Origin of the sequence: Leifsonia sp. 466MF (assembly GCF_900100265.1) — a bacterium.
In the GTDB taxonomy this organism is placed as follows: domain Bacteria; phylum Actinomycetota; class Actinomycetes; order Actinomycetales; family Microbacteriaceae; genus Leifsonia.
In genome coordinates this window covers 3848256-3960708 of the sequence record NZ_LT629696.1, presented here as the reverse complement: position 1 = coordinate 3960708, position 112453 = coordinate 3848256, and the positions used below count along the sequence as shown (strand labels likewise).

Genomic DNA, 112453 nt, shown 5'->3' with positions numbered 1-112453 from the left:
CTGCGCACCTGCTCCAGGAATTCCTCTTCGTTGAAGCCCAGCATGTGTCTCCCTCCACCGATCCGTTTTGGTACCGGTATCAATTCGTCTCAATCGTGACACAGCCCAGGTCCATCCGCAACACCCCTGCCCCTCTCCCCCTCGTCTCCTCCCTGCCCGCCCTTTCCCCCTTCGCCGAAGTGCACGTAGTTGCGGTCGACACGCCGTGGAGGTGCGCAACAACGTGCACTTCGACGAAGGGGGGAAGGGGGAGGGGGAGGGGGGCGTACCCCGGGATGTGGGAGCGCGCAGCCCCCTGGACGCACGCGCGTGCGGTGATTGCGTGGGGGTATGCCAGAGAACCAGTACACCTTCGACAACCCTGTGGACCGCTACCCCAGCATCTCGCCTGACGAGGAGCAGGTGCCCGAGCCGGGTCTCGAAAGCGACCTGAGCCCGCGCGCCGACCTGGGCGAGGACAGCTACGTCGGCACCGGCCGCCTGACCGGCCGCAAAGCGATCGTGACGGGTGGCGACTCCGGGATCGGCGCCGCCGCCGCGATCGCGTTCGCGCGCGAGGGCGCCGACGTTGCGCTCGTCTACCTCCCGGAGGAGGAAGAGGATGCGCAGCGCATCGCCGGTCTCATCCGCGACGCCGGCCGCACGGCCGTCACCATCCCGGGCGACCTCAAGGAGCGCGCCTTCAGCGACGAGATCGTGAAGCGGGCGCTGGATGAGCTCGGCGGCATCGACATCCTGGTCAACAACGCCGGGAAGCAGATCGCCACGGAGAGCCTCACGGACATCCCCGACGACCAGTTCGACCACACGATGAAGACCAACGTCTACGCGATGTTCTGGCTGACGCGCGCGGCGCTACCGCACCTCCCGGCGGGCGCGACGATCATCAACACCACGTCGATCCAGGCGTACCAGCCGGGCGAGCAGCTCGTCGACTACGCGACGACGAAGGCTGCGATCAACGCCTTCACGAAGGCTCTCGCCCAGCAGCTCGCGCCGAAGGGCATCCGCGTCAATGCGGTGGCACCTGGACCGATCTGGACGCCACTGCAGGTCAGCAAGGGACAGCCGGCCGAGGCGATCCCCGAGTTCGGGCAGCAGACGCCGCTCGGACGCCCGGGCCAGCCCGCCGAACTCGCGCCCGCGTACGTCTTCCTCGCGTCGCCGGAGTCGAGCTACGTGATCGGCGAGACGCTGTCGGTGACGGGCGGCATGCCCACCCCGTGACCGATGGCGCCGGGGCCGTGGCGCCGCGCGGTCAGGAGGATCGCGGTCAGGAGGATCGCCTCTCGATCGCCGCGTTCAGCGCGGCAACGACCTCGGCCAGCGGCTGACCGCGTCCCACCGCCATGCCGGCGATGAAGGTCGTCAGCGGAGCGGCGGGACGCGCGATGCCGTGTGCGGCGTCTCGCGCGAGGTCGAGCACTGTCGCCACGTCGCCCGGCGCCAGGGAGACACCCACGGCTTCGCCGGCCTCCTCGGCCCAGGAGTCGAGTTCAGACGGTTCCATGCGTGCGCTCCTCCGAGGCTGTCCGGTCGGCCGACGGGAGGTCGGCCGGGGAATCGATGTCCGCGTGCACGTCGGCAAGCGCACGGTGTCTGCCGTCGACGACGCCGAGAAGCGCAGAGGCGGGCAGCCCATCGAGGGCGCCTCTCTCCGTGCGCAGCTCAGCGATGCGGCGTTCCAGCACGGCACGCGGCGAGCGGGCGAGCAGCCACTGGGGACTGCCGTCGGCGTCGGTCAGGACACCCGCGTCGATGCTGCGCAGAGCGCTGATCGCGGAGGCGGGGTTCGCGAGGTCGGCGGCCAGGATCAGGACATCGGTCGCGGGGGATGCCGCCAGCGCGTCCACCCCCGCCGCCACCGCCGCGCACGGGCCGCCCCACCGGGGGTTCTCGGAGACGGCGATGTGCACGCCCTCCGGCGTCTCCGAGGCCGAGACGAGCACGACGACATCTGCTCCGCGGGCGGCGTCCACCGTTCGTTCCAGCAGCGTGCGACCGTCGATCACGTGCCGCAGCTTGTCCGACCCGAAGCGCGTCGAGCGGCCGCCCGCCACCACGATCACCGCCTCGCGCCAGGTCACCGGGCGGGCCGCCCCGTCCGGAACGCGTCGACGACATCCCGCGGGATCTGGCCCCTGCTGCCGACCTCGACGCCGTTCTTCCGCGCCCACTCGCGGATGGCCCGGCGCTCGTCCGGCGACGGCGGGGCGTCCGATGCGGGAGCGTCGTTGCGACCGGCCGCCTCGATCCACTTGGCGAAGTCCGCCCGCAGCTGGTCGGCGTGCTCGGAGGACAGGTCGATGACGTACTGCGCGCCCGCGAGCGAGAACTCGATGGTCTCGCCCTCGCCTTCCGGGATCACGGACTGGTCGAGATCGTCGATCAACTGGTAGGTGACTCGCTTGGCCATATCCATCCCGCCACTTCGTCGATTGGATGCACCCCGCGGGTGCGCTTGTCGCGAAGCCTACCGGTGACGCGCGCCTCAGCGACCGGCGACGTGCGCCCTCCGCTGAGCCCGGACCACCAGCGGCAGCACGACCCAGATGACGATCAGCACGATGAAGACGCAGCTCGCGGCGATGATGCCGGCGGGCGGCGCGAGCAGGAAGTCGACGATGAACAGCACGATGCCCGTGAACAGCAGGGATGCGGCCGCCAGGCACACGATCAGGATCTTGCTCCCGAGGCCCACTAGCTCCGTCTTCGCCTTCTGCCGGAAGAGGAGTCGGTGCAGCGCGACCGGCGCGAGGGCCAGCAGCGTCACGATCACCGCGAGGAAGACGAGGACGAGGTAGACCACCACGTCGAATGGCGCCAGCTGTGCGAAGCGCTGCTGGAACGGCAGCGTCAGCAGGAACGCGGCGAGGATCTGGGTCCCCGTCTGGAACACGCGGAACTCCTGCAGCAGCTCGTTCCAGTTGCGGTCAGCGCGCTGGGCGGTCGTCTCGTCGCGGCCGTCTCCCGGGTCGGCATCCGCGCCTTCGCTCTCGGGCGCATCCCACACGTCGTCGTTCGTCATCGTCGCTGTGCCTCCAGATCGCGCGCCATGGCCGCCAAGGCGGCGTCGACCGTGGCTCGGACGACCTCCTCGGGGTCGCCGTCGAAGTGGAGCTCCTCGACCTGCGGCGCGTCCGGCCGGCCGTGGGCGAGGAAGACCGTGCCGGCCTCCCTGCCCTCCTCGGGCCCGGGGCCGCCCGCGCCGGTGACCGCGGCGACCAGGTCGGCGCTGAGCAGCCTCCCCACGCCCGACGCCATCTGCTCGGCGCACTCGGGCGTGATCACGGGGCCGGGCGTCACTCCGAGCACGTCGAACTTGACGTGCTCGGAGTAGGCGACCACCCCGCCGGCGAACCAGTCGCCTGCCTGCGGGGACGCGCCGAGGGCCGAGGTGATCGCGCCGCTGGTCAGCGATTCGGCGACCGCGATGGTGACGCCGGCGGAGGAGGCGAGGTCGGCGATCGTCTCGCCGAGGTCGGTGTCGTTCTCCGTCGTCATGCAGGAACCTTAGCCGTTGTCGCTGTCGCCCTCGTCGCCTTCCGCCTGCGAGGGCTTGTCGACGATCTGCTGCTCCGCCTCGGTGTTCTCGTCGTGGCGGTCGCCTTCGGTGTTCTGGGGGTCGGACATGTCCGCTCCTTCTCTCGTGTGGTGGGTGGTCTTCAGTGGTCGGTGCGGAAGTGCACCGCTTTGTGGCTGCCGTCGCAGAACGGCTTGATCGTCGAGACGCCGCAGCGGCAGAGCGCCACCGTGCGCCGGTGCTGCTCGATCGGTGTGCCGTCGGGTGTCGTCAGGTCGATGTGACCGCGCACGAGCAGGGGGCCGTCGGGGCAGGCCACGATCACCGGCTCCTCCTCGTGGGCCGTCATACCGCCACCGCCACGGGCTGGCGGAGCGAGCTGCGGCCCGCTTCGAAGCTCTCCAGCATGTGCTGGCCGGCGAGGCCGTCCACGTAGAGGCAGGCGGCGGCGCCGAAGACGATGTCGGGCAGGAGCTCGGGATGCTGCTCGGCGAGACCACCGGCGAGGTCGCGGCCCGCGATCTGCTCGTGCACCGCATCCGCCTCGACGTGCTCGTCGTAGTACCACGTGACCTCGTCGTCGTGACCGAGCCGCCGGAACCCGTTGCCGTAGAAGCGGTTCGGGATGGACGAGGTCATCTCGAATGCCGCGAGGTGACCGGTGATGGCGCCGCGGAGGCTGCGGTTGAGGCCGAACATCGACATCATCGTGAACGACGCGAGGGTGATCGCGGGCACGTTGTCGATGTAGGCGCCGTAGCTGTCGTCGAGCCCGAGGTTGCGCATCGTGCGACCGAAGATCTCCGCGTGGATGCGGTCCGGGCGCCCGGCGCCGTACTCGTCGGACTGCACCTCCACGAGCGCCGCCTTCGCCCGGCCGGTGAGGCGAGGGATGGCCCAGGAGTGCGGGTCCGCCTCCTTGCGCGTGTAGATGGAGCGGTGGATGACGAACTCCACCGCCTGCTCCTCGGTCGCCTTCTTGGCGAGGAAGCGGGAGAGGCTGGGGCCGCCGTCCTCCGAGGTGAGGTCGAACAGGTAGGCGGCGACCGCATCCGCGTTCGGCTCGGGCAGGTCGCCGACGGGGACGCGCTCCCGCAGCTGGCGCTCGAACACGCGCTCGATGGCTCGGCGGGTGCGCAGCAGGTCCGGGTTCCACTCCCACTCGTCGTCGGCTTCGACGGTGTCTCCGTAGTGGAGGCCGTAGAGCAGGAGGAGGGTCAGCTGGAGGTCCTCGTCGGCGAGGAGGTCCGGCTCCGCTGCGAGGGCGGCGGTGGCGTTCTCAGTGAAGCGGACGACGTCGTCCGATGCGGCGGAGGGATCGGTTGTGAGCGCGTCCAGCAGCGCCTCGCTCACCGGCCCCCGCGGGGTGATGCGTGGTGTCATACCCCCAAGCAACCGGGGGAAGCGCGCTGGGTCAACCGGTTGCCTGGGCGCCGCTTCGGTGCGTGCGCGTCAGAGTTGGCGCTCGATTCGTGCCGAATGTGCGGTTCGGCGCGTCGTTAGCGCACATTCGGCACGAATCGTCGGCTTGATGAAGCACGGCGGAGAGTACGGAGGGGGGTCGCCGCGCGCCGGAGGCGGCCGTCCGAGTACCGGACGCCGCCGCGGAGGCGAGCACCGACGGCGAGCCAGACGCAGACGGCGCGCTCGGCCAGCCACGCCGGCGCCCACAGTGCAGCCGTCGCCGGGAACAACCGACGTCCTCCCGCCCGGCGCCGGCCCACCTCGGCGAGCGCCATCACGGCGAGCACCCCCGCGAGCAGGCGCCCAGGACGCCGCAGCGAGGCGAGCGCGAGGGGCAGCATGGCCAGCTCGGCCGCCAACCGCGCCGGCTGCGCGAAGTCGTCGTAGGCCTGCCGCACCCGCTGCCGCAGGAAGTGGCCGACCTCCGGCGGCCGCCGGACGACGCCGATCCAATCGGCCGCGATCACCCGTCCCCCGGCCGCCTGGACGGTGCGGATGAGCTCCAGGTTCTCGAAGAGCACGTCGCCGTCGTACCCGCCGGCCGCGAGCACCAGCGAACGGCGGACCGCGAGTGTGCCGGGATAGTCGTGACGGAGTGCGCGGTTCAGGAGACTGCGCCCGGTGTCCCAGCGCGCATGCCACGGCGCGGGGTCGAACACGTTCTGCGGCCGCACGAGGTCACCGGCGTCGAGCATCCCGACGACCGCGCGCAACGCTCCCTCGTCGTACCGGACGTCGTCGTCGGCCAGCACGACACGGTCGTGGCGGGCGGTCCGGAGGCCGGTCATGACCCCGGCGACCTTGCCGTTGTGACCGGGCCACGGCTCGGCGGGGAGGTGCCGGACTCCCGGCGGGAACGCCCGGGCGTGCGCGCTGAAGCGTTCCTGCTCCGACCCGTCGACCACCGTGACGTCGATGAACTCACGCAACCTCGTCAGGTACGCGACCAGCTCCGCGAGGCCGGCGTCGTCCGACCAGCGGAGCGGCAGCACGTATTCGGCATCGAGACGCATCCGGCGCCCCTCAGGACTCCGAGGAGTCGAAGCGCGGCGAGTACAGCGTCGCGCCCGGACGCAGCCGGATGACGTCGTCACTGAACGACGCGAGGTCCGGCCACAGAACCAGCACCGAGCCGCGCGCACGCCAGCGCAGGAAGCGGGCGATCAGCGCCGGCGCATCCACATCTCTCCGCTCGTAGCCGGCGAACGATTCGTGGGCGTGCGGGCTCACCACCAGGCCGTGCAGTCGCGCGGCGGCGAGCAGCCCGTCGGGCGGGCCGTCGAGCGCGAACCGGGCGTCGACCACGACGCCGAGCCGCTCGCCTTCCGCGGTCAGCACCGGGCTGCCGAGCAGGTCACTCAGGATCATGACGACCCCCGGGGATGCGCGCGATCACGTGGTCGCGCATCCATCGTTCGGTCCAGCTCGCGTCGAGCGAGTCGGCCGCGACGCCCACCCTCACGACCGTTCCCGGGTCGGCGACCACCTTCCACGGGATTCGGATGAACCGGGAGTCGGGAAGCCGCCCGCCGAAGACCCGGGTCAGCAGGATGGGACCGGTGAGCAGCGACTCGATGATCGGCGGGGAGTCCGGGTCGAGGTGCTCCAGGTCGTCCGGCGTGGTCAGCTCCAGATCGTCGACGGTGCTGACCGGGACGGCGTCGGGGTCGAGGATCTGCCGGTCGAGGAGATCGAGCCCGGCGTCCAGCACACGGCCGGCGACGGCCGGCGCCGGCGGAAGGTGGCTTTTCTGCGTCATGCTCCTGCTCCCGTCACGATCATGAGGGGGATGGCGGCGATCGACGCCACCAGGATGAGTCCGAGGTAGATCAGGCCGAAGAAGTTCGTCGCTCTGCCGTTGACCTCGTCCCCCATGTATTTGGGGTCGTTCGCGACGATCAGGATCGGAAGATACGTCAACGGCAGGGCGATCGCCGAGAACACCACCGAGAACTCGGTCACCTGTACCGGGTCGACGCCGGTGAAGAGGATGCCGAGGGCGACCACCAGCGACAGGATCATCACGGCGTGGAACCGCGACGCCGAGGCCGGGCGCCGGAACTTGCCCCACGGCCAGCCGAAGAACTGCCCCAGCGTGTACCCGCTCGACAGCGTCACCTCGAGGGCGGCGCCGAAGGTCGCGGCCACGAAGCCGAGGATGACGATGATGAGCCCGATCTTGCCGAGCGCCTGCGCCACGGGAAGCGCCGTCTCGAACAACGACTCCACCTGGATGCCCTTGGGGAGGAGCACGACCGTGGCGCACGCGGCAATGGCGAGCGACAGCAGACCGCCGAGGGGGAAGCCGACGAGCACGTTGAGACGCGACTGAGCCAGGTCCTTCTTCTTCCACTTCTCCTCGATCGCGCCGGACGAGAAGAAGAACACCTCGTAGGGCGTCATCGCCGCGCCGAACAGCGCGATCGCGTAGTACCAGTACGTCGCGGGCGTCTCGTCGGTGTGCGGCGACGGCTGGAGCAGCACCTGCGAGCCGAGGGCGGACCAGTCCGGGTGGAGGAAGAACAGGGCGACGGCGAACACGACCAGGGCGAGGCCCAGCAGCCCCGTCACGTTCTCCATGATCGAGAACTTGACCCGCCAGATGACGATCCACACCGCGATGGCCGCGACGGGGAACCAGAGCACGGGCTCGATGCTGGAGGCGAGCTGAAGGGCGAGCGCGATACCGCCGATCTCCGCGGTCAGAGTCAGCAGGTTGATCAGGAACGAGGCCGACAGGTTCGCGAGGGCCATCCGGGCTCCGAGCCGCTCGCGGATGATCTCGAAGGTCGCCCGGCCGCTCACCGCGGCGACCCGTCCGGACATCTGGGCGAACAGGCAGATGCCGACCACGCCGACGAGGACGACCCAGGTCAGCGTCATCCCGAACCGCGACCCGACGACGCTGTTCGTGACGAGGTCACCGATGTCGACGAATCCGCCGATGGCGGTCAGCACGCCGAGCGCGACGGCGAAGATCCCCTTCATTCGCGCTCCAGCCGCTGGGATGCCGCCTGCAGCTCCTGAGCGAGCCGATCGAGCTCGCGGCGCTGCCGGTCGACCGTGGCTGCCGAGTCCGTGCCGGACGCCTGGGCCCGCTGAGCGGCGGTCACCACATCCTGAGCCGCCCGGATGTCGGCCAGCACGCTGTCGCGCCTGGCGCCGATCCCGCCGATGGCGGTCATCGTCGAAACCGTCTGCGCCTCCTGCGCCAGGCGGTCGGCGACATCGGTCAGACCGGTGTCCTGCACGGTCGACAAGATCTGGTCCTGCTCGTGCAGGCCGAGCACGAGCCCGGCTGCGCGGGCGGCCGATGCGGCGGTTCCGGCGGACTGGGACAGGGAGCCGCGTGCGCTGTCGTCGGCGGAGCAGCCCACGAGCACGCCCGCCACCAGCAGCGCCACCGCCCCCGTGGCGATGTGTCGATGCTTCACGCCGAGGACTGTACGCGCGCTGTGAGAACGGTGAAAGTGGTGCTGCTGCGGCGGACTCCTACACGTCGGGCGCCGTTCGTGCGGGGACGTCCGGGCGGAAACCCGCCGTCGCCTCCTCGTAGGTGGTGTGCCTCCGCGCGGGGTGCGAGTCCGCCGGTGGTGGCACTTCGGCCCGGCTCAACGCGTGCAGCACCAGCTTCTCCACCAGGGCTGCTGCTGTGGTCTCGCGTGAGCGTGCGATCCGGACGAGGGCGGCGTACTCCTGCTCGCCGAGGCGGATCGTGAGGGGCATCCCAGCCGGGGCGCGGCCCGGCCCGTGAACGGACGCCGGTTCCGTCATCTCGGCGCTGTGAGATTCCTTCATGTCCGAAGCCTTACACAAGAGAGCGCTCTCCCTGGCTAGTCGATTTGTTCGCACGACGCACAGCCGTCCGGTGGTCTCGTTGCACTCGCCGGTCGTCACCGGCGAAGATCGTGTGCGTCGCGCGCAGGCGCCGTCCCGTTCCCCCCGGTCCACGACGGCGTCAGCGCGACACCTCCGCGGCGGGATCCTGGTCTTCGGGTGGCCAGGATCCCGCCGCCATAAGCCTCAGGCCCTCCTCCAGCCGCTCCCGGATGTCCGCCACCGGGACGATGTCGGCGCCGAACGAGAGCGCCATCGCCGCGGATGCTGCCGCCCCGACGATCCGGTGGATGCGCGGCTCCGACGCCCGGTCGCCCAGGGCCAGCTGGGACGACTCGGCTGCCACCGTCAGCGAGGCCCGCAGGCGTTCCCGCTCCGCCTCGGAGAGGAGCCCCGCCTGCAGGGCGGCGACCGCCTCCCGCAGCGCCGGCTCGACGAGGGAGCGGAGGACCGCCTCCGGGGCGAGGCCCCTCTGCTGCTTCAGCGCGGAGTCCAGTGTCGCGAGCAGGGCGGCAGGGGTGAACGGCTTGGCCAGGAAGTACGCGCCATCGCGCTCGACCGACGCTCGCGCAGAGGGACCGGGCAGCATCCCGCTCATCAGCACGATCGCCGCCCCGGGCTGCTGCTCCGCCACCATCCGGGCGATGCGTTCGCCGGGGACGCCGGGCATCATGATGTCGGTCACGACCGCATCGAAGCGGCGGCCACCGGCCAGCAGCTCGAGCGCCTCCGGGCCGCCCGCGACCTCGGTCACGAAATCGTTCTGGTCGAGGGTCTGCCGCACCAGCTCGCCGATCGCTGCCTCGTCGTCGACGACGAGCACCCGACGGCCGGCTCCGCGCGGCACGGCCGGCGCACGCACCGGGGAGCGTCCGTCTGCCTCTCCCTTTGCCTGGGGAAGGACGAACGCGATCGACGTGCCGGCGCCGGGAGCGGTCTCGACCTGCAGCTCGCCGCCGTGCGCCTTCACGATGGCGGCGGAGGTCGGCAGGCCGAGGCCGGTTCCGCTCTCCTTCGTCGTGAAGAACGGCTCCAGGATGCGGCCGGCCGTCCGCCCGTCCATCCCGACCCCCGAGTCGCGCACCTCGAGTCGCACTCCGGCGTCGCCGGCGGCCGCGCGCACGGTCAGCACGCCTCCCTCGGGCATCGCGTCGCGGGCGTTCGTGATCAGGTTCACCAGCACCTGGAACAGCTCGGTGTCGTCCCCCGTCACCGGCGGCAGCTCGGCGGGCGCATCCACCACCAGCTCGATGGAGCGCGGAAGCGTCTCGCGGCAGAACCGCTCGACCTCCCGCAGCAGGGCGCCCAGGTCGACCGGCTCCCGCCTCCCCTCGGAGCCGCGTGCGAACGACAGCACCTGACGGATCATCCCTGCCCCGCGCTGCGCCGCCGCATCGAGGGTGTCGAGCAGGTCGCGTCTGCGCGCATCCTGTTCGTCCTGCCGGAGCAGCTGCACCGACATGAGGATGGGCGTGAGCACGTTGTTGAGGTCGTGGGCGATGCCGCCGGCGAGGGTTCCCAGGCTCTCCAGCCGCTGGGTCCGGATGCGCTGCTCCTCCTGCCTGCGATGTTCGGTGATGTCCGAGTTGACGGCGAAGACGGTCACCTCGCCGTCCTCTCCGCGCGACAGCTGCCAGCGGCAGTCGGCGATGAGCAGCGAACCGTCGACCCGTCGCTGGCGCAGCTCGCCCACCCAGAACCCGTCGCGCATCAGCGCCTCGGTCGCCGCGTCGAACTCGGCCGGGTCGTCGTAGAGCAGCTCGCGCACGGAATGCCCCACCGCCTCGGACGCCGGGATGCCGTAGATCGCTTCCGCGCCGCGGTTCCAGTAGCGGATGACGCCGCCGAGGTCGCGCACCAGGATCGCGTCGCGCGCGGCGTCCAGCAGGGCGGCCTGCGACGCCACCCGCCGCGTGTACTGCTCGAGCGTGCGCCGGGCCTCCTGGTCCTCGGTCACATCCCGGACGATGATCGCGATGCCGCCTTCGGTGGGATGCGCGTCCACCTCGAACCAGCAACCCCACTCCGGCGAGTACGCGCGGGCGCTCCCAGCGACGCCGCGGTCCATCGCGTCGCGGTAGATGCCCTCGAACGCGCTGCCGAGCGCGGTCGGGAACATCTCCCACACGGTCCGGTCGCGCAGCCGCGTCTCGTCGATCCCGCCGAGCTGCAGCGCCCACGAGTTCGCGAACGTGAACCGCCAGGAGCGGTCGACGAAGCCGATGGCGTCGTGCACCTGGTCGAGCGAGTTCCGCAGCAGACGCGCCATCGCCCGCTGCTCCTCCCGGTGGCGCACCAGTGCGGTGACGTCGTGGAACGCACCGTGAATGCGGACCACCTCGCCGTTCTCGTTGCGCTCCGGCTCGCCCACCAGGTGCGCGTGCACCAGCCGGCCGGACGCGTCGACGATCGTGGCCCGCACATCCAGAGGGTCACCGTGGAGCGCGGTGCGCTGGAACGCGGTGCGCACTGCGCGACGGTCCTCCGGCTCGAACAGCGCGAGCGCCTCCGCGTCCAGCGGCACGCGGCCGGGCTCCATCCCGAGCAGGCGGAACAGTTCCTCGCTCCACTCGACACCGCCGGTCGTCACGTCGACGACCCACCCGGCGAAGCCGGCGATGCGGGCCGCCATGCGCACCAGCGCCTCGTTGCCCGCAGCCGCCGCGGCCGAGCGCTCCACGTCGCCGATGTCGCGGGCGATCGCCAGCACGGCCGCCACCGCGCCGTCGGTGCCGCGCAGGGGGATGATCGTCACATCCAGCGAACGCATGCGGCCCTCAGGCGTGAGGACGCGCGTGACGTACCGCCGATTCTGGCCGGCGAGCGCCTCCTCGAACCGGGCGAGCGTGTAGCCGAGGGAGTCGGGATGCAGCAGCCGAGCGAACGACATCCCCGTCAGCTCCTCGGCGGAATAGCCGGTCAGGTCGGCGAGCGCACGGTTGCACTCGACGAAGGTGCCGTCGACGTCGACGACGCACACGCCGTCCGGGTGACCGTGGAAGAGCGCGTCCAGCCCGTTCAGCCGCAACGCGTCGGACGGGGTCGTCTGCGACGCGCGCGGAGGCTTCGGCTGGGGCATGGGGGGATTGTAGGCGGACTTTCGGGCCTACACTGACGGCCATGGGCACGGAAACCCCGGGCCGGGAGGTCCTCGCGGTCGCTGACGACCCGCTCCCCCGTGGATGTTCGCTGCGCGAACGCCCGCGCCTCCTCGGCCGCCGGGGACGCGACCACGCTCAGCCGATACTGGTCAGGAGCGGCTGCCTGACCCGACCTGCTGAGCTCGCCGCGTGGCGTCCACCTCTGGGACGGTGACGAAGGGGCAGGAGCCAGAACCATGACCGACATACCCCCGCGAACACGGACCCTGCGCGCCGTGGTGGCCGACGACGACGTCTTCACGGCCTCGATGGTCGCGTCCGCACTCCGCTCCACCGGCATCGAGACCTCCCAGGCCACGAGCGCGGCCGACGCCTGGGACATCATCGCCGAGGTCGAGCCGAACGCCGTTGTCACCGACCTCGACTTCGGCGGAGGCGACTCCGGGGCAGAATTGCTGTGGCGCGTTCACCGCGAGCAGCCGTGGGTCGGCCTCGTCGTGCTCACCTCGCACCTCTCCCCGCAGCTGGCGGTCGGCGACGGCACCCTCCCGCCCTCGGTCGTGTACCTGGTCAAGTCGCAGGTGAAGGATGTGGATGTGCTGGTCGCCGCGGTCGACGCGGCGATCGTCGGCGGCGAGCACCAACTCGCCGAACCCGACGACGACGTCCGCACGGTCACGCGGGCACAGGCGGAGGTGCTGCGCCTTGTCGCCTCGGGCGCATCCACCCGCCGCATCGCCGCCGAACGCGGGACGAGCGTCCGCGCCGTCGAGACCATGCTCGGCCGCCTCTACACGGCACTCGGGGTGGATGCGGACGAGCAGGCCAACCCGCGGGTGACGGCCGCGCGCATGTGGCAGCAGGGGCGCGTGCGGATCCGCTAGCGCCCGGTCACGAACCGGAGGAGGCGCCTCAGCGCGCCCTCGCGCGGCGGCGGCGCCACGTCGTCGGTCACCGCGTCGTCGTTCTCGGCGAAGCCGGAGTAGCCGCAGTCCTGGCAGACCAGGAGGTCGCGGTGCACGGCCAGGCCGGCGCCGTAGTAGGGGTTGCTGACGAGTCGGGCCACCCCACGGCACTGCGGACAGCTCGCCTCGCGCATCGCCCCTCCTCTCGTCCGTCCCATCATGCGCCCGCTGGCCCGCTGAATCCTGCCCGTTTGTTCGGCACCCGAACGTATTCGACGCATCCTCACCCCCCGTCCGGGGGCATACCGGTGACGGTCCGATGAACAGCGGGTGAAGCGGGGCACGGCACGCCGGGAGCCACTTCTAGGATCGCTGACGCCGGACCGTCGCCGGCGTCCGACCCCACAGGAGCCCTCCCCCGATGTCGACCCGCGCCCGGCTCGCCGCTTTCTTCGCGGCCCTCGGAGCGCTCGTCGTCGTCGCGACGATCCTGACGATCGCGTTGCGGCCGGTGGCCGTCGCGCCGAACGCACCCGATGCGTTCGACATCACCGCGGGGATGGACGACTGCGGCCGTGGATGGGGCGAGAGCGGCGCCCCGAGCGGCGCGGCCGCCTCCGGTCTGACCGTGCACGGCGGCGACCAGACCTTCACGGTCACCAACACGACCGTCGGCGGCATCGAGGTCTACGTGCAGGCCGTCGACAGCAAGCGCGTCTACCTCGACCTCGAAAGCATCGGGGCCGGCGCCCACGCAACCGCACGCGTCACGCTCGGCGCCGGCCGCTACCGGTTCGTCTGCCTGCCCGCCGACGCCGACCCCGTCCACGGGCCTGTCGTCACGGTCGGCAAAGCGCCACCGGGCTCGCCGCTCACGCCCGGCATCGTGCCCGTCACCCGCAACGACCTCATCCCGGTCGCCAAGGCATACACCACGTGGGTCGCCTCCCGGCTGCCCGCGCTCCGCCAGCAGGTCGCCGCCGTCGCGGCCGACGCCGAGGAGGGCGACTTACCGGCCGCACGAAGCGACTGGCTGACGGCACACACCACCTACGAGACGCTCGGCGCGGCGTATGACGCCTTCGGCGAGCTCGGCGACCAGCTCGACGGACTCCCGCGCACAGATCCGACCGGTTTCCACCTCGTCGAATCGCAGCTCTGGCGCGGGGATGCGGCGGCGACGGTCGCCGCATCCGCTCACGACCTCCTCGCCCTGGTCGACCGGCTGCAGACCGAGTTCGCCGGCGTCCAGCTCGACCCCGGCGATGTGGCGCTCCGGGCGCACGAGATCGTCGAGGACGCCATCCAGGACACCCTGACCGGTGCGACCGATGCCGGCTCCGGCACGTCGCTGGCGAGCGTCGACGCCGAGCTGACGGGTGCGGAGCAGGCGCTCGCACCGCTGGAACCGGTGCTGACCGGGCGATACGAGCAGCTCGGTGACAGCCGGGCCGCCCTCACCGCCGCCCATGCGGTCGTCGAGGCCCATCGCGCGCCCGACGGCACCTGGACGCCACTCGACCAGCTCAGCCGAACGGACCGCGAGCACGTGGATGCGGCTCTCGACCGCGCCGCGGAACTGCTCGCCCCGGTCGCCGCCATCTGCGACCCGAGGAGGGACTCATGACGCCCATCGACCGCCGCGGCTTCCTCCAGGCGGGTGCCATCGGAGCGGCCGGCGCCGCCGTCGCCGGAGTGGGCCTCACGACCGACGCCCGAGCCGCGGCCGCCTCTCAGCCGTCAGCCGCCCATCCCGCCTCCCTCCCGTTCCACGGACAACACCAGCAGGGTATCCTCACCCCGCCGCAGCGCGAGGCGTCGTTCGTCGCGCTCGACGTCACCGCCGCATCCCGGGCCGAGCTCGCCGACCTGCTGAAGACGATCACCGAGCGCGCGCGCTTCCTCACCACGGGAGGCACACCGCCCGACCCGGGGCTCGTCGCACCGCCGCGCGACTCGGGCGTGCTCGGGCCGACCGTCGTCCCCGATTCGCTGAGCGTCACGCTTTCGGCCGGCGCTTCGCTGTTCGACGAGCGCTTCGGGCTGGCCGCGCGGAAGCCCACCCGGCTGCGGACGATGGACGAGTTCCCCGACGACGCCCTCCGCCGCGGGGTCTGCGACGGCGACCTGCTGCTGCAGGTGTGCGCGGCCGACCGGGATGCGGTCACGCACGCCGTCCGCGAGATCGCCCGGGCGACCCGCGGTGCCATGCAGGTTCGCTGGCGGCAGGACGGCTTCGTTTCGCCGCCCCGCCCCAGCGGCACGCCGCGCAACCTGATGGGGTTCAAAGACGGCACGAGCAACCCCGACACCGGGAACGCCGCCGAGATGGCGCGGCTGGTCTGGGCGAAAGCCGGCGACGAACCCACGTGGGCGGCGGGAGGGAGCTACCACGTCGTCCGCGTCATCCGCATGCTCGTCGAGTTCTGGGACCGCGTGAACCTGCACGAGCAGGAGAACATGATCGGCCGCCGACGCGACAGCGGCGCCCCGCTCACCGCCTCCGCCGAGTTCGACGATCCGCACTTCGAGAACGACCCGACCGGCGACGTCATCCAGCTCGACGCGCACATCCGGCTCGCCAACCCGCGCACGAAGGACACGGACGACCAGCGGATGCTGCGCCGCGCCTACAACTACGACGGCGGTCTCGACGCCAACGGCAACCTCGACATGGGCCTCGTCTTCGTCGCCTTCAACCAGGACCTCGACCGGCAGTTCGTCACCGTCCAGAAGCGCCTCGCCGGCGAGCCGCTCACCGACTACATCCAGCCCTTCGGCGGCGGCTACTACTTCGCGCTCCCCGGAGCCCGCGACTCCTCCGACTGGCTCGGGCGCACGATGCTCGCCTGACCAGTGGAGGCCGCCCGTCACGACCGTGCCGGGATCAGTGAAACAAGGAAGAAGGAATCGTGTTCAGACCCTCCCGTCTGCGCCGCTCCCCGGTCGCCCTCGCGGGTGTCGCGCTCGCCGGCGCGGCCGCCCTCGCCGGCGCCGGAATCCTCGCGGGTGCGCCCGCGGTCGCCACGGCCGGCGGCTCGCACGCCGACCACTCCGCCCAGACCCTCACCCCGATCAAGCACCTCGTCGTGATCTTCGACGAGAACGTCTCGTTCGACCACTACTTCGGGACCTACCCGAACGCCGCGAACACCGACGGGACGCCGTTCCAGGCGTCGCCGCGCACCCCGCGCACCGACACCCTCACGTCCTCCGGCACGCTGACGAACAACCCCAACCTGTACGCGCCGAAGCGGCTCACGCCCGCGCAGGCGGTCACGTGCGACCAGAACCACAGCTACGCCGCCGAGCAGGCCGCCGTCGACGGCGGGAAGATGGACATGTTCGTCCAGAAGACCGAGACCGACACCTGCACCGGCGCGTACGGCGCACCGGGGCTGGTCATGGACTACTACGACGGGAACACCGTCACGGGCCTGTGGAACTACGCCCAGAACTACGCCATGAGCGACAACAGCTGGGACACCACGTTCGGCCCGTCCACGCCGGGCGCGCTCAACCTCATCTCCGGTCAGACGCACGGCGGCACCGCGTACGACCCCAAGACCGGAGCCGTCCTCACCGCATCCACGGCCGTCCAGTCGCCCGACGCCAAGGGTGTCGGAACCGTGATCGGCGACCCCGACCCCGCCTACGACGACTGCTCGGACAACGACCACACGTCGTCCTCCGCCGTGGTCGGCATGTCCGGCCGCAACGTCGGCGACCTGCTCAACGCGCGCGGTGTCAGCTGGGGCTGGTTCCAGGGCGGATTCACGCCGACCACGGCCTGGAACGGCCAGGCCGGTTCCTATGCCAAGTGCGACGCGGTGACGGCCAACATCGCCGGCGCGACGCCGAAGGACTACTCGCCGCACCACTCCCCGTTCCAGTACTACAAGTCCACCTCGAACCCGCACCACCTGCCGCCGACCTCGGTGAAGGCGATCGGGCACACCGACCAGGCGAACCACCAGTACGACCTGACGTCGTTCGACGCGGCCCTGAAGGCGGACAACCTGCCGGCCGTGTCCTTCCTGAAGGCCCCGGAGGCGCAGGACGGCCACGCGGGATACTCCGACCCGCTGGACGAGCAGAAGTTCCTGGTGAACGAGATCAACGCCCTCCAGAAGTCGGACAGCTGGTCGAGCACCGCCGTGGTCGTCGCCTACGACGACTCCGACGGCTGGTACGACCACGTCGCCCCGAAGGTCGCGAACGGGTCCGCCGACCCGGCCGTCGACTCGACGGTGTGCACGAGCGTCAAGCGCACGCAGGGCGGCTACGCCGACCGCTGCGGGCCGAGCCAGCGCCTCCCCATGCTGGTCATCTCGCCCTGGGCCGCCCAGAACCGCGTCGACCACACGCCGGTCGAGCAGGCCAGCGTGCTGCGCTTCATCGAGAACAACTGGCTGACCGGACGCATCGGCGACGCCTCGTTCGACACGCGCGCCGGATCGCTCGGCGGGATGTTCGACTGGTTCCACCCGCAGCAGCGGGAGGTGCTCCTCGACCCGGCGACGGGTGCGGTCAGCTCGATCGTCCCCACCCGCCCGCACTGGCCGACGCCTCCGCGCGGCGGCTGGTCGGCGCAGCCGTAACACACCCTCGGAGGGCGGTCCGCAGCGTGCGGGCCGCCCTTCGTCGTGTTCGGGCTGCGGTCAGCGGACGTGCGACATGGCGTTGAGGAAAAGGCTCAGCCACACGATGAAGAACCCGACCTGCAGGAGGGTGAACACGGAACCGAGGATCACCGCGGCACGCGCCAACCCACGGCCGCCCTCGCCGGTCACCCGCGTCTGATTGAGGCCGATCACGCCGAGGACGATGCCGACGACGGGGATGACGAAGGCGCCGATGAACCCGATCAGGGCCATCGTGTTGATCTTCTGCGCCTGCGGAATCTGGGGCTGCGGAGGCTGGGCGGCGGTCACCGGTCCTGTTTACCGGATGCGGCGCCCGCGCGCGCATCCCCCGTCCGGTTGACACGCCGAGCGGCTCCCCGCGGTGCCGTCAGGCGATGGCGCCGCGCAACAGCTCGTCGAGCGACAGCGGGCGTCGGCCGGTCACGCGCTCCACATCGTCGGTGACGCCCGCGAGCTCGCCCGCCGCGATCGCCGTGTACGTCGAGACCCAGGCGTCGACCTGCCAGTCGGGGGCGTTCCACTTCGCACGCGAGGCGTACGCCTCCGGGATGGTCTCGTCATGGAACGAGACCGCCCGACCCGAGTGGGCGCTGAGCTTCTCGGCGACCTCCGCCAACGTGAGCTCCTCCGGACCGGTGAGGTCGTAGGTGACGTCGGCGTGCGCCGCCGGGTCCTGCAGAGCGACGGCCGCCACCCGGGCGACGTCGGCACGGGCGACCATGGCCGCTCGACCGTCGCCGGCGGGACCGCGGATCACGCCGTCGTCGCCGACGAGGAACTCGGCGAAGTCGAGGTACAGGTTGTCGCGCAGGAAGGTGTGGCGCATCGCCGACGAACGGATGCGCTGCTCGGTCGCGTAGTGGTCGCGGGCGAGCGTGAAGGTCGCGTCCGGCGCGGCCCCGAAGAACGACGTGTAGACGATGTGGCGGACGCCCGACTCCTCGGCCGCATCCACGAACGCCAGGTGCTCGCCCAGCCGTTCGGCGTTCTCGGCCGCGGACACCATGAGCAGGGTCTCCACGCCGTCGAGTGCGGAGAGCACCGCGTCACGGTCGCTGTACGTCGCCGCGGCCACGGTGGTCCCCGGGTAGCGGGGCGCACGCTCGGGGGACCGCGCCAGCATCCGGAACGGCACACCGGCGTCGGAGAGGAGGTCGGCCGTCATCCGACCGATCGCCCCGGTGACGCCGGTGACGGCGAGCGCGGGAAGGTCGCCGCTCATCTCAACCCCAGCACAGGCAGAACGGGTGACCGGACGGATCCTCGTACACCTGGAACCCGCCCTCCGCGTCGAGGTCGTCCGCCTGCCTCAGCAGCGTCGCGCCCACGGCGAGCGCGTGCTCGTGCGCCTCGCGGATGTCGTCGACGTAGAGGTCGAGGTGGAGCTGCTGCTGCGCGCCGTTCGGCCAGTCGGGCCGCTCGTGGTTGGGGGCGAGCTGAAACCCGAGGCGCGGCTCGCCGTTCACGTAGACCGAGCGCCAGTCGTCCTCGTCGCCGCGCACCTCCCCGCCCATCAGGTCGGCCCAGAAGGCCGACTCGCGATCGATGTCGGGGGTGTCGAACACCACGATCTGGCGGCTGATCTGCATGACAGCATCCAACTCCACGCCACCGACACGGGCAAGAGCCGCCCGCGCGCCGGTCAGCGGCCCAGCCTGTCGTCCAGCCAGTCGAACATCCGCTGCTCGGTGAGCGCGCGGGCGAGCGGCTGGACGTGGAAGTCCGCGCCCTCCGCCTCGGTGAACTTCACGAGGGTCGAGACGCCCGGCGTCAGCGATGCGAGCTGCTCCGACTGGCCCGGCCAGAACTGCTCGTGCTCCGGGTCGGTGATGAGCAGCGGAGTGGTGATTCGAGCGGCGACCTCCGTGACGTTGTACTGGAGCACGGCGCGCATCGTCTCGGCGTAGCCCGTGGTGCCGTACGGACGGGCGCGGAACTTCCAGGTGTACGCGAGCTCGTGCGAGAACTTCATTCCCATCTGCATGTCGCGGTCGAACTTCTCGTCCTGCCCCTCGTCGAGCAGTTTGCGCATGTTCGCGGGCAGGTGCTCGGTCCAGGAGGTCGAGACGTCCACCACTCCCGGGTCGGCGATCGCGGCCGCGAACCGGTGCTCGAAGGCGAGCGCCCGCGGGACCCAGTACCCGGCCTGGCTGATGCCGTAGAGGGCGATGCGGTCGGCGTCGACGCCGTCCTGGGCGCGTACGAAGTCGAGGACGGGGGTGAGCACGGCCTCCCAGTCCGGCCGGAACGGTACGTTCCGCTCGAACAGCATCGACTGCTGCCCCGGCCCGTCGAAGACGAGGGCGTGATAGCCGCGCGCGAGCGCCCCCGACACCGCCGACGACCACAGGCTGGTGAGCGCCCCGTCGCTGCCGTTGGCGACGACCAGCAGCGGGCGGTCGTCGCCGGCCGCACCGGGCGCGCGGAACCGGTAACCGGGCATCGTAGTGTCTTCGTAGGGGATCTCGACCCGAGCGATATCCCGGTCGACGAGGTCCACCCAGCGATCCCACGCGGCCCGGTGTTTGCGGAACGTCGGCAGCAGCTCCTCCTCCGTCGGCAACGAGGCCACCGCGTTCAGGGCCGTCGCGTAGTACGAGGCCGCCCGCAGGTACGCACTCGCGGCACTGACCGCGTGTCCCGCCGTAGCGGACGCATCCGCCTGGGCGGCGATCCGGTCGCCGAGGCCGAGCCAGGCGCGGAACCAGCCATCGTGGTCCTTCTCGCCGACCCCCTCGACCGCAGCGAGCACCTCGCCGATGTCGGCAGCGCCGCTGAAGGCCTGACCGATCGTGGTGCGGATCTCGAAGTCGAAGTCGGCATTGCCGGAGAACCGGAACTCGTGCGTTCGCGCCATGGCACCAGCCTGGCCGCAGGTCGCCGCGGTCGCCAGCCCTCGCGTGGGGCACATCCGCCCGGTGGATGCTGCGTCAGTCGATGAGGTCGAGCTCGACCAGTCGCCGCAGCACCTCTCTTCCGGCGGGCGGGCAGCGGTCCGCGTCGGCGCTGGTGGTCCAGTGGATGGCGTCGACCTCCGCCGACGGAGCCGGCTCCTCCTCAGTCACCGCGCGGAACACGCGCATGTGCACCTGACGTCCGTCCGGCTCGCCGTGCGCCTGCGTCCGCACCTCGAAGAGCTCCTCCAGGTCGTCGGGCGCCAGACGGAGCGCCACCTCCTCGAACGCCTCCCTGGCCGCCGCCTCCGCCGCGGTCTCGCCCGCATCCACTTTGCCGCCCGGCATGTAGTAGACATCGCGCCGACGGGCGGTCACCATGAGCACGGCTCGGTCGCGCACCACCGCGACGGCGGACACGATGAGTGGAGCGGAGGTCACCTCTCCACGCTAGCGAAGGCGGGGGGAGCGCGTGTCACGATGGACCATGCTCACGGACGACTTTGCCGACACCTTCGTCGCAGGCTGGCTGCGCGACTGGAATGCCCACGACCTCGAAGCCCTGCTGTCCCACTACACGGACGACGTGACCTTCAGCTCGCCGCTGGCCGTGCGGCTGCTGCCCGGCAGTGACGGAGTCGCCCGGGGGAAGGACGCGCTCCGCGCCTACTGGACGGCCGGTCTGGCGGCGCTCCCGGACCTCCGCTTCGAGGTGCTCGACCACTTCGTGGGCGTTGAGACCCTCGTCATCCGTTACCGCAACCAGAACGGCGGAGTGGTCTGCGAGGTGCTCGAGTTCCGCGACGGGCTGGTCGCGCGCGGCCACGGAACCTACCAGCGCCCTTAGCCGGCCTCGGCCACCTGCTTCAGGTTGCGGAGGCCCTTCTCGAAGTCGCCGCCGACCAGCTTGTCGAGGTTGACGAAGCGTGTGTAGAGCTTCTGCGGCGTCTCCATCCGCCAGGTCACCCGCGTGGCGTCGCCCTCCGGCTCCAACACGAATCGCAGCTCGTTCGAGGAGCGGAAGGGCCGTGTGAAGTCGAGGTGGATGCCGACACCCGCGTCGTCCACGGCGGTCACCCTCATGGCTCCGGCGCCCGCCTTGCGGTTGCCCGACCAGGTGTACGTCGAGCCGATCGCGCCCGGCTCGCCCGAGTACTCGCGCTTCAGCTCCGGGTCCATGTCCTCCCAGGGCGACCACTGCGTCCACTCGGGCAGCCGGGAGATCAGCGGCAGCAGTCGCTCCCTGCCCGCCTGGATGCGTTCGGTGCGCTCGACGACGACGGTTCCGGCCATGCGCTGACCATAGCGCTCGGGTGCCCGCCGGAGGAAGCGTTCCGGCGAACGGCCGGACGTGCCAGGATCGGGGCGTGACCGGCCGAACAATGCTGCTCGACAGCGCTTCCCTCTACTTCCGTGCGTTCTACGGCGTGCCCGACACCGTGAAGGCACCCGACGGGACGCCGGTGAACGCGGTGCGCGGGTTCCTCGACATCATCGCGAAGCTGGTGACCGACTACCAGCCGGATGCGCTCATCGCCTGCTGGGACGACGACTGGCGGCCGCGCTGGCGTGTCGACCTCATCCCCAGTTACAAGGGGCACCGGGTCGCGCAGCTCGTCCCGGGGGGCGTCGACGTCGAGGAGACGCCGGAGGCCCTCGTGACGCAGGTGCCGGTCATCCGCGAGGTGCTGGACGCCGTCGGCATCCCGATCGTCGGTGCGGCGGAGCACGAGGCCGACGACGTCATCGGCACCCTCGCGACGACGACCACGGGCCCAGTGGATGTGGTGACCGGCGACCGCGACCTGTTCCAGCTCGTCGACGACGAGCGGGAGGTCCGCGTGATCTATACCGCTCGCGGCATGAGCAACCTCGAGCTCGTCACGGGCGACGTCGTGCAGAGCAAATACGGCGTGCGCGCCGATCAGTACGCCGACTTCGCGGCGATGCGCGGCGACACCTCGGACGGCCTCCCCGGCGTCGCGGGCATCGGCGAGAAGACGGCCGCCGCGCTCTTGGCGGACTACGGCGACCTCGCCGGGATCATCGCGGCGGCGAAGGATTCCTCCAGCGGCATGAAGCCGGCGGCCCGAGCGCGCTTCGCCGCGGCAGTCGACTACCTGGCGGTCGCGCCGCGGGTGGTCGAGGTCGTCCGCGACCTGCCGCTGCCCGAGGTGGATGCGCGACTCACGGCGCCGAGCGTCCACCAGCGCGAGGCACTCAGCGGCCTCTCCGAGCGGTGGGGACTGGGCGGTTCGCTCGACCGGCTGCTCACAGCGCTGGAGCGCTGACCCCGCGGCTCACCCCTCCGAGGTCGGCTCCCAGCGCCACAACTCCCGCTGGGCGAGCAGCGCCAGCTCGCGCAGCACGTCGAGGTCGGCCTCGCCGTCGGCCTGCTCCCGTGGCGCGCGACCGAAAACGCAGAGCGCTCCGATGCGGGTGCCGTCGGGCGCCTCGACCGGGTAGCCGGCGTAGTACCGCAGACCCGCCGGCCCGGTGACGAGGGCGTTGCCCGCGAACCGCTCGTCCTCGACGGCGTTCGGCACGATCATCCCGTCGGGCGTCTGGATGGTGTGGATGCACGCCGACTGCTCGATCGGGATCGCGTCGAGCACGGACCCGGTCGACGCCAGCGGCCACTCGCGCGCGTCGTCGAGCACGGTGAACATGGCGATCTCCGTGCCCAGGGTGCGCTTGGCCGTGCCGACGATGCCCTCGAGGCGGGCGTCGCCGCCCCGACGGCTCAGCTTGAGGCGTTCGATCGCCTCGACGCGGTCCGCACCCTCCGTGGTCGGGGCCGTCCGCTGCGAAGCGCACTCCTGCAGGGAGGGGGCCAGCGCATCCACGATCTGCCGGGCCCAGAACAGGTAGTCCCCGGGAGTGCGGTGGCGACGGCCGCCGACGCGCGGGGGTGCCGACAGGGCGACGAACAGGCTGCCTGTGTCGTGGCAGGCCTCGCGGGCGATGGCGTTCAGGCGCTCCGCGTGCGCGTCGGCCAGGAGGCCGGACGGGGTGTCGTACGGGCGGATCGAGCGGATGGGCTGGGCCCCCAGCCACAGCACGGAGCGGGGGCCGCGCTGGTGCACGTCGGTGAGCAGCCGCCGCAGGCGCGCGCCCCAGCGGCGCGGCTCGGCGAACCGGAGCGCGTCGGCGACGGCGGCGCTCAGCACGACGGCGTCGTAGCGGTCGACGCCCGCCGCATCCACCATCCGCTTCAACCTGCGGACCCCCGCCGACGGGTGCGGCACCACATCCACGACCGCACCGCGGTCGGTCGCCGCAGCGAGCGACCGGGCCACCGCCCCGGGAAGCGCGAGGTCGTGGCTGCCGACGCCCCAGCCCACGACCGGGCCGGAGCCGATCAGCAGGACGCGCAGCGGGCGACGCCCGGCCACGGATCCCTGCCGCCCGTCGAGCGGGCGCACCAGGCGAGCACGGACGGCGGCGACGCGCGCAAGGTGCGCACGCCTCGCGAGCCGGCGCGGCAGAGACACCCGTTCGTCGTCCACCTCTCGACCGTATCCCGCGCGCCACCGGTGACCGCAATCGGATCGGCGCGTCCTGTTCGCTGCGCGACGCGGGCGGGCGGGAAGGGAGGAGTTACGAAGACGACACACCGGCGGCGACCGGAAAAGGAGGAGGATGCGCGGACCGCGCCGCGCATCCTCCTCCTGTTGAGCCCGCTACGGCAGGACGTGGCCTGCCGACGTGAAGAGCCGGTACCACTCCTCGCGGGTCAGCGGGATCTCGGAGCCGGCCGCCGAGTCGCGCACCCGCTGGTCGTTGGTCGTGCCGAGGACGACCTGCATTCCCGCCGGGTGGCGCGTGATCCACGCCACCGCGATCGCGGTCGGGGTCACGTCGTACTTCTGCGCCAGCTCGTCGATCACGTCGTTCAGCTCGGCGTAGTTCTCGCGGTCGCCGAGGAAGACGCCGTCGAAGAAGCCCTTCTGGAACGGCGACCACGCCTGCAGCACGATGTCGTGAAGGCGGGCGTAGTCGAGGATGCCGTTGTCGCGCGAGATCGACTGGTCGAGACCCGCCATGTTGGCGGCGACGCCCTGCGCGATCAGCGGGGCGTGGGTGATGCTGAGCTGCACCTGGTTGGCGACGAGCGGCTGCGAGAGCGACCGCTGCAGCAGCTCGATCTGACCCGGCGTCTGGTTCGAGACGCCGAAAGCGCGCACCTTGCCCGCGCTCTGGAGCTCGTCGAAGGCGAGCGCGACCTCGTCCGGCTCCACCAGGGTGTCCGGGCGGTGCAGCAGCAAGATGTCGAGGTAATCCGTCTTCAGCGCCTCCAGCGACTCGTCCACCGAGCGCAGGATGTGCTCGCGGGAGAAGTCGAAGAAGCCCTCGCGGATGCCGACCTTCGACTGGATGACGACCTGGTCGCGCTCGGAGGCCGGGATGGCGCCCGCGTCGCCGAAGCGGCGCTCGCAGCCGTGACGCTCGGTGCCGTAGATGTCGGCGTGGTCGAACATGGTGATGCCCTCGTCGCGGGCGGTGCGGACCAGGGTGCGGATCTGCTCGTCGTCGAGGGACGAGATGCGCATCAGGCCGAGGATGATGTTGGAGGCGGTGATGTCGGTTCGGGGGAAGGTGAACATCTTCATGCCTTCCATCTAACTCCGCGTCAAGCCCCTGTCTGCAACGGTTTTCCGCGACTACCGTCGGCGAGGCCAGAGAAGGAGCCCCCCGATGACCATGACGCCCGAATTCCATGTCGCCGTCGACGACTTCGCGCAGGAGACGGCGCTGGGCCGCCGTCCCACCACGCGGTCGCGGTACATCGTCCACGCTCTGGGCCGCGACTTCCGGGTCACCGACGAGATGGCCCGCATCTTCCTGAACCAGGTCGAGCGGGTGGCGGCGACCGACGCGTCCGCTCTGGTGGTGCTTCGGCACGAAGCCGGGGTCGAGCTCCTGCTCGTCACCGACGACAACTCGTTCTCCATCCGGACGGTGTAGCCGGGCGTCGACGGTGCGCCCGTAGGCTTCTCGGCGTGGGCTCGGAGACGGACGACGGTACGGACGGGGAGGCGCTCGAGCGCGTCCGTGCGGCCATCGCCTCCGCGGTCGCGACGCTCGCCGAGGCCGGTGCGCGTCAGGAGGCGCTGGCGGAGTACGTTCCCGCCCGCCGTCAGTTCCTGATCCAGCGCGAGCCCGTGCTGCGCGGAATCGGAAGCGTGTGGCGTCTCGGCGTCTTCCTGCTGGATGCGGAGGGCGTTCTGCGCGCCACCGGGACGCTGGTCCGGGCGACGCCTCCTGGGCGGCCGCAGTACCAATCCCGGTCGGCGGAGGAGCGCAGGGCCTTGCGGGCTGCCGCGGCTCGCGGACGCTTCCGGGACGGCGAGACGGTGAACTTCGACGCGCCGGTCATCCCGCTCGACGCATCCATCCTCCGCGCCTCGACGGGCCCACTGTTCGTGCGGGATGCTCAGCCGCTGGTGCGCTGGAGCCCGGCGGCGGGGGACGCGGGCGCGCGCGACTTCGGCGCGTACCTGAGCGAGCGGGTGGACCTGCTGGCCCACCCGCCCGAGGGAGCCTGACTCAGACGGCCGGCGAGGTGGAGCTGGAGCCGTTCCCGCTCTTGCCCGTGACCTCGTCGATCTTGGAGGTCGCCTTCTCGGTGACCTTGCTGACGGTCTCGCTGACCTTGTCGCCGACGTCGGAGGCGGCACGTCCGGCGAAGTCCTTGACGTCGCCCTTCACGTGCTGCACGGTGTCCGATTCGGCGAACCCGCGCCACTTGCGGCGCATGTCCTCGTATGCACCGCGCCCGGCGCGCGACCCGATGATGAAACCGACGGCGACTCCTGCGGCAAAGGTGATGATCTTCATGGCTCGCACCGTACGCGCGGCTTCGCGAGCGCGACAGGGGTCGACGGCGAGTGCACAATGTGACCGTGACCGGACAGTGGGTGGATGCCAGCACGGCGATCCTGGTCGAGGGCGCCAGCGACCGGGCGGCCGTGCTCGCCGCCGCCCGCATCCTCGGCGTCGACCTGGCGGCCGACGGGGTCGCGGTCGTGCCCATGGGCGGCGCGATGAGCGTCCGCCGGTTCGCCGCTGAGCTCGGAGGGGACGCCGGACTCCGGCTGCGCGGACTCTGCGATGCCGCCGAACTGCGCTTCTTCCAGCGCGCCGGCCTCGACGAGGAGGCCGTGTTCGTGTGCCGTCCGGACCTCGAGGCCGAGCTCGTGCGTGCGCTGGGGCATCGACGGACGGAGGACGTGCTCGAGCGGGAGGGCGACCTCCGGCTGTTCCGGATGTTCCAGCAGCAGCCCGCCCAGCGGGTGCGTTCGCTCGACCAGCAGCTGCACCGGTTCTTCGGCACCACCTCGGGCCGGAAGGAGCATTACGGCGCCGTTCTGACCTCCGCCCTCGCCGCGCACGAACTGCCCGCGCCGCTCCGGGGCGTGATCGGGGCCGGCCAGTAGGGTGGGCGGATGCCCGAGACGACCGACCCCGCCCTGCTGCAGCGGCTGAGGGAACTGTTCGACGCCAGGGACCGCGACGACATGGCGCCGACGATCGCCGCGCTGCGCGCCGTGCTGGCCGAGCATCCCACCGATCCGCACGTGCTCTACGAGGTCGGAGGCGCCTACGACACCGCGGGCGAGGAAGAGACGGCGGCGGGATACTACGAGCGCGCCCTCGACGCCGGGCTCGCCGGCGACACCCTGCGGCGGTGCCTCCTGCAGTACGGCAGCACGCTGCGGAACCTCGGCCGGTTCGACGAGTCGCTCGCGGTGCTCGACCGGGCGCGGGAGCTCTTTCCCGATTCGGAGTCGGTGCTCGTCTGGCATGCGCTGTCGCTGCACGCGGCGGGCCGCAGCGACGGCGCGATCGCCGAGCTCATGGAACTGGCCGCCGACCGCATCCGCACGCCGGACCTGCTGCGTTACGAGGCGGCCATCCGCGGCAACGCCGAGTACCTGCGGTCGCTCGACGGCGAGCGCTGAACCGGTCGCGTCGGGGCCGTGCTCGGGGCCGTGTCAGGGCGCGAGCAGCGCCGCGATGACCAGCAGGGAGGGCACGGCGAAGATGGTCGTGAACAGCACGATGTCGCGCGCGACGGGCATCCCGCGTTCGTAACGCGCCGCGAAGTTGTAGACGTTCTGCGCGGTCGGCAGCGCGGCGAGCGCGACCGCCGCGAACAGTGGCTGTCCCTCCAGCCCGAAGACGAACCGGGCGACCAGGAACGCGAGCAGCGGCATCACCGCCGACTTGAGCGCGACGGCCACGACGATCGGTGTGCGGCCCGTCCCCGCCTGCAGCGGCTTCGAGCCGACCAGCGACATCCCGAACGCCATCAGCACCAGCGGCACCGCGGCACCGCCGAGCAGCTCGAACGGCTGGTACACGGCATCCGGCAGCTGGATCCCGCTCACGTCGACGAGGATGCCGAGCACCGACGCGATGATCATCGGGTTGCGGATGGGCTGGGTCAGGATGCAACGCACCGACATCGTCCCGCGGCTGGTGGTGTCGAGGATCGTGAGGGCGATCGGCGCGAAGACGATGAGCTGGAGCAGCAGCACGGGCGCGACATAGGACGCGCTGCCGAGCACGTACACGGCGACCGGGATGCCGATGTTGTTGGCGTTCACGTATCCCGCGCCCAGCGCTCCGATCGTGGTCTCGGGGGCGGGCGACCGGAAGAACGCGCGGGACAGCGCGACGAACACGGCGGCCGAGGCGACGGCGGCGATCGCGGCGACGAGCAGCTGGGTCGAGAACACCACCCGGAGGTCCGCGTGGGCGAGGGTGACGAACAGCAGAGCAGGATTCGTCACGAAGAACGCGATCCGGTTCAGCACGTACGGGGCGGTCGGACCGCCGATCCGCAGCCGCCCGGCGACGTAGCCGACGAGGATCACGAAGGCGATGATCCCGAACCCGGTCAGTACGCCGCCCACCGGTCCAGCGTACGGGAGGGATCAGCACCGATCGGGTTGACGCGACGCGCCGTCGCTGACTGCCGCGCGACGGCGAGTCGCGTCAACCCGTCAGCCGCGGGCCCGGCGCGACGGCCGCGCCACCCGCACGGCCAGGGCGACCAGGAGCAGAAGCAGCGCCGCCGCGAAGGCCGTGATCGCGACCGGCGCCGAGACGAGCGAGCCGGTCAGACGCGAGACGCCGATCCAGGCGAGGCCCCACGCCGACGCGACAGCCGGGGCGAAGCGGCCGCCGTCCCAGACCGCGAGGGCGCAGCCGATGACCGCGAAGACCGCGAGCAGGGCCATCGCCCAAGCATGCGGACTGCCGCCGAAGCCGTCGAACCCGGCCACCTGCAGCAGCGAGGTGATGTTCGCGACGGTCGCCACCATGACCCACCCCAGGTACAGGCCCATCACGCCGTCGAGGAGCACGGCGTCGGCGGTGGAGTCGCCGGGGTGGCGGCGGAGCACGACGAACGCGGCGATGAGGACGACGAGCAGCGCCACGATCGCGACCACCGAGAGCGCCAGCTGGCCGGCTTGAACGGAGAGGATCCACGCGGCGTTCAGGAGCAGGGAGGCCAGCACCCAGAATCCGGCACGGCGCTGGCGGTCGCGCGCGGCCTGCGACGGCAGCGCCTGCCAGATGGCGTAGGCGACCAGCCCGCCATAGATCACCGACCAGATCGCGAACGCGGGTCCGGCGGGGGCCAGCAGGGTCGCGTCCGCGCTCAGGGCGCCGCCCGCGACTTCGGGGATGGGCGTTCCCCCGGCGAAACCGGAGCCGACCACCGCACCGATCAGCGCCACGACCGTGCCGGCGATGACGAGGGATTGGCGGACGCGGTCGGCCGGCATGGGCCGCGCGGCGGCGAGCGTGCTCATGCCACGCACGGTAGTCCTGTCGCCCGCGGCGGTGAAGGGATGCGCCCGCCGGCGCTACGCGGACGGCGCGGACGCGACGACCACCGTCGCGCCCAGGTCGTCGTCCGACTCGATGCGCGACGTGAGCCCGGCAGCTGCGAAGAGGGCGGACGAGACGGCTGCCTGCTCCTCGCCGGCCTCGATCAGCAGCGTTCCGCCCGGTGCGAGCCAGCCCGGGGCCTCCGTAGCGATGCGGCGGTGGATGTCGAGGCCGTCCGCGCCGCCGTCGAGCGCCATCCCCGGCTCGTGGTCGCGCGCCTCCGGCGGCATGAGGGCGATCGCTTCGGTCGGGACGTAGGGCGCGTTGACGGCCAGCACATCGACGCGGCCGCGCAGCTCGGAAGGGAGCGCCGCGAACAGGTCGCCCTCGAAGACACGGTCGGGAGCGACGTTGCGCCGCGCGCATGCGACGGCGACCGGATCCAGATCGGCGGCATACACCTCGGCGGCGGGCACGCGGTCGGCGACGACCGCGCCGATCGCACCGACACCGCAGCACAGGTCGACCACGACGGCGGCGCCGGACACGGCGACCGTGGCCGCGGCGAGATCGGCCGCGCGCCCGGCGAGCAGTTCGGTGCGCCGCCGCGGCACGAAGGCCCCCGGGGCGACGTGGAGGCGGAGCCCACCGAACTCGACCCAGCCGAGCAGCGGCTCGAGCGGCTCTCCGGCGACACGACGCGACACCAGGGCGTCGAGTTCGGCGGGCGAACCGGCCGCCTCGATCAGCAGGCGCGCCTCGTCTTCGGCGAAGACGCATCCCGCAGCCCGCAGGCGCGCGACGATCCGGGGGTCGGGTTCGGTCACGCGGCCATGCTAACTGCGCCCGTCAGTACGGGCGCTCGGAGAGCAGCCGCGCCAGGTGGGCGGCGTTCTTCGCCACGACGGCGTTCGCGCTCGCCACGGCCTCCGGGGTCTCGTCGAGGTCCTTGTAATCGACGGTCTGCATCGCCTCGCCGTTCCAGTACGTCGCGCCCTGCGACGGGATGCTGAAGCCGACGTCGTTGAGCCCCTGGAAGAGGTCGGCGATGATTCCGTGCGCGCCGTCCTCGTTGCCCACGACGCCGACGATGCCCACCTTGCCCTCGATGAGCGGTCGGCCGGCGTCGTCCGTCTCCGACAGCTCGGCGTCGAGACGCTCCAGCGCGCGCTGCGCCACCGACGAGAGGTGTCCCATCCACGTGGGCGTGACGATGAGCAGGATGTCGGACGCTATGATCTGCTCGCGGATGTGCGGCCACTGGTCGCCATCGCCCTCGTCGAGCTCGACGCCGGGCTTGATGTCGTAGTCGACGAGGCGCACCGCGGTGCCGGTCACATCGTGGGTCGCCAGCTCGTCGAGGAGCTGGCGCGCGAGCAGCTGACTGCTCGACTCGCCGGGCGACGGCTTGAGCGTGCAGACGAGGGCGAGCGCGGTCAAGGGTCTGGTCTGATCGGTCATTCCGCGAGTGAACGCGCACCGCTCCATCACCGCAAGGCCACACCGCAAAGCCTTGACCTTTCCCCCAGGTGATCGTATGGATTGGTGATGAAGCGCATCCATTATGCGAGCGGTTCTCTCCTCACCGGAGACGACATCGCCGACGTCATCGTGCGCTTCGCCGCCGCGCTGGCCCAGAACAACGCCGCCGCCGAAGTCCGCGCCCCCGTTGTCGTGGACGGGGGCAGCACCGGGGAGGTCCTGCTCCTGCTCGGCCCGGCCAGCCAGATGCTGGCGGAGGACGCCGAGTATTCGGGATCCGAGCTGCACGATCAGCCGTTCGTCGACGAGTTCGAGCACCGGATCGCAGCCCTCGCGCCACAACGGGCGACCTACGTCGAGCACGGCACCGACGACATCCCCGACGTCGACCTCGACCTGCTCTGACCGCGGCCGATACAGAGTCGGACTGGCACAACGCGGGGGGCCGCGTACTATCGGGCAGGAAACGACGACCGGGAGAGGTAAATGCAGGTGTTCCACGTCTACATCGACGACCTGAGATTCACCTTCGTCGACCGCGCACCGGTCGAGGAACTGAAGGCCCGGGTCGTTCAGGCGAGCAGGAACGACGGCGACTTCGTCTCCATCTCGCAGTCCAGCAGACCTCCGAGTGAGATCTTCGTCACCGCGCAGACGCGCGTACGGATCGAGACCGCCACGATCCCGCGCGACCCCGTCGCCTCCGGAGCCACCGCCGGGGAGGACGACGACGACGCGTTCTGGTTCGACTTCGACTCGCTGGCCTGAAGTCAACCGCTTCCCACGGCGTCCTCGACGGGGGATGCTCGTCTCATGCCGCCGACGACGTCCCTCTGGCTCGAGACCTCCCCGCACATCCCGACCGACACGTTCGAGTGGGATGGGCACTACGACACGATCGTCGTCGGCGCCGGCCTGACCGGCCTCGCCACCGCCCTGATGCTCGCCCGCTCGGGGATGCGCGTCCTGGTGCTGGAAGCCCGCACCGTCGGCGCGGTCACGACCGGCAACACGACCGGCAAGGTCAGCCTGCTGCAGGGCACGACGCTCTCGTCGATCCGCCGCCACGCCTCCGAGGCCGTGCTCTGCGCCTACGTCGACGGCAACACGGCGGGCCAGGGCTGGCTGCTCGACTTCCTCGAAGAGCAGGCCGTCCCGTACGAGACGCGTGACGCCGTCACCTACGCGACGACGCTCGACGGCCTGGACAAGCTGGATGCGGAACTCGCCGCCGCCCGCGTCGCCGGCCTCGACGCCGTGGAGGAGCGCACCACCGAGCTTCCGTTCGCGGTGGAGGGTGCCCTCACCCTGGGCGGTCAAGCGCAGGTCCATCCGCTGAAGGTCCTTGCCGCGCTCGCGGCGGAGTTCCGGCGGCTCGGCGGGAGGATCGTGGAGGGCGAGCGCGTCACCGACGTGTCCGCCGCGAAACCGGCTGTGGTGACCAGCACCTCCGGCACTTCCCGCGCCGACCAGGTCGTCATCGCGACCGGGACGCCCATCCTGGACCGCGGGCTGTACTTCGCCAAAGTCGAGCCGACGCGCTCGTACGTCACCGCGTTCCGTGTTCCGGGCGACATCCCGGAGGCCATGTACATCTCCGCCGACTCGCCCACCCGCTCCCTCCGCACCGCGACCGCGGCGGACGGGAGCCGCCTGCTCCTCGTCGGCGGCAACGGTCACCCGGCCGGCCGCGCGGACTCGCCGGCCGAGAAGCTCGCCGACCTCACCACCTGGGCCGAGCGCACCTTCCCCGGCGCGGAGCGGACCCACTGGTGGGCGGCGCAGGACTACCGGTCGGCGAACCGCATCCCGTTCGTCGGCTGGCTGCCCCGCGGCCGCGGACGCATCTACCTGGCCACCGGCTACGACAAGTGGGGGATGACGAACGCCGTCGCCTCGGCACTCAGTCTCACCGCCGACCTGACCGGGGAGACGCTCGAGTGGGCGCGCGTGATGCACCACCGGGTCACCCGGCCCGTGGACATCGCCTCGGGCGTCGCCATGAACGCCGGCGTCGGCAAGGCCGCGGTGACCGAGTGGGCGTCCGCTCAGACAGGCCCGGAGGTCGGCGACGAGCCGGTCGCGGAGGGCACCGGAACGGTCGGCCGACGCGGTCGCACCCCGGTCGCCGTGTCGACGGTCGACGGGACGACGTGCGCGCTCACCGCAGTGTGCAGCCACCTCGGCGGCGTGGTCCGCTGGAACGACGCCGAGCTGTCGTGGGACTGCCCCCTGCACGGCTCGCGCTTCGCACCGGACGGCACGGTTCTCGAAGGTCCGGCCACCCAGCCGCTCGCGCCGGCCCCCGCGGCCCGCGCGGCGGAGACGGCGGGCTGACGGGCGCTTCCCCCGGCAGCCACCGGCCCGCCGAACCGCGTCGGCCCGCCCGGTGAGGCCTAGTCAGGCCATTCGGCCCGGGAGTATGGTCGCCGCATGACGAATCCAGACGACGAGAGCACACCGCGCCCCGCCGGACCCACCGGGGCGGGCGAGCCGGTAAGCCCGCCGCCCGCATCCGATCCGACGCCTCCGCCTCCCCCTCCGCCCAGTCAGGGCATCCCGGCTGCACCACCGCCGCCGCCCAGCTCCTACCCCGCCGCGGCCACCGGTCCGTCCACCGCCGTCGCGCCGACGTCTCCGCCGAACACGGTCAACATCGCGTTCTGGCTGTACGTCGCCGGTGCAGTGCTGAGCGTGATCAGCGGCATCATCACGATCGCGGTCGTCTCGGGATCGCGCGCCGACCAGGTGCGCGTCATCGAACAGCAGGGCGCCGACCTCCGAGGCCTCACGGCGCAGCAGGTCGCGGACGCGTCCGTCACGTTCCTCGTGACCTGGTCGATCGTCACCCTGATCTTCTGGGCCGTCGTCTTCGTCCTCTTCGCCTACTTCATGCGCCGCGGCGCGAACTGGGCGCGCATCGTCCTCACGGTGCTCACCGTGCTCTCGCTGCTCAACCTGCTGACCGGCTTCGGAACCGGGCTGCTGCAGGTGCTGGCGACGATCGTCGCGGTCGTGCTGATGTGGCTGCGCCCCTCGAACGAGTACTTCGGCGCGGTGAAGGCCGCGAAGGGGCCGCGCGTCTGATCGCACCCTGACAGCCGGCTGTGCCGGGCGTACTGTTCCTGCCGAAACGGAAGGAGCGGATATGCCCGGCAACAAGCCCCAGCTGAAAGACCAGGAGCTCTACGAGAAGCTGCGCAAGGAGGGGGACTCCAAGCAGAAGGCTGCTCGCATCTCCAACGCCGCAGCATCCCGCGGCCGATCCTCGGTCGGCCGCAAGGGCGGCGACTCCGGTTCGTACGAGGACTGGACCGTGCCCGAGCTGAAGAAGCGCGCGAAGGAGCTCGGCCTCAGCGGCTACTCCAAGAAGAACAAGGGCGAGCTCGTGAAGGAGCTCCGCAACCACTGAGTCCCGCGCGTACACTCGCCGCATGGACCTGCGGGATGTGGCCGGCGAGTTGTACTCGGTCGCACCCGGCGACTTCATCGCCCGGCGCAACGCCGCCGCGGCCCAGGCCGACCGCTCGACGGCCAAGCAGATCAAGACCCTGCGCAAACCGTCGGCGTCGGCGGCCGCGATCAACGCGCTCACCCGCGAGCACCCGGACCTCGTCGGCGACGTGCTGGAGATCGGCTCGCGGATGCGGGATGCGTTCGCCTCCCGCGACCGCGCCGAGATCCGCGCGCTCACCCAGGAGCGCCAGCGGCTGCTGCAGCGCGCGACAGACGGACTGGACCTCAGCCCGGCGGTGCAGCGTGAAGTCGAGGAGACGTTGCAGGCGGCCGTCATCGACCCGGCAGCGGCCGCCGCGGTTCGGAGCGGGATGCTGGTGCGCGCCCTCGAGTCGACCGGTCTCGAGCAGGTCGACGTCTCCGACGCCGTCGCGCTGCCGATCGACATCGAGGACTTCCCGGCGCCGCGGCCCGGCCGCCGGAAGGCGCAGGGCGGAGGCGGCGGGAACGAGGATGCCGGCGCGGCCGAAGCGGACGACGAGCCGGCCGCAGAGGAGCACACCGAGTCGCCGAGCGAGCGCCGGGAACGGCAGCGCCGCATCCGGGCCGCCGAGAAGGCGGTCGCGCGCGCCCGCGAGGACGCCGAGGCCCTCGACGACGAGCTCGACGAGACGGTCGACCACCGCGGCGACCTGGAGGCGGAGCGGGACTCGCTGCAACGACGGCTGCAACGGATCACGGACGACCTGAGCGAGACGCGTGCCGCCGAGCGCGAGCTGCGCTCGCGGATCTCCGACGCGCAACGCGCCGTCCGCGAAGCGGAGAAGGCGCTGCGCGACGCACGCGACGACTGACGCGCTCAGCCCACCCAGTGCGCCAGCAGGTCGTCCCAGTCCGCCTGGTAGCGGCCGAGACCGAACCGCTCCAGCGCCCACTCGCGCGCGCGTCCGCCCGCCTCCGCTCCGCGACCCGGGTCGTCCACGAACGCGCGGACCGCGTCATGCAGCTCCGCCAGGTCGGTCGAGATGGCCCCCACACCCGGCACCACGGCGCGGCGCGCGTCCGTCGCATCCAGCGCCACGACCGGGACCCCTGCCGTCATCGACTCGAGCAGCGAGAGCCCCAGCGACGTCCAGCGGTTGGGATGCACGTACACACGCCGACGCCCGACCTCGGAGAACAGACGAGGCGCCTCGATGTCACCCGCGGCGACCACCCGGTCGCTGCCGACGCCGAGCGCCTGCGCCAGGCCGCCCACCTGCATCCCGAAGACGTCGACCGGCGCCACAGCGGCGAAGCCGCCGAGAAGATCCGAACCCGTCACACGCCAGCGGCGCACCGGCTCGTTGATCACCGCCGCGGCGCGCGGAAGCTCGCCGGTGAAATGGTTGCCGTAGTCGACGACACCATGCTCGATCACCCGGGTGCGGGTGGAGCCGGTGTCCCAGAACAGCGCGTTGAAGTGCGTGACGTGGGCGATCAGCAGGTCGTCCCGATCGGCGAGAGGATGCCGCGAATTCGGAATGCCCTCCTGGGGCGTGTTGTGCTCGACGAACACGACCGGCACATCCACACCGGGACGGCGCCCGGTGAGCCGCTCGACCAGGTCGAACTCCTCCAGCCGCTGGAGCACGACGGCGTCGAACGGCGTGGACGCCAGCTCGGCCTCCGGGACGTCGACCACGTTCGCAGGCCAGTCCCGGCCGCCGACACCACCCTCGCCCGCCGCATCCACCGGGAGCAGGTAGGTGTGCCGCCCACGCACGAACGCATCCATCCAGCCGCCATGGACCTGCCAGACGAGAAGCCGCAGAGCGCGGCTCACAGCTGCGACCCGGGGCCGGGGTGGCCCCTCACTTCCAGAGGCCCGGTCTCGGGCGCCGGCCCGTCCTGGTCCTGCCCGGCGGCGACGCCCGCGTGCGTGTGCCCGGCCACGCCGTGCGCGGCCGTGTGCGGCTCCTTGGTCGGACAGAGTTTGCCGCAGTACGAGCAGATGTAGCCGTCGCCGATCCGCGCTTCGCCGTTCAACCGGTACTCCAGCACGTCGCCGTCGCCCTCCAGCGCGAACTCCACGTACGCCGGCCGCTCCAGCGACGGGATGGGCACCCGCATCCGGGCGAACGGGCGTCGCGAGTCGTCGAGCGGCACCCACAGCTTGTCCGGGGCGGGGCCGAAGATCGAGCCGGCCTTGTCGACGCGGGCCGGCCGGTGGTCGTCACGGATGTGGAGGATGTGGCCGGCGCTCAGCATGTCGCGCGGCAGCACCTGATACAGCTCGGGGACTCCGTAGGCGATCGCGCCGCGTCGCAACCGCGAGAAGCCCTCCTCCGTGTCGTCGCCCATCACCACGAACGGCGGCGCCTCGGGCGTCCGCAGCACGATGGCGGTGCCGCCCGACGGACTGTCGGAGATGAGCTGCAGGATGGCCGTGGCCTCGACGAGCAGACCTTCAGGCATGCGCCACCGACACCAGCTCCGCCTCGCGACGCCCGGGCTCTGCGTCGAACCGCTCGTCGCATACCCGGTCGGCCTCCGCGATGAGGCACTCGGCCAGGCGACCGACCACCTCGATGTCGGTGACGAGTGCCTCGCCGTCCAGGCCGTGACCGGCGGGGCGGCCGCGCAGCAGCCACGCGAAGCGCTCGGGGTGCACGCCCTCGAACGTGGCGTGCCGGGCAGCCGGAAGCTGCGTCAGCTGTCGCGCGATCCACTCCCGGCGGGGCAGCGTCCACCACGCCTCCGGGTCGAGGGGACGGGCTGGCAGGCCGGGGAGCGCGAGTCCGCTCGCGACATCGATGGGACCGGCCTCCAGGTCGGCCGCATAGCCGGCCGAGTAGCGGACATAGAGCCCGGGCGCCTCATCGAGAAGGCGCTCGATCTCAGAGAGCTGATAGAGCACGGGAACCTCCGGTCGGGACGCCGTCGCGTTCGCGGACCACGCGGTAGCGGCACTCCATTCGGGTGCGCGACACCAGCTCGAATTCGTGCCACGACGGGCGGTCGAGCGACGGGATGGGGATGGCGACATGAGCGGGCGCCTCGCCGTCGTCGTCCAGCGGCACGAACACGACGACGTCCGTCGCGCCGAACACCGAGGCGGAGCACGCGAAGCGCGCCTGGACATACCGTTCTGAGATCACGACGAGTGCCGGCTCCGACTCCGCGGGGTAGTCGTCCCGCGACACTTCGCGGTACGGCTCGCTGAGACCGTGGACTCCGGGTCCGCGCCGCATCCGGACGAACACGTCGCGGCCGCCGAAGACGTCGAGCCGAAGCGACGACGGGACCGCCCCATCCGCCAGGATCGCCACCGGCGTCCTTGCGCGGCGCGGCAGCATCATCAGCACTGCCGTCGCCGTCATATCGCCCATGCAAGCAAAGCTAGGTCGAGTCGGATCCGAAAGCAGGGGATTGACGAAGCGCTCGAGCCGTGCGGTCAGCTCGGGAGGTGGCGGCCGACCTCGTCCTCGGGCATGATCACCATGCCGCCGGTGCGCTGGGACGTGTGCATCAGCGCTTCGAGCCACTGGGGGTTGATGGCGGGCGGGCGGCTGCCACTGAACTGGAAGGCCAGCGGCACCTCGCGGCTGATCCAGAGCGAGACCCGGCCGGATCCCTGCTCGACGGGGACGTCCCAATTCAGCAGAAAGCTCTCGTGGCGGCGAAGCTTCGCAACGATGGCGAGCTTGACGTGGCTGAGCACCCGATCGTCGAGGTCATACTCCTGGCCCGCGCCGTAGACGAGTTTTCCCATGGTCCTCATAGTGCCCTAACGAGGCACGCAAATCCTGTCGCGTCAGGGGGATTGACAACGGTACCAGAGCGTGGTTAAGGGACTGTGAAGACCTGTCCGGAGGCCGCCAACCGGTCCTGAAGCAGCCCGATCCGCACATCCTGCGCCGGCGTATCAGCCGTTACGGCGAGCGCTGCCGCCGCACCTGCGGCCTGACCGAGCATCATGTACTGCGGCTCCATCCTGACCGACGCGAAAGCGACGGCCGAGGCGGACAGGCAGACCGGTACCAGGAGGTTCGTCGCGTCCTCCCGCTTGGGCAGCAGTGCGGAGTACGGGATGCCGTAGATCGGCACGGGGACCGAGAGGTACCCCTCCGTGAAGACGGTGCCGATCGGGGCCGGATGCTCGTACACCCAGCGCCAGATACGCTGCACCTCGCGGATGTCGATGTGGTACGAGCCGAGGGCGACGGTGTCCTCCGGCATCCCGCCGGCGAGCAGGTCGTGCTCGGTGAGGATGCGCTCGCCGACCATCCTTCTCGCCTCGCGGACGTACAGCTGGTGGGGGAGGTGGCCGGTGTCCGCGAACTCGCCGCGCGGCAGTCCCCAGCGCGACAGCTCGCGCCGGATCGCGGACGGCACCGCGGGGTCGTGCGACAGGAAGTACAGGAAACCGCGCGTGTGGTCGACATGGTGCCGACGGATCTCCTCGCGCCGCTCCGGGGAGGCGTCCGGGTACTCCCATGCCGATCCGTCCAGCACGCTCAGCGACACCGGTCCGAGCGAGTTGCCGTCCGCCATCCCGCCGGGCAGGTTCGGCTCGAGCCCCAGCGTCCGGCCGGCCGGACGTTCGACGCCCTCCCGTCGGTCGCGCGCGAAGAGGCGGCGCCCCAGCTCCCAGTACTCCTCGTCGTAGCCGTCGGGACGGTCGAACGGGATGCGGTCGGCAGCCGTGGTGAGGCAGACGCGGAAGCCGTACGACATCACGCCGCCGTCGCCCTCCCCCAGCTGCGCGAGCGGGCGGTCATGGAGCTGCGGCAGGAGGCGTCCCGCGGTGAGCCCCGTCGGATCGTCCACGAAGGGCGACACCCACGGCGGCATGTTGTGCATGCCGGGGAGGAGCTCCTGCCTGCCGGCGAACCGCTCGCCGTGCAGGCCGCGGTCCTCGCGGCCGACGCGGTACGGCACCCCCGCGGTCGCGAGCAGGTCGCCCTCGTAGCTCGCATCCACGAACACGCCGGCCTGGATGCGGTCGCCGCCGGTCACGGTGAAGGACCGCAACTCGCGGCCGTGACCTTGCTGCACGGCCTCGACCCCGGCCAGCCGCGCCCCGAAGACCACGTCCACGCCGGCCTCCTCCAGCCAGCGCCGGAAGATCGCCTCGGCCACGTGAGGTTCCGGTCCGGCGTAGTGCCCGGGGGTGGTGCCGTAGTGCTCCGCGATGTCGGCTCGGAGACGCGCCGCCGCGCCGCCGAGAGCGCGGACGTCTCCGACGTCGGTGTAGCCGAGGCCGCCGGAGGTCATGCCACCGAGGTGATGGCCGGGCTCGACGAGGACCGTCCGGGCGCCGCCCTCTGCCGCCGCCACGGCCGCCGCGACACCGGCGGAGGTCGCGCCATAGATAGCGACCTCGAACGCGCTCATGCGAACTGCGGGAGGAGCCGGCCGCCCGTCTCGAAGATGCCCTTCTCGAGTGCCGTCACCAGATCCCACTGGCCGACGAGGGGATGCGCCAGCAGCGCCTTCCGCACCAACTGGCGGTCGCCGGTCACCGCGGCGCGGGCGGCCAGCCGCTCGTACGCGCTGACGTGCTGGATGAGCCCGAGCAGCTCCGGCGCGACCGGCTCTTGCGGCAGCGGGGTCGCGCCCGACGCATCCACTCGGCACAGGGTCTCGACCACGTCGTCGTCTGCGAGGCCCGGTATCAGCCCGTTGTTGCGGACGTTCACGACGTGGTTGTCGCCGGTGCCGGCCACCAGCGACGCGAGCAGCGCCGTCGCCGCCTCGCTGTAGAAGGCGCCGCCGCGCGCCTCCAACTGCGGGGGCTTGGTGTCGACCGTCGGGTCGGCGTACAGGGCGAGGAGCTCGCGCTCCACGTCCGCGACCACGGTCGCCCGGGGCGTGCCCGCGACCATCTCGCCGACGGTGGCGTCATGTGCGTAGTAGTACTTCAGGTAGTACGAGGGCAGCACGCCGAGGTCGCGGATGAGCTCGCCCGGAACGCCTCCGCGGCGGCCCAGCTCGTCCGAACGATCCGCGATCATGCCGGGCAGCACATCCACGCCGTCCACCCGGATGTGCCGCACCCACGACAGGTGGTTGAGGCCGACAGGGTCCACCTCGACGCGGTGCGGCTCCACGCCGTGCTCGCGTGCGATCCATCGCTGGACGCCGATCGCGAAGTTGCACAGCCCGATCGCGCGGTGGCCGTCGTCGAGCAGCGCGCGGGTGTTGATACCCACGGGATTCGTGAAGTCGACGATCCACGCGCCCGGGTTGGCGCGCTCCCGAGCCTCGCGGGCGATGTCCAGAACGACGGGGACAGTGCGCAGGGCCTTCGCGAGACCGCCCGCGCCCGTCGTCTCCTGGCCGACGCAGCCGCAGGCGAGGGGGAACAGCTCGTCCTGCAGCCGCGCGCTCTGACCGCCGACGCGCAACTGGATGAGCACGGCATCCGACCCCTCGATGGCGGCCGCGCGGTCGGTCGTCAGGGTGACCGGGACGTCGGCGCCCTGGCGGGCGAGCATGCGGCGGACCATGCCGCCGACGATCTCCAGGCGCGGGCCGTCCACATCCATCAACCAGAGCTCGTCAACCGTGAGACGCTCGCGCTCGTTCCACAGCCCCGAGACCAGCTCGGGAGTGTAGGTGGAGCCTGCGCCGATGACCGTGACCTTCATCGCGGGGTCCTTTCGTGGTTCGGGTGGGGGTGATTGTGGGCGTCCGGTGACGCCGGCGTCGGTGCTTCGCGGAGGGCGCGGACGAGGCCGTCGACCGGGCGGAACTCCAGCGGGCGCGGGTCGAAGCCGAGGCGGCGGAGGCCCGCGGAGACGGCGTCCCGGAAGCCGGGGTCGGAGAACGTTCCGCCGGCAAGGACGGCGGGGGTGCCGGGCGGGACGACGGGGGTGCCGGGCGGGACGACGGGGGCGACGGCGAAGACGGCGGCGGTACGGGGCGGGACGACGGGGGTGCCGGCGAGGACGGCGGCGGTACGGGGCGGGACGACGGAGGTGCCGGGCGGGACGACGGCATCCGGCGCGTCCGCATCCTCGGCGGAGGCCGGATCGGCTGCCCACGCACGGCGCGCCACGACGGAGGCCAGCGCCACCGCTTCGGCGGCCGCTCGCACGATGAGGTCGGATGCGACCGTGTCCCCCTCTGCTGCGGCTCGGGCGACGACCGAGGCGAGGGATCCGACCTGCCGCATCGACACGGACCCGTCGCGGATCGCTCGGGCGAGGGCGACCGTGTCGGCGGCTCGCGTCTCAGCGAGGACCAGTGGCAGCAGCGACGTGGATGGCCCGCGGCCGTCCTCGGCGCGCGCGGCTGCGCGGACCGCCTCACGGCCCAGTTCGTCGCCGCCGCCCCAATCGCCGCTCGGCCAGCCGAGGGCGGGGACGGTCGCGAGTCCGCGCGGTCCGCGCGCGACGGCGTTCAGGCCCGCGCCGCAGACGACGGCGAGCGCGTGGCCGAGCCCGGCTCCCGCATCCAGCACCGCGACCGCGTCGCCGACGACCTCGACCGCCGCGCGGCGGAACAGCTCGGCCAGCGCGGCGCGGTGGCCGACTTCGTCGCCGGGGAAGTCGAGTCCCGCCACGGCGGCCGAAACGCGGGTGACGTCGGCGGGTGCGATGCCGAGATCGCGGAGGGCCGCTGTGACGGCGGCGACGACCGCATGCGGTCCGGCTCCGCTGCCCGGGCCGATGCCGCGGGAGCGTTCGATGAGGCCGTTCGGACCGCCCTCGAGCACGACGACCTCCGTCTTCGAGTTGCCGCCGTCGATGGCGACGGACAGCCCGACCTCGGGTGCGTGGTACGTGTTCGTCAGCGTCGATCCTTTCGCCGCGCCCATCCTGCCGCAAATATGGGATCGTTTCCACCCTGCCCGCCCGCCCGTCCGCCCATCCCGACGCGACATTTGCGCCAAATCTCCGTTATCGCCCCGCCAGAACCGAGATTTGCGCCAAATGTGCCGGCCTGCCTGTCCCGCCAAGCTCGACATTCGCAGCGAATGTGCGGAATGCGGCTCGCAGAACGTACATTCGTGCCGAATGTGCGTTGTCGACTCGGCGAACCGACGCGAGATTTGCGCCAAATGTGCCCGCCCGCCTGGTCTCCCGAGGGTCGACATTCGTGCCGAATGTGCGGAACTTGGCCCGCAAAGCGCACATTCGTGCCGAATGTGCGCCGTCGACGCGGCGAATGGACACGAGATGTGCGCTGAATGTGCCCGGCCGCCTGGCTCCCGGGGGTCGACATTCGTACCGAATGTGCGGAATGCGGCCCGCAAAGCGCACATTCCGCACGAATCCGCGTTGTCGACTCGGCGAGCTGACGCGGGATTGCGCCAAATGCGCGTTATCGAGCCGCCAAAGAGCACATTTGCGCCAAATGTGCGTTGGCGACGCGGGGCGCCGCTACAGCGCCCGCGGAGCCGCGGTGGAGCCGCGGGGCAGCACCTGCGCCTCGAGCACGATGGTCTGCGGTTCGGCGGCGGGATCCTGCAGGCGCCCCAGCAGGCGGTCGAGCGCGGTCTCGCCCAGCGACACCGCATCCTGAGCCACCGCCGTGATGCCCGGGCTGACCATGCTCATCCACTCGGAGTCGTCGAAGGACACGACACTGACGTCCTCGGGGATGCGCAGGCCGAGATCGTTCGTCGCCCGCCACACGCCCTCCGCGAGCAGATTGTTGGCGGCGAAGATCGCGGTCGGGTGGTCCCGGCGGGCCAGGATGTCGATCGCCGACTTGCGGGCGCCGTCCGCATCCCATCCGGTCGAGATCACCAGGGAAGGATCAGCGGGGATGCCCGACCCCTCGAGCGAGCTGCGGTAGCCGGCGGCGCGCTCGCCACCGGTCGTCCAGGTCGTCTCGTCGATGAACAGGGCGATGCGGCGGTGGCCGAGGTCGATCAGGTGGTCCGTCATCCGCTTCGCCACGCCCGCGTTGTCGATGATGACCGCGTCGCAGCGACCGGCCGAGAACTGGCGGTCGGCTTCGATGACGGGGATGTGCTGGCGCATCAGGTAATTGGAGACGTCACCCGAGAGCGGCGTCACGATCACTCCGGCGACGCGGGTCGCGACGAACGCGCGCGCCGCATCCATCTCGGCCTCGGTGGAGCCCTGATCGTCGACGAGCATCATCGTGTAGCCCTCGCGGCGGGCGCGGGCGGCGATGCCGGCGGCGAGATCCGCATAGAAGGCGTTGCGCAGGTCGGAGACGAGCACGCCGATCGTGCGGCTGTCCTGCTTGCGCAGGCTGCGGGCCATGGCGTGCGGCACGTACCCGAGCGATTCGGCGGCGGCGAGCACCCGCTCGCGGACCCCGGCGGCGACGTAGCCTTCGCCGCTCAGGGCGCGGGATGTGGTCGACTGCGACACCCCGGCGGCCAGCGCGACATCTTTCAGCGTCGCGCGCCGCTGCGTGCCGTCGGCGTCGTTCTCGATCATCGAACCCTTTCCACGGGCGCCGGAGCGCCGGACGCCCGGCGAATCCACCCTAATGGCCGACGCGGCGGCCCGCTGCCGTGCCGTCACGGATGCGTCACGCTGCCTCCTCGGCTGCGGGATGCGCGACTCACCTCGGCGCAAGCGCGGCATGACGGCGGGGCGATCGCGCGGCGACAGAGCCGCCGCAGAGCGCATCCCGGACCGGTGACGACCGGTCCAACCGGGTGTACCGTTCCCGTCACACAGGCAGTTCCCCCGCCGGCACCGCCCACATAGCCGAGACGCGTCCGCATTCCGCGACGAGGCCGCCCCTGCCCGGGAATGGGCTGGGCTCCGGTTGCAGGCACGCTCGGGAGGACTTATAGTCGCTGCTATGTGGTAACGATGCCACACACTACGCCGACGAAGGCGGAGGACGGATCGAAAGGGTGGCGATGAAGATCACCGAGCTCGATGGCGCAAGGAAGAGGAGCCGGTGATGGCCGTCCTCTCCGACACGTCACGCGGCAAGACCCGGACGGGCAACGACAAGCCCGCCAAGAAGAAGGGCACCAAGTACAACAGGCGCGAGGCGATCGCGGGTTACCTCTTCATCAGCCCGTGGATCATCGGCTTCCTCGTGTTCACGCTCGGCGCGATGCTGTACAGCCTCTTCATCTCGTTCAGCAACTACAACCTGGCGACGAACAGCGCGACACCGGCCGGCTTCGACAACTACTCGGAGCTGTTCAACGACCCCAAGGTCGCGCTCTCGCTCGGCAACACCCTGTTCTACGCCGTCATGGCGGTGCCGCTGGAGATCATCTTCGCGCTGCTGCTCGCCCTCCTCCTCAACTGGGTCGGGCGCGGCGCCGGCGCCTTCCGCACCATCTACTACCTGCCCAAGATGACCCCGGCGGTCGCGACCGCATCCATCTTCCTGCTGCTGCTCAACGGCAACACCGGAGCGATCAACCGCTTCCTCGCGATCTTCGGCATCGAGGGCCCGCAGTGGCTGATCGACCCGAACTGGGTTAAGCCGTCGATCGTGCTGATGACCCTGTGGGGCGTCAGCGGCACCATGGTGATCTTCCTCGCGGCACTGAAGAACGTGCCTCGCGACCTCTACGAGGTGGCCTCGCTCGACGGTGCGGGACCCATCCGCAAGTTCTTCACCATCACCATCCCGATGATCTCCCCGGCGATCTTCTTCAACGTGGTCGTGCTCACGATCGCGGCCCTCCAGGTGTTCGACCAGGCCTACCTGCTGTTCTGGCGAGACCAGACGAACGCCTCCCCCGACTCGTCGTTGTTCTACGGCGTGTACCTCTTCCAGCAGGCCTTCCGGCAGTTCAACTTCGGCTTCGCCGCGGCGATGGCCTGGCTGCTGTTCGTGATCATCCTCCTGATAACGCTCATCCAGGTGAAGGTCAGCAACCGCCTCGTCTACTACGAAGGAGACAAGTGATGTCCTCCGCGACCCAGTCCACTGCCGCCGCGGCCCTGGCCCCGCTCGCCTCCGAGCTGGATGCCGCCCAGCTGCAGGGAAGCACCCCCAACGGGCGCGGCGACAAGCCTGTCGGCGGCCGGTGGTACAAGCCGAGGACGATCATCGGGAAGACGGTCCTCTGGATCGTCGCCATCGCCTTCGCGCTGCTGTTCCTGTACCCGTTCGCCTGGCTGCTCGCCGCGAGCCTCAAGCCGCGGCAGGAGGTGTTCGACAACTCGCTGTGGCCGAAGACGTTCACGCCGCAGAACTACGTCGAGGTGTGGAACCAGCTCCCGCTGCTCTCGTGGATCGGCAACAGCGTCATCATCGCGGTCCTCGCCGCCGGCCTGGTCGCGATCTCGAGCTCGATCGTCGCGTTCGGGTTCGCGTACTTCAAGTTCCCCGGACGGACGCTGCTGTTCGGCCTGGTGCTGGCGACGATGATGCTGCCCGGCGCGGTCACCATGGTGCCGCAGTACCTGATCTGGAAGAACCTGGGCCTGATCGGCACCTGGCTCCCGCTGTTCGGTATGAACCTGTTCGGCTCGGCGTTCTACATCTTCCTGCAGCGGCAGTTCTTCATGGGGCTCCCGCGGGAGCTGTTCGAGGCCGCACGACTCGACGGCGCGAGCTACTGGAAGCTGTTCACGAAGATCGCGATGCCGCTCAGCATCCCGTCGTTCATCATCATCTTCCTGTTCGAGTTCCAGGCCAGCTGGAACAACCTGCAGGCGGCGCTGATCTACCTGAACGCGGGAGGCGTCGACGGCTTCACCGTGCCGCTCGGCATCTCGTACGCGATGACCACGTTCAGTCCGACCAACGGCGGTCACGGCGACTACCAGTACGTGATGGTGGCCGCGCTCATCGTGACGCTGCCCATGCTGCTGCTGTTCGGCTTCGGCCAGCGGTACTTCATCGAAGGAGTGGCGACACAGGGTCGCAAGGGCTGACCCCATCCCGGACCGGGCGCGGTTGGACATCGTCCACCGCGCCCGGTAACGTTTAACCCCCCTAGCGACGATTCTCGGATCCAGCCGGCGGGTGGGAGGACCACCTGTTCCGGACTCGAAAGGCCACTCGTCGTGACATCTCCTTCTCCCTCGCTGTTCGCATCCCGCGACTTCCGCCTGCTGCTCATCGGGCAGACCACCAGCCAGCTCGGCGCCCAGGTCTCCGGTGTCGCCCTGCCGTTGCTCGCCGTGGTGAGCCTCGACGCGACGCCGTTCGAAGTGGGGATGCTCGGGGCGGCATCCACCGTGGCGTTCGCCGTGCTCGGGCTCCCCGCCGGGGCGTGGGTCGACCGGATGCGTCGGCGGCCGCTCCTCGTCGCCAGCGATCTGGTGCGCGCGGTGCTGCTGGCGACCATCCCTCTCGCTGCGGTTCTCGGGCTGCTCACGATGGCGCAGCTGCTCGTCGTGTCACTTCTGGCCGGCGTGGCCCGGGTGCTCTTCGATGTCGGGTATCGCAGTTATCTACCCTCGGTGATCGGACGGGAGCGCGTGCTCGCCGGCAACTCCTCCCTCGAGTTCGTGCGCGCCTCCGGACAGGTCGCCGGGCCCGCCCTGGGCGGAGTGCTGGTGTCGCTGATCGGCGCGGCGACGGTCGTGCTGGTGCAGGCGGGCACGTTCGCGGCGTCCGCGCTGTGCCTGCTCGGCATCCGGGCGCGGGAGGACGAGCCGACGGCTCCCGAGCACCGTCGGCGGATGCGGACGGAGATCGCGGAGGGTCTCGGCTTCGTGTTCCGGTCGCGGGTGCTGCGGTCGACGGCGCTGGCGAGCGCCCTGAGCAATTTCTCGTTCGCGATCGCGTCGGCGGTGAACATGGTGTTCCTGTCGCGGACGCTCGGCCTCTCCCCCGCGCTGATCGGCCTCGTCATCGCGGTCGGCTCGGTCACGGTCATGGTCGGCGCCGCCTTCACCACGCGCCTGTCGCGGGCTGTGGGGTCGGTGCGGATCGTCTGGCTGTCGCTCGCCGTCACGGCGCCGCTGTCGCTGCTCGGCGCCTTCGCGCAGCCGGGATGGTGGACGCTCCTGATCGTGCTCGGCATCGCCGCCGGCGAGTTCGGGCAGATCGTCTACGCGATCACCCAGGTGAGCGTGCGGCAGCAGATCTGCCCCGATCGCGTCCTCGGGCGGGTCAACGCGACCATGCAGGTCGTCGTGATGGGCCTCTTCCCCGTCGGCGCGATCGTCGGCGGTCTGCTCGGCGACGCGATCGGAGCCCGCTGGACGCTCATTGTCGCGGGCATCCTCCTCCTCGCGTGCCCCGTCATCCTGTGGGCGTCGCTGCGCGGCGTCCGCGAGGTCGCAGACCTGCCCGCGGCCCTGGACGCGTAGCGCCGCCACGCGCTCCCGCGCGGATCCCGCACATGTCCGCCCGCGAAGTGCACGTAGTTGCGCTCGACACGCCGCGGGAGCCCGCAACAACGTGCACCTCGACGCGAGGCGGACCGGCGCGAGGGGTGAGTGGATGCGGGAAAGCGGGGCGAGTTGCGGCACGTACTCGCAGCGCGGCGCGCGCATCCCGCACAGGGAAACAGGTCGCGAAGTGCACGTAGTTGCGCTCGACACGCCGCACGCGGCCGCAACCACGTGCACCTCGACGCGAGGCGGACCGGCGCGAGACGTGAGTGGATGCGGGAAAGCGGGGCGAGTTGCGGCACGTACTCGCAGCGCGGCGCGCGCATCCGGCACAGGGAAACAGGTCGCGAAGTGCACGTAGTTGCGCTCGACACGCCGCACGCGGCCGCAACCACGTGCACCTCGACGCGAGGCGGACCGGCGCGAGACGTTAGTGGATGCGGGAAACGGGGCGAGTTGCGGCACGTACTCGCAGCGCGGCGCGCGCATCCCGCACAGGGAAAGAGCCCGCGAAGTGCACGTAGGTGCGCTCGACACGCCGCAGGAGCCCGCAACTACGTGCACCTCGACGCCAGGCGGACCGGCGCGAGACGTGAGTGGATGCGGGAAAGCGGAGCCAGTTGCAGCACGTACTCGCAGCCCGGCGCGCGCATCCCGCACCTGTCCGCCCGCGAAGTGCACGTAGTTGCGCTCGACACGCCGCAAGCGGCCGCAACTACGTGCACCTCGACGCGAGGCGAGGGGCACGAGCCGCGGGCACGCAGAAGGGCGGCCTCCGCGAGGAGACCGCCCCTGTGCGAGCGCGTTACTTGCTGCTCTTGGTCGACTGGTCGTAGGCCTTCATGGCCGCGGCCTGCGCATCCTTCAGGGCCTCGCTCGGCGACTTGCTGCCGAGGAGCACCGACTGGATGGCGTTCTGCAGCTCCGTCTGGATCTGCTGGCCGGCCGGCGACGCACCGAACGACTTTCCGTTGCCCACCACGTCGTAGTAGGTCGAGATCGCCTTGTCGAAGCCCGCGTTGCCGGACGGCTTCACGTACTTCTCACGCAGCGTCTTGTCGGCCTCGGGCGAACCCGTGAAGAGGCCGGTGTTGATCGCACCCGGCGTCTTCTTCAGCGTCTCGGCACGGGCGGCGCCCGCAGCCTCCCACGCCTGGAGGTTGGTGAGGTTGAGCGCCCAGGCGCACGCGGCGTCCTTGTTCTTGGCACCGGTCGGGATGACGAACGACGTTCCCGAAGCGACCGTGAACGGCTGGCCGTCCGGGCCCTTGAACGGAACCGCGCCGATGTCCACCTTGTCGACGAACGGGGTCAGCACGTTGACGTACCACTGGGCGTTGACCTGTGCGCCGACCTGGTCCTTCACGTACTGGTTGTTCTCGCCGAACGTGTCGAACGCGTCGGTGAAGCTCTTCACCTTGGCGTAGCCGCCCTGGGCGTCGGTGATCTGCTTGAGCACCTCGAGGCCCTTCTCGTTCTTCGAGTCGTCGAGGGTCGGCTTGCCGTCGCTGCCGATGATCTGTCCGCCGTAGCCGAGGATCCACAGGCCGGCCTGGCCGCCCGCGACCGGGTCGAAGCCGAGGACGGACGGGTTGCCGCCGGACGACTTGTACATCTTCTTGATCGCTGCGACGAGCGTGTCCGGCTTGGACGTGTCGATCTCGGCGTCGGTCACGCCGGCCGCCTTCATGACGCGCTCGTTGGTGATGATCGCCGGCGGCTGGTAGAACTGCGGGACCGCGTAGACCTTGCCCTTGTACGTGATGTCGTCGATGACGGAGGGGTAGTAGCTGGACGTCGGGTCGACGTCGTGCACCTTGTAGCACTGGTCGAGCGGCTGGATGAGTCCCTGCGCCGCGTAGGTGGCGACGAAGTTGCGGTCCATCTGGACGACGTCCGGGACGTTTCCGCCTGCGACGCGGGTGGTGAACTTCTGCGCGTCGAACGGCGTCTGGTCGATCTTGATGGTGACGTCTTTGAGCTGGCTCTTGGCGTAGTCGATTCGGGAGGTGCCGACGTCGTCGGCGTTGTCGAAGCCCCAGGCGTTCAGGCTGCCCTTGGCGTCTTTGGAGAATTCCCCGCCGGACGAGCTGCCGCCGCTGGAGCTGCAACCGGCGAGGAGCGCCACCGACGCGGTGAGTGCCAGCGCGGCGAAGGCGGTGTGCCTCTTGTTCATCTGATTTCCCTTCAGTGGTGTCGCAGCGGGCGTCCTCGCCCGTGCGAAGAGGTACGGGATCCCCTACTGCCGGGGTCTGAGCGACAGTATGGAAACCTTCCCACATCGCACGCTAATGCAGCGGTGACGCTCTTCACAAGGGGACCGGGTCCTCGGAGCCGGTTTTCGTTACTTGATCGTTTCTTACGCTTGAAGCCTGCGCTTCTCAAGCCCTAGGGTCGTATGGCAACGATGCCACATCTACCCCGGAGGAAGGCCCCGATGCCCCGCATCCGCCGTTTACTGCTGCTCGGCCACACCCACCACGACGTCGGCTACACGAACAGCCCCCGGATCATCGACGGGATGCACGCGCAGATCGTGCGCGAAGTGCTCCGGCTGGCCGACCAGGACACGGCCGCGCCAGACGCTCCCGACCGCTTCCGCTGGACCTTCGAGGTGGCGCGGCCGGTGCTCGAGTTCCTCCGCACGGCGACGCCCGCGGAGGTGGCGCGTCTGCGCGAACTGGCGGCGGACGGCACCATCGCGGTCACCGGCGGCTACCTCAACATGACGCAGTTGCCCGACCTCGCCGAGTTCGAGACCGCCTACCGATCGCTCCAGCGCATCCATGACGCCGGCATCCCCGTCCGCACCGAGCAGCACGGCGACGTCAACGGCATCGCCTGGGGCGTGGCCGATTCGATGCTGGACGCCGGGATCGACCGCCTCGTCATGGCCCTCAACCCGGACCACGGCCGCGCACCGCTCGAGCAGCCGAGCCTGTTCTGGTGGGAGGCGCCGTCCGGCCGCCGCGTGCTCACCCTGCTCTCGACCCACTACGGGTTCGGCGAGGAGTGGGGCATCGTCGACGGGGATGTCGCCCTCGCCGAGCAGCGCATCCTCGAGTTCGTCGAGCGCCTCGACGCGCGTGACGATTACCCGTTCGACACGGCGGTCGTGCACGCGGGCAACGACAACCGCTGGCCGACGGCGCTCTTCACCGAGGTGGTGCGCCACTGGAACGACCGGCACCCCGGCATCCCGATGGAGACCGCGACGATCGACGCGGCGATGGATGCGCTGGCCGCGCAGGCGCCCGACGATCTGCCCGTGCTCCGCGGCGAGTGGGCCGACTGGTGGTCGCACGGTCACGGCTCCACCGCCCGCGAGGTCGCCGTCTACCGCGAGGCGCGGCGGTTCGCGCTCTCCGCACGCGCGGTCCTCGACCTCGCCCGGGCGCGCGGAGAGGGGGAGCCGGCGCTCGCCACGGTCCTGGGCTACCGCCGGGGCCCGGTTCGCGTGCGCGAGGACGCCGAGCTCGCGGCGACGTTCGAGCGAGTGGATGAGGAGCTCCTGCTCTTCGGCGAGCACACCTGGGGCTCGTGGGAGACCCACTCCAAGCCGCACTCGCACTTCAGTCATTCGCACTGGAACGCGAAGGCCGGCTTCGCCTACGGCGCCTGGGACCTCGCCCGCGACCTGAACGTCGAGGCCCTGTACCGCCTCGCGGCGTCCGGCCGCGATCCCGAGCCGGCGGACGGCGTGCTCGTCGCCAACCTCACCGACCGTCCGCGCCGGGAGGCCGTCGAGGCGGAGGTCGGAGGGACACGCCGGGTGACGCTGGTGGCCGACGTGCCCGCATCGTCCGTCGTCGTGCTCCCGGTGCCCGGCGAGGGGCCGGCCGCCACGACGGGCACGACCATCGAGGCCGGTCGCTTCCGAGCGACGGTCGACCCGGAGCGCGGCGGTGTCGTCTCGCTCGTCGACGTCCGCACCGGCCGGGAGCTGGTGGATGCGCACGCGCCGCACGGTCTCGGGGCCGTCGTCACCGAGACGGTCAGCGCGGCCGGCCGCTCGCACGCGATCTTCGACAACCCGAAGAACTTCAACCCCGGCTTCCCCGGCCCGGAGTTCGAGCGCTCGCACGCCGCATCCACCTCTGCACCGGAGGTGATCGAGACGGACGCCTACGCGCGCATCCGCTGGTCGGGCGAGCTCCCCGGCAGCCTCGCGGCCACGCATACGCTCACCCTCTATCGCGACCTCGACGACATCGACCTCGCCGTGCACATCGCGAAGCCCGAGCACTTCGGTCCGGAGAGCCTGTTCGTCGCCTTCCCGTTCGCGGTCGACCGCCCGGAGTTCCTGCTGGAGACCGCGGGCGCGGTCTTCGCGGCCGAGAGCGAGCAGCTGCCGGACACGTCGAAGGACTGGTACTCCGTCCAGCACGCGGTCGGTGTGCGCAGCGCCGAGGGCGACCCGGCGGTGCTCTGGGGCACCGTGGATGCGCCGCTCGTCCAGCTCGGCGGCTTCCACACCGGGAAATGGGCGCGCACCCTCGATGCGCCTGCGGGGCACATCAACAGCTGGGTGATGAACAACCTGCATTTCACCAACTTCCAGGCGCGGCAGGAGTTCACCGGAACGCTGCACTACCGCTTCCGACCGGTGCAGACGGCGGAGGGATCGGACGCGGCGGACCTGCGCGCGGAGGTCGCAGCATTCGGCGCCGACCTCGCGCTGCCGCTGCAGGCGCGCTCGTACACCGGACCGCTGGGGACCTGACCGCCGCATCCCTCGGCCGAACCTGGGAAGGCCCTTACAACCGGGCGGATCCGCCATCCGATCGCATCCGCGCCTCCGGACGACTCCCTGGCGGGCGTTCCCTCCCCTGCCGGAGAACAGGCGCGGCGTGCCGACGGCGACCAGGGGCGCGCGGCATGCCGCGTCCTGTCCGCCCCGCCGCATCCGCCGGATCCGCGGTGTCGGATCGCCCGTACTCCTGGACACGGCGTCGATGCCCGCCGATAGGGTGGTTCGCACGGGCTGTCCGACGTGCGGGCGGCACGGACGACGTGAGGGGGTGCGCGTGGCGGAGGACGACGACCTCGCGATCAGGATCCGCGGGCTGCACAAGCGGTTCGGGCAGAAGGTCGCGGTCGACGGGATCGATCTGGACGTGCCGTCCGGCAGCTTCTACGGGCTGGTCGGACCGAACGGCGCGGGCAAGACGACGACGCTCAGCATGGCGACCGGCCTGCTGCGTCCGGATGCGGGCGAAGTGCTCATCCACGGCGTCGACATGTGGAAGAACCCGCTGGCCGCGAAGGCGATGGTCGGGGTTCTGTCGGACGGCGTCCGGCTGTTCGACCGGCTGACCGGGCAGCAGCTCGTCGAGTACGCGGGGCTCCTGAGCGGTATGGACCGCCCGACCGCGCAGCAGCGCACCCACGACCTCCTGCAGCTGCTCGACCTGGAGTCGGCGGGCGGAACGCTCGTCGTCGACTACTCCGCGGGCATGACGAAGAAGATCGCCCTGGCCGCCGCGATGGTGCACGCCCCGCGCGTGCTCGTGCTTGACGAGCCGTTCGAGTCGGTCGACCCGGTCTCGGCGGCGAACATCCGCGACATCCTCCGCACCTACGTCGACGGCGGCGGGACCGTGGTGGTCTCGTCGCACGTGATGGACCTGGTGGAGCGGATGTGCGACCACGTCGCCGTCATCACGGCAGGACGCGTGGTCGCGGCCGGCTCGGTGGACGACGTGCGCGCCGGATCCACGCTCGAGGACCGGTTCGTCGAGCTGGTCGGCGGACGCCGCGTCGGGGAGGGGCCGGAGTGGTTGCGACACTCGTAAGGCTGCGCCTGCTCGTCCTCAAGAACTCGTTCCGCCGCAGCACCGGGCAGCTGGTGGCCGTGATCATCGGCGCGATCTACGGGACAGTCGGCCTCCTCGTCGTGCTCGGCGCGCTCGTCGGCCTGTCGTTCGCTCCTGCGGAGGTCGCGACGACCGCCGTGGTGCTCGCGGGCTCGGCGGCCGTCCTCGGCTGGGCGGTGCTGCCACTGCTGCTCTCCGGCGTCGAGCAGACGCTCGACCCGGGCCATCTGGCGGTCTATCCGATCGCCTTGCGGCCGCTGATGATCGGGATGCTGCTGAGCGGCGCGGTCGGTGTGGCCGGCGCGGCGACGACTCTCGCATCCCTCGGCACCGCCCTGCCCTGGCTGCACTCGCCGGGAATCGCGCTGATCGCCCTCGTCACGGGCGTGCTCGGCGCCGCGACCTGCATCGTCGTGTCGCGCGCGGTCACCTCCATCGCGAGCGGGCTGTCGTCGGGCCGCCGCTTCCGGGAGGCCAGCGGGCTCCTCATCCTGATCCCGCTCATCCTCGCCGGCCCGATCATCATCGGGATCACCAGCGGCTTGCGGTCGTCGGCAGACGCCCTGCCCGCGGTCGCCGCCGGCCTCGGCTGGTCGCCGCTCGGCGCGGTGTGGGCCGTCCCCGGAGCCGTCGCCGCGGGCGACCCGCTCGGCGCGCTGCTGCGGCTGCTCATCGCCGTTGCGACCTTCGCGGTGCTCTGGGCGGTCTGGCGCTGGGGGCTCGCGCGCTCCCTGGTCACCCCCGCTCGGGCTTCGTCGCGCGTGCGTGCGCCCGGCAAGTCGGGTCTGTTCGGCATCCTGCCCGGGACTCCGGCCGGCGCCATCGCCGCGCGTTGCCTCACCTACTGGTTCCGCGATCCGCGATACCTTCGGCAGCTGCTCATCATCCCGCTGCTCCCGGCGATCATGTGGTTCTACTCGAGCATCAACCACTCGACCGGCTACTTCTTCGCGGCCGGCCCGGTGGTCGCGTTCACGCTCGGGATCGGGATGATCGCCGACGTCTCGTACGACTCGACCGCGTTCGCGCTCCACGTGTCGAAGGCCGTGCCGGGTCGCGCCGACCGCTGGGGTCGCGCATCCGCCCTGCTGACGTTCGCGATCCCCGCGGTCGTCATCATCTCCGTCGGCGCCACGGCCTTCGAGGGCGACTGGCTTCCCGCACCCGGTCTGCTCGGGCTGTCGCTCGGGATGCTGCTCAGCGGCGCCGCCGTCTGCTCGGTGACCTCGGCGCGGTTCGTCTTCCCTGTGCCTGAGCCCGGCGACAACCCGTTCCGGTCGCGGCCGGGCAGCAACATCTCGCTGCTCGGGCCGACGTTCGCGGCGTGGGGCGTCATCGCCGTGCTGTGCCTGCCCGAGATCGTGCTGCTGATCGTCTCCCTCGTGACCCGCGAGGCGATCTGGGGCTGGCTCGGGCTCGCCGCCGGGATCGTGCTCGGCGCGGTGCTGCTCGTCGTCGGCGTGCGCGTGGGCGGCCGCGTGCTGGACGCGCGGGCTCCGGAGCTGCTACTGCAGCTGCGGAAGGACGCCTGAGGCGCCCACACGGCGGACCCGAGCGGGAGACTGGGAACGTGGAGCAGGACGACAGCGCGAGCGCCGACGGGACGCCGGCCGACGGGCAGCGGCCCGCGGACTGGCGGCCCGTGGTCGCCGCGCTCGCCAACCGAGACGCGCGCGCTGTGTGGGCGCAGCTCATCGCGGACGGCGCCCCGGCAAGCGAGATGAGTCCGGCGCGGCAGCGGCGCGCGCTGGCGCTGCTCGAGAGCGTCGGCCTGGTGCGCCGCGCCGACGGTGTCCACGAGCCGGTCGACACGGCCTTCCGCGAGCTGCTCGCGACGTCGGCATCGCTGCAGCCGCGCCGCACGGGAGTGGAGCGATTCCTGCGTCCCGACGGCCGGATCGACCGCTTCCCCGCGGCGGCGGACGACCGCGCTGCGCTGCTCGCCCACATCGGGGACCGCGTGCTCGCCGACGGCGAGACCGTCACCGAACGGGAACTCACGGAACGCCTGACACGGTTCGGCGACGATCCCGTGACGCTGCGCCGCTATCTCGTCGATGCCGGCATTCTGGTGCGCACGCGCTCAGGGTCGGAGTACGCCCGGGCCGACGTACCCGCAGACTCCTGACCTGACCGCTCAGGCCGAGGTGGATGCGCGACGCGCGTGCGCCTTCTGCATCTTGACCGCGTTCCCGCAGCCCGCCATGGTGCACCACCGGCTGGACCGGTTCTTCGAGTAGTCGTAGTACGCCCACCGGCAGGTGACGCGATCGCAGACCTTGAGCCGTGACCAGCTGCCGTCCTCGCGGGAGGCGCGCACCCCATCCAGCACTCCAGTCAGGGCGGCGCGGGCGCCGCGATCGGTCGCGGGCGCCAGCGCGAATGACCCGGAGCCGCCGAAGGACAGCCGGAGCGGCAGTTCGGCGAGCGCGTCGTCGAGGCTGCGAAGTGCGTCGGGGTCGGCGTCGTGGCCGGCGTGCGTGGCCAGCACCGAGCGCAGGCCCTCGCGCACGGTCTTCGCGAGTGCCAGGTCGTCTTCGGTGGCGGCGACGCCCTCCCCGAGGAGGTCGCGGCCCCGCAGCCACGCGGCGAGGTCGTCCGGGCTCTCCCAGCCCTCTTCGTCCTCCTGATACTCGACGGTGTTGACGAAGTCCCGCACCAGCCGCAGCTGGGCGGGGATCATCTCGTTCTCCCGTTCGAACGCGAGATCCGTCTGTCGACCCATGACACCACCATACGCCCTTGACAGGTGTCTCGACAATGGGCATGGTGTTGACACCGGCATTAACACTTAGCCGGTGTAGGAGGTCATCGTGGATCAGACAGCACAGCAGATCATCGCGGTCGGACATCGGCCGGAGATCCCGGCCGAGACGATCGGGAGGTGGATGCGCATCCACTACCGGGCACGACGGGTGGGGCGGTTGCGACCCCGACCCGTTCGCGATCCGTGGATCGACCACGTGTCGCCGTGGGCGTTCTGGGGCCTCCACCGCTGAAGGCCGTCGAGGTGCGACTATTGGCGCTTATTCGGGCGGGATAGCGACCACGACGTGCACCTCGGCACTCAGCCCGCCAGCGTCTGCTCGCAGGCGAGCAGCGTCACGCCGACGCTCCAGGCGTGCGAGAGCGTCAGCAGCATCCCCTTCGGCTGGAAGCACGCCGTCTGGTAGTACCGCTCGCTGACCATGCCGCGGTAGGCGTTGAAGTCGCCGTCCTCGCGGGCGATGAACTGGCGGAAGCACGCCAACGTCTCGTCGGCGCGCTCCGCATAGTGCGGGTCGCCGAGGGCCGCCGACAGCTCGCGCAGCTCGGCCGTGCAGACGAGCCCGTAGGCGTGCAGGTGCTGGTTCGACGGCGATGCGTTGTCGGCGCCGCGGGTGCGGAAGCCGTACGCCCCGAGCAGGGTGTGCGCCGGGAACGTGACGTCGTACGTGTAGCGGAAGGTCAGCATCCAATCGGCTGCGCGCCGCGCCACATCGAGCCAGTGGCGATCGCCGGTCGCGCGGTGCAGGGCGACGTAGGCCATCACGGCGGCGTAGCCGTCCTCCGACGTCGGCGCGAGGTCCACGTCCTCCGGGGCGCCGTGGAGGAACTCCCGGTCGACGAACTGCTCGTAATACCTTCCGGCGGCGAGCGCCGCGGTCAGGTAGCGGTCGTCGCGTCCGGCGGCCTCCACCAGCGCGGCGATCCAGGTCAGGCCCGAAGCGCCCGACCACGACAGCACCTCGCCGGTCTCGGCATGGTGGACCGATCCGGGGTTGCCGTCGTCGCGCTGACGGCCGACGACGACGTCCAGGTTCGAGCGGATGGCGCGCTCCCACTGCTCGTGCGGGTCGAGCGCTTGCGCCCGGACGAGGAACAGCGTCGCCTCGGCGAGGGTGCGCGAGTGGAGTCCGCGTTTCAGCTCGGTCCAACTCTGCGTCCAGCCGTGGTCGCGGTACCAGACGCCCCAGAAGGTTCCGGAGGGCGACAGGGATGCGGTGATGAAGTCGATGACGTGACGCGCCGCGTCCGCCTCGGCCGGCCGGCCGGTCCGCAGCCCGTGCGCGAGGAGCGCGTACGCCCACGGGATGCCGCTGACCCAGCCCACGTGCATGGCCTGCCGGTCGACGCTGAGCCCGTCCCGGCCGCTGACCTCGCGGTCGAAGCCGACGGTCTCCAGCAGCACGCCGGGGTCCGGGTCGTAGTGCCAGTCGAGCAGGCCGGCGGCGGTGAGGTCGGCGGCGGTGGCCACATCCACCCACGGATTCTCGGTCGTGTGCTCAGCCGCTTCGGCGTGCAGCGCGCGCAGGATCGGGGCGTAGGTGTGGCGGGATGCGTCCAGCGCGAACACGCGCACCGCGAGCTCCACCGTCTCGCCGGGGACGAAGCGGTGCGTCGCCACGTCGGCCGGCCGCGGGCGGTCGTCGCCGTAGTACGTGACCGGGTATTCGCGGTACGGGAAGCGCAGGCTGACCGTCGCGTCGCCCCACTCCGGGTCGTGCGCGAGCCCGACGCCGGTGAGGCCGAGCACGGAGGTCTCGGCCGCGGCGAGCGCGACTCCTCCACGGTCCGGCCCCGCCCAGGCGAACACCGCCGGCGTCGCCGCACGGTCGGCGCGGAACTCCCAGGCGTCGCTCACCAGGGCCGCGTGCTGCTCGGGCGTGCTCGCCCCGATCTCGAAGCGCGGGAACGCCCGGGTGTTCTCGGCCGGCCGGTTCTCGCCGTAGAAGGCGCCGGGGATGAGCCACCAGGGATCGTCGGCGCCGTGCACCGGAGCCTCCACCAGCACCGACCCGTCGGCCGGCTCCGCGCCGGTGTACGTCACGCGCACCGCGAGCCGCCAGCCGGGCTCCGCCTCGCTCCACTCCAGCTGCACCTCTGCCGCCGCGGAAGCGGGACCGACGACGGTCGCCCGGACCTCGGGGCGCGCGCTCACGGCAGCGGGCGCTCGATCAGGTCGACCTCGCGGACCGGCTGGGCCGGGTCGGCCGGCACCACGAAGGTGCGCAGCTGCGACGGGCCGAAGTCCTCCTCGATGGTGCGCCCGAGCAGCGGGAGCTCGATGCGCGAGCGTCCGCCCTCTCCGCGTGTCTCGACGGCCCGCACGACCACGTCCGCGCCGCCGGGGGCATCCGTCTCGTCCTCGGTGCCCTTCAGCGCGGTCACCATGACGGTATCGCCGCCGTCGCTCGCGAACGAGTTCACGGGAGGCAGCACGCCGTCGTGGAACGACTCCTGCATCGCCCGCACCGGGTTGCCGAGCACGAGCGCGCGACGGATCGGGTCGGCCTCACGCCAATCGCCCGCGTGGGGCACCAGCTCGTAGCTGAACCGCTGGACGCCCTGATCCTGGAAGGAGTAGATGCCCTCCGGGTCGAGCAAGCGCGGGTCGTGCCACGAGTAGACCGGGCTGCGGACGGCGGTCACGCCGATACTCGGCTGCTCGCCGTCGTCGGCGGTTCCCGGCGACACATCGTAGGCGTGCTTGTTGGTCGTGATCACCGTGAGACCGGCGGCGGCGCCGTCGATCGTGCCGGTCAGATCCACCCACGACTGCGCGGGCTCCTCGGCGCCGTCGACCGGGCGCTCCAGGTGACCGAACGGGATCTCGTACGTCGCCGTCGGGTCATCGAGCACGGTCGGGAAGCGCAGCTTCAGCAGGTGCGCCTGTTCGCGCCAGTCGAGCGTCACGTTGACCCGCAGCACAGGCGAATCGTGGTCGAGGATGAGCTCCTCCACCAGAGTGGATGCGCCCCACGCCCGCTCGACCCGGACGCGAGACCGCAGCGGGCCGGTCTCGCGGACCACGATGCGCTTCAGCCCCATCGTCGCGCCCGGCCAGGCGTACGAGATGACCCGGTGGCCCCACGTATCGGTCGGGTCGTCGTTGATCTGGGTGTGCTTGGCGCCGTCGACGCCGGCCATCACATCCACGCCGGTCGCCTTGACCAGGTAGGACGAGATCCAGCCGGTCTCCTGATCGATGCGGATGCGGACGTGCTCGTTCTCGAGGGTGTCGGCGGTCACGGTCAGGGCGTTGGATGCCGCACCCGGGCCGGCGCCGGGACGCAGGCGGTAGAGGCGGTAGCCGAGAGCCGGGACGTCGGCGCGGAACACCACGGCGCCGCGCGAGACATCGTCCGTCGTCGCGGTCGACTGCGAGTTCTGGAAGACGACGGGCTCGCCGTTCTCGTCGACCACGTGCACGCCGGCGCGCTGCGCGCCGTACTGGAAGTCCACATCCACCGACACCGCCCAGGGGTGCGGGTTGAAGACCAGGACCGGCTGCGTGCCGTCCTCCCGGTCGACCTGCACCTGGCGGGCGAGGACGTTGTGCGCCCGCGTGATGATGCGCTTCGAGATCGCGACGGCCTCGCCGAGCTGGTCGCGTGCGTCGTCGTACGACGGCTCGATCGCCGAACCGGGCAGGATGTCGTGGAACTGGTTGAACAGCACCTGCTTCCAGGCGGTCTCCAGCTGCTCGCGCGGGTAGTCGACGCCGTCGGTCGCGGCGACCACCGCCGCCCAGCGCTCGGCGTTCAGCACGGCGAACTGCGCGCGACGCTGCCACGCCTTGATGCCCGAGTGCGCCGAATAACAGCCGGGCGCATGGTGCTGCAGGTCGTCGCGGCGCACCGGGAGGGTGTCGAGGAACGCCTCGCCCCGGCCGAGCACCTCGTCGAAGTACGTGCGCGGTGACGACATCGTCATCCTTCCGAAAGAGCCCATGCGGTCGTAGCGGTGGATCGACTCGATGTTCGCGATGGTCGGGCCGCCGCCGTGGTTGCCCACGCCGTAGAACACCATCGCGGTCGCGTTCTCGCCGAAGCCGACGGTGCGGTCGAGCGAGGCGAGCGCCTTCTCGGTCTGGCCGTCGACCGAGCCGGGCGGGCTGCAGTACTCGAACGGGATGCGGTAGGCCAGCACCCGCGAGCCGTCGGGCGCCTCCCACCAGAACAGGCTCGGAGCCAGGTCGGACTCGTGCGGGCCGGGCCGCAGGAACGTATACGAGTCCATCCCCTGGCCGCGCAGGATCTGCGGGAGCATCGCGTTGTGACCGAACGGGTCCACATTCATCCCGACGGTCGACGGCTTCCCGAAGCGCGACTCGAGGTAGCGCTGGCCGTACAGACCCTGGCGCACGAAGCTCTCGCCCATCGGCATGTTGTTGTCCGGCTCGACCCACCAGCCGCCGACGTTGACCCAGCGGCCCTCGGCGACACGGCGCTTGATCTGCTCGAACAGCTCAGGGTCGGACTCCTCCACCCAGCTGAGCAGCACGATCTGGTCGCAGGTGAAGACGAAATCGGGGTACTCCTCCATGCGGTGGATGGCCGACCAGAAGGTCGCGCGGGCCTCCTGGTAGCCCTCCTGCCACGGCCACAGCCACACCGGGTCGAGGTGCGCGTTGCCGATCATGTGGAGGGTGCGCTGCGGGGTCGCCGTCGGGCGCTTCGCTGGCGGGAGGTCGCGCGGCTGGGTGCCGGCGGGCGCGTTCGCGACGGGGGCTTTGCCGTTCGCGTCGGGGGCGCCCGTCTCGCCGGCGACCTCGTTCCCGGATGCGCTCTCGCGCGGCTCCTGCGCCGCATCCACCGCGATCTGTTCCGGAGTTTCTCCGCCCACACGCGGCGTGTCGGCCGGAGAAAGTCCGGAATCGACGGCTGCCTGCTCGGGGGTGGTCACAGTGCGTACTCCTCGTCGCCGTCGGCCCATGCGTCCACGATCTCGGAGAGCACGTGGAGCATGAACGTGTGGAATTCCTGGATCCTCGGGGTGGTCGTGGACGGGCTCAGCAGCGCGTAGTCGGCGAACTCCTTCGCCGGGCCGCCGTCGCCTCCGCCGAACAGCACCGTCGTGGCGCCGACCGACTTCGCCGCTTCGAGCGCTGAGACGATGTTCGCACTCCGGCCGCTCGTCGTGAAGGCCGCGACGACGTCGCCCGGGCGGGCGAGACCGAGCACCTGGCGCGAGAAGACGTCGTCGTACGAGTAATCGTTGGCGATGCAGGTCATCGTCGTGGGGTCGGTGCTGAGCGTGACCGCCCCGAGCGGCCGACGGTCGCGCTCGTAGTGCCCGATGATCTCACCGGTGAAGTGCTGCGCATCCGCCGCGCTACCGCCGTTGCCGAACGTGTACAGGATGCCGCGCTCGGCGAACGCGTCGCAGAGCAGCTTCCCGACCTCACGCAGGGCCGGCAGCAGTGCCTCGCCCTGCTCGGCGACCTGGATGTGCGCCTCCAGCTGCTGTCGCATCCACTCAGCCACGGTGGTCTCCCTTCCGGACGCCTGCGCCCGCACCGGCGAGCTGGTCGAGCCGGTCGAACGCGACGGCACCGGCGCCGACGACGCAGACGACGTCGCCCAGGGCGGCGAGCACGACGGTGGATGCGGCGGCAGCGGGCGGCATCGCGTCGGCGGCGACGCGCTCGCGCACGGGAACGAGCAGGGCGTCGCCGGAGCGGGTCACCCCGCCGCCGAGCACGACGAGGTCGGGCTCGAAGACGTTGACAAGGTCGGTGAGGGCGACGGAGAGCACGTCGACCGTCTCGTCCCAGAGCTCGGTGGCGAGGGCGTCGCCGTCCGCGGCGGCCGCGACCACATCCTCCGCCCGCACGACGGGCAGCTGGGCGAGCGTCGAGCCGGCGCCGCGCTCGGCGACGGCCTCGCGGGCGCGCTGGGCGATGGAGGTGCCGGAGGCGTATCCCTCGAGGCAGCCGCGCCGCCCGCACAGGCACGGACGGCCGCCGGTGCGGACCATCACGTGGCCGAACTCGCCGCCGTTGCCGGCCGCGCCGCGGTGCAGGCGGCCGTCGATGACCGCGCCGCCGCCGATGCCGGTGGAGATCGTCAGGTAGACCATGGTGTCGGCGTCGCGCGCGGCGCCGTAGCGGAACTCGCCGAGGGCGCCGGCAGTCGCGTCGTTCTCGAGCACGGCCGGGATGCCGAACTCGCGCTCGGCGAGCTCGACGATCGGCAGGTCGATCCAACCGGGGAGGTGCAGCGGGCCGGTCAGCACACCGGCCTTGGCGTCGAGCGGACCGCCGCAGGAGATGCCGACCGCCTCCACCTCGAGGCCGGATTCGGCGATCGCGCGATGACCCATGTCGAACAGCCTGGGAACGATCGCACCCGGGCCCTCCTCCCGACGAGTGGGTTCGACGATCAGTGCGTGGGTTCGTCCGTCTTCCGTGACAACACCGACGGCGAGCTTCGTGCCGCCGATGTCGAGCGAGAGGACGGCGCGGAGGCCGTTTGCCATCATGTCCTTCCGAGGGTGCACGACCGCGCCAGCGTCGGTGGATCGTGTGGGATCGTTCCCACAGATACTAGGACGCCGCGGGCAGGCGGGTCAACACGGCGCGTTCGCTGGGCGCGTCCGCCCGGCGCTCGCGCCCGCCGCACGCGCCCAGTGCAACTCGGTATGAGGTGAACGCCGCCGGGCAGAGATCTGCTTGGCGATCTCCGCAGGTCGCATGGCGCTGCCCCCTCCACGAACGTTGTTCGCTACGGAATGCGCGCCGGGAACTGTCCCGCTTCTGCGATGTGTGCGCCGGAATCGCCCTGACGCGCGCCTCCCAAGGAAAAGTTGAGCACATTTCGCGGATGACCCAAGTGAGTGCAGGACGAGACCTCGACCCTTGCCGCTCGGATTTTGCTCATATACGGACAAACCTGAACGCGCAGATCCTTGTTTCGGGTGCTTGCACACTCGGGCGTGTCCCGGGAACCAAACCCCTGTCTGACGGCAGCTGTGGACTTGCCAAAAAACTTCGCCTGACCACACAAAACGTCCTCCGAGCTCGTCGACAACAAGTTAATTGGCGCGGCCGGCCGGACTGCTCCCGGGCGGACTGTGGCGAGATGCCCTCCCGCCACAAGCAGACGACCTCACTATGGCCTCAGAGAGATTCCGACGGTCAGGGAATCCCACCGCAAATCTGGCGGATAACTCGGCCAGCACAAGCGAACGCACTCTTCCGGAACTCGGCGAAATGCGGCTGACGCGCGGCGAGCTCGCCCAGGCGGTGCTTCAGTCATCGCGTCAGCCATCCACAAGAGGTTTACCTCTGGCTGGTTTCCGGACGCGCGACTGTCCGCCTGTTCCCCGGCACATGAGTCCCGCGAATGTGGGGCATCTGCCAGAGTCATGAATCGGTACCGTGACAAGTAGGCGGCCAAGGTCCACGATGCCCTCAGGCAAACGCGTGGGGACTTGGTGATTTGGCTTTCAAGGGGGCATAGAGGCCTAATGGTCGACTCAGCCACATTTATGGACGAGAGGCAGCGACGAGTTCTCGCTGCGCTTCAGGGCAAACGGTCGGAGCTGGCTAACTTCTACCTGACAGCCTTGATGCTGCTCGGCGGTGAGCTTGAAATGGCTGACCCTCGAACCCGAGTAACGTTCATCTGCCACTGCATGCGTGAGGTCATGAATCGTGTACTTGGTTCGCTTGGCCGGCCGACGGCCCCTCGGTTCAAGCCACCCTCGGGAGAACAAGTCAAAGCACTTCCCGATCTGCTCGCAAGATTCCCGGAACTCGAATTGGACCGCGAGGGCGACCTGGTCCCGGTTCCTCAAGAAGTCGCCGCTGCCATGGACAAACTGTTCAAGGCCGCCGTCCATGAGAAGCGCCGAATCAGAGACGATATCGCTGCCCTGATCACAGATGATGGGAACGCTGGCCATGTTGCCGTCTCGCGCTGGATTGAGTCTCGCGGTTTCTTCGTGAAATGGGCGCACCTACACGACCGCGATGTCAAAGACGCGGATTTGCCTAGCGATGACGAGATTCGCTCGCACGTCGAAGTCTTCGACGAGCTGTTGGACGGGGTCATCAATCCCTTCTTCGCGACGCGCCACGCCATCGACGACCTACTCGCTGAGATCAATACGACCGGGGAGCCTACAGATGCCTAGTTTTCGCGCTCCGACACCAGAACAGGTTCGGGCCACCTTACTCAAGATACCGACATACCAACTCAGGCGAGTGTTCTACGAGGGGCTTGAAAACCCACTTTGGGTCCGTCCGCTAATGGAGGCTGGCGCATTCACCGACCCTCCGGAGCCTGAAACCACCGAAGATGGGTATATCCGCGACCTCTACTGGCCCGAACTGTCATATCTGACTCGCATCGCGCCCCAATCGCCCGACGACGTGGTGGACGTGTTGCTCCGACTCGAGGCGAGCAACAACCCCTGGGTCCGGCGTGCTGTGTTCGAAATCGCGTGCCAGATTCCTGTCGAATCCAGCGTTCGACTGGAACCGCTTATCAAGGCCTGGATGAAGTCGGGAATTGGGTGGAGAACCGAGTCGCGGTCGCTAGTGTCGCTCGCTATCAATCTCCTCGAAGGCGGACAGCCCCGACTTGGTCGGTGGCTAGCGAACGTCTTATTCGAGCCGCGCCAAAGCGACGAGACCCAGTCCATCCGAAAGCCGAAGCTTTTCCTGGAGGAGTACTGGTACGAAGAGGAACTGCCACGGATCGTCCCCGCCCTTGGTGATAACGCGCTCAAGGCGCTCGTCGGCTGGCTGACGACATACGTCAACTCTTCCGGTCACGCTTCCGGTGAGCACGACTTCAGTGCAATGGACCGGTCATCGATCGACGCGCGTGGTGACTCCACAGATCGGCCGGAGGACGCGCTCATCGATGCCATTCGCGATGTTGCGGTCGATGCCATTCGCACGGCCCCTGGAGAAACGGTCAAGATTCTGCTGCGTAGCGGCGTGAAGCTGTTGAGGAAGATCGCCATCTACGTCACCGCTGAGGCGATTCGTCGGGAGCTTGACACAGGAGGAAACGTTGCTGCCCTGCTGGAACAGGCGAAGCAGCTACTCGGTGATGAAGAATCCGATGATGAGTACGTTCGGGTTGAGTACGCGCGACTAGCACAGACCGTCGCTCGCGCAGACGGGTCTGCGACGTCGGTGGTGACGCCGTTTCTTGCGAAGGCATTCGCAGCTGACCTCGCTTGGATGCGAGAGCGACTCGTTCGCCCTGAAGGTCTTACCGATGAGCAGTGGGAAGCGAGCATTCAGACGAAGGCTCAGCGATACCGGCATAGTTGGCTCGCTGCAATTGGCCACGACGCGTTGCCAGAAAATCTACGTAAAGATCTGGCGAAGCTAGACAAGGCAAATGGCCCGATCGAGAACCCTCTCGAGCCAATGGGTCGAGTGACAAGTTGGACTGGCCCCAACCCGCACACGAGCCAGGATCAAATGGCTGCGATGGCGCCGATCGAGCTTGTTGTTCACCTTGCGAGCTGGCATGACAACGGCGATGGATGGGGCCCCGAACCATCCCACGAAGGCCAAGGCAGAGCGCTCTCAGGTCTTCTGACGACGAATCCACTCGCCCTGAAGGGAGTGCCGCAGCTAGGGCAAAAGCTTCGCCCCACCTACCTGCGCGCGATCTTGCAGGGTTGGGAAGCCGCGAGCAAAGCCGGTCTCGAACTCGATTGGTCGCAGGTGGCCGAGCTAGTGGAGTACGTCCTTGATCACCCTCTTGCCTCTCCCTTTCCTATTGAAGGCGGTGATTTCGACGACGACAAGGATTACCGCGGAGCGAAGGACGCCGCCATCGGCCTGCTCGAGGAACTGCTCAAAATGCGAGGGTCCGTCTTGGTTCCCAAGCGCTACGAAGAGCGGTTCGCTCGGCTTCTGATCGATCGGTCAGATGATGAGGATGCCTGGACCCAGTACGACACCTATCAGCACGAGGGCTCAGGGTGGGACCCGCTCAACATGTCGCTCAATTGGCAATGGCCAAGCAGGCTCCGTGCGCTGATTGTGGCCGCCACCAGCTCGGAGAATGCGTCGTGGCGGGATGACGCCCTCAAAGTGATTGAGCGCGAGGCGTCACGCGTTGACCGGCACGGCGCCGGCCGAGCCGCTCTAGGCGAAGGTTTCGGCAGGCTTCTCAACTCCGGGCCGGACTGGATAGCGGCTCATCTGGACGAGCTGGTCGGTACTCGCGACGGTATTTCGGTCGAACAACAGATTGTGCTCACGACGGCCATGGCGACACACCGCTACAACCGCGCGATGTATGACGCTCTGACTCCGGCGATGCTTGCGGCGATCGACGTCGGGGATTCGCTCGTAGCTGGTTGGAGGGGCGAGTCCGACCCACTGCCACGCATCGGCGAATGGGTCATCGACGCATTCGTATACGGCCACATCAACTCTAACGACCCGGTATTCGAGGCGTTCTTCACCAAGACGAGTCCCTTGGTTCGCGGCAAATCGTTGGGCACGGTCGCTTGGTCCTTCTTCCGTGCGACGACTGTGGATGATGCGATTCGTGATCGCTTCGCAGTTCTCTGGGATGACCGCATTAGCCACGTTCGAGAGCAGCCCGAGGACAGCAAGGAACTCCAAGGCATCTACTGGCTGGTGAAGAGCAGTGCGTTCTCGTCGGAGTGGTGGCTTCCGCGACTGCGAGAAGCACTCCGACTCGAACCGACCATTGCGACTGAGAGACACATGATCGGGAAGGAACTAGCGCAGGCATCCACGACCGACCCTGCCGCTGCTCTCGCGGTTCTGAAGCTCCTGCTCGGCGGACGCGGCGAACGTGGCCAAGCCGCATTCGCCCTGAGTCAGCAGGCGACTCCCGTGATAATCGCGAACGCCATGATCTCGCGCGATGCAGAACTCACTGAAGAGGCCGAGGCTTACATGAACGAGCTCGGGGCCCAGGGCAACATCGCCCTCGAGGCCGAGGTTCAATCCGTGCTCGATGGCAGGGTCGGCGTCGATGACGTGGATGACTAGGAGCGCGTCTGTCACTGTCCGGTTGAGCCGATTTGGGTTATCCCCGTTTCGGCAACCATCGAAGCTACCTTCTGCCAGTGCTGAGACTTGCCAAATGGCGCAGCCGCGCAACCCCTGCGGACCGTTCGCTATGTCGGTCGCCCCGGATAGCCTCGTCCTGGAGGCGTAGCAGTGGCGAAGTTCTTCGACCCATCGGAGGCTGAGCGCATTCTGCGCGCCGCGGGAGGAGTCCCGCTCGTCCCTTTCCCCGGTGTCGCAAAGCCATGGTCATCGATTCATGAGGCGTGCGGCCGCCACGTGACACCGAACTTGAACACCGTCCGCCGAAGCGGTTCCTGCTGCGCACACTGCGCAGCTATTGCCCGAGGCGCCGCTCGCCGTGCCAGGCTAGAAAACTCCGCGATCTCGACCATGCGCGCCGCTGGTTTTGAGCCGCTCGCACCTTACCCTGGTGCCGACAAACCCTGGCGAAGCATGCATCTGGAATGCGGCGAGGAGAGATCCCCGTCGCTCAACTCCGTACGCGGCAGTAGGACGGGTAAGGGCGGATGCCAGCCGTGCTCGCTGCGCGCTCTTGGATATCGAGTGTGGACGGAGGAGTCGGCCCGCGCGTTGATGGAGTCGAAAGGCTTGGAGCCACTGGTTCCCTATCCCGGCTCATCGACAGTTCCGTGGGCAGCACGTCACCGAGTTTGCGGGCGCACAGTCAGCCCACGTTTGGGGAACCTTGCGGAGGGCCAGGGAGCATGCGTCCACTGTGGGCAAGAAGCTACCCACCGTGCATTCCGTAAAGACCACGATGTCGCAGCTCAACTCATGCGTGCAGCGGGCCTGGAGCCAATCGAGGCATTCCCCGGAGTCGACACGCCATGGAAATGCCGGCACCTTGCATGCGGCCGGATCGTGTCCCCGACTTGGACCAACATCAAGCGCGGGCAGGGAGGCTGCAGTCCGTGCGCTTGGGAAAAGGCGAGCCAGCGGCTAATCATGCCGGAGCCTCAAGCTCGCGCGATTATGGCGGCCCACGACCTCACACCGTTGGAACCGTATCCGGGAAGCGCGAAGCCGTGGCGGTCGCGTCACAGATGCGGCCGCGAAGTCTCGCCGACGCTCTCGAACGTTCGCGCTGGAAAGGGTGTCTGCCGTTATTGCATCTCCTCATTTCCGTTTGCGGGTCCGGCGATCTTGTACCTCGTGGCCGATGTTCGCGCCGTAAAGGTTGGAATAGCGGCTCGTTCCGCCAAACGACTCGACGAGCACCGACGTTACGGGTGGGAAGAGATGTGGCGAATACAGGTGCCCACTGGAGACGACGCCTACTCGCTTGAGCAGTCGATACTCGCGTGGTGGAGAGGCGAACTCCTCCTCGACGTCGTATACACGAAAGCGGAGATGCCCCAGTGGGGCGCGTCCGAGACGGCGCCCCGCGCCCGTATGGGGTCAGATGCGGTGTTGATTCGCGCCTTGCAACTCCTCGAGGAGACGGGAGTCACAGACTTCGAGGTCATCGTGTCACGGGGCGACGACGCCGCGCCCGACTCAGAGGCCACTTCAGTCGGGCCTCGGGCGCGCAGGAAGCCATCAGCCTCGGACCAGGTGGCATTGTTCGATCTTGATTGACAACTGACGGTTTGCGTGTCGGACGAGCGGGCCGATCTCGGCCACAGATGGTGGGTTTCACCGCCACAGGTGTGCCCAGCGAGACCACAATGAGCAAGCGCGTATCCTTCAGGATCCGACCTGGGGATACAAGGGTGGTCTACCCCCATTTTGTGAATGATGCGTAAGGCTCATCAACATTCAATTGGGGGGTTATTGCGGTGAAGATTCGGTCTCTTGCAGGGAACCACGACGCCGCCCTCGTACACGGGGCGACGCTGGATGTCGACGGCGGAATCGCCGCCACACGGCTGCGCTGAATCCGGGCGCCGCCTAGGACGGTCAGCGAGAAATCTAGACCGCCTCCATCAGCCCGTCAATTTGCAGTCAGCGCCGGCACGCTTAGCAAAGGCGCCCCGCTTCGGTACCTCGCTTTCTTAGGCGGCCTCGTAGTGTGGCCAGCACAGGTCGACACGGCGGGCCGGCCGAAAGTTCGGCTCACCGCGTCGGAGTCCTTAGGCTCATACGCAACCGCTCGCACATGCGAGAACGCGTCACGCGTACGGAACGCTCGATCGCTCGTTCCACTGGATCAGCGAGCCCACCGATGCCTTCTTCCAAGGAGACAGCTTGAATCTGCTCGAAAAACTGCAGACAAGGACCGGCGACATCCGTCGGGAGCTTGAAGAGAAGATGGCATCGGGATACCGCCGGTCGGACGTCGGCGAAGCTGCTCGTGATTTGTGCGCACTCTGGGAATCCACTCTTGTGATGAGCGGCCATACATGGACGAACACGTACCTGTATTACCAGACCGAGGATCTCGCGGCCCTAGGCTGGGCGGCCGCCCCGGATCTCCACCTGATTCGAAAGACCAACAATGATGACAAGCACGGAACGCCTGTTACGGCCACCGCGGTAGACATATTCGACGCGATATCGCGGATAGAACAATCGACCCCACTCTTGGAGCCCTTGGTTCCGGGACTCCAACAGGACGCCCTCGAGCCGCGACTACGGCGAATCGTCTGCGCAATCTATGATCATTTCGCGCAAGGCGAGACCGAGTTCGCCCTGCTGGAAGCCCGGCCATCCGAGACGTGGATGACGGCGCGGGCACTCGACACCTTCCAGATCAATGCGTCCGACGACAAGAAGGCGCGTGCGGAGCTGGAGGCCTTAGAAGGCTGGGAGTACGATCCGCCGGCTTTCCAGGCCTTCGCAATATCCCTCCAGGACTCCGATGATGAGTTATGGCGCATCGCGGTCTTCACTAGCCAGTACGAAGACGTCTATTCGATCCTCTCGTCGTATCAACATAAACGAGCGCTTCTACCAGGCCTCCATCGTGACGATGACGCGTTGAACGTGCTTTCGACCCTGTCGATGGTCCAGGCACGGACACTGGCCAATGGCGGCCAATTGATGAAAGCCAGCGACTTGCTAGCGGCATCGATTAATGAAGGGCTTGTCACGCGACGCCCTGATCTGATTTCTCTCGCCGACGTCGTAGTGCGCACGTTCGGAAAGCTCGCTCCCGAGGTAGCTAGAGCGGTCCGCGTCGATCGCGCGAACACTCGGGTCTTCGAAAGCGAACAAAATCGCTCCCCCCTTGCCGCGGATCCGGAGTTCGGAGTTCTGGTCTCTCCCGAGGGAGTGCTCTTTGTTCGCACGGGCAATTGAGGCGTCGGACGATCCATGTCGCACCCGTGTTAGGTGAACGCGGGTCGATGAAACATGACCTCGCTTAGCGCAGGAGACCCAGAGATGGCGTTCGTCGCCCTGGTTCCCGGCTCCGGGGCCGTCCTCATCGAGGTGCTGAGCCGCCTTCACATGGAGGAGTCCCAGGGGCGGCCAAGTGCTGCCCCCATTCGATCCCAAGCCCGGATGAGAGGGCAGCGCCGGTGTCTGTATTGGCGTGTACCAGTACCCATCATGGCCATCAGCCGCCGAACATCCACTACAACTACGAGCACATCGAGGAGAACGGCAAAACCTCCTGCTACGAACTCGTCGGGGGCCACGGGATCCCGGGGTTCGTGACGTTCAACCACCGCCACAGGATGTCGGTACCCCGCTGGACAGGCCGCCTGGGACCACTCAATGATGATCCCAGGCGGTCGGGTGTTACTTCCTGCCCTTGCCCTTCTGGGCGAGCGCACTCGCGGCGGCCGTCTTCTCGGCCTTGGTCGAGCGCGGGTTGCTCAGAACCTTGCTGGCGGCCGTGGCGGCCTTCGAGCTGGTCTGCTTGCTGTTCTTTGCCACTTTCGTGACTCCCTGTCTGGCGACCTAGCTGCTCCCGACCCCCGGATGACATTTGACATCCCGCTATCTCACTTGTAAGCTTGATAGAAGTTTCTCGCAAAAACTGGGCCAACGAAAGCCTTACCCACCTTGGGTAAAATATCGCCGTCAGCCATCATACCAGATATAGCAAACCTTCATTTTCTAGAACGGCGCGCCTGGCGTGGTGGCTTCGCTGCTTCTATCGCGCTTCGATGCCGCACCAGTCGTAAACGACCGCGTGCTGGCCGGCAAGCACGAACCTCTCGTACATGGTTTTTGACGCATTGAGCGGGCGCTTCCAGTTCCCGCGGGAGACGACCGTCCATCTCCATCACCCGGTATGGTTCGGTGCGGCCGCCGGGGAAGCGCAGCTCGACATCGCGCCAGCGTGCGAGTCCCCCGAACTCTTCGAGCCCGTCGATGTCCCTCACATGCGCGACGATAGTCAGCGGTGCGGCACCAGAGCTAGGCGGCTGCGGTGCGGTGAACCGCAGTGAGTCGACCCCCGAGACGAATGTCGTGATGGCGATCACGTTGCCGAGGTCGTTCAGTACGTCACTGACTGCGGTGTGGGAGCGGCGGCGGACCGCGGTGTGGCGACCGCCCTTGTGGGCGTGGACACGTTCCGCCAACGGTCCCCACTTGCACTGGATGCAACGCGCCACATGCCAAGTGCAAGGTGACCAGTTTGTGCAGTGCGGCTCGAGAACTGACAATTCAGGGATTGCGGGCACACGGCGCAGCGCGTAACGTACAACCAAATGGTTGTAGATGAGTTGACGGATGCTGAGGTCGATCGCATCTTCCAGGCACTGGCGGATGCGACCCGACGGGATATCGTCGCGCGGTCGCTGCAGGGGGAGCACTCGGTGAGCGAACTCGCCCGGCGGTACGACATGAGCTTCGCCGCCGTGCAGAAGCACGTCGCCGTGCTCGAGCGGGCGGGACTCGTCCGCAAGCGGACCCGCGGACGCGAGCGCGTCGTGTCGGGCGACCCGGAGACGATCCGGCGGGCATCCCGGCTGCTCGACGCCTACGAGGAGATCTGGCGCCGTCGCGATCGCGCCATCGACGGCATCCTCGCCGAGGAGGCCCGAACCACGCTGAGCACCACCGAACCAGAGAGGAACGAGCGATGACCTTCATCGAATCGAACAAGGACGTGGATGCGCTGACGCTCACGTTCGTCACCGAGTACGACGCGCCGCCGGAGCGCGTGTGGCAGCTGTGGTCCGACCCGCGCCAGCTGGAGCGGTGGTGGGGACCGCCGACCTGGCCGGCCACGTTCGACGTGTTCGAGTTCGAGCCGGCGGGACGGGCGTCCTACTACATGACCGGGCCTGACGGCACGAAAGCCCATGGCTGGTGGCGGTTCGTCGAGATCGAGCCTCCGGTTCGGATCTCGCTCGACGACGGCTTCGCCGACGACGACGGCAACCCGGCGCCCGGGGAGCCCGTCCGGATGACGACGACGCTCGAGGAGCGCGACGGCCGCACCCGTATGACGCAGCTCACCCAGTTCGCCAGCACGAAGCAGCTGGACGAGATGGTCGCCATGGGCATGGAGGAGGGTATGCGCGAGGCCGTCTCCCAGATCGACGACCTCCTCGCCGCCGACGTCACCCGCTGATCCGCACCCCTCCCAATCCCCGCCCCCCGTCGAGTACGCACAAATTGCACGCCCCGAGCACCGCGGGCGTGCAATTTGTGCGTACTCGACGGGGGCCGGAGAGGGGCGAGAGACGGAACGCCCCGCGAGGTCAGGCGGCGTCGAGGAAGGCGAGGAGGTGCGGCAGCGTGCGGCGGAGCGGGCCCGGGTCGCCCGCGGCGGCGAGGCGCTCGCCCAGGTAGTCGCCGTGGACGCCGGGGACGATGAGGAGGCGCGCGTCCGGCAGCAGCGACGCCAGCTCGACAAAGTGTTCCGCCCGGACCACGTCACGATCCGCGCCGACCACGAGCGTGGGCGCCGACACGGAGGCGAGCAGGTCGTCGGGGAAGTCCTGGAACCCGAGCATCAGCTCGCGGTCGAGGTCGAACATCCGCCGCGCGTGCTCCGGGTCGCGGCTGACCGCGAGGTCGGCCTCCCGGTACGGCGCGGGCAGGTCGTCGAACGTCCCGGCGGCGAGCCCGTCCCAGAAGCCGTCCACCATCCCGGCGCGACGCACCGGGGCCGAAGCCGCGATCAGCCGCCGCACCGCGGACGGATGCCGCGCCGCCAGCTGCAGAGCGACCTGGCCGCCGTTGCTGAAGCCCAGCACATCCACTGGGCCCAGCCGGAGCTCGTCCAGCACGGCCGCGACGTCATCCGCCGAGCCTTCGAAGCTCGCCGGACGGTCACCCGAGGTGGTGCGGCCGTGCCCCTGCAGCTCGACCGCGAGCACCGATCGCGTCGGCGCGAGCAGCGGCAGCAGCATCCCCCAGTTCGACTCGATCGTGGAACCGCCGCCGTGGATCAGCAGGAGGGGTGGATGCGGCGAGTCCGGGTCGCCGTGCCATTCGCGATACAGGGGGATGCGTTCCACGCCCGCAGGCTAGCGGAGCGGCACCGAGGTGTCGAGGACTGCGGGCCACGGGGAGCCCATCATGGCGCGACAGGCAGCGGTGCGTACGGCACCGCGCGCCAGAGCTGGTTCGTCCCACCGGTGCACGCGTAGGTTCCGATGGCCGCGCCCTCGGTCGAGGAGCCGCCCAGAAGGTCGAGGCATTCGCCGGTGTATTGGCTCTGCAGGGTCCAGGCACCGGTCGCCGTGACCGTCGGCCCCCACCGGTAGCTCGAGTCGGCGCCGTCGCACGCCTGATCCAGCCCGACCTGCGCGCCCTTTCCTCGCCACCGCAGACACATGCCGGATTCGAGGTTCTGGACGACACCGCCGCCGGTGCCCTCGACCTCGACGTATCCCCATTTGGCCGCTTCCGTAGAGGTGCGGGTCAGGACGCCTCTCACCCGCTGGTCAGGGTCGCCGGCGGGTGCTGGGGCGGTTCCCAGCACCCCACCCGTCGTCATCGCGACCGACGCGAGGGAGATGGCCGTCGTGCGGAGGGCCTCGGGAACACTCCACGCCGCGTTCGGAGCCGTGCCGCACGAGTACAGGATCAGAGGCGCGCCATCGCCCGTCGCAGCCCCGCTCACGTTGAGGCAGGTTCCCGTCCACTGGTTGAGAATGGTCCCGTTCGCAGGCAGCCTCCAGATCTGGGTCGCCACGAGATCGCAGGGCGCAAGCGAGACCGTTCCGCCCGAGCCCTGCGCACACAACTCGGGGGATGGCTCATCGACGGGGTTGTCGACGAACTGCGGGTACACACCGAGGAGGTACCCGCCGCCGGAGAGTGGATGGAACATCCACTTCTGTTCTACCGACCCGTCGCAGGTCCGGATCGAGAGCCCCGCGCCCGCGGTCCGCGCGCCACCCGTGACCGTGACGCACCGCTTCGAGCCCCAGCCGACGATGGCGTCAGCGGGATTGAGCACGTCGGGGATCGAGCGCTTCGCGCGCGCCGTAGATGACTTCTCCGCTTTGAGATGCGTGGAGCTGTCGCCACACGAGAGAGCCAATCGGGCGTACCCGCCCTCGGTGGAGAGACACCGTCGTGTTGCCCTGCTTTCCAGGTGTATCCGTTCGGAGAAGACTCCGACCATCCACTGCGCTGCGCGATTATCGCAGTAACCCATGTGCGTATAAGAGTTCGAGCCCTCCGTCAGACACAGGCCGGAAGCGGAGTTCACCAACCAGCCCCATCCTTGGACGGTCTCACCCTTGTCCGGGACGAAGGTCCAGTCTGCATATCCCTGCGAATTGGGACTTCCAAAGGAGACGGCACGACGATATCCGGCGGTCGACGCATAGCTCGACAGCAGCTGACTACCCGATCCGACGGATTTCGGGAAAATCCGCGACTCCGCGGGCAGACTGGGCGTCTGCTGTGGCTTCCAGATCGCCACGACGGCGGCCACATCGTCGACATACGGTCCAGCGCCGTTGCCGCACATGGACCAGTAGTTCGCCGTGCCCAGCATCACGGTTGCGCACGCCCACTGGCCGGTGTTGTGCCCGACGCCCAGCAGGTGTCCGATCTCGTGAAGGAAGATCTCCCGTTTGTACGTCTCGCTCTTGCCGCCGAGACGGGCCGTACTGATGGCCATCTGCCCACCGGACAGCCAGGACGGCGATCCCGCGCAACGCATGGACGCGCCGGCGAGTCCGGTGGGCGCCTCGGGGATGGAGCTGTACACGCGGACCGGGACGATGTGGCTCCCGGGGCGCGCGGACGACTCGGAGGGGACGACCTTCACGCCGACTCCAGTGCTCCCTGACCACTCATCCCACTCGGCAGCCGCCTTGATGAGGCTGGACTGGAACTCCTGGGGAACGGACTCAAGCACGATGCTGAACACCGCTGTATCCGGAAGCGTCTCGCACCGGGAGACGCCGTTGGCGGGCAGCGCCTCCCACGCTGCCGCGGGGGTCTCGGCGCCGGCGATCGGGACGAGCATCGCGAGTCCCGCGATTGTGGCCGACGCCATGGCGACCGCGCGTTTCAGCCGCGTCGGCGCAAACCCCAACACCCGATCTCGGTCCCTCATGCACATCCTCCTGGTCGGTAGACAGGACGTTACACGGAGAGGAGTACCGAATCCAAGCTTTATATGTGTATATAAGGTACGTTAGACGACCGTGTCCACCACGGCATCCCCCGCCTGTCCGTAGCGGGCGGCGCCGATCGTGACGTCCGCCGCGATCCGCTGACGCTTGCGCACGTCAGCGGTCGCCCGCACGGAGAACCGCAGCCGCACGGTCTCGCCCGCTCCCGCCACGACTGACGCGGGGTCCGGGTCGCTCCAGCCGGCGGGCGTCACCAGCCGTACCACCACCTCGCGCGGCTCGTCGTAGGCGTTCACGACGACGACCTCGTAGTCGAGCTCCGCGCCCGGGGACACGCGCTGATAGAACGGCTCCACCAGCACCAGGTTGCCGTCGGCGGGCGGCAGCATCCCGTCGTCCGGCAGCAGCCCGTCGTGGATGGCGGCCAGCTCGTCGCCCTGCTCGGTCAGCAGCTGCAGGTAGTCCTCGTCCACCTCGCGACCCTGCCAGTGCCCGGTGATCATGAGACCGGGGGCGACGCGACGGTAGAGCGCTGCGCTCTGGATGAAGTCGTCACGCCGGAACCGGTTGCGGTACTGGTAGTTGAGGATCTCGCGCTGGACCCCGAGCCGCCCCTCCGCGGTCTGCTGGTCGCCGGTGGCGAGCACCCGCACGCCGTCGACCTCGAACTCGAACGCGGCGGCGTAGAGCGTGTGGCCGGGCAGCTCGTGCGTGACGATCTCGTACTCCTGCCAGCGCACCGTCTCGCCGAGACCGAGCACCCGGTCGGCCGGGATGGGCTCGAACCACTGGCACGGAAGGTCGGTGCGCATCGGGTCGGCCATGATCGGTGCGACGTTCTCGGGCAGCCACACCTCGGTGCCCTCGACGTCGCGCAGCAGGTTCAGCCCCGCGATGTGGTCGTCGTGGTAGTGGGTGCCGAGCACGACCTCCACCGAGGTGACCCCGAAGTCGCGCTTGAGCGCCGGGATCGACGCCAGCCACGGCCGCCGTGCGGCGCGGTCGGTGCCGGCGGGCCAGCCGGTGGACATGTCGTAGCCGTAGTCGATGAACAGCGCGGCGCCGGAGTCGCTGAGCAGCACGTACACGCACGAGTTGGCGGTGCGGTTGAGCAGCAGGTGGTCGGTGAGCCGGACGAAGGGACGCTCCAGCCAGTCGCGCAGATCCCACGGGTGGGTGCGCCGCGAGTCGACGTAGCCGCTCATCCGGGTGGCCAGCTGGTCGAGTGCGTCGACGGCCTCGGGCATGGGCTCGCCGTGCGACGGGAGCAGGATGGTCGGCTCCTCCTCCTGCAGCAGCAGGCACGAGAGCACGTTCATCGCCGGTCCCTCGTTCTCGGTGTACGACCACTGCGTGGCCGCGAGCGACCACACCTTGCCCGGCGCGTAGATGAGGTCGCCCGTGAAGGCGACCCGCGCATCCCCGCTGTCGACGAGGTAGGTGACCGACCCCATGGTGTGGCCGGGCGTCGGGACGGTCTTCACGTCGACGCCGCCGAATCGCGCGGTGCGGTACTCGGGCACGGTCCCGGCGATCGGCACCGGGGCGAGCAGGGAGAAGCGGTCTTGGCGCAGGTTGTAGTCGTTGTACAGCGCGCGGGCCGACCACATCTCGTCGACGCGGGCGAAGAGGTCCTGCTCGACCGGAGGCACGAAGATCGGGATGCCGGCCTCGACCGCGCGCGGAAGGCCCTGCCCCTGGTCGCGATGGTGGTGCGTCATGAGCACCGCGTCGAGGGTCTCGAGGCCGAGTTCGCCGAGGTGGTCGAGCACGTCGCCCGAGCCGAAGTCGATGGCGATGGCCCCGGCACGCTCGGCGCCGGAACGCGCACCGCCGGCCGAACCGGCCGGCGGGATCACCACGTACACGTTGCACGTGTCCGTGAACCGGTGGACGCCCGGGGCGACCTCGGTGAACGCGCTCATACGGCGGATGGCTCCTTCTCGGCGGGTTCGGCCGCACGGCTCGCACGCGTCGCCCGGTAGGCGCCCCAGAGACCGGCGATCTCATCCAGGTCGGCGTCGGTCACCGTCTCGCGGCTGTTGTCGATGGACTCCACGTAGTACAGGGCCGGAACGCCGAGCTCGGGCTGGATGCGCGAGTAGGCGAGCCACTCGTCGCGGTTCGGCATCGGCCACTGGTCGGTGTCGATCGGGTGGCCGGGAAGGGCGGCCGCGGCGATGTCGTGGCGGTAGCGCAGCTGGTCGGCGACGGGCACCGGGTCGCCGTGGACCGAGTCCTCGAGCACGTCGTTGAGGCGCACCATGTCGGTGACCCCGGAGAACGAGGGATGCACGGTGTGCGTCACGACCAGCGCATCCGGCTTGGCCGCCTTTGCCGCGTCGTGGATGGTCGCGATGATCGCGTGCAGCGCGCTGATGCCCCACACGTCGTGGCGGTGGGTGCGGAGGGTGACACCGGACGGCGCGCGCTGGGTGAAGTCGACCTTGAAGCCGTCGGCGTCGAGTCCGTCGGCCGACAGCATCCGCGTGACCTGGGCGCGCAGCGCGTCGAGGTAGGCGGGATTCGACGGGTCGACGGCGACGGGGCGCCCGTGCGCGTCGCGCACGGTCAGCTCCGGCGGCAGGCCGGCCGGGTCCCACGCCTTGAACCACAGCAGGACGCGCTGACCGGCGGCGTGCCGCGCGTCGATCCAGGCGCGGAGGTCCGGCCACTTCTCGGTGTCGACCGTGTTTGTGCCGTAGTCGGCCTGCCAGCGGTCGTCGATGACGACGGTGCCCGGGTGGATGTCGCGCTCGGCGAGACGGTTCAGCCAGCGGTCGTAGAGGTACTGGCGGGCGAGGTCGGGGGCGAAGGCGGCACCGGCCGGCAGCACGAAGCCGTCCGCGTTGTCGGTGGCGAGCGCTTCGCCCTCGTGGCTCATCCGGACGGCGAGCGCGCACTGCGCCCCCCAGCCGCAGAAGATCGGCTCGTGCCACCACTCGGCGCCGGCACTCGGCTCCTCGGCCCAGCCGCGCTCGAGCAGGTCGTCGCGGTAGTCGCGGATGAGGCTCAGCGGTGCGCCGCCGGGCCGCAGCACGAACTCGGGGGACACCCATCCACCCGCCCGGACCCGCGTGTGGCCCTCGTAGGTGAGGCGGAACAGGAAGCCGCCGTCGATCGCGTCATAGCGGAACGTCGTGAAGCCCAGCTGCGAGATCGGCGCGACCACCGAGACGCCGAGCCAGTCGCCGACGGGCATGTCGGTCGGTCCGTGCGGCGCGTCCGGTGCGATGGACGGCCGGCCGAGGCCGAACACGAGCGGGGGCGGCGAGAAGATGCCGTTCAGCCGGCCCGGTTCGGCGTCGCCGACGACGCCGAGCTGCGCCTGCGTGTTGGAGGCGCGGACGACCTGGATGGGCTCGGTCGGCGTCGGCACGAAGACCGACGGGAAGCGGATGCCCGAGCGGAACGTGCCGGCCGCCCCCGTCGGCAGGGCCGCCTGACCGCCGAAGATCGTCAGGTCGGTGATCCGGGCGTCGTCGTCATCCGTCGTCACCTCGACGCGGGCGCGGACCTCGCTCGGGGTGCAGTGCAGGACGACGGCCTTGGTCGCCCACGCGCTGGAATCGGTGAGCACGGTGACGCGCACCGTGCCGTCCTCCTGCTCCTCCACGGTGACCGCGGTCGGGCCGGACGACTCGTCCGGGAGGCCGACGCGGTCGACGCTCGCGAGGAGCGACAGATCGCTCCAGAGCTCCCCGTTCGGGCCGGCGATGGTCGCGCGCGGTCGGGTGAGCGCGACGCCGAGCGTATACGCGGGCGCGACGAGGACGACCTCGGTCGCACTGCGGGTGACGGTGATGTCCTGGATGGTCTGCATGGTCCTCGGTGGGGGAAGAGGGGTCAGAGAGCGGCGAGGGCGGGCACGGAGTCGGCGGTGAGCTGGCCGCCGGCACCCGCGAGGCGGATGCGGAACTCGGGTTCGGGGGCGAACGAGACGGTGAGGGTGGCGCGCTCGTCGCCGAGCACCCACTCGAGGTCGAGCGAGCCGTCCGCCTCCACACGGTAGCGGAACTCGCCCTGGAAAGCCGGATGCGCCGAGCGCAGGCGGACGAGCGCGAGTTGCGCGCGCGTCACCTCGCTCGCGAGCGCCGCCTCCACCTCGTCGGGCGTGTACACGTGACGGTTGACGTCGCGGCCCTGGCCGGTGCGCTGGAAGAGCGCCACGTCATCCAGACCGCCGAACAGCCCGACGTAGTACAGCTGCGGTTTGCCGGGCAGCCACAGCTGCACCGCCCGGGCGAGCAGGTAGCTGCGCGCGTCGGCGCCCAGGGCGGAGAAGAAGGTCGCGTTGATCTGGTGCGGAAGGCTCATCCACGCGGGGATGACGGAGGCGACGGTCGAGTGGCCGCCGGTCGCGACGGCGGCGCGCTCGAAGATGGCGGCCATCTCGCGCTGGTCGATGAGCCCAGGCCGATCGCCGGAGGGTCCGGCGTCGATGATGCCGATGCCGTCGTGGGTGTCGAGCACGGTGATCGCGTTCTGCGGGCGGATGCGCATCCACTCGACGAGGCGATCGGAGGTGCCCGTGCCCAGGCTGTGGAGCAGCAGCGGTGCGAGCGCGAAGTCGTAGACGTAATCGACGAGCGGCGCGATGGCGAGCTGCTGCGTGTAGTGGGCGTGCACCTCCACGAGCACGCGGAGCCCCTCATCGCGGGCCATCGCGACGATCTCGCGGACAAACTCCAGCGTCTCCGGGGTCATGAAGCTGTCGGTGCCGGGCGTCTTGACCGCGTAGCCGACCGCGTCGAGACGGACCGTGGTGACGCCGCCCGACCGCAGGGTCGCGAGGATGCGGCGCAGGTACACGCGGGCCCGGTCGTTGGCCACATCCAGGTCGACCTGGGTCGGCATGAAGGTGGTCCACACCAGCCGGCGGCGGCCGTCGGCCATCCGGTAGGCCGTGAACGGCAGGCCGGGCCGCGGGCGGTAGAACGCCGTGATGCCGTCCTCGGTCGCGCCGTCGGGGAAGACCGTGTCGAAGGTGAGGAACATCCCGTCGTGGGCGGACTGCTCGCCGTTCGCCAGCCAGTCCACGAACTCGGCGGAGTCGCTCGACACGTGGTTGACGATCAGGTCGGCGGTCACCTCGCGCTCCGCAGCGAGGGCACGGACGTCGTCCCAGGTGCCCAGGCGCGGGTCGACCGCGCCGTGGTCGATGGGGTCGAAGCCCGCGTCGGCGCCGTCGAAAGGCACGAAGAACGGCAGGATGTGCACCCCGGCGAAGTCGCGCAGCGGGCCCTCGAGCAGCGCGCGCAGCCGCGGCAGGTCGCCGCCGAGGCGGTCCGCGTAGGCGAGCAGGTCGACGCCGGTCATGCGCGGGCTCCGTTCGCCGGGGTCCCGTCCGCCGGGCTCGCCGCGGCGGAGGTACCGCCGGACCCGGGAGGCGCCGGCCGGTTCGCGCTGGCGTCCGGCGTTCCCGGGTCCGACGGGGTCAGGGCCTCCCGCAGGCCGGCGACGCCGCCGGCCGGGGAGGTGAGCACGGGGAGGTCGACGCCGGCCGATTCGGCGGCCGGGGCCATGGAGGCCTGGGCGAGGACGAGGACGGAGGCCGTTCCGCTCCCCGCGAGCCGGCGCACCTCGTCGGCGATGAGCCGGTCGTGGGTCGCCTGGTCGCCGGCGGCCCGTGCGGCCGCAGCGCCCTCGACGACCGTCGCGGTGACGTCGACCGCGACGCCGCGCGCCGCCGCCTCCCGCTCGATCAGCCGGGTGGTCGGCCCGAGTGTCGCGGTGTTCGTCGCGAGCACCGCGATCCCCCCAGCCGACAGCTCCTGAGTTTTTCCGCCCTCGGACGGCGTGTCAGGCCGAAAAACTCCGGAGCTGTTGGCGTGGGCGGCGAGACGGACGGACTCGACGGCCATGGCGGCGTCGACGCGGATGACGGGGATGCGGAGCGCAGCAGCCGCCTCCTCCGCGGCCTCGCCGATCGACGAGCAGGTCACGAGCACGGCGTCCGCGCCCGAGTCCGCGAGGTGACGCAGGTGCCCGGCGACGCGCTCGCGCACGGCGGGGGTGACGCCCTCGGCGATGGCCGTCTCGAGCATCCACGCGTCGACGACATGCTCACGCGAGGCACCGGGAACGGCACCGGCGACGAGCGCGTCGAACGTCGGCGCGAGCGCCGGGACAGTGTGCAGCAGCCCCGCGATCATCATGCCTCCCGCCACGGCCGGGCCTCGCGGTCGACGACCTCGATGAGCGCTTCGAGACGCGGAACCGACAGCTCGCGCAGAGCCGACGGCACGTCGTCGCGACCGACGACGTCGCTCCACAGGGCACGTCCGGCGAGGAAGCCGCTCGCACCGGCCCGGCACGCCGCCTCGACCGCGGGCAGGAACGCCGGCCGGTCGACGCCCTGCGAGAGCACGACCCACGGCCCGGTGATCGAGGCGTTGAGCTTCTCGCTCGCCTCCCGCTGCGCTGCTTCATCACCGGTGCCCGACATCGGCACCTGCACCTTGTAGAGGCTCTGGCCGAGCGGCGACAGCTCCTCCGCCGCCTCGCGGATGGCGACATCCAGATCCCAGGTGCCGGCGTCGAGCTCCTCGGGGGTGGCCCGGACGACCGGCTCCAGCACGGAGAGCACGCCACGCGTGCGGCACTCGGCGACGAACCGCTCGACCAGCCGGACGCGCTGCTCGCGCTTGGCGTCGCGCCGCCAGATCACGAGCAGCTTCAGCGCCGAGACGCCGGCCAGATCGGTCTGGTCGAGGACGACCTCGTCGAGTGCGGTCTCCTCGACCGGACCGCCGTCCTCCTGCGTGAGGGCGTCGGCGGCGAGGATGAGGCCCGTTTCAGCGGGGAGCGCGTCGCGCACGGCCTCGAACCCGTAGTGCCGGTCGATCAGGAAGCCGGATGCGAGCGGGCCGAGCGCCTCGGCGACGTCGAGCTTGAACCGGATGAGCACGTCGTCCGCCGGGCGTCCGGCACCCGCCAGATCGAACATGTGGCGGAGGCTCTCGCGCTGATCCATCGCGACCATCGCGAGGCCGCCGCTGGGGCGGGCGATGGCGTCGAGGTCGAGCGCCGGGCGGGAGGTGGTGTCGGTCATGCGTGTTCCTTGTCGTGGAGCGTGGCCGCGCGCACGAAGGCGTCCAGCAGTGCTGGATCGCCCGCGGACGCGGCGCTGTCGGCGCTGCGCAGGGGCAGCGAGGTCGTGAGGCCGGCGACGCGGTGGGCGGCCAGCATGGCGGCGCCGGTGGCGACCGGCTCCGCAGCGTCCGCGCGACGCAACGCGCCGGGGACGAAACGCTGCTTGAGCCGCCACCAGGCACCGTTGGCCGCACCCGGACCGCCGAGCACGGCGAGGTCGCCGGAACGCGGGCCGGCGAGGTCGGTCTGGGCCGCATCCATCCACGCCAGCTGGAGCGCGAGTCCGGCGAGCACGGCGGTCAGCGTCGCGGCGGGGTCGGCCAGCCCGGTGGATGCGGTGCCCGCGTCGCCCGCGGAGGCGAGCTCGACGAGGCGCAGCGTCGCGGCGGGGTCCGGCGCGGGCGACTGACGCCCGCGGAGGTACGGGAGCAGGACGGCCTCGACCGGGCCGCCCGCGAGCCCGAGCGCCTGCTCCTGCACATCGTGGCGATCGGCCCCGGGCAGCAGCTCGGCGAACGCCCATTCCACCAGCGCACCGGCGGTGGGATTGCCCGCCAGCAGCGTCTCGTGCGCGCCGTCCACGGTGCGCGCGAGGCTCATCCCGTGGCGGCGCGCGCCCTCGCGGGAGACTGCGTCGGCGACCCGCAGAAGCGCTTCCGCGGTGCCGACCGAGTCGGCGGCCTGGCCGGGTGCGCGGACTCCCGCGGCCCAGGCGCCGACGGAGTGGTCGTGGCCCGCGACGACCACGGGCAGCCCGGCTGGGAGGCCAAGCGCGGCAGCGGCCGAGACGGTCAGGGTCCCGGCGATACCGCCCGGCTCGACGACGCGCGGGAAGCGCTCAGGGGTCACGCCGGCGAGCGCGAGCAGCTCGGGGTCGAAGGATGCGGCGAGCGCGCCCCCGCGCTCGGGCAGGCGATACGCCATGGTGCGGGCGGCGAGCGTGTGGTCCGTGGCCGCCTCTCCTGTGAGCGCCTCGACGATCAGTCCGTCGGCGCCGCGCCAGCGCGCATCGGCGAGCCGCGCATCCCCGTCTGCCGCGAGCCGCAGCCAGTGCGTCAGCGGCGACTTGGCCGGGGCGGGCACGCCGGTCGCCGCGTACAACGCCTCGGCGCCGGCGGCCGCGACCAGGCGGTCGGCGGTCGCCGTGTCTCCGTCGGCCCAGCGCAGGAGGTCGCCCTGGGGGCGTCCGTCCGGGGCGACCAGGCAGCCGGTCTCGCCCATCGAGGCCACGCCGAGCGCGGCGATCGGGTACGGGCTATCGGCGGCGATCTCCCGGATCGCCCCCAGCACGACCGCCTGGAGCCCCGCGCCGTTTCCGGGCGTCGGGACGGTCAGCGTCCGCTCTTCGCGCACGGAATCGCCCAGCAGCGCCAGGACCACCTTGGTGTTGGTGGTGCCGACGTCCACGCCGAGGGCGGCGAGAGAGGCGGAGGTCACGTGCTCCATTCTGTTCACTTCTGAACATTCACGTCAAGATTTGTGCGTTTGTTGACAAGTGTTCGGAGCAGCCGCTTGGATGGACGGGTGCGTTACACCGATGCCCCCGCCCGCCGCGAGGAGCTGCTCCGACGGCTCTCCGCCGAGGGCTACGTATCGTCGTCGCGCGTCGCGGAAGAACTCGGCGTCTCCGAGATGACCATCCGCCGCGACCTCCGGCAGCTCGAAGGGGAGGGGCTCGCCCGGCGGGTGATCGGCGGCGCCAGCCTCCCGAACCTCGGCCACGGGCGTCCCTTCGACGAGCGCGCCGTCACCGGCAGCGGCGAGAAGCACGCCATCGCCGAGGCCTGCCTCGACCTTCTCGACGGCGCCGTCACGGTCGCCCTCGACGCCGGCACCTCCGTCGCACCCCTGACCGGGATGCTGCAACCCGGCACCACGATCGTGAGCCACTCTGCGCCGGTCATCCAGGCCGCCATCGAGCGTGCGGACGTCGAGCTCGTCGCCGTCGGCGGCGTGTACCAGAGCGAGACCCGCTCCTTCGCCGGCGCCACCGCACGCCGGACCATCGCCGACTACTCCGTCGACATCGCCGTCCTCTCGGCGACGGCGGTCGACACCACCGGCATCCTCTGCGCCAACGCACTCGACGCCGAACTCAAGCAGGAGCTCGCCCGCGCGGCCCGCACCACCATCCTGCTGGTCGACCACTCCAAGCTCGGAGCGCGCGCCCCGATCCGCGTCGGCGGCCTGGACCTGGTGGATGTGATCCTCACCGACCCGGGCGCCGACCCCGACGACCTGCAGGCGCTGCGTGACGCCGGTGCGACCGTCGTCGTCGCCGGCGAGCACGTCGCTCCGGGCTCTCTGACCTCCCGCGCGACCAGCGCCACCACCGACGCGCCGGGGGTCGGTGTCTCGTGATGCGGCTCGGCGCTGTCGCCGACGACGTCACCGGAGCCTGCGACCTGGCGGGACGCGTCGCCGAAGCGGGGCTTCCGGCGAGCGTGCTGCTCGGCACCCCGGTTTCGGACGTATCGCCGGATGATGTGTTCGCCCCGGCCGGTTCGTCGTGCGCGGTCGTCGCCCTGAAGGTACGGACCGCGCCCGTGGCGCACGCGGTCGCCGCCTCGTCGGAGGCCGCCCGGTTCCTCGTCGGCGCGGGCGCGACGCTGCTGTACCAGAAGTACTGCTCGACCTTCGATTCGACGCCGGAGGGCAACATCGGGCCGATCGCGGACGCGCTCGCGGCCGTCGCTGCGGAAGGCGCCACAGCCGATGCGCCGACCGCCGTCACCATCGGGACTCCCGCGACCCCGGACGCCGCGCGCACCCAGTACCAGGGCGTGCTCTTCGCCGGCGGGGTGCCGCTGGCCGAGTCCCCGATGCGCGACCACCCGCTGACGCCCATGCGCGACTCGAACGTCGTCCGCCTGCTCACCCCGCAGACCTCCGCGCCCGTCTCCCTGGTGCGCTGGCTGGACGTGCAGCGCGGGGCCGACGCGGTCGTCGACAGCATCGGCGACGGACACACCCTCGTGGATGCCCTCACCGACGACGACCTCGACACCGTCGCGGCGGCCGTCCTCCGCGTGGCCGCCGAACGTCCCGTCGTCGCGGGCGGCGGCGCAGGGGTGGGGACCGCGCTGGCGCGCGTCGCGGTCCGCGAGTTCGGCGCCACGGGACCCGCCGCCTCCCTCCCGGCCGTCCCCGTGACCGGCCGCCTCATCCTCGCCGGAAGCGCTTCCGCCGCCACGCGCGGCCAGATCGCGGCTTTCACCGGCGAACGCCACGAACTCGACCCGCTCACCCTCGCTCGCGACCCCGGCACGCTCGACCGCCTCCGCGATGCCCTCGCCTCGCGCACCGACCGGCTGGCGCCCGTCCTGCTGCACGCGTCGCCGGATGTGACGACCGCACAGCGCGAACTGGGCGCCGAGCGGGCCGCGGCACTGCTGGAGGACGCCCTCTCCGAACTCGCGGCCTGGGCCGTCGACGAGCTGGAGGTCAGTCATCTGCTCGTCGCGGGAGGCGAGACCTCCGGCGCCGTGACCACCCGCCTGGGCATCGAGCGCCTGCGGATCGGCGTGCAGGCCGCCCCCGGCGTGCCGTGGGCGGTCGCCCGCACAGGCTCCGAGCGGAGCGTCGCCGTTCTGCTCAAGTCGGGCAACTTCGGCCTCCCGACCCTGTTCACCGACGCGTGGGAGGTGGCGCCATGACGCGCTCCGACGACACGGCCCTGCGGGAGCGGGATGCGCGCGAGGCGGAGGCCCGCGCGGCGGTCGTCCGCGCCTGCCGCCACCTGTCAGCGGCCGGCCTGTCGCCCGGAAGCTCAGGCAACGTCAGCGTCCGCGTCGGCTCCCGCATCATCGCGACGCCGACCGGCTCCTCCCTGCGCTCCGTGACCGAGGAGCAGCTGGCCGCGACGCCCGCCGACCAGGAGGGCGCACCGCGACCCACCAAGGAGCTGCCGCTGCACGCCGCGATGTACGCCGCGCATCCCGACGCCACCGCTGTGGTCCACCTCCACTCGCCGTACGCGACGGCGGTCGCCTGCCTCCCGGCGACGGAGGGCGGGTTCGCCCAGCTGCCTCCGCTGACGCCGTATCGCGTGATGCGGCTGGGCGATGTGCCGCTCGTCCCGTACGCGCGTCCGGGCAGTGCCGAACTCGCCGTGGGCGTGTCCGCGGCCGCACCCGGGCATCCTGCTCTGCTGCTCGCCAACCACGGCCCCGTGGTCGCGGCCGGCACCCTCGACGGCGCCATCGACCTGGTCGAGGAGCTCGAGACGGCCGCCCAGCTGACGCTACTGCTGCAGCAGGCCCCGGCCGTCCCGCTCGACGCGGCGGCGATCGCCGCGCTCACCCCGCCGGGCCGCTGAACCGCCGTCCCGCCGTTCCGCCCAACGCACCTCCCCCACATCCCGCACCCGCTCGATCCCCCTCAGGAGCACTCGTGTCCAGCGTCCGCGCTGCTCGTCCGTCCGCCTCCCGTCCGCCGTCGCGCACACCGCGCGGCGCCCGCATCCCCTCGGCCAGGCCCACCGAACGGCACCTGTCGTCGGTGCCGCGGTTCCTGCTGTGGCAGGCCGCGCGACAGCCCGCCAGCCTCGGTGCCGGCATGCTGTTCGGCGTCGTCTGGATGCTGTGCCAGGCCGTCTGGCCCTACCTGCTCGGCCGCGCGGTCGACGAGGGCGTCTCCGGCGACTCCGACCGCCTGTGGACCTGGTGCGGCGCCCTGCTGATCGTCGCCGTCGTCCAGGCGGTCACCGGGATGCTGCGCCACCGGATGGCGATCTCCAACTGGCTGCGTTCGTCGCTCGGCGTGGCCCGGCTGATCGGCTACCACTCCGCCGAGACCGGTCCGGCGATCACCGCGACGACCTCGTCGGGCGAGATCGTCGCGACCGTGAGCACCGACTCCCTGCGCCTGGGTGCGATGTACGAGGTGACCGCCCGGCTCGGCGGCGGTGTCGTCGCGTTCGTCGTGGTGTCGATCATCATGCTGTCCGCCAGTGTTCCGCTCGGGCTCGCCGTCGTCATCGGCGTCCCCGCCGTGGCCGCCGTGCTCGCCCTGCTGCTGCGGCCGCTTCGCGCACGGCAGGCCGTGTGGCGCGAGGAGTCCGGCGGCCTCACCACCCTCGGCGCCGACACGGTCGTCGGCCTGCGCGTGCTGCGCGGCATCGGCGGCGAGCAGGAGTTCGTCGAGCGGTATGCCAACCAGTCGCAGCGGGTCCGTGCCGCCGGGGTCGGCGTGGCCAAGACGCAGAGCTGGCTCGACGGACTGCAGGTGCTCCTGCCCGGCGTCTTCCTGGTCTTCATCGTCTGGTTCGGCGCCCACCTCGCGGTCGACGGCACCATCACGCCCGGCCAGCTGACCGCGTTCTACGGCTATGCGACCTTCCTCGTGCTCCCGCTGCGCACCGCGGTCGAGGCCGCGCAGACCTTCACCGCCGGGGTCGTGTCCGCCCGTCGCGTGCTCTCCGTGCTCCGCACGCGGCCCGCCGCGCAGGACGCCGACGAGACCGCGGAGGCGCCGGCGTGGGGATCGGCCATCGAAGACCTTGCCTCCGGTGTCGTCATCCCGCCCGGCCGGTTCACTGCGATCGTGGATGCGGACCCCGACGAGGCCGCCGCCATCGCGACCCGCATCGGCCGCTTCGACGACGCCGTGCACCGCGAGGCGCCGGTGCTGTGGGGCGGCGTCGACCACACCCGCGTCCCCGTCCGCGACGTGCGTCGGCGCATCGTCGTCAACGACGCGAACCCGCACCTGTTCGGCGGCCGGTTGCTGGACGGCCTCGACACGCTGCCCGTGCGCGACGAGGAGGCCGGCCGCTGGCGCGAGGACGACACCTCCACCGGGCGGATGCGCCGGGTCTCCGCCGCGCTCGACGCGGCGGCAGCGACCGAGACCGTCGACGCCCTGCCCGAGGGCGTGCACGAGCGCGTCGCCGAGCGCGGCCGCACCTTCTCCGGTGGCCAGCGGCAACGCCTCAGCCTGGCCCGCGCGCTCCTCACCGACGCCGAGGTGCTCGTGCTCATCGAGCCGACGAGCGCGGTGGATGCGCACACCGAGTCGCAGATCGCCGAGCGTCTCCGGGAGGCCCGCGACGGCCGCACCACCGTCGTCGTCACCGCCAGCCCGCTGCTCCTCGACCGGATGGACACCATCGCGGTGGTGCGGAAGGGTCGGGTCGTCGGCACCGGAACGCACCAGCAGCTTCTGCGCCAGGAGGACGACCTCGGCGACCTCTACCGCGCGATCGTCTCGCGTACGATCTCGGCCGCCGAGCCGGCCGAAGGCGAAGACCTCGACGCCGCCTGGACCGGCTCGATCGACGCGCTCTGGACGGCGACGCATCCCGTGACGGCGCAGCGCCCGGAGAGCGGACGCACGACGAAGAGACCGAAGAAGAAGGACAAGCGCACGAAGAAGGGAACGGGCGATGCTGCTGCCGATCGCTAGCACCAGGACGGTCCGGGAGACCGGCGCGCGTCTCATCCGCCAGCATCGCGGCGGCCTCTCCGTCGTGCTGGTCCTGCACACCCTCGCCGCGGTCGCCGGTCTCGCCGGACCGGCCCTCATCGGCGTCATCATCGACGGCGTCACCGGCCACACTCTCGTCACGAGCGGGATCGACACGATCGCGCTCATCCTGCTCGTCGCCATCGTCTGCCAGGCCGTGCTGATCCGGTTCGCCCAGCGGCAGTCGATGGTTCTCGGCGAGGGGGTCTTCGCGCAGCTGCGGGAGGAGTTCCTCGCGACCGTCGCACGGCTCCCGCTCTCCACCGTCGAGGCGGCGGGGACGGGCGACCTGCTCGCGCGCACCACCAACGACATCCAGTCGGTCGCCCAGACCGTGCGGTTCGGCGTCCCGCGCATCCTGGTCGCCAGCGTCACGGCCGTGCTGACGGTCGTCGCGGCGTTCCTGGTGAACCCGGCCGTCGCTGTCGCCATGTTCGCCGGCGTGCCGATCCTTGTGATCGCAGCGCGCTGGTACCTCCGGCGCTCCGGCCCCGGCTACCAGCGCCAGCTCGCCTCCTACGCGACCCTCGGCGGAACGATCAGCGAGACCGTGGACGGCGTGAGGACCATCGAGGCGCTCAGCCTCGCCCCGGCTCAGCGCGCCAAGATCGACGCCGCGCTCCGCGAGCGCCGCGAGTCGGAGTGGTACACGCTCTGGCTGCGCTCCTGGTTCTTTCCGAGCACCGACATCGCGTTCCTGCTCCCGGTGATCGTCGTCATCGCGTGGGGCGCGTTCCTCGTCGGCAGCGGCGCGGCGACGATCGGCGCCGTCACCGCGGTCGCCCTCTACGCGATGCAGCTGGTGTCGCCGGTCGACGAGTTGATCAGCTGGCTGGACGAGATCCAGGTCGGCACTACCGCCCTGTCGCGCATCATCGGCGTCGCCGACGTGCCGGAGGACCGTCACGCGACCGGCGAGCAGCCGGTCGACGAGCACGTGCTGGCCGAAGACGTGCGCTTCTCCTACCGCGAAGGCACCGAGGTGCTGCACGGCGTCACCCTCGACCTGGCCGTCGGCGAGCGCCTCGCCATCGTCGGACCGTCCGGGTCGGGCAAGTCGACGCTCGGCCGCCTGATGGCCGGCATCACCGAGCCGACCAGCGGACGCATCACCGTCGGCGGTGTCCGGCTCGTCGACCTCCCGCTCGACGACCTCCGCAGCCACGTCGCCCTCGTCACGCAGGAGCACCACGTCTTCGTCGGCACCATCGCCGAGAACCTGTCGCTCGCGAAGCCGGGCGCCGGCCGCGACGAGCTCGCCCGGGCGCTCCGGGTGGTGGATGCGCTGCGCTGGGTCGCCGCGATGCCGAAGGGACTCGACACGGTCGTCGGCTCCGGCGGCGTCGTCCTCACCCCGGCGCAGGCGCAGCAGCTCGCCCTCGCCCGGCTGGTGCTCCTCGACCCGCACACGCTCATCCTCGACGAGGCGACCTCGCTGCTCGACCCCACCGCAGCCCGCGACCTGGAACGCGCGATGAACCGCGTATTGGAGGGCCGGACCGTCGTCGCGATCGCGCACCGCCTCCACACCGCGCACGACGCCGACCGCATCGCCGTGGTGCGCGACGGCGCCGTGGAGGAGCTGGGCAGCCACGAAGAACTCGTGGCCGCGGGCGGTGCTTACGCGGAACTCTGGGCGTCGTGGCACGGAGGCGGTCGGTGAGCGCCGCGGGAGGGCCGGGCGCCCTCACGTGGCGCGGCGTCGTCGAAGGGTTCTACGGCGAACCGTGGTCGCACGCCGACCGGCTCGCCTGGTTCGAGCGGGGTGGTGCGATCGGGCTCGACCGCTACCTGTACGCCCCCAAGGACGACCCGTGGCACCGCGAGGAGTGGCGCGAGCCGTATCCCGCCGACCGGCTCGCCGACCTCGCAGAGCTGAACCGCGCCGCCGCCGAGCGCGGCGTGCTCTTCGTCTACGCGATCTCTCCCGGCCTCTCGATGCGCTTCGACGACGACGCGGAGCACGACGCGCTCGCGGCCAAGTGCCGCCAGCTCCTCGACGCGGGCATCCGCTCGTTCGCCCTCCTCTTCGACGATGTGCCGATGGACGAGCCGGAGGCCCTCGGCCGCGCCCACGGAGAGGTCGCGGCCCTGTTCGAGCGCGGCTTCCTCCGCCCGGCGGGCATCGACGAACCCGTGCTGCTCTGCCCGACCGACTACGCCGGCGTCGAGCGGACGCCGTACCGCGTCGGGCTGGCCGAGACGCTCCCGGCCGATGCACGCCTGCTGTGGACGGGCGCGGACGTCGTAGTCGGCACAGTGACCGCCGACGACATCACCCGAGCCGTCGAGAGCTTCGGCCGCGACCTCGTGCTCTGGGACAACTTCCCCGTCAACGACTTCGACCGTTCGCGCGTCTTCCTCGGTCCGCTGACCGGGCGGGAGGCAGCGCCGGGACTGGTCGGCATCGTCGCCAACCCGATGGTCGAGGCCGCGCCCTCCCGGCTCGCGCTGCAGACGGTCGCCGAGTGGGCGGCCGACCCGGCCGGGTACGACGCGGCAGACGCAGCGGACCGCGCTTACGCGGCGGTCGTCGGCGGCGACCCGGGGCTCCGTGCCCTCGTGGCGGCGTGCAGCGCCTGGCCGCCCGGAGCCCCGCGTTGGCCGGACCTCGACGCCGCCGTCGACGCCGAGCGATGGGATGCGGCAGGCGCCCTGCTCTCCGAGCTCGCGGACACCCACGCGGCGACCTCCGTGCCGGCCGACCTCGCCGACCAGCTGGAGCCGTGGATCGTCGCGGCGCGGGCCGCCGGTACCGCGGGAGCGCTCGCGTGCCGAGTCCTGGCCGCTCCGGACATCCACACGGCCGGCGACGCCTCGGCGCTCCTCGACGCGCGACGTGAGCTGGAGTCCGAGTACGCCGACGTCGCGCGCGGCGCCGTCCTCGCGCTCGTGGACGCGGCCCTCGAACGCCTCGGGGTCGCAGCCCACCGTACCCACGGCGACGGCTCGCTCGTCGCCGTGCTCAGCGGCCCCAACCCGACGCCGGGCGACCGCGAACTCGTCGAGTTCCTCGGCCGGTCCGGGATGCGCGCGCACCTGGGCGACGACCCCAACGCGGACCTCGTCATCGTCACGCGCGCCGCGCCCGAGGAAGTCGCGCGGGCCGCCGCGTCCCGTCCCGTGCCGCTGCTGGCGTGGGGGCACCTCGTCCCGCTGAGGCTGGCGTCGGCCGCAGCCGTCCCGCTGTCGCTGGACCGCATCCACATCTCCACCGCCGAGCACCCGGCCGCCGCGGGTCTCGACGGCGAGGTGGTCGTCTACCGCGGACGCTCGAAGCTCACCGTCGCGGACCCTCCAGCAGACGCGGATGTGGTCGCACGCGACCCCGAGTCCGGCCGCGTGGTGATCGGCATCACCCCGGCCGGGTCGCCCCTCGCCGACGGCACGCCCGCTCCCGCCGCGCGTGCCACGTTCTTCCTCGCCGCCGACGGCTTCGCCCCGTGGCTGGTGACCCCCGAGGCTCGCGACCTCCTGCTCGCCACCCTCCGCGCCCTCCTCCCCTGATCCCCCGCAGATTCGTGCCGAATGTGCGGAATGGCGAGTCGATAACGCACATTCGGCACGAATCTCGCGCCTCCGACCGCGGAACGCACTCGCACGAGAGCGGCCTAGAGTAATGCGTGTATGGCTGAGCATCCTCCCGCATCCCTCTCCGACCAGCCCGAGCCCGTCGTCGTCACCCTCGACCCCGGTCCCGGCGCGCCCCGGTTCGCCCGCGACGACATCGTGCAGCGCAAGGGTCTCTTCACGCTGGTCTCCGGCCCCTTCACGCCGCGGGAGTCGATGATCGAAGACCTCCTCGCCGTGCGCGACGCGCTCGATGCGGCCGGTCTCGAGTACCTGCTCGTGCGCGACGACGACAACCGCCTGATCGTGGCGCTCGACCGCCGGCGCCGCAAAGAGGTCTCGGCGGTCCTCGCCGAAGCGTTCGCCGACGAGCCCTTCTACTCCCGCAGCATCGACCCCGAGAAGGACGAGCACGGTGACGACCTGCTCATCGCCGACGGCCGCCTCTCGCGGCGGAAGGCCGACATCCTGCGCCTGTACCGTCCTCGGCTCGAACCCATCGGACGGCTGCGCTACGGCGCCGACACCGCGTTCCAGCTCGAGTTCTGGCGGTTCGGCGACGACGAGATCACCGCACCGCGCGAGAACGCCCTCATGCGGCCGCGCCTTCCCCGCAGCGAAGCGGTCGAGGCCGAGGTGGAGCTGTACGGACGACGCTGGCGGACCCTCCAGCACATGTTCGACCCGCTGGCGAGCGACATCGCCTTCGACGTCGACATCGTGTTCTCGTGGGTCGACGGCTCCAGTGCGGAGTACCAGCGACAGCGGGCCGCGCGGATGGCGGCATACGTGGTCGGGGAGGGCGACGACAACGAGGCCCGCTTCCGGCAGATCGACGAGCTCAAGTACGCACTCCGCAGCGTCCACATGTTCGCGCCGTGGATCCGGAACATCTACATCGCGACCGACTCCCCGGTGCCGCCGTGGCTCGACCCGGAGCATCCGCGCATCCACATCATGCGGAGCGAGGACTTCTTCGCGGACACCTCCACACTGCCCACGCACAACTCGCACGCCGTCGAGAGCCAGCTGCACCACATCCCGGGCCTGTCGGAGCACTTCCTCTACAGCAACGACGACATGTTCATCGGCCGTCCGCTGTCGCCCGACGTGTTCTTCTCGCCCGGCGGGATCACCAAGTTCGTCGAGGCGGGGACGCGCATCGGGCTGGGCGAGACCGACCCGGCGCGCAGCGGGTTCGAGAATGCGGCTCGCGTGAACCGCCGCCTGCTCTGGGAGCGATTCGGCGCCGTCACGACCCGCCACCTCGAACACTGCGCGGCCCCGCTGCGCATCAGCGTGCTGCGGGAGATGGAGAGGGAGTTCGCGGAGGACTTCCGGCGCACCGCCGCGAGCCCGTTCCGCTCGGCGACCGACATCTCCGTCACGAACTCGCTCTACCACTACTACGCGCTGATGACCGGGCGCGCGGTGACGCAGACACAGGCGAAGGTGCTCTACATCGAGACGACGCTGCGGCGGGCGCCCGACATGATGCGGCGCCTGCTTAAGCGGCGCGATCAGGACATGTTCTGCCTCAACGACGGCTCGAAGCCCGAGATCAGCCCCGAGGAGCGGACGCGGATCGTGACCGACTTCCTCGAGCGCTACTTCCCGTTCGCGGCTCCCTGGGAGCGCCCCGGCACCTGAGGCGCGCTCCTGCCGCCGCCCGGGGTGGCTACGATTTGCGCCAAATCTCGGTTATGGCGCGTCCATAACGACGATTTGGCGCAAATCTCGGCCCGGACGGGACGGGACGAGGCGAGGCGAGGGTCAGGCGAGGACGCTGATGGGCTCGGTCGGAGTCTCGCGACGCGGCGCCGGAGGGATGCGGATGCCATCCTCGGCCAGGCGCCGCGCCGACTCCTCCGCGTCCACGTAGTCGAGCGTCGGGTAGTGACCCAGCGGCACCACGGAATGAAGCACGGTGTTCGGGTACACGTGCACCAGGTTGAAGGCGAGCGCCCCATCCCGGCCGCGCGTGCCTCCCACCGGCACGTTGAGATCTTGCGTGTAGCAGCTCGCCGACGACACGGACACGGGGATGCCCGCGAAGGTCGCCGTCGACGAGTAGTGCAGGTGCCCGGCCAGGATGCTGCGCACGTCGCTGCCCTCCAGCACCTCGCGCAGCTGCGACTGGTCGCGCAGCTCCACGGAGACGGCGAGGTCGAGCACGCTCGGGATGGGCGGGTGATGCATCGCGAGGATGGTGCCCTCCGGCGCCGGCATCGCCAGTTCGGCCGCCAGCCAGTCCAGCTGCGACTCGCTGACGTCGCCGTAGTGGTGTCCGGGCACGGTGGAGTCGAGGACGATGACGCGCAGTCCGCCGAGCCAGTACACGTCGTCGATCGGCGACGTGTCGCCGATCTCGTCGCGGAGGCCCTGCCGGAACGACGCACGATCGTCGTGGTTGCCCATCACCCAGATGACGCGCGCGCCCATCCGCTCGGCCGCCGGGTCGACGAGGGCGCGCAGCCGCGCGTACGCATCGGGTTGGCCGCGGTCGGCGAGATCGCCGGTGAAGACGATCGCCTCCGGCCTGCCACCGGACGCCTCGACCTCCGCGAGGAGGGCGCGGAGGTGCTGTTCGCTGTCGACGGTGCCGTAGAGCTGTTCGCCTCCCGCCAGCAGATGGGTGTCGCTGATGTGGAGGAGGAAGTGGTCCGGCCGCGGGTATTCCGCGATTCGCGTCTTCACGGGGCTATCACACCACCTGTGTCTGAACGGATCGTGAACGCTCACGGTGTGCCGCCTGCATTCGTTTCATGCCAGATCCGCCGGTTCGGCGTTCCAGGCCTCGACGCGCACGGGCATTCCGGGGGTCGCAGCGAGCATCCGCTCCTCCCCAGGGAGCAGCGGTCGGGGGTCGCCGCCGACGCTCAGGATGCCGGGCGCACCGACCGGCCGTGGGTCGACCAACCGCACGGTCAGGGCGGCATTCGGGCCGTCATTGCGCACGCGCACGCCTCCGGTCGCGTCACGAGCGACGGTCAGAACGGGTGCCGGCACGTCGAAGAGCGCGGCCCAGTCCGCAGTCGCCGTGGCGAGCATCCGTTCGCGGTCGAGCTCGCGGCCGTCCGCATCCCGCCACTCCGCCTCCCACAGGAAGACGTCGGGCAGGTCGGTGGTCGCGACCTCCAGCGTCCCGACGGGTTCGGGATGCCGCACAGCGCCCGCGCGCACCTCACGCGAGGCGAGCACGCCGCCGTCGAGCCCGCGGGCGCGCACCGTCAGCACGGAACCGGACGGCACAGGATCCTCCGCCCACAACCACGCCTCGACCGACGCGACCGCCTCGCCGCCCCACACAGCCCGCGTCACGCGGAGCGTCGCCCGCCGTCGCTCGTACGCGCGGGCGACCGCGAAGTACGCGGGTTTCGGGTCGCCCCGGAAGTCGACCGTCGCCGTGCACCACGCGTTCGGGTAGCTCTCGTTCAGCTGCCACGGCAGCACCATGCTGCAGCGCGGCGAGCGCCGCCGGTCCGCCTCGACCGCGTACTGCAGCGCGGTGGCCTGCAGCAGCTGGGATGCGCGGTTCAGCGTCTCGAGCGTGTCCGGCCGGCCGCCGAACAGCTCGACCACCTGGTCGGCGTTGTTCCACCACTCCCCGAGGTGCCGGTACACCGGGTTCGTCCGGTTCGCGGGCCAGCGATCCGACTCGGCCACGAGCGCTTCGAGCGACCTCAGGTTCGTCATCCCCTCGACCCCGAACTCGGTGTGCGCGAGGTTCGTTCCGGCGTTGCCGAGCGTGTACTGGCCGACGAGGCCCTGATGCTCCCAGGGTCCGTGGACGTCGTGCTGCCCGTCGGGGTTCGCCTCGATGCGGTCCAGCCGGTTGTGGAACTCCGGACCTGTCGGCGACGTCGGCAGCCACGCGCGGCCCGGATCGAGGCGCGCGACCGCGTCGGAGAGCGCGCCCAGCACGGGCGAACGATCGTCGGAGAGCGGCACCCCGCCGTCATCGAGCTCGTTCCCGCCGCCCCAGAGCAGCAGCGACGGATGGTGCACCCGGGTCGGGATGAGCGCCTCGGCCTCCGCGCGCATCAGCGCCACGAACTCCGGGTCGGTGCTGGGCGCGCTCTGCATCCCGGAACTCGACTGCGAGAACTCCTGCCAGACGAGCAGCCCGAGGCGGTCGCAGGTGTCGTAGAAGTGCTCGGTCTCGATCAGCCCGCCGCCCCAGACGCGCATCAGCCGCGCGCCGGAGGCCGCCGTCAGGCCGAGCAGGTGCTCGACTGTCCCCTCGTCGATCGATCCGAACTGGGCGTCGGCGGGCGTCCAGTTCCAGCCGAGCAGCGGGACGGTCACGCCGTTCACGACGGCCGTGTACGGGAGCGCGTCCGCCGGGGCGCCGGGATTCGGCACCAGCGCGGCGGTCCGGAAGCCGACCCGACGCTCGGTGCGGTCGGTCTCGCCCTCGTCGTCCGCGAGGACGACCGTGACCGTGTACAGCGGCTGGGCGCCGACCGTATTCGGCCACCACAGCTCCGGGTTCGGGATGCGCAGCTCCGCCGAACCGTCGGCCGCCTGGACGCGCCGCTCGGCGACCGCCCGTCCGTCTCGCGCGACCGTGACCGTGACGCTGAGCCGCGCGTTGGCGGCCTCCGCCACCGGCGCCTCCCACGCGACGGCGACGACCCCATCTGAACCGCCCTGCTGCGACAGCTCGTCGTCAGTCGGCGCGAAGTCGCGCAACGACTCGCCATACGGCGCCTCGGCCACCGACGCGCGCACCGTCACGTCGCCGAGCAGCGCGCGCCCGATACGCAGGCGCGCGCTCTTCCAGACGCCCTGGTGGCGGAGTCGCGGCGAGAAGTCCCAGCCGTAGCCGAGGCGCGGTGTGTGAACGCGTACCCGCTCGGTCCGTCCGACCTGTGGCTCGGAGTCCGGCGCGGGATGCACGCGCAGGGCCAGCTTGTGCCGCCCAGACGAGCGGAGGGATGCGTCCAGCGGCACCCGCAGGCGGTGGTACAGCCCGCGCACCGAGCCGACGCGCTCTCCGTCCCAGTAGACGTCGGCTCCCGGGTCCACGCCGTCGAACTCGAACACCGCCACGCCGTGAGCTGCGTTCGCATCCAGCTCAACGGCCCGCCGGTACACCCACGAGCGCTCGGCCACCCACTCGGCCGCGCGGGAGTTGCGGCCGACGCGTGGATCGGGCAGCTCGCCCGCGCGGTGCAGGTCGTCGACGACCGCACCCGGCACCCGTCCCGGCAGCCAGCCCGGCGAGGCCGCGATCGCCGCAGACGCCTCGGCCACGTTGTTCCCCGCCTCCGGCAGGGGCGCCCCGAGGTACCACTCGGCCGTGTCGCCGAGGGTTTCGCGGATGGTCCAATCGTCGCCGTCGAGGGTGATCGTCGTTGAGCTCACCCCACGATCATGCCCAATCTGGGAACGATTCCAGAAATTTGCGTCAGGGACTATCGACTGCTCCCGAGCAGAAGGTACGCTTTCGTGGTTCGCGCGCATCGAATACCAGGCAAGGAGGCCTTGACAGGCATGTCCCACCCACTCGCTGTCGCAGCGATCGGCTTCTGGCACGTCCACGCAGGCGACTACGTGCGCAACGTCCAGCAGCATCCCGACACCACCCTCGTCGCCGTCTGGGACGACGACGAGCAGCGCGGCCGCGCGGCCGCAGACGAGTTCGGCGTGGAGTTCGTCGCCGACCTCGACGAGCTGCTCGCCCGCCCCGAACTCGACGCGGTGACCATCACCACGGCGACCGACCAGCACCGCGACGTCATCGGACGCGCCATCGCGGCAGGCAAGCACGTCTTCACCGAGAAGATCCTCGCCCCGACGGTCGCCGAAGCGGAGGAACTGGTCGACCTGGCCCGCGAGGCCGGCGTCGCACTCGTGGTGTCCCTCCCCCGGCTCTCCGACGACTACACCGTCGCCATCGAGCGCATCCTCGACGACGGCACGCTCGGCGAGCTGACCTACTCCCGCGTGCGCCTCGCGCACGACGGCTGGGTCGCCGGCTGGCTGCCGGAGCAGTTCGCCGACCCGGTGGCCGCGATCGGAGGCGCCCTCACCGACCTGGGATGCCACCCGGCGTACCTGACGCGGCTGTTCCATCGCGCCGAGCCGCTCACCATCTCGGCGGCCTACGGGCACGTGACCGACCGCGCGGTCGAGGACAACGCGGTCGTCACGGCCGAGTTCCCCGGCGGACGCATCGGCGTCTTCGAGGCGAGCGTCGTCACCACGCCGGGCGCGTTCACGATCGAGCTGCGCGGCACCGCCGCGACGGTCATGTTCGGCTTCGGCGGCGAGCGCCTTCTCGCGAAGGGCGGCGCGTTCGGCGACGAGTGGCAGGAGCTGCCCCTCCCGGAGCGGCGGCCCGGCGCGTTCGCGCAGTGGGTGCACCACATCCACGACGGCACGACCGCCGACGACAACCTGCGTCACGCCGTCGAGCTGACCCGCATGGTCGTCGCCGCCAACGAGTCCGCCGCCACCGGCCGTGCCGTCGCACTGACCGGACAGCCGGCGCCGGTCGCCTGACCCGCCGCAGCATCCCCACTCCCACCCCTCATTCCGTGCATCCGCACGCCCATCCACTTCTCCGAAGGAGCATCACCATGCCCAGCAACACCGTCCGTATCGGTCTCATCGGAGCCGGCGGCATCGCCGGAGCCCACGTCGCCGGCTACCTCCGCAACCCGGAGACCGTCACGTTCGCCGCCGTCGCCGACCCGGTCCGTGAGGCCGCCGAGCGCCGGGCCGGCGACAGCGGCGCCGAGGTCTACGCCGACTACGCGACCATGCTCGCCGAGGCCGACATCGACGCCGTCGACATCTGCCTGCCCCACCACCTGCACAAGGATGCGATCGTCGCCGCCGCCCGCGCCGGCAAGCACATCCTGTGCGAGAAGCCGCTCTGCCTCACCCCGGAGGAGGCCGCCGAGGTGGATGCCGCGGTCGTCGAAGCCGGCGTCACCCTGATGTGCGCGCACAACCAGCTGTTCCTCCCGGCCGTCGCCACGGCCAAGGAGCTCATCGACTCCGGCGTGCTCGGCCGGGTCTACGAGGTGCGCACCACCGACAGCTTCTACAACGACTTCGACCCGTCGAACATGGGATGGCGGGCCCACGCATCCACGAGCGGCGGCGGCGAGCTGATCGACACCGGCTACCACCCGACCTACCTCCTCCTGCACCTCGCGGGCGGCTCGCCGGTCGAGGTGACCGCGATGCTCGCCACCCACCGTCTCTCGTTCATGGAGGGCGAGGACTCCGCGCAGGTGCTGGTCCGCTTCGACAACGGCGTGATCGGCAGCCTCGTCACCAGCTGGGCCTACCAGCCGGCGGACGGCACGGAGAAGTTCTCCGTGGTCGGCGAGCTGGGCAGTCTCACCAGCGACGGCACATCCCTCAGCTATCGGCTGCGCGGCGAGTCCGAGCCGACGGTGCTCGAGCTCGCGCCGGTGCACGAGTTCCAGGAGGAAGTGGGCCACTTCGGTCGCAGCATCCTCGACGGCACGCGCCCCCTCCACACGCAGAAGGAAGGGATCGAGGTGCTCGGCATCATCCTCGCCGCCTACGAATCGGCGCAGAACAGGACGATCGCGCCGGTCCGCTCGGTGCGCGAACTGGTGGCCGCCTCCGCGCCCGAGAGCTGAGTTCGCAGAAAATTCACCCTGGGGTGAATTCAGGTATATCCAGCGGGTCGGGCGCGGAGTTACAGTTCAGCATGAGCATGCAGCGGACGGGGGCCCGCAACCGGTCACTGGAGCCCCATCGTCAAGATGATTTCGTCGCCGTCCCGTACCTGCGACAGGGCCAGCTGATCTCCCTGATCCGGTGGTCACTCGTGTCCGGCGAGTGGAAGTACACCACGATCCTCGCGGAGTACCTCCATCGCGACGAAGGGTCGTGGTACCTCGTCATCAACGGCAGCCGCGCCAAGCTCGACCGCTCCGAGTGGGCGATCTTCAACTGACGGTCCGACCTCTCCGCCGAAGGCTCTCTCGGCGGAGAGGTCGCGGCACCGCCCCGCGCCGCCTCCCGCTCCACCGCGCGCCCCGGCGGTACTGTTCCCCGTGTGACCCAGACCGAGAAGCGGGAGCGGTCGGCCCAGCCGGAGCATCGCTGGCCCGCCGTGATCGCCACGCTCGTCGCCCTGGCGGCGTACGCGTTCCTCCCCAGCGTCGTCCCCCTGCTGGAGCGATACGCCGTCGTCGGGGTGTGCGTGCTCATGGTCGTCGCACTCGTTCTCTACAACCCGCACCGGCTCACCAGGGAGTCGCGGTGGTCGCGCCGGGCCGAGATCGCCCTCTCGATCTTCATCCTGCTGGCGAACCAGATCGCGTTCGCGGAGACGGTGGTCCGGCTGCTCAACAAGCACGGCAACGGTTACGAGCTGCTCCTCGCGTCGCTGCAGGTGTGGCTGACCAACGTGATCGCTTTCGCGCTGGTGTTCTGGGTGCTCGACCGCGGTGGCCCGGTCGCACGCGCGACCGTTCCGCGGCCTCGACTGGCCCTGGCGGACTTCCGTTTCCCGCAGGACGAGGATCACGACGCCGTCGACGAAGTGGCGCGCGGATCCAGCAAGCAGGCCGACTGGGTGCCGAACTACATCGACTACTTCTACTTCTCGCTGTCGAACTCGATGGCGTTCAGCCCGACCGACACCATGCCGCTGACCCACCGCGCCAAGCTGCTGATGTCACTGGAGTCGTTCGCCGGCTTCGCGCTCCTCGCCCTCGTGATCGCGCGCGCCGTCTCGCTGATCGGCTGAGCGGTGGGCGACCCCTCCTGTGGATGTCGTCCTCCTGCGTAATCACCCGCTCCTTCCCGAGTCCTTAATTAACGAGCGCTCAAGCGGAGGAGACCGTCGATGAACAAGGCCACCAGACGTCGCGTCGCGCGGGCTGTCGCCGCTGCGGCAGCCATCGCCGCGGTGCTCGGCGGAGCGAGTGGATGCGCGGGAGCCTCACCGGCGCCCGCCGCCTCGACCTCGGCTCCCGCATCCACCGGTGCGTCGGTGTGGAAGCTGCCCTCGGGCCCGCGGATCGTGTTCCGGAACACGGCGCCGGGGCCGGACTCCGGGCTCGTCGCCTCCGAGGGTCTTCAGGAGGCCGCCGAGCCCGTGCTTCGCGGCATCGTACGCGGCGGATCCGACGCGCGGCTGGTGCTCGTGGACGCTGGTGACGCCGATGATGCGACCGCCGCGTCCCGCATCCACCATCCGCCGGGCCATGCGCTGGATGCAGACGAACGCGCCGTCGAGGTCGGCGCAGACGGTCTTCCGCCAGGTCTCCCAGTCGGTCTCGAAGAAGGGGGTGCCGCCGTTGAGGCCGGCGTTGTTGACGAAGACGTCGCAGCCGCCGAGCTCGTCGGCCATGCGTTCGACGACGTCGCCGCAGGCGGGGGCGTCGGTGGTGTCGAGCTGGGCGACGACGGCACGGCGGCCGGCCTCGCGGACGAGTCGCGTGGTCTCCTCCGCGCCCTCCTCGTCGGAGTGCCAGGTGATCCCGACGTCCATGCCGGCCTGGGCGAGGGCGACCGCGGTCGCTCGGCCGATGCCGGAGTCGGAGCCGGTGACGATGGCGGTGCGCGGGTCGGTGAGTTCCGGATACGAGTGATCAGCCATGCCGGGAACGGTGCACCCCATGCCGGACGTGCGCAAGGGGTGGTAGTCGTGGAGCCATGACGATCTCCGCTGTGCTCTTCGACGTCGACGGGACCCTGGTCGACTCCAACTTCCTGCACGTCGACGCGTGGAGCCGCGCGTTCGCCGACATGGGGACGCCCGTCGACTCGTGGCGCATCCACCGGGCCATCGGGCAGGACTCCGCCCGGCTCCTGGAAGGGCTGGTCGGTGACCGCGATGACGACTGGGTCACGCGGGCGAAGGATCTGCACTCGCGCTACTACCGCGAGCAGGCCGGGCGGCTGCGGGCGTTCGAGCACGCGGGCGACCTGCTGCGGGAGCTGTCGTCGCGCGGGATCCGGGTGGTGCTGGCGACCTCCGCGCCGACGGACGAGCTGGAGCTGCTGATGGATGCTCTGGATGCGGAGGACGCCATCCACGCGACGACGAACGCCGACGATGTGGCGACGGCCAAGCCCGAGCCCGGGATCATCGAGGTCGCGCTGGAACGCGCGGGATCCGCGCCTTCCGACGCGCTCTTCATCGGCGACTCGACGTGGGACATGATGGCCGCGGCGCGCGCGCACGTCCGCGCTGCGGGCGTGCTGTCCGGCGGGGTGGGGCCCTCCGAGCTCCTCGAAGCCGGAGCGGTGTCGGTGTTCGACGACCCGGCCGATCTGCTCGACCGCATCGACGGCGTTCTCAGCGGTCGACGGTCGGCCTGAGAGCCCGCTGGGCCTGCGGCGAGCGCGCGCTCCGCAGCGGCCGCTCACGACATCCCTCTTGCCAAGCGCGGGCGCTGGGCGTTCGATAGGTGCCGACGAGTCCGACGAGAGGAGTCGCCATGTCGGCGAGCGAGCTCGAGATGTCCAGCGTGCGGTACCCGTACCGGGGCCGCATCTTCCACGTGGAGAAGAAGACGGCAGGGGTGTGGGTCGTCCTCGACGAGTCGCACGCCGAACTGGGGACCCTGATCCGCGTCGCCGTCGAAGGGGAGGAGCACGAGCCGGTGTTCGGCGCAGTGCCCCCGGGCTACACGGAGACGCTGCACGAAGGATCCGACTGGAAGATGCTCGTCGCATCGCTCATCAACGAGTCGCTGGACGCGGAGACGGCCGCGACAGGCAACCAGGGAGAGGCATGACGGTACGTCTCAACAAGAAAGCGCTGGAGCACGCCAGGAAGCTGGTCGAGCAGGGCAAGGTCGTGCACGACGAGCGCGACGACTGGAGCGAACACGCCCCCAGCGCCGACGAGGAGAACCGCTACATCGAGAAGAACGGCTGGGACGACTACGCGCTCTGGCACCTCGGCGAGGATCCGGACAAGAGCGAAGAGACCAAGGGGCGCTTCAGCTTCCCGTACGGCGACTTCACGAAGGTGCACCGCTGCGCGGTGATCTCGCTGGAGAGCCGCGCCGCACAGAACGACCACGACGATATCGCCCGTGAGACCAAGCGCCTGCTCGAGCTGATCGACGGGGAGTAGCCGCCCGACGGGCTACGATTGCCCGGATGAACGCGACGCTGCGCACGACACTCGGCTGGGTCTCCGCCGTGACGCTCAACGTCGGCGCGCTGCTGTTCGTCGTCGGTCTGCTGCTGCCGCGGACCGGCGGGGACGCCCCGGTGCTCGGCGTGGGCGTGGGGATGTGCGTGGTCGGGCTCCTCGCGGGCGCCTGCTGGCTGGCCGGGCGGCCGCACGTCTGAACTGCGCTGCTGAGCCGACAGCCGCACCCGGACAGCGAGCAGCCCCGCCCTGGGATGAAGAGGGCGGGGCCGGTCGGGTACCGACGTCACGTCGGTGGCTGGATGCGGCGGATCAGTCCGGGGGCTCGACGTGCCCCACGAGGTCCGGGTTGGACGGCTGGTCGGCCGGATCGAAGTCGGCGGGCGGGGGCTCGGCCTGGTCGGTGCCGCTGTCGGCGGCCGTCACATCCTCTGCCCCTTCCGGTGCGACTCCCGTCTCGTGCGGTTCGGAGACGTCTCCGGACTGGCCGGGCTCCGTCTCGGCGGGCTCGGCGGCCTGGGCGTCGCGGTCGGCGTCGGCGCCCTGACCCTGCTCGAAGCGTTCGGGCTTGTCCTCGGCCGGAACGCCCTCGGCGTCCGTGTTCGGCAGTCCGCTGGTGTCGCTCATGCTTCGCTCCTTCCCGGGCGCCTCACGGCTTGCCCTCTTCGCTGTACGAGGTGGCGGAGTTCCCGTCATCCGGTTCGGCGCGGGCGTCGTCGAGATCCGGGATGACCTCCTGGATCACGTCCCTGTCCGCGGAGGGCTCGGCGGCACCGCCGTCGTCGCCCTCGAGATCGCCGGCCAGCCCGTTGGTGGGGTCGTGGCCGGTGATCGGCTCCTGTGCATCGCGCGAATCGGTCATAGGCCCCACGAAACGCCGCACCCCCGCCGCCCGCAAGGGGGCTTACCCGCGCCCGCCTCCCGGCGTACCGTGCATCCCCGCGCCCGCGCCCCCCTCGCCAACAGCTGCGGAGTTTTTGCGCGTTTCGCGGTCGAAAAGGGCGAAAAACTCAGGAGCTGTTGGATGGGGAGCCGGGTGAGGCGGGCGGGGCGGGCGGGGCGGGAGCGTCGAGGCGGGCGATGAGGTCGAGGAGCGCCACGCGGTACTGCGGCGCCGATTGGTAGTCGGGATGCGTCGCGACCTTCACGAGGTAGCGCGGCGGACCGAACTCGTCGGCTCCCCGGTCGATGTCGTCCGGGCGGCGGTCTTCGAGGCGGTAGCTGTTGACCGGGAAGCCGAGGTAGTCCGTCCGGCGCCACAGGTTGATCCAGGCGACCGAGCCGTCCTCCTGTGTCAGCAGCTGCACGAGCGACGGGTCGGATGCGCCGGACGCGCCGATGACGACCGGGTCGCCGTCCTGATCGCGCTCCACCTGGGTGAACCACGGGTCGGCCTTGCCGAGGAGCGGACGCCGCGAGCCGAGGGTACCGAGGGCATCCGGCCCGAATAGTTCGGGGAAGAACCGCCCGAAGTAGACGCGCAGCTGCGAGCCGTAGGTCAACAGCGCGACGTTGCGCAGCCGGTCGGCGTCGTCCGGCCGCAGGGTGAACAGCGTCGAGACAGCCAGCACGGCGCCCAGGCTGTGGGCCGACAGGACCACGCTGAACGGGCGCTTCTCGCCGAGCGCGGCCTCCTCCTGCTCGTCTCGCCAGCGGAGTCGTTCGGCCAGCGTGAGCCCTTCCGGCGGCTCCCGGTCGTGCGTCAGCCAGTCGGCGACACGGTCGCGCAGCTCGGGGACGACGCGCTCCGCGTAGCAAGGCGGACCGAACGGATGTCCCGCCCGCGGGAGGAAGCACATGAGGTCCCACATGATGCTGATCGGCCGTTCCTTGGCGGTCAACGCGTTCTCCACCACCACGGCGAGGATGGCGGCGGCGATGACCGCGAGAGCCGGACCGACGAGCGCGTCGATCCAGCGGAAGACGACCGAGTACGAGACGGCGAGCGCTACGACGAAGCCGACGGCGAGCAGCGCGGCGAGGATTCCGAGAATGGGCTCGCCCCGGTGCACCAGCGCGGCTAGTCGCCGTGCACGCAGGATCTTCAGCGCCAGGCGGTCGGCCGTCGTGCTCGCGGCGATGCGGCCGTCGCGGTACGCATCCACCTGCTCCAGCAGCGGCCGGCGGCCGTCACGCGTGCGGGGCGTCGTCAGCAGCGGAACCCAGCGCAGGACCGCGGCGGCGACGCCGATCCCGACGAGGGCGAGCGCGATGGCGATGAACGGGAGCACGTCGCCGAAGTTGTGGTAGACGATCGGCGGCCTCAGCACCGCGTGCGGCGGGGTCGCACAGCCGCACGGCGGCGACCCGCTGACCAGCCAGCCCTGCACCCCGAGCACGAGCAGGGTGGAGAGGATCATCGCGGCGCCCAGCGACCACAGCATGACGACGCCCGGACCCATGCCCGCCCAGCCTTCGGCCCGGAATCGCTCCGGCGGGCCGGCCCGGCGGCCGCTCGGGAAGTACGGCCACCGCCAGACGAGGATCAGCTGCGCGAGGGTCAGCACGGCCGCGATGGCGAACAGGGGCAAACGAAGCGGACCCGGCGCGGCGTTCTGCGTCGGCGGATTCTGCGCGACTCCGGCGAGGAAGGTCAGCCCTGCGCCGGTCATCAGGGCGATCGACCGCCAGTGCGGAACCCCGCGCCGCCATCCCAGCGCCGAGATGCAGATGGCGAGCAGTACGCCGAGGATGATGGATGGCGCGGTCGCGAGCCCGAGGAACGCCCCCGACGGCGGCGCCGCATACTCGCCGCCGAACCACAGGGTTGCGCCGACGTAGAGGTAGACGAGGATGGACACCACCAGCACCCAGGCTGTGACCGTTCCGGTGCGGCGGAGGCGGTCGCGCAGGAACTCGTCGACCGAGGTGTCGCCGGCATCCCCCGTGCTCGTCGTCTCGGCGAACACCCCGACCAGGATGATGGTGACCGTCAGCCCTGCCGCCGCGATGATCCCGCCGCTGAGGGCGAGCACGTCCCGCGATCCGAACGCGGCACTGAGGCACTCGCCCGACACGAAGGTCTGCAGCTTCACGCACGCGGCAGCGCCGGCGAACATGCGGTCCCAGGCGAGCAGCAGGGCGACGAGCAGGAAGGCGGCCGCCAGGTGCAGACGCTCGGTCGGGGAGCCGACGCGCGCCGTGCGCCAGAAGCCCTCCGACGCGAGCGGACGCAGACGGCCGTTGCGCCGGACACCGCGCCCGCCCATGCGGTCGGCCGCGTCGAAGATCGCCGCTTCGTAGCGCGCCCGCGCTCGGCGCGACACGAGGAAAAGGAGTAGGACGCCCGCGATCGGCACGAGCGAGAGCAGCGACAGCTGCGGCCCGCGCCAGCTCAGCGGCGCGTTCGCGAAGAAGCCGGTGACCGCCTCCGGAAGCGCGGTGCACGCCGTGCCCGTCACACACTGCACGCCCAGGTCGAGGCTCACGGAGCCGAGGGCGCAGACGTAGAGCAGGGTCAGTCCGAGCGCGAAGATGCGGAGGGACGCGCCGCCGACCCCGGCATCCCACTCGCCGCCCGCCCGCTGGGTCGGGATGCGCCGGGTCCAGTACGCCGAGTTCGCCAGGCCGAACGGGGCCAGCAGCAGCCAGGCGAGCTGGACGAAGAGCTGCCCGATGAACAGCAGCGGGCCGGAGCCGTACCGGGCCAGCCGGCCCCACGAGTACGCCTCGGTGCGCACGTCGGGCGGCGGAACGGCCGGGTCGATCGTGCCGGGCGCGTCGTCGGGATCGCGGTCGGGCTCATCCTGCTTCGGCGCCCACCAGAACCCGCCGTTCTCGTCGCCCTGCGTCTGCCGCAGCTCGCTCTGCTCGCGCCCGAGCATCTCCGTCGGCGGGGTGTTCTTGATGCCGTGGATGCGCAACTCGAGCACATGATGGGGCCAGTCATGGGGCCGCGCCTCGTCGCTCATCCCTCCGCCGATCGTCCGGGTGACGCGCGCAGACTACTCTCCGCCGGGCCCGGACGGCTACAGCGACGTTGCGCACACCGCACCTGTAGCCGTGCGCGACGGCACGGCGTAATGTCCCTGCTATGAGCAACCCAGAGCAGCCGACCGGCGACGCACGCGAGAACCTCGAGGGCAGCTACACCGAGGTCGACGGCGAGGCGCCGCACGAGCGCACGGTCCACGGTCAGTACACCGAGACCGAGGAGAACCCCGGCCCCGACCCTGCGGTCGAGGGTACGTACACGGATGCGGACGAGGCCGCCGACGCCCCCGAAGGCGAATACACCGACGGGGACTACGACGAGCCCTGAACCTCATTGACCCCGTCGGATCCACTCGGGCGGGATCCGCGCGGGTCAATCCGCGATCAGGTCAGGCGATCAGGCCCGACAGAGCCGTCAGGACAGGCGCTTGCGCGCCTTCTGAGCACGCGCCGCGGCCTTCTTACGCGCCTTCTTCACATCGGGCGCGTTCCAGAACGACGTGACGGCCTCGGTGATCTGCTCGTAGCGTTCGCGCCCGGCGCGGGCTCCGAGCAGGTACGCGACGGCCACGACGACAAGGATGAGAACGGTCTTCAGGCGCATGCCCCGACGCTAGCCCTCAGGCTGTCGTCTGGGAAGGGCCGTAGACGAGCCTGTGCAGAAGGGCATGCAGGGGGCCCGACAGGAAGAGCAGGAACAGCCAGAACAGGTTGATGCTCGGGAACAGCACGGCGAGCACGAGGGCGACGGCCATGATGCTCGCCTCGGCGATCCCGTTGGTGCGGTCGATCTGCGCCCGCGCCTCCTCGGTGAGCAGTTCCGGGGTGCGGTACAGCACCTCGGCGATCAGCCGGGTCGCGATCGTCGCGACGAGCATGTCGCCGATGTAGAGCGCATAGACCTCCGCGCGCTGCCCGTCGGACTCGGCGAGCACGTTGGCGCTGAACGGGATCGCGACGATGGCGAGCAGCCAGAGGAAGTTGAACCAGATGATCCAGGAGTTGTAGTCGCGCACGCTCTCGAACATGCGGTGATGGACGACCCAGAAGCGCGCGATGACGGCGAACGAGATGACGAACGCGAAGATCTCCCAGCCGTTCTCGCCGAGGAAGTCGCCGAACGACGTGCCGCCCAGCTTCGAGGCCTGATCGACGAGCGGAAGGATCAGCAACGTGATCGCGATCGCGACCGTCGCGTCGGAGAAGTTCACGAGCCGGTCGAGCCCGCGCTCCGTCCTGATCACCGCCATGCGGACATTCTGCCGCAGGGGTCAGTCGCGAGCCCTCTGCTCCGGCGCGCGGCGGAGGATGCGCGTCAGCCGGTCGTGATCCACTCCGGTCGCAGACGCTCCACGCCGTCGAGGAGGAGGTCGAGGCCGGTGAGGAACTCCTCGTCGTAGTCGTACCCGGCGCGGGCGAGCTCGGAGACCACCTCGAGCAGGTGTGGGAACTGCTGCGCCAGCTCCGGAGGGGTGGCGTCGAGCTTGGCGGCGGCCGCCTCCCCCGACTCCTCGGGAGTGCCGAACGGGAGCGTCTTCTCCTGCAGCGCGAAGCCGTACACGTAGGCGTCGAGGGCCGACGTGACGTGCACCGTCGTGCGGAACGTGAAGCCGGCGGTGCGCAGGCAGCCCATCATCGCGTTGTGCTGGCTGAGGTTGGCCGGGCCCGGACGCATCCGGGCCTCCAGGAGTCCGACGGCCCAGCGGTGCCGCATCAGGGCATCGCGCAGGGAGATGGAGCGGCGGCGCATCGCCTCGCGCCAGCCGAGTTCGGGCGAGGGAGCCTCGACCTCCGCCCACACGGTGTCGACCATGCCGTCGAGCAGGTCGTCCTTGTTGGCGACGTGCTTGTACAGCGCCATCGGGACGACGCCGAGGCGCTGAGCAAGTTCGCGCATGCTGAGGCCGTCGAGTCCCTCGCGATCGGCCAGCTCGACGGCCGCCTCGATCACCCGTGCGGTGCTCAGCGTCTGCCTGGGTGCCGCGACGTCTCTTGACATGGTGTACAGCGTACGCCTAGCCTGATCGCGATGAAGGTGTACGCCGTACACCTCGTCTTCCGAGAGGACATCATGGACCCGGATCGCCGCCGCTCGCTCCTCGCGGGCGTGCTCTTCCTGCTCACCTTCGCCACCTCCATCCCCGGCGCCCTGCTGTACGGGCCGGTGCTGAGCGATCCGCGCTTCGTGCTCGGCTCGGGATCGGCCACGCCGGTTCTCGCGGGCGCCCTGCTCGAGATCGCCCTGGTCATCGCCAACCTCGGCACGGCCCTCGTGCTCTATCCGGTGCTCCGGCGGACCAGCCCGTCGCTGGCGCTCGGCTACGTCGTCGCCCGGGTGATGGAGTCGACGCTGATCGCCGTCGGGATCCTCAGCCTGCTCTCGGTCGTGACGCTGCGGGAAGCCGACGGAGGCGCTGCGGGCTCGGCCGTCGTCGTGGCGCACGCGCTCGTCGCCCTGCACGGCTGGACGTTCCTGCTCGGCCCCGGCTTCGTCGTCGGCATCGGGAACGGCCTGATGCTCGGCTGGATGCTGCACCGGGCCCGACTCGTGCCGCGCGGCTGGGTGTGGTTCGGCATGATCGGCGGGCCGTTGGTGTCACTGTCCGGCGTCGCTGTGCTGTTCGGCGTCTGGGATCAGGTCTCGGCCTGGTCGGCCGTGCTCACGCTGCCGGAGGTCGTGTGGGAGCTGTTCCTCGGCATCTACCTGACCGTCCACGGGTTCCACCGGCGGTCCGCCCAGGCCGCGCCGGGGTCGACGGTCAGAGTCCCAGCGACTTCTTGATCAGCGCCTCGGCGTCGTCGGTGCCGGCGGCGCGCTCGGTCGCCTCCTGGTTGGCCTCGGTCACGGCCTTGACGACCTCGTCGCGCTGGATGCGGATGCCGCGCGGCGCGTCGATGCCGATCCGCACTCCGTCACCACGCGCTTCGAGGATCGTCACGACGATGTCGTCGCCGATCAGCACCCGCTCCCCCGCCTTGCGCGTCAATACCAGCATCGGTCCAGCCTATCCGCCGGGCGGCGCGTCCAGCCAGAGCACCGGCAGGCCGAGACGGTGCACGTCGTCCGGCGTCGAGGTGAAGGATGCGCCGGTCGCGGCCACCGCGTCCACGGCGAGCACCGCATCCACCGCCCGGACCCAGGTGCTCGTGTCGCCGAACGTGCGCGAGACGTCGACGGCCACCCAGACCTGATCGGGGGCGATGCCGGCCAGGTCGGCGGCGAGCGTGGGCACGGCGGCGGGGCCGGCGAGCGGGAACGCGGCCACCACGGGGATGTCGCGGCGAACGCCGTCCGCGCGGGCGGCCAGCGCGTCGCGGCGGTCGGCGAGGTGCTGGACCTCGGCGCCCGCGTCGGCGGAGGCGGCGAGGACGCGCGCGGCCTCCTCCGCGTCTGCACCGAGCCCCACCACGAGGGTGAGGTCGCCGCGGCCGCGCAGCCGCGCCGGGGGCGGACCGGCGGGCACGACGTCGTCGAAGTGCACGTCGTGGCTGCTATTCGAGTCGTTTTCCCGCCACAACGTGCCCTTCGGCTCAGGGGTGGGAGGGGCGGGAGGGGCGGGCGAGGTGGGCGGGATGGGAGGGATGGGCGGGGCGGGCGGGGCGAGGTCCGGCGCGTCGACGGCTCGCACGAGGTCGTCGAGGACCGCTTGGAACGCGAGCGATGACGTCGAGACGGCCGGGAGGACCTCCTCGTCGCCGCCGACCCACTCAGGCCGCGATCGACTCCGCACCGCGGACCACCCCCACCGTCTCGATGGCCGCCTGCACGGCGGTCACCTCCTGATAGGAGAGCACGGCGAGTCCCGCGATCTGGCCGGCGACCAGCCGCCGGATGGCCGGGCGCAGCGCGGGCGCGCAGACCAGGACCGCCGAGACGCCCGAGTCGTCGAGCCGCGCCGCGGTGTCGCGCACGGAGGCGAGAACCGCCTCCAGCCGCACAGGGTCGAGCACGATCTGCGTGCCGCCCTCCGACGGACGCAGGCCTTCGAGCATCGACTGCTCAAGCCCGGGGTCGATCATGATGACCCGCAGCGTCCCCTCGTCGAGGTGGGGGGCGACGACGGCCGGGCCGAGGGCGGCCCGGGCAGCCTCCACCAGTCCCTCCGGGTCGTTCGACACTTTCGCGCGCAGCGTCAGCGCCTCCAGGATGCGCGGCAGGTCGTTGATCGGCACCTGCTCGGCGAGCAGCCCCTGCAGCACGCGCTGCACCTCCGCCAGGGAGAGCAGAGCAGGGATGAGCTCCTCCACCGCGGGCGGGTTCACCTGCTTGACGCCCTCGGTGAGGAGACGCACATCCTCCCGGGTGAGGAGGCGTGCCGCGTTCGCCGTGATGATCGACGACAGGTGCGTGATGAGCACGGAGACCCGGTCGATGACCGTGGCACCGCCCAGCTCGGCGCTGTGCCGCATCTCGGACGGGATCCACTTCGCCGGCAGGCCGAACACCGGCTCGACGGTCGGCGTGCCCGGCAGGTTGTCGAGGGCGTCGCCGAGGGCGAGCACCCGGCCGGAGGGCGCCTGCCCGCGGCCGGCCTCCACGCCGGCGATCTTGATCACGTAGGTCGACGGCGGCAGCTCGGCGCTGTCGCGGGTGCGGACCGGCGGGACGATGACGCCCAGTTCGAGCGCGATCTTGCGCCGTAGGGCCCGCACGCGCGCGAGCAGGTCGTCGGAGGCGCCGCTGACGATGTCGACGAGGTCGGGGGCGAGCGTGATCTCGAGGGCGTGGACCCGCATCTGCTCGATGAGGTCTTCCGTCGTCTCCGACTTGGTCGCCGTGGCGACGGCGTTCTGGGCGGCCTGCGCCTTCTTCGCCGCCG

114 protein-coding genes (2 of these 114 only partly in view) are annotated in these 112453 nt (G+C 70.5%); 48 read left to right on the top strand and 66 right to left on the bottom strand.

Features of this window, described 5'->3' with window-relative positions; genetic code table 11:
• Positions 1-44 carry the 5' portion of an SIS domain-containing protein gene (locus BLR91_RS19040; RefSeq protein ID WP_089878972.1) on the bottom strand. It extends 958 nt beyond the left edge of the window, so 44 of the gene's 1002 nt are visible here — the first part of the coding sequence; the start codon lies at positions 42-44; the stop codon falls past the left edge of the window.
• A 286-nt stretch (positions 45-330) separates the two neighbouring features.
• On the opposite strand from BLR91_RS19040, the gene BLR91_RS19035 reads away from it, so the two are divergent.
• Entirely contained in the window at positions 331-1227 is an 897-nt protein-coding gene (locus BLR91_RS19035; protein WP_089878975.1) for a glucose 1-dehydrogenase, read from the top strand.
• A gap of 46 nt (positions 1228-1273) precedes the next feature.
• On the opposite strand, the gene BLR91_RS19030 is transcribed toward BLR91_RS19035, so the two are convergent.
• The 14 genes from BLR91_RS19030 to BLR91_RS18965 form a co-directional block, all read right to left on the bottom strand.
• Positions 1274-1510 carry a DUF6457 domain-containing protein gene (locus tag BLR91_RS19030; RefSeq protein WP_089878980.1) on the bottom strand — a complete coding sequence of 79 codons (237 nt, stop codon included), beginning with the start codon at positions 1508-1510 and terminating at the stop codon, positions 1274-1276.
• Positions 1497-2087 (bottom strand): molybdenum cofactor guanylyltransferase, encoded by a 591-nt coding sequence (mobA, locus tag BLR91_RS19025; protein ID WP_157694707.1) that lies wholly within the window; start codon positions 2085-2087, stop codon positions 1497-1499. Before mobA ends, BLR91_RS19030 begins: the two co-directional genes overlap by 14 nt.
• Positions 2084-2416 (bottom strand): histone-like nucleoid-structuring protein Lsr2, encoded by a 333-nt coding sequence (locus BLR91_RS19020; protein WP_089878988.1) that lies wholly within the window; start codon positions 2414-2416, stop codon positions 2084-2086. Before BLR91_RS19020 ends, mobA begins: the two co-directional genes overlap by 4 nt.
• 75 nt (positions 2417-2491) lie before the next feature.
• Positions 2492-3028 (bottom strand): DUF6328 family protein, encoded by a 537-nt coding sequence (locus BLR91_RS19015; RefSeq protein WP_018192664.1) that lies wholly within the window; start codon positions 3026-3028, stop codon positions 2492-2494.
• The gene (locus tag BLR91_RS19010; protein ID WP_089878992.1) at positions 3025-3504 is read right to left on the bottom strand and encodes a CinA family protein; all 480 of its coding nucleotides are present in this window, start codon (positions 3502-3504) and stop codon (positions 3025-3027) included. Before BLR91_RS19010 ends, BLR91_RS19015 begins: the two co-directional genes overlap by 4 nt.
• 161 nt (positions 3505-3665) lie before the next feature.
• A complete protein-coding gene (locus BLR91_RS19005; protein WP_018192667.1) occupies positions 3666-3872 on the bottom strand; it encodes a CDGSH iron-sulfur domain-containing protein in 207 nt (68 codons plus the stop codon).
• Positions 3869-4906 (bottom strand): iron-containing redox enzyme family protein, encoded by a 1038-nt coding sequence (locus BLR91_RS19000; protein ID WP_442911250.1) that lies wholly within the window; start codon positions 4904-4906, stop codon positions 3869-3871. The genes BLR91_RS19005 and BLR91_RS19000 overlap by 4 nt, the downstream gene beginning before the upstream one ends.
• A gap of 116 nt (positions 4907-5022) precedes the next feature.
• A complete protein-coding gene (locus tag BLR91_RS18995; protein WP_089878999.1) occupies positions 5023-6000 on the bottom strand; it encodes a glycosyltransferase in 978 nt (325 codons plus the stop codon).
• Between the two features lie 10 nt (positions 6001-6010).
• Positions 6011-6355 (bottom strand): PRC-barrel domain-containing protein, encoded by a 345-nt coding sequence (locus BLR91_RS18990; RefSeq protein ID WP_020076334.1) that lies wholly within the window; start codon positions 6353-6355, stop codon positions 6011-6013.
• Positions 6342-6746 carry a hypothetical protein gene (locus BLR91_RS18985; protein WP_089879002.1) on the bottom strand — a complete coding sequence of 135 codons (405 nt, stop codon included), beginning with the start codon at positions 6744-6746 and terminating at the stop codon, positions 6342-6344. Before BLR91_RS18985 ends, BLR91_RS18990 begins: the two co-directional genes overlap by 14 nt.
• Entirely contained in the window at positions 6743-7975 is a 1233-nt protein-coding gene (locus BLR91_RS18980) for an NRAMP family divalent metal transporter (protein WP_018192672.1), read from the bottom strand. The genes BLR91_RS18985 and BLR91_RS18980 overlap by 4 nt, the downstream gene beginning before the upstream one ends.
• Positions 7972-8421: a hypothetical protein gene (locus BLR91_RS18975; RefSeq protein WP_231918993.1), complete on the bottom strand. Its 450-nt coding sequence runs from the start codon at positions 8419-8421 to the stop codon at positions 7972-7974. The genes BLR91_RS18980 and BLR91_RS18975 overlap by 4 nt, the downstream gene beginning before the upstream one ends.
• A 58-nt stretch (positions 8422-8479) precedes the next feature.
• Positions 8480-8785 (bottom strand): hypothetical protein, encoded by a 306-nt coding sequence (locus BLR91_RS18970; protein WP_018192674.1) that lies wholly within the window; start codon positions 8783-8785, stop codon positions 8480-8482.
• Positions 8786-8945: 160 nt separating this feature from the next.
• A complete protein-coding gene (locus tag BLR91_RS18965) occupies positions 8946-11903 on the bottom strand; it encodes a hybrid sensor histidine kinase/response regulator (protein ID WP_089879008.1) in 2958 nt (985 codons plus the stop codon).
• Between the two features lie 258 nt (positions 11904-12161).
• Between BLR91_RS18965 and BLR91_RS18960 the strand changes: the two genes are divergently transcribed.
• The gene (locus BLR91_RS18960; protein WP_089879011.1) at positions 12162-12809 is read left to right on the top strand and encodes a response regulator; all 648 of its coding nucleotides are present in this window, start codon (positions 12162-12164) and stop codon (positions 12807-12809) included.
• On the opposite strand, the gene BLR91_RS18955 is transcribed toward BLR91_RS18960, so the two are convergent.
• Positions 12806-12991 carry a hypothetical protein gene (locus BLR91_RS18955; protein ID WP_231918992.1) on the bottom strand — a complete coding sequence of 62 codons (186 nt, stop codon included), beginning with the start codon at positions 12989-12991 and terminating at the stop codon, positions 12806-12808. The genes BLR91_RS18960 and BLR91_RS18955 overlap by 4 nt on opposite strands.
• A gap of 260 nt (positions 12992-13251) precedes the next feature.
• On the opposite strand from BLR91_RS18955, the gene BLR91_RS18950 reads away from it, so the two are divergent.
• The 3 genes from BLR91_RS18950 to BLR91_RS18940 are packed head-to-tail and all read left to right on the top strand — an operon-like array spanning position 13252 to position 17431.
• Complete coding sequence (locus BLR91_RS18950) at positions 13252-14457, top strand: EfeM/EfeO family lipoprotein (protein WP_089879015.1); 1206 nt, start codon at positions 13252-13254, stop codon at positions 14455-14457.
• Entirely contained in the window at positions 14454-15683 is a 1230-nt protein-coding gene (gene efeB, locus BLR91_RS18945) for an iron uptake transporter deferrochelatase/peroxidase subunit (RefSeq protein WP_089879019.1), read from the top strand. The genes BLR91_RS18950 and efeB overlap by 4 nt, the downstream gene beginning before the upstream one ends.
• Positions 15684-15742: 59 nt before the next feature.
• The gene (locus tag BLR91_RS18940) at positions 15743-17431 is read left to right on the top strand and encodes a phospholipase C (RefSeq protein ID WP_089879023.1); all 1689 of its coding nucleotides are present in this window, start codon (positions 15743-15745) and stop codon (positions 17429-17431) included.
• A 60-nt stretch (positions 17432-17491) separates the two neighbouring features.
• Here BLR91_RS18940 and BLR91_RS18935 read toward each other — a convergent pair whose 3' ends face one another.
• From BLR91_RS18935 to BLR91_RS18915, 5 genes are all read right to left on the bottom strand, one after another.
• Positions 17492-17764 (bottom strand): DUF4190 domain-containing protein, encoded by a 273-nt coding sequence (locus BLR91_RS18935; RefSeq protein WP_018192683.1) that lies wholly within the window; start codon positions 17762-17764, stop codon positions 17492-17494.
• Between the two features lie 79 nt (positions 17765-17843).
• On the bottom strand, positions 17844-18698 hold the full coding sequence (locus BLR91_RS18930; RefSeq protein WP_089879025.1) for an SDR family oxidoreductase: 855 nt from the start codon (positions 18696-18698) through the stop codon (positions 17844-17846).
• A gap of 1 nt (position 18699) precedes the next feature.
• Positions 18700-19065, bottom strand: a complete 366-nt coding sequence (locus BLR91_RS18925) for a VOC family protein (protein WP_018192685.1) — start codon at positions 19063-19065, stop codon at positions 18700-18702.
• Positions 19066-19118: 53 nt separating this feature from the next.
• The gene (locus tag BLR91_RS18920) at positions 19119-20333 is read right to left on the bottom strand and encodes an alpha/beta hydrolase family protein (RefSeq protein ID WP_089879028.1); all 1215 of its coding nucleotides are present in this window, start codon (positions 20331-20333) and stop codon (positions 19119-19121) included.
• Positions 20334-20406: 73 nt separating this feature from the next.
• Entirely contained in the window at positions 20407-20811 is a 405-nt protein-coding gene (locus BLR91_RS18915; RefSeq protein ID WP_089879031.1) for an NUDIX domain-containing protein, read from the bottom strand.
• A 46-nt stretch (positions 20812-20857) separates the two neighbouring features.
• Here BLR91_RS18915 and BLR91_RS18910 point away from each other — a divergent pair, with 46 nt between their 5' ends.
• Positions 20858-21217, top strand: coding sequence for a nuclear transport factor 2 family protein (locus tag BLR91_RS18910; protein WP_089879034.1), 360 nt, complete (start codon positions 20858-20860; stop codon positions 21215-21217).
• On the opposite strand, the gene BLR91_RS18905 is transcribed toward BLR91_RS18910, so the two are convergent.
• Positions 21214-21663, bottom strand: a complete 450-nt coding sequence (locus BLR91_RS18905; RefSeq protein ID WP_089879037.1) for an SRPBCC family protein — start codon at positions 21661-21663, stop codon at positions 21214-21216. The two genes, BLR91_RS18910 and BLR91_RS18905, sit on opposite strands and share 4 nt — an antisense overlap.
• 89 nt (positions 21664-21752) lie before the next feature.
• Between BLR91_RS18905 and BLR91_RS18900 the strand changes: the two genes are divergently transcribed.
• Positions 21753-22661 (top strand): 5'-3' exonuclease, encoded by a 909-nt coding sequence (locus tag BLR91_RS18900; protein ID WP_089879041.1) that lies wholly within the window; start codon positions 21753-21755, stop codon positions 22659-22661.
• Positions 22662-22670: 9 nt separating this feature from the next.
• On the opposite strand, the gene BLR91_RS18895 is transcribed toward BLR91_RS18900, so the two are convergent.
• Both BLR91_RS18895 and BLR91_RS18890 read right to left on the bottom strand, forming a co-directional pair.
• Entirely contained in the window at positions 22671-23879 is a 1209-nt protein-coding gene (locus BLR91_RS18895; RefSeq protein WP_089879044.1) for a GDSL-type esterase/lipase family protein, read from the bottom strand.
• A 174-nt stretch (positions 23880-24053) separates the two neighbouring features.
• A complete protein-coding gene (locus tag BLR91_RS18890; protein WP_089879047.1) occupies positions 24054-24983 on the bottom strand; it encodes an aldo/keto reductase in 930 nt (309 codons plus the stop codon).
• Positions 24984-25068: 85 nt separating this feature from the next.
• On the opposite strand from BLR91_RS18890, the gene BLR91_RS18885 reads away from it, so the two are divergent.
• Complete coding sequence (locus BLR91_RS18885; protein ID WP_018192693.1) at positions 25069-25338, top strand: hypothetical protein; 270 nt, start codon at positions 25069-25071, stop codon at positions 25336-25338.
• 35 nt (positions 25339-25373) lie between these two features.
• A complete protein-coding gene (locus BLR91_RS18880; protein ID WP_089879050.1) occupies positions 25374-25919 on the top strand; it encodes a hypothetical protein in 546 nt (181 codons plus the stop codon).
• Position 25920: 1 nt separating this feature from the next.
• On the opposite strand, the gene BLR91_RS18875 is transcribed toward BLR91_RS18880, so the two are convergent.
• Positions 25921-26211: a hypothetical protein gene (locus BLR91_RS18875; RefSeq protein WP_018192695.1), complete on the bottom strand. Its 291-nt coding sequence runs from the start codon at positions 26209-26211 to the stop codon at positions 25921-25923.
• A 65-nt stretch (positions 26212-26276) separates the two neighbouring features.
• Between BLR91_RS18875 and BLR91_RS18870 the strand changes: the two genes are divergently transcribed.
• Both BLR91_RS18870 and BLR91_RS18865 read left to right on the top strand, forming a co-directional pair.
• Positions 26277-26810 (top strand): TOPRIM nucleotidyl transferase/hydrolase domain-containing protein, encoded by a 534-nt coding sequence (locus BLR91_RS18870; RefSeq protein ID WP_231371183.1) that lies wholly within the window; start codon positions 26277-26279, stop codon positions 26808-26810.
• A gap of 9 nt (positions 26811-26819) precedes the next feature.
• Positions 26820-27335, top strand: coding sequence for a tetratricopeptide repeat protein (locus tag BLR91_RS18865; protein WP_089879054.1), 516 nt, complete (start codon positions 26820-26822; stop codon positions 27333-27335).
• A gap of 33 nt (positions 27336-27368) precedes the next feature.
• Here BLR91_RS18865 and BLR91_RS18860 read toward each other — a convergent pair whose 3' ends face one another.
• The 4 genes from BLR91_RS18860 to BLR91_RS18845 all read right to left on the bottom strand — a co-directional run bounded on the left by BLR91_RS18860 (position 27369) and on the right by BLR91_RS18845 (position 30678).
• Complete coding sequence (locus BLR91_RS18860) at positions 27369-28292, bottom strand: AEC family transporter (protein WP_089879058.1); 924 nt, start codon at positions 28290-28292, stop codon at positions 27369-27371.
• A gap of 90 nt (positions 28293-28382) precedes the next feature.
• Positions 28383-29198 carry a tryptophan-rich sensory protein gene (locus BLR91_RS18855; RefSeq protein ID WP_018192699.1) on the bottom strand — a complete coding sequence of 272 codons (816 nt, stop codon included), beginning with the start codon at positions 29196-29198 and terminating at the stop codon, positions 28383-28385.
• A 54-nt stretch (positions 29199-29252) separates the two neighbouring features.
• Positions 29253-30044 (bottom strand): putative protein N(5)-glutamine methyltransferase, encoded by a 792-nt coding sequence (locus tag BLR91_RS18850; protein ID WP_089879062.1) that lies wholly within the window; start codon positions 30042-30044, stop codon positions 29253-29255.
• Positions 30045-30066: 22 nt separating this feature from the next.
• Complete coding sequence (locus BLR91_RS18845; RefSeq protein WP_089879065.1) at positions 30067-30678, bottom strand: flavodoxin family protein; 612 nt, start codon at positions 30676-30678, stop codon at positions 30067-30069.
• An 87-nt stretch (positions 30679-30765) separates the two neighbouring features.
• On the opposite strand from BLR91_RS18845, the gene BLR91_RS18840 reads away from it, so the two are divergent.
• From BLR91_RS18840 to BLR91_RS18815, 6 genes are all read left to right on the top strand, one after another.
• Entirely contained in the window at positions 30766-31104 is a 339-nt protein-coding gene (locus tag BLR91_RS18840) for a hypothetical protein (protein ID WP_020076312.1), read from the top strand.
• An 81-nt stretch (positions 31105-31185) separates the two neighbouring features.
• Positions 31186-31467 (top strand): hypothetical protein, encoded by a 282-nt coding sequence (locus BLR91_RS18835; protein WP_018192703.1) that lies wholly within the window; start codon positions 31186-31188, stop codon positions 31465-31467.
• A gap of 45 nt (positions 31468-31512) precedes the next feature.
• Complete coding sequence (locus BLR91_RS18830; protein ID WP_089879068.1) at positions 31513-33036, top strand: FAD-dependent oxidoreductase; 1524 nt, start codon at positions 31513-31515, stop codon at positions 33034-33036.
• Positions 33037-33132: 96 nt separating this feature from the next.
• Positions 33133-33786: a hypothetical protein gene (locus BLR91_RS20355; protein ID WP_231918991.1), complete on the top strand. Its 654-nt coding sequence runs from the start codon at positions 33133-33135 to the stop codon at positions 33784-33786.
• 61 nt (positions 33787-33847) lie between these two features.
• Positions 33848-34111 (top strand): DUF7218 family protein, encoded by a 264-nt coding sequence (locus tag BLR91_RS18820; protein WP_018192707.1) that lies wholly within the window; start codon positions 33848-33850, stop codon positions 34109-34111.
• A gap of 22 nt (positions 34112-34133) precedes the next feature.
• Positions 34134-35009, top strand: coding sequence for a hypothetical protein (locus BLR91_RS18815; RefSeq protein WP_089879070.1), 876 nt, complete (start codon positions 34134-34136; stop codon positions 35007-35009).
• Positions 35010-35014: 5 nt separating this feature from the next.
• Here BLR91_RS18815 and BLR91_RS18810 read toward each other — a convergent pair whose 3' ends face one another.
• From BLR91_RS18810 to BLR91_RS18770, 9 genes are all read right to left on the bottom strand, one after another.
• Positions 35015-35980, bottom strand: coding sequence for a glycosyltransferase (locus BLR91_RS18810; RefSeq protein WP_089879074.1), 966 nt, complete (start codon positions 35978-35980; stop codon positions 35015-35017).
• Entirely contained in the window at positions 35977-36612 is a 636-nt protein-coding gene (locus BLR91_RS18805) for a hypothetical protein (protein WP_018192710.1), read from the bottom strand. The genes BLR91_RS18810 and BLR91_RS18805 overlap by 4 nt, the downstream gene beginning before the upstream one ends.
• Positions 36605-37054: a DUF6098 family protein gene (locus tag BLR91_RS18800; RefSeq protein ID WP_089879078.1), complete on the bottom strand. Its 450-nt coding sequence runs from the start codon at positions 37052-37054 to the stop codon at positions 36605-36607. Before BLR91_RS18800 ends, BLR91_RS18805 begins: the two co-directional genes overlap by 8 nt.
• On the bottom strand, positions 37035-37526 hold the full coding sequence (locus BLR91_RS18795) for a hypothetical protein (protein WP_231918990.1): 492 nt from the start codon (positions 37524-37526) through the stop codon (positions 37035-37037). The genes BLR91_RS18800 and BLR91_RS18795 overlap by 20 nt, the downstream gene beginning before the upstream one ends.
• Positions 37527-37591: 65 nt before the next feature.
• On the bottom strand, positions 37592-37909 hold the full coding sequence (locus tag BLR91_RS18790; RefSeq protein ID WP_018192713.1) for a DUF7882 family protein: 318 nt from the start codon (positions 37907-37909) through the stop codon (positions 37592-37594).
• A gap of 74 nt (positions 37910-37983) precedes the next feature.
• Positions 37984-39534: an FAD-dependent oxidoreductase gene (locus tag BLR91_RS18785; RefSeq protein ID WP_089879085.1), complete on the bottom strand. Its 1551-nt coding sequence runs from the start codon at positions 39532-39534 to the stop codon at positions 37984-37986.
• A complete protein-coding gene (locus BLR91_RS18780) occupies positions 39531-40790 on the bottom strand; it encodes a 6-phospho-beta-glucosidase (protein ID WP_089879089.1) in 1260 nt (419 codons plus the stop codon). The genes BLR91_RS18785 and BLR91_RS18780 overlap by 4 nt, the downstream gene beginning before the upstream one ends.
• Positions 40787-41962, bottom strand: a complete 1176-nt coding sequence (locus BLR91_RS18775) for a BadF/BadG/BcrA/BcrD ATPase family protein (RefSeq protein ID WP_089879092.1) — start codon at positions 41960-41962, stop codon at positions 40787-40789. Before BLR91_RS18775 ends, BLR91_RS18780 begins: the two co-directional genes overlap by 4 nt.
• A 565-nt stretch (positions 41963-42527) precedes the next feature.
• Complete coding sequence (locus BLR91_RS18770; RefSeq protein ID WP_018192717.1) at positions 42528-43562, bottom strand: LacI family DNA-binding transcriptional regulator; 1035 nt, start codon at positions 43560-43562, stop codon at positions 42528-42530.
• Positions 43563-44040: 478 nt separating this feature from the next.
• Here BLR91_RS18770 and BLR91_RS18765 point away from each other — a divergent pair, with 478 nt between their 5' ends.
• The 3 genes from BLR91_RS18765 to BLR91_RS18755 all read left to right on the top strand — a co-directional run bounded on the left by BLR91_RS18765 (position 44041) and on the right by BLR91_RS18755 (position 47369).
• Positions 44041-45009, top strand: a complete 969-nt coding sequence (locus BLR91_RS18765) for a carbohydrate ABC transporter permease (RefSeq protein ID WP_089879095.1) — start codon at positions 44041-44043, stop codon at positions 45007-45009.
• Positions 45009-45983 (top strand): carbohydrate ABC transporter permease, encoded by a 975-nt coding sequence (locus BLR91_RS18760; RefSeq protein ID WP_018192719.1) that lies wholly within the window; start codon positions 45009-45011, stop codon positions 45981-45983. Before BLR91_RS18765 ends, BLR91_RS18760 begins: the two co-directional genes overlap by 1 nt.
• 132 nt (positions 45984-46115) lie before the next feature.
• Positions 46116-47369, top strand: coding sequence for an MFS transporter (locus BLR91_RS18755; RefSeq protein ID WP_089879098.1), 1254 nt, complete (start codon positions 46116-46118; stop codon positions 47367-47369).
• Positions 47370-48198: 829 nt separating this feature from the next.
• Here the strand turns inward: BLR91_RS18755 and BLR91_RS18750 are convergent.
• Entirely contained in the window at positions 48199-49569 is a 1371-nt protein-coding gene (locus BLR91_RS18750; RefSeq protein WP_089879102.1) for an extracellular solute-binding protein, read from the bottom strand.
• Between the two features lie 261 nt (positions 49570-49830).
• Here BLR91_RS18750 and BLR91_RS18745 point away from each other — a divergent pair, with 261 nt between their 5' ends.
• The 4 genes from BLR91_RS18745 to BLR91_RS18730 all read left to right on the top strand — a co-directional run bounded on the left by BLR91_RS18745 (position 49831) and on the right by BLR91_RS18730 (position 55337).
• Positions 49831-52116, top strand: a complete 2286-nt coding sequence (locus BLR91_RS18745) for a hypothetical protein (RefSeq protein ID WP_089879106.1) — start codon at positions 49831-49833, stop codon at positions 52114-52116.
• 298 nt (positions 52117-52414) lie between these two features.
• Positions 52415-53188, top strand: coding sequence for an ABC transporter ATP-binding protein (locus tag BLR91_RS18740; protein WP_018192723.1), 774 nt, complete (start codon positions 52415-52417; stop codon positions 53186-53188).
• The gene (locus BLR91_RS18735; RefSeq protein WP_089879109.1) at positions 53170-54741 is read left to right on the top strand and encodes a transporter; all 1572 of its coding nucleotides are present in this window, start codon (positions 53170-53172) and stop codon (positions 54739-54741) included. The genes BLR91_RS18740 and BLR91_RS18735 overlap by 19 nt, the downstream gene beginning before the upstream one ends.
• Before the next feature lie 38 nt (positions 54742-54779).
• Entirely contained in the window at positions 54780-55337 is a 558-nt protein-coding gene (locus BLR91_RS18730) for a DUF2087 domain-containing protein (protein WP_089879112.1), read from the top strand.
• Positions 55338-55346: 9 nt separating this feature from the next.
• On the opposite strand, the gene BLR91_RS18725 is transcribed toward BLR91_RS18730, so the two are convergent.
• Positions 55347-55934 (bottom strand): CGNR zinc finger domain-containing protein, encoded by a 588-nt coding sequence (locus BLR91_RS18725; RefSeq protein ID WP_089879116.1) that lies wholly within the window; start codon positions 55932-55934, stop codon positions 55347-55349.
• Between the two features lie 88 nt (positions 55935-56022).
• Between BLR91_RS18725 and BLR91_RS18720 the strand changes: the two genes are divergently transcribed.
• Positions 56023-56208, top strand: a complete 186-nt coding sequence (locus tag BLR91_RS18720; protein ID WP_089879119.1) for a hypothetical protein — start codon at positions 56023-56025, stop codon at positions 56206-56208.
• 68 nt (positions 56209-56276) lie between these two features.
• On the opposite strand, the gene BLR91_RS18715 is transcribed toward BLR91_RS18720, so the two are convergent.
• From BLR91_RS18715 to BLR91_RS18700, 4 genes are read right to left on the bottom strand one after another with little or no spacing between them, the layout of a single operon-like run.
• The gene (locus BLR91_RS18715; protein ID WP_089879122.1) at positions 56277-58130 is read right to left on the bottom strand and encodes a hypothetical protein; all 1854 of its coding nucleotides are present in this window, start codon (positions 58128-58130) and stop codon (positions 56277-56279) included.
• A complete protein-coding gene (locus tag BLR91_RS18710; protein ID WP_089879125.1) occupies positions 58127-60877 on the bottom strand; it encodes an alpha-mannosidase in 2751 nt (916 codons plus the stop codon). The genes BLR91_RS18715 and BLR91_RS18710 overlap by 4 nt, the downstream gene beginning before the upstream one ends.
• Positions 60874-61458, bottom strand: coding sequence for a D-sedoheptulose-7-phosphate isomerase (locus tag BLR91_RS18705; RefSeq protein ID WP_089879128.1), 585 nt, complete (start codon positions 61456-61458; stop codon positions 60874-60876). The genes BLR91_RS18710 and BLR91_RS18705 overlap by 4 nt, the downstream gene beginning before the upstream one ends.
• Entirely contained in the window at positions 61451-62455 is a 1005-nt protein-coding gene (locus tag BLR91_RS18700; RefSeq protein ID WP_089879131.1) for an ROK family protein, read from the bottom strand. The genes BLR91_RS18705 and BLR91_RS18700 overlap by 8 nt, the downstream gene beginning before the upstream one ends.
• A 987-nt stretch (positions 62456-63442) precedes the next feature.
• Between BLR91_RS18700 and BLR91_RS20070 the strand changes: the two genes are divergently transcribed.
• From BLR91_RS20070 to BLR91_RS18680, 4 genes are all read left to right on the top strand, one after another.
• Entirely contained in the window at positions 63443-64111 is a 669-nt protein-coding gene (locus BLR91_RS20070) for a hypothetical protein (RefSeq protein WP_157694608.1), read from the top strand.
• A gap of 70 nt (positions 64112-64181) precedes the next feature.
• Positions 64182-66974, top strand: a complete 2793-nt coding sequence (locus BLR91_RS20065; RefSeq protein WP_157694609.1) for a hypothetical protein — start codon at positions 64182-64184, stop codon at positions 66972-66974.
• 1194 nt (positions 66975-68168) lie between these two features.
• Entirely contained in the window at positions 68169-68594 is a 426-nt protein-coding gene (locus BLR91_RS18685; protein ID WP_157694610.1) for a hypothetical protein, read from the top strand.
• A 609-nt stretch (positions 68595-69203) separates the two neighbouring features.
• Positions 69204-70256, top strand: a complete 1053-nt coding sequence (locus BLR91_RS18680; protein WP_089938103.1) for a hypothetical protein — start codon at positions 69204-69206, stop codon at positions 70254-70256.
• Positions 70257-70700: 444 nt separating this feature from the next.
• Here the strand turns inward: BLR91_RS18680 and BLR91_RS20230 are convergent, their stop codons facing one another.
• Together BLR91_RS20230 and BLR91_RS20225 are read right to left on the bottom strand one after the other, a co-directional pair.
• On the bottom strand, positions 70701-70838 hold the full coding sequence (locus BLR91_RS20230; RefSeq protein WP_172823238.1) for a hypothetical protein: 138 nt from the start codon (positions 70836-70838) through the stop codon (positions 70701-70703).
• Between the two features lie 176 nt (positions 70839-71014).
• On the bottom strand, positions 71015-71725 hold the full coding sequence (locus BLR91_RS20225; RefSeq protein ID WP_172823174.1) for a hypothetical protein: 711 nt from the start codon (positions 71723-71725) through the stop codon (positions 71015-71017).
• Between BLR91_RS20225 and BLR91_RS18670 the strand changes: the two genes are divergently transcribed.
• Both BLR91_RS18670 and BLR91_RS18665 read left to right on the top strand, forming a co-directional pair.
• Entirely contained in the window at positions 71621-71998 is a 378-nt protein-coding gene (locus BLR91_RS18670; RefSeq protein WP_051087313.1) for an ArsR/SmtB family transcription factor, read from the top strand. The genes BLR91_RS20225 and BLR91_RS18670 overlap by 105 nt on opposite strands.
• Positions 71995-72489, top strand: a complete 495-nt coding sequence (locus BLR91_RS18665; RefSeq protein ID WP_089879150.1) for an SRPBCC family protein — start codon at positions 71995-71997, stop codon at positions 72487-72489. Before BLR91_RS18670 ends, BLR91_RS18665 begins: the two co-directional genes overlap by 4 nt.
• A 130-nt stretch (positions 72490-72619) precedes the next feature.
• Here BLR91_RS18665 and BLR91_RS18660 read toward each other — a convergent pair whose 3' ends face one another.
• The 8 genes from BLR91_RS18660 to BLR91_RS18625 form a co-directional block, all read right to left on the bottom strand.
• Entirely contained in the window at positions 72620-73381 is a 762-nt protein-coding gene (locus BLR91_RS18660) for an alpha/beta fold hydrolase (protein WP_089879154.1), read from the bottom strand.
• Between the two features lie 59 nt (positions 73382-73440).
• Complete coding sequence (locus BLR91_RS18655; RefSeq protein ID WP_172823237.1) at positions 73441-75381, bottom strand: RICIN domain-containing protein; 1941 nt, start codon at positions 75379-75381, stop codon at positions 73441-73443.
• A 141-nt stretch (positions 75382-75522) separates the two neighbouring features.
• Positions 75523-77385 (bottom strand): MBL fold metallo-hydrolase, encoded by a 1863-nt coding sequence (locus BLR91_RS18650; protein WP_089879161.1) that lies wholly within the window; start codon positions 77383-77385, stop codon positions 75523-75525.
• Positions 77382-79283 carry a hypothetical protein gene (locus tag BLR91_RS18645; RefSeq protein WP_089879164.1) on the bottom strand — a complete coding sequence of 634 codons (1902 nt, stop codon included), beginning with the start codon at positions 79281-79283 and terminating at the stop codon, positions 77382-77384. Before BLR91_RS18645 ends, BLR91_RS18650 begins: the two co-directional genes overlap by 4 nt.
• 23 nt (positions 79284-79306) lie before the next feature.
• Positions 79307-80779 (bottom strand): sucrose phosphorylase, encoded by a 1473-nt coding sequence (gtfA, locus tag BLR91_RS18640; protein WP_089879166.1) that lies wholly within the window; start codon positions 80777-80779, stop codon positions 79307-79309.
• The gene (locus BLR91_RS18635; RefSeq protein ID WP_231918989.1) at positions 80776-81618 is read right to left on the bottom strand and encodes a hypothetical protein; all 843 of its coding nucleotides are present in this window, start codon (positions 81616-81618) and stop codon (positions 80776-80778) included. The genes gtfA and BLR91_RS18635 overlap by 4 nt, the downstream gene beginning before the upstream one ends.
• Positions 81615-82514, bottom strand: a complete 900-nt coding sequence (locus BLR91_RS18630) for a hypothetical protein (protein WP_089879173.1) — start codon at positions 82512-82514, stop codon at positions 81615-81617. The genes BLR91_RS18635 and BLR91_RS18630 overlap by 4 nt, the downstream gene beginning before the upstream one ends.
• Complete coding sequence (locus BLR91_RS18625; RefSeq protein WP_089879175.1) at positions 82511-84001, bottom strand: FGGY family carbohydrate kinase; 1491 nt, start codon at positions 83999-84001, stop codon at positions 82511-82513. Before BLR91_RS18625 ends, BLR91_RS18630 begins: the two co-directional genes overlap by 4 nt.
• A gap of 78 nt (positions 84002-84079) precedes the next feature.
• On the opposite strand from BLR91_RS18625, the gene BLR91_RS18620 reads away from it, so the two are divergent.
• The 7 genes from BLR91_RS18620 to BLR91_RS18590 all read left to right on the top strand — a co-directional run bounded on the left by BLR91_RS18620 (position 84080) and on the right by BLR91_RS18590 (position 94240).
• Positions 84080-84916: a DeoR/GlpR family DNA-binding transcription regulator gene (locus BLR91_RS18620; protein WP_089879177.1), complete on the top strand. Its 837-nt coding sequence runs from the start codon at positions 84080-84082 to the stop codon at positions 84914-84916.
• Positions 84916-86211, top strand: coding sequence for a 3-oxo-tetronate kinase (gene otnK, locus BLR91_RS18615; RefSeq protein WP_089879181.1), 1296 nt, complete (start codon positions 84916-84918; stop codon positions 86209-86211). Before BLR91_RS18620 ends, otnK begins: the two co-directional genes overlap by 1 nt.
• Positions 86208-86873 (top strand): class II aldolase/adducin family protein, encoded by a 666-nt coding sequence (locus BLR91_RS18610; RefSeq protein WP_089879186.1) that lies wholly within the window; start codon positions 86208-86210, stop codon positions 86871-86873. Before otnK ends, BLR91_RS18610 begins: the two co-directional genes overlap by 4 nt.
• Before the next feature lie 74 nt (positions 86874-86947).
• Entirely contained in the window at positions 86948-88960 is a 2013-nt protein-coding gene (locus tag BLR91_RS18605; protein WP_231918988.1) for an ABC transporter transmembrane domain-containing protein, read from the top strand.
• Positions 88941-90683, top strand: a complete 1743-nt coding sequence (locus tag BLR91_RS18600) for an ABC transporter ATP-binding protein (protein WP_089879189.1) — start codon at positions 88941-88943, stop codon at positions 90681-90683. The genes BLR91_RS18605 and BLR91_RS18600 overlap by 20 nt, the downstream gene beginning before the upstream one ends.
• Entirely contained in the window at positions 90680-92527 is a 1848-nt protein-coding gene (locus tag BLR91_RS18595; RefSeq protein WP_089879193.1) for a protein O-GlcNAcase, read from the top strand. The genes BLR91_RS18600 and BLR91_RS18595 overlap by 4 nt, the downstream gene beginning before the upstream one ends.
• Before the next feature lie 120 nt (positions 92528-92647).
• Complete coding sequence (locus BLR91_RS18590) at positions 92648-94240, top strand: stealth family protein (protein ID WP_089879196.1); 1593 nt, start codon at positions 92648-92650, stop codon at positions 94238-94240.
• A 123-nt stretch (positions 94241-94363) separates the two neighbouring features.
• On the opposite strand, the gene BLR91_RS18585 is transcribed toward BLR91_RS18590, so the two are convergent.
• Both BLR91_RS18585 and BLR91_RS18580 read right to left on the bottom strand, forming a co-directional pair.
• Entirely contained in the window at positions 94364-95287 is a 924-nt protein-coding gene (locus tag BLR91_RS18585; RefSeq protein ID WP_089879201.1) for a phosphodiesterase, read from the bottom strand.
• Positions 95288-95353: 66 nt separating this feature from the next.
• Positions 95354-97960: a glycoside hydrolase family 2 protein gene (locus BLR91_RS18580; RefSeq protein ID WP_089879206.1), complete on the bottom strand. Its 2607-nt coding sequence runs from the start codon at positions 97958-97960 to the stop codon at positions 95354-95356.
• A 129-nt stretch (positions 97961-98089) separates the two neighbouring features.
• Between BLR91_RS18580 and BLR91_RS18575 the strand changes: the two genes are divergently transcribed.
• The 4 genes from BLR91_RS18575 to BLR91_RS18560 all read left to right on the top strand — a co-directional run bounded on the left by BLR91_RS18575 (position 98090) and on the right by BLR91_RS18560 (position 101336).
• Entirely contained in the window at positions 98090-99100 is a 1011-nt protein-coding gene (locus BLR91_RS18575) for a Gfo/Idh/MocA family protein (RefSeq protein WP_020076272.1), read from the top strand.
• Between the two features lie 77 nt (positions 99101-99177).
• The gene (locus tag BLR91_RS18570) at positions 99178-100218 is read left to right on the top strand and encodes a Gfo/Idh/MocA family protein (protein ID WP_089879209.1); all 1041 of its coding nucleotides are present in this window, start codon (positions 99178-99180) and stop codon (positions 100216-100218) included.
• A gap of 71 nt (positions 100219-100289) precedes the next feature.
• The gene (locus BLR91_RS18565; protein WP_020076270.1) at positions 100290-100538 is read left to right on the top strand and encodes a hypothetical protein; all 249 of its coding nucleotides are present in this window, start codon (positions 100290-100292) and stop codon (positions 100536-100538) included.
• A 102-nt stretch (positions 100539-100640) separates the two neighbouring features.
• Positions 100641-101336, top strand: a complete 696-nt coding sequence (locus tag BLR91_RS18560; protein ID WP_018192755.1) for a hypothetical protein — start codon at positions 100641-100643, stop codon at positions 101334-101336.
• Between the two features lie 195 nt (positions 101337-101531).
• On the opposite strand, the gene BLR91_RS18550 is transcribed toward BLR91_RS18560, so the two are convergent.
• On the bottom strand, positions 101532-102191 hold the full coding sequence (locus BLR91_RS18550) for an SDR family NAD(P)-dependent oxidoreductase (protein WP_442911251.1): 660 nt from the start codon (positions 102189-102191) through the stop codon (positions 101532-101534).
• Positions 102192-102247: 56 nt separating this feature from the next.
• On the opposite strand from BLR91_RS18550, the gene BLR91_RS18545 reads away from it, so the two are divergent.
• The 4 genes from BLR91_RS18545 (at position 102248) to BLR91_RS18530 (ending at position 103900) form a co-directional block, all read left to right on the top strand.
• Positions 102248-102916 (top strand): HAD family hydrolase, encoded by a 669-nt coding sequence (locus tag BLR91_RS18545; protein WP_089879213.1) that lies wholly within the window; start codon positions 102248-102250, stop codon positions 102914-102916.
• A gap of 119 nt (positions 102917-103035) precedes the next feature.
• Positions 103036-103335, top strand: a complete 300-nt coding sequence (locus tag BLR91_RS18540) for a hypothetical protein (RefSeq protein WP_089879216.1) — start codon at positions 103036-103038, stop codon at positions 103333-103335.
• On the top strand, positions 103332-103679 hold the full coding sequence (locus tag BLR91_RS18535) for a hypothetical protein (protein ID WP_020076260.1): 348 nt from the start codon (positions 103332-103334) through the stop codon (positions 103677-103679). Before BLR91_RS18540 ends, BLR91_RS18535 begins: the two co-directional genes overlap by 4 nt.
• Positions 103680-103705: 26 nt before the next feature.
• Complete coding sequence (locus BLR91_RS18530) at positions 103706-103900, top strand: hypothetical protein (protein WP_020076259.1); 195 nt, start codon at positions 103706-103708, stop codon at positions 103898-103900.
• Between the two features lie 112 nt (positions 103901-104012).
• Here BLR91_RS18530 and BLR91_RS18525 read toward each other — a convergent pair whose 3' ends face one another.
• The 3 genes from BLR91_RS18525 to BLR91_RS18515 all read right to left on the bottom strand — a co-directional run bounded on the left by BLR91_RS18525 (position 104013) and on the right by BLR91_RS18515 (position 107611).
• Complete coding sequence (locus BLR91_RS18525) at positions 104013-104327, bottom strand: hypothetical protein (RefSeq protein WP_020076258.1); 315 nt, start codon at positions 104325-104327, stop codon at positions 104013-104015.
• 22 nt (positions 104328-104349) lie between these two features.
• Complete coding sequence (locus BLR91_RS18520) at positions 104350-104562, bottom strand: hypothetical protein (protein WP_089879220.1); 213 nt, start codon at positions 104560-104562, stop codon at positions 104350-104352.
• 148 nt (positions 104563-104710) lie between these two features.
• Entirely contained in the window at positions 104711-107611 is a 2901-nt protein-coding gene (locus BLR91_RS18515; protein WP_089879223.1) for a hypothetical protein, read from the bottom strand.
• 122 nt (positions 107612-107733) lie between these two features.
• Here BLR91_RS18515 and BLR91_RS18510 point away from each other — a divergent pair, with 122 nt between their 5' ends.
• Complete coding sequence (locus BLR91_RS18510; RefSeq protein ID WP_018188935.1) at positions 107734-107961, top strand: hypothetical protein; 228 nt, start codon at positions 107734-107736, stop codon at positions 107959-107961.
• Positions 107962-108048: 87 nt separating this feature from the next.
• Here the strand turns inward: BLR91_RS18510 and BLR91_RS18505 are convergent, their stop codons facing one another.
• The 3 genes from BLR91_RS18505 to BLR91_RS18495 form a co-directional block, all read right to left on the bottom strand.
• Complete coding sequence (locus BLR91_RS18505) at positions 108049-108237, bottom strand: hypothetical protein (RefSeq protein ID WP_089879227.1); 189 nt, start codon at positions 108235-108237, stop codon at positions 108049-108051.
• 16 nt (positions 108238-108253) lie between these two features.
• The gene (locus BLR91_RS18500) at positions 108254-108883 is read right to left on the bottom strand and encodes a TMEM175 family protein (RefSeq protein ID WP_089879230.1); all 630 of its coding nucleotides are present in this window, start codon (positions 108881-108883) and stop codon (positions 108254-108256) included.
• Positions 108884-108948: 65 nt separating this feature from the next.
• A complete protein-coding gene (locus tag BLR91_RS18495) occupies positions 108949-109632 on the bottom strand; it encodes a TetR/AcrR family transcriptional regulator C-terminal domain-containing protein (protein ID WP_231918987.1) in 684 nt (227 codons plus the stop codon).
• Between the two features lie 30 nt (positions 109633-109662).
• On the opposite strand from BLR91_RS18495, the gene BLR91_RS18490 reads away from it, so the two are divergent.
• Positions 109663-110415, top strand: a complete 753-nt coding sequence (locus BLR91_RS18490) for a DUF4386 domain-containing protein (protein ID WP_089879234.1) — start codon at positions 109663-109665, stop codon at positions 110413-110415.
• On the opposite strand, the gene csrA is transcribed toward BLR91_RS18490, so the two are convergent.
• The 3 genes in view from csrA to BLR91_RS18475 are tightly spaced (at most 9 nt apart) and all read right to left on the bottom strand, a layout consistent with a single transcriptional unit that may run on beyond the window.
• Entirely contained in the window at positions 110393-110629 is a 237-nt protein-coding gene (gene csrA / locus BLR91_RS18485; protein WP_018188940.1) for a carbon storage regulator CsrA, read from the bottom strand. The two genes, BLR91_RS18490 and csrA, sit on opposite strands and share 23 nt — an antisense overlap.
• Before the next feature lie 9 nt (positions 110630-110638).
• On the bottom strand, positions 110639-111364 hold the full coding sequence (locus tag BLR91_RS18480; protein WP_089879237.1) for a hypothetical protein: 726 nt from the start codon (positions 111362-111364) through the stop codon (positions 110639-110641).
• Positions 111342-112453: the 3' portion of a flagellar biosynthesis protein FlhA gene (locus BLR91_RS18475; protein WP_391508768.1), read on the bottom strand. 883 nt of this gene lie beyond the right edge of the window; the window shows 1112 of its 1995 coding nt (coding positions 884-1995); the start codon falls outside the window, past its right edge; the stop codon is at positions 111342-111344. The genes BLR91_RS18480 and BLR91_RS18475 overlap by 23 nt, the downstream gene beginning before the upstream one ends.

Excerpts from the sequence above, each read along its gene's own strand:
- BLR91_RS18505 (WP_089879227.1), bottom strand. The coding sequence starts at position 108,237 with ATGCGCCTGAAGACCGTTCTCATCCTTGTCGTCGTGGCCGTCGCGTAC.
- BLR91_RS18625 (WP_089879175.1), bottom strand. The coding sequence starts at position 84,001 with ATGGAGCACGTGACCTCCGCCTCTCTCGCCGCCCTCGGCGTGGACGTC.
- BLR91_RS18525 (WP_020076258.1), bottom strand. The coding sequence starts at position 104,327 with ATGAGCGACACCAGCGGACTGCCGAACACGGACGCCGAGGGCGTTCCG.
- gtfA (WP_089879166.1), bottom strand. The coding sequence starts at position 80,779 with ATGACCGGCGTCGACCTGCTCGCCTACGCGGACCGCCTCGGCGGCGAC.
- BLR91_RS18960 (WP_089879011.1), top strand. The coding sequence starts at position 12,162 with ATGACCGACATACCCCCGCGAACACGGACCCTGCGCGCCGTGGTGGCC.
- BLR91_RS18535 (WP_020076260.1), top strand. The coding sequence starts at position 103,332 with ATGACGGTACGTCTCAACAAGAAAGCGCTGGAGCACGCCAGGAAGCTG.
- BLR91_RS18835 (WP_018192703.1), top strand. The coding sequence starts at position 31,186 with ATGCAGGTGTTCCACGTCTACATCGACGACCTGAGATTCACCTTCGTC.
- BLR91_RS19000 (WP_442911250.1), bottom strand. The coding sequence starts at position 4,906 with ATGACACCACGCATCACCCCGCGGGGGCCGGTGAGCGAGGCGCTGCTG.
- BLR91_RS18785 (WP_089879085.1), bottom strand. The coding sequence starts at position 39,534 with ATGAGCGCGTTCGAGGTCGCTATCTATGGCGCGACCTCCGCCGGTGTC.
- BLR91_RS18520 (WP_089879220.1), bottom strand. The coding sequence starts at position 104,562 with ATGACCGATTCGCGCGATGCACAGGAGCCGATCACCGGCCACGACCCC.
- BLR91_RS18890 (WP_089879047.1), bottom strand. The coding sequence starts at position 24,983 with ATGAAGATGTTCACCTTCCCCCGAACCGACATCACCGCCTCCAACATC.
- BLR91_RS19030 (WP_089878980.1), bottom strand. The coding sequence starts at position 1,510 with ATGGAACCGTCTGAACTCGACTCCTGGGCCGAGGAGGCCGGCGAAGCC.
- BLR91_RS18550 (WP_442911251.1), bottom strand. The coding sequence starts at position 102,191 with ATGGCTGATCACTCGTATCCGGAACTCACCGACCCGCGCACCGCCATC.
- efeB (WP_089879019.1), top strand. The coding sequence starts at position 14,454 with ATGACGCCCATCGACCGCCGCGGCTTCCTCCAGGCGGGTGCCATCGGA.
- BLR91_RS19010 (WP_089878992.1), bottom strand. The coding sequence starts at position 3,504 with ATGACGACGGAGAACGACACCGACCTCGGCGAGACGATCGCCGACCTC.
- BLR91_RS18920 (WP_089879028.1), bottom strand. The coding sequence starts at position 20,333 with ATGGCGCGAACGCACGAGTTCCGGTTCTCCGGCAATGCCGACTTCGAC.
- csrA (WP_018188940.1), bottom strand. The coding sequence starts at position 110,629 with ATGCTGGTATTGACGCGCAAGGCGGGGGAGCGGGTGCTGATCGGCGAC.
- BLR91_RS18725 (WP_089879116.1), bottom strand. The coding sequence starts at position 55,934 with ATGGGTCGACAGACGGATCTCGCGTTCGAACGGGAGAACGAGATGATC.
- BLR91_RS18970 (WP_018192674.1), bottom strand. The coding sequence starts at position 8,785 with ATGAAGGAATCTCACAGCGCCGAGATGACGGAACCGGCGTCCGTTCAC.
- BLR91_RS18575 (WP_020076272.1), top strand. The coding sequence starts at position 98,090 with ATGTCCCACCCACTCGCTGTCGCAGCGATCGGCTTCTGGCACGTCCAC.
- BLR91_RS18630 (WP_089879173.1), bottom strand. The coding sequence starts at position 82,514 with ATGACCGACACCACCTCCCGCCCGGCGCTCGACCTCGACGCCATCGCC.
- BLR91_RS18540 (WP_089879216.1), top strand. The coding sequence starts at position 103,036 with ATGTCGGCGAGCGAGCTCGAGATGTCCAGCGTGCGGTACCCGTACCGG.
- BLR91_RS18780 (WP_089879089.1), bottom strand. The coding sequence starts at position 40,790 with ATGAAGGTCACGGTCATCGGCGCAGGCTCCACCTACACTCCCGAGCTG.
- BLR91_RS18510 (WP_018188935.1), top strand. The coding sequence starts at position 107,734 with ATGAGCAACCCAGAGCAGCCGACCGGCGACGCACGCGAGAACCTCGAG.
- BLR91_RS18815 (WP_089879070.1), top strand. The coding sequence starts at position 34,134 with ATGGACCTGCGGGATGTGGCCGGCGAGTTGTACTCGGTCGCACCCGGC.
- BLR91_RS19005 (WP_018192667.1), bottom strand. The coding sequence starts at position 3,872 with ATGACGGCCCACGAGGAGGAGCCGGTGATCGTGGCCTGCCCCGACGGC.
- BLR91_RS18875 (WP_018192695.1), bottom strand. The coding sequence starts at position 26,211 with ATGAAGATCATCACCTTTGCCGCAGGAGTCGCCGTCGGTTTCATCATC.
- BLR91_RS18950 (WP_089879015.1), top strand. The coding sequence starts at position 13,252 with ATGTCGACCCGCGCCCGGCTCGCCGCTTTCTTCGCGGCCCTCGGAGCG.
- BLR91_RS18925 (WP_018192685.1), bottom strand. The coding sequence starts at position 19,065 with ATGCAGATCAGCCGCCAGATCGTGGTGTTCGACACCCCCGACATCGAT.
- BLR91_RS18775 (WP_089879092.1), bottom strand. The coding sequence starts at position 41,962 with ATGGGCGCGGCGAAAGGATCGACGCTGACGAACACGTACCACGCACCC.
- BLR91_RS18570 (WP_089879209.1), top strand. The coding sequence starts at position 99,178 with ATGCCCAGCAACACCGTCCGTATCGGTCTCATCGGAGCCGGCGGCATC.
- BLR91_RS18745 (WP_089879106.1), top strand. The coding sequence starts at position 49,831 with ATGCCCCGCATCCGCCGTTTACTGCTGCTCGGCCACACCCACCACGAC.
- BLR91_RS18855 (WP_018192699.1), bottom strand. The coding sequence starts at position 29,198 with ATGAGCACGCTCGCCGCCGCGCGGCCCATGCCGGCCGACCGCGTCCGC.
- BLR91_RS18900 (WP_089879041.1), top strand. The coding sequence starts at position 21,753 with ATGCTGCTCGACAGCGCTTCCCTCTACTTCCGTGCGTTCTACGGCGTG.
- BLR91_RS18565 (WP_020076270.1), top strand. The coding sequence starts at position 100,290 with ATGAGCATGCAGCGGACGGGGGCCCGCAACCGGTCACTGGAGCCCCAT.
- BLR91_RS18760 (WP_018192719.1), top strand. The coding sequence starts at position 45,009 with ATGTCCTCCGCGACCCAGTCCACTGCCGCCGCGGCCCTGGCCCCGCTC.
- BLR91_RS18965 (WP_089879008.1), bottom strand. The coding sequence starts at position 11,903 with ATGCCCCAGCCGAAGCCTCCGCGCGCGTCGCAGACGACCCCGTCCGAC.
- BLR91_RS18805 (WP_018192710.1), bottom strand. The coding sequence starts at position 36,612 with ATGCCTGAAGGTCTGCTCGTCGAGGCCACGGCCATCCTGCAGCTCATC.
- BLR91_RS18750 (WP_089879102.1), bottom strand. The coding sequence starts at position 49,569 with ATGAACAAGAGGCACACCGCCTTCGCCGCGCTGGCACTCACCGCGTCG.
- BLR91_RS20070 (WP_157694608.1), top strand. The coding sequence starts at position 63,443 with ATGGTCGACTCAGCCACATTTATGGACGAGAGGCAGCGACGAGTTCTC.
- BLR91_RS18820 (WP_018192707.1), top strand. The coding sequence starts at position 33,848 with ATGCCCGGCAACAAGCCCCAGCTGAAAGACCAGGAGCTCTACGAGAAG.
- BLR91_RS18655 (WP_172823237.1), bottom strand. The coding sequence starts at position 75,381 with ATGGCGTCGGCCACAATCGCGGGACTCGCGATGCTCGTCCCGATCGCC.
- BLR91_RS19020 (WP_089878988.1), bottom strand. The coding sequence starts at position 2,416 with ATGGCCAAGCGAGTCACCTACCAGTTGATCGACGATCTCGACCAGTCC.
- BLR91_RS18840 (WP_020076312.1), top strand. The coding sequence starts at position 30,766 with ATGAAGCGCATCCATTATGCGAGCGGTTCTCTCCTCACCGGAGACGAC.
- BLR91_RS18830 (WP_089879068.1), top strand. The coding sequence starts at position 31,513 with ATGCCGCCGACGACGTCCCTCTGGCTCGAGACCTCCCCGCACATCCCG.
- BLR91_RS20355 (WP_231918991.1), top strand. The coding sequence starts at position 33,133 with ATGACGAATCCAGACGACGAGAGCACACCGCGCCCCGCCGGACCCACC.
- BLR91_RS18635 (WP_231918989.1), bottom strand. The coding sequence starts at position 81,618 with ATGATGATCGCGGGGCTGCTGCACACTGTCCCGGCGCTCGCGCCGACG.
- BLR91_RS18500 (WP_089879230.1), bottom strand. The coding sequence starts at position 108,883 with ATGGCGGTGATCAGGACGGAGCGCGGGCTCGACCGGCTCGTGAACTTC.
- BLR91_RS18990 (WP_020076334.1), bottom strand. The coding sequence starts at position 6,355 with ATGATCCTGAGTGACCTGCTCGGCAGCCCGGTGCTGACCGCGGAAGGC.
- BLR91_RS18650 (WP_089879161.1), bottom strand. The coding sequence starts at position 77,385 with ATGAGCGCGTTCACCGAGGTCGCCCCGGGCGTCCACCGGTTCACGGAC.
- BLR91_RS18495 (WP_231918987.1), bottom strand. The coding sequence starts at position 109,632 with ATGTCAAGAGACGTCGCGGCACCCAGGCAGACGCTGAGCACCGCACGG.
- BLR91_RS18980 (WP_018192672.1), bottom strand. The coding sequence starts at position 7,975 with ATGAAGGGGATCTTCGCCGTCGCGCTCGGCGTGCTGACCGCCATCGGC.
- BLR91_RS18865 (WP_089879054.1), top strand. The coding sequence starts at position 26,820 with ATGCCCGAGACGACCGACCCCGCCCTGCTGCAGCGGCTGAGGGAACTG.
- BLR91_RS18665 (WP_089879150.1), top strand. The coding sequence starts at position 71,995 with ATGACCTTCATCGAATCGAACAAGGACGTGGATGCGCTGACGCTCACG.
- BLR91_RS18790 (WP_018192713.1), bottom strand. The coding sequence starts at position 37,909 with ATGGGAAAACTCGTCTACGGCGCGGGCCAGGAGTATGACCTCGACGAT.
- BLR91_RS18530 (WP_020076259.1), top strand. The coding sequence starts at position 103,706 with ATGAACGCGACGCTGCGCACGACACTCGGCTGGGTCTCCGCCGTGACG.
- BLR91_RS18490 (WP_089879234.1), top strand. The coding sequence starts at position 109,663 with ATGAAGGTGTACGCCGTACACCTCGTCTTCCGAGAGGACATCATGGAC.
- BLR91_RS18905 (WP_089879037.1), bottom strand. The coding sequence starts at position 21,663 with ATGGCCGGAACCGTCGTCGTCGAGCGCACCGAACGCATCCAGGCGGGC.
- otnK (WP_089879181.1), top strand. The coding sequence starts at position 84,916 with ATGCGGCTCGGCGCTGTCGCCGACGACGTCACCGGAGCCTGCGACCTG.
- BLR91_RS18700 (WP_089879131.1), bottom strand. The coding sequence starts at position 62,455 with ATGATGGCAAACGGCCTCCGCGCCGTCCTCTCGCTCGACATCGGCGGC.
- BLR91_RS18670 (WP_051087313.1), top strand. The coding sequence starts at position 71,621 with ATGGTTGTAGATGAGTTGACGGATGCTGAGGTCGATCGCATCTTCCAG.
- BLR91_RS18590 (WP_089879196.1), top strand. The coding sequence starts at position 92,648 with ATGGCTGAGCATCCTCCCGCATCCCTCTCCGACCAGCCCGAGCCCGTC.
- BLR91_RS18930 (WP_089879025.1), bottom strand. The coding sequence starts at position 18,698 with ATGAGCGGCGACCTTCCCGCGCTCGCCGTCACCGGCGTCACCGGGGCG.
- BLR91_RS19015 (WP_018192664.1), bottom strand. The coding sequence starts at position 3,028 with ATGACGAACGACGACGTGTGGGATGCGCCCGAGAGCGAAGGCGCGGAT.
- BLR91_RS18515 (WP_089879223.1), bottom strand. The coding sequence starts at position 107,611 with ATGAGCGACGAGGCGCGGCCCCATGACTGGCCCCATCATGTGCTCGAG.
- BLR91_RS18610 (WP_089879186.1), top strand. The coding sequence starts at position 86,208 with ATGACGCGCTCCGACGACACGGCCCTGCGGGAGCGGGATGCGCGCGAG.
- BLR91_RS18885 (WP_018192693.1), top strand. The coding sequence starts at position 25,069 with ATGACCATGACGCCCGAATTCCATGTCGCCGTCGACGACTTCGCGCAG.
- BLR91_RS19035 (WP_089878975.1), top strand. The coding sequence starts at position 331 with ATGCCAGAGAACCAGTACACCTTCGACAACCCTGTGGACCGCTACCCC.
- BLR91_RS18770 (WP_018192717.1), bottom strand. The coding sequence starts at position 43,562 with ATGATCGAGAACGACGCCGACGGCACGCAGCGGCGCGCGACGCTGAAA.
- BLR91_RS18765 (WP_089879095.1), top strand. The coding sequence starts at position 44,041 with ATGGCCGTCCTCTCCGACACGTCACGCGGCAAGACCCGGACGGGCAAC.
- BLR91_RS18845 (WP_089879065.1), bottom strand. The coding sequence starts at position 30,678 with ATGACCGATCAGACCAGACCCTTGACCGCGCTCGCCCTCGTCTGCACG.
- BLR91_RS18600 (WP_089879189.1), top strand. The coding sequence starts at position 88,941 with ATGCTGCTGCCGATCGCTAGCACCAGGACGGTCCGGGAGACCGGCGCG.
- BLR91_RS18795 (WP_231918990.1), bottom strand. The coding sequence starts at position 37,526 with ATGGGCGATATGACGGCGACGGCAGTGCTGATGATGCTGCCGCGCCGC.
- BLR91_RS18995 (WP_089878999.1), bottom strand. The coding sequence starts at position 6,000 with ATGCGTCTCGATGCCGAATACGTGCTGCCGCTCCGCTGGTCGGACGAC.
- BLR91_RS18545 (WP_089879213.1), top strand. The coding sequence starts at position 102,248 with ATGACGATCTCCGCTGTGCTCTTCGACGTCGACGGGACCCTGGTCGAC.
- BLR91_RS18645 (WP_089879164.1), bottom strand. The coding sequence starts at position 79,283 with ATGCAGACCATCCAGGACATCACCGTCACCCGCAGTGCGACCGAGGTC.
- BLR91_RS18910 (WP_089879034.1), top strand. The coding sequence starts at position 20,858 with ATGCTCACGGACGACTTTGCCGACACCTTCGTCGCAGGCTGGCTGCGC.
- BLR91_RS18985 (WP_089879002.1), bottom strand. The coding sequence starts at position 6,746 with ATGACGCAGAAAAGCCACCTTCCGCCGGCGCCGGCCGTCGCCGGCCGT.